The 112,249-nt window shown below is 64.4% G+C and carries 112 protein-coding genes (2 of these 112 running past the window's edge); 40 read left to right on the plus strand and 72 right to left on the minus strand.

Annotation, left to right across the window (positions count from 1 at the left end; genetic code table 11):
* The 9 genes in view from ASE49_RS13580 to ASE49_RS13620 are tightly spaced (at most 23 nt apart) and all read right to left on the minus strand, a layout consistent with a single transcriptional unit that may run on beyond the window.
* Positions 1-461, minus strand: the 5' portion of a protein-coding gene (locus ASE49_RS13580; protein ID WP_162234252.1) for a hypothetical protein. 163 nt of this gene lie to the left of the window's left edge; 461 of the gene's 624 nt are visible here — the first part of the coding sequence; its start codon is at positions 459-461; its stop codon lies beyond the left edge, outside the window.
* Positions 461-1,771, minus strand: coding sequence for an NADH-quinone oxidoreductase subunit NuoF (nuoF, locus tag ASE49_RS13585; protein ID WP_056773557.1), 1,311 nt, complete (start codon positions 1,769-1,771; stop codon positions 461-463). Before nuoF ends, ASE49_RS13580 begins: the two co-directional genes overlap by 1 nt.
* Positions 1,771-2,439, minus strand: a complete 669-nt coding sequence (locus tag ASE49_RS13590; protein WP_056773560.1) for a complex I 24 kDa subunit family protein — start codon at positions 2,437-2,439, stop codon at positions 1,771-1,773. The genes nuoF and ASE49_RS13590 overlap by 1 nt, the downstream gene beginning before the upstream one ends.
* Positions 2,432-2,635, minus strand: a complete 204-nt coding sequence (locus ASE49_RS13595) for a hypothetical protein (RefSeq protein WP_056773561.1) — start codon at positions 2,633-2,635, stop codon at positions 2,432-2,434. The genes ASE49_RS13590 and ASE49_RS13595 overlap by 8 nt, the downstream gene beginning before the upstream one ends.
* A 17-nt stretch (positions 2,636-2,652) precedes the next feature.
* The gene (locus ASE49_RS13600) at positions 2,653-2,958 is read right to left on the minus strand and encodes a nuclear transport factor 2 family protein (RefSeq protein ID WP_056773935.1); all 306 of its coding nucleotides are present in this window, start codon (positions 2,956-2,958) and stop codon (positions 2,653-2,655) included.
* 23 nt (positions 2,959-2,981) lie between these two features.
* On the minus strand, positions 2,982-4,193 hold the full coding sequence (locus tag ASE49_RS13605) for an NADH-quinone oxidoreductase subunit D (RefSeq protein ID WP_056773563.1): 1,212 nt from the start codon (positions 4,191-4,193) through the stop codon (positions 2,982-2,984).
* Positions 4,194-4,195: 2 nt separating this feature from the next.
* Positions 4,196-5,044 (minus strand): NADH-quinone oxidoreductase subunit C, encoded by an 849-nt coding sequence (locus ASE49_RS13610; protein WP_056773566.1) that lies wholly within the window; start codon positions 5,042-5,044, stop codon positions 4,196-4,198.
* 7 nt (positions 5,045-5,051) lie between these two features.
* On the minus strand, positions 5,052-5,624 hold the full coding sequence (locus ASE49_RS13615; protein ID WP_056773937.1) for a NuoB/complex I 20 kDa subunit family protein: 573 nt from the start codon (positions 5,622-5,624) through the stop codon (positions 5,052-5,054).
* A gap of 11 nt (positions 5,625-5,635) precedes the next feature.
* Positions 5,636-6,010, minus strand: coding sequence for an NADH-quinone oxidoreductase subunit A (locus ASE49_RS13620; RefSeq protein WP_056773568.1), 375 nt, complete (start codon positions 6,008-6,010; stop codon positions 5,636-5,638).
* Between the two features lie 438 nt (positions 6,011-6,448).
* Between ASE49_RS13620 and ASE49_RS13625 the strand changes: the two genes are divergently transcribed.
* The gene (locus ASE49_RS13625) at positions 6,449-7,642 is read left to right on the plus strand and encodes an acetyl-CoA C-acyltransferase (RefSeq protein WP_056773939.1); all 1,194 of its coding nucleotides are present in this window, start codon (positions 6,449-6,451) and stop codon (positions 7,640-7,642) included.
* Between the two features lie 169 nt (positions 7,643-7,811).
* Here ASE49_RS13625 and serA read toward each other — a convergent pair whose 3' ends face one another.
* Together serA and ASE49_RS13635 are read right to left on the minus strand one after the other, a co-directional pair.
* Positions 7,812-9,362: a phosphoglycerate dehydrogenase gene (serA, locus tag ASE49_RS13630; protein WP_056773942.1), complete on the minus strand. Its 1,551-nt coding sequence runs from the start codon at positions 9,360-9,362 to the stop codon at positions 7,812-7,814.
* A 153-nt stretch (positions 9,363-9,515) separates the two neighbouring features.
* On the minus strand, positions 9,516-10,649 hold the full coding sequence (locus tag ASE49_RS13635; protein ID WP_056773570.1) for a phosphoserine transaminase: 1,134 nt from the start codon (positions 10,647-10,649) through the stop codon (positions 9,516-9,518).
* A gap of 203 nt (positions 10,650-10,852) precedes the next feature.
* Between ASE49_RS13635 and ASE49_RS13640 the strand changes: the two genes are divergently transcribed.
* The gene (locus ASE49_RS13640; protein ID WP_056773572.1) at positions 10,853-11,524 is read left to right on the plus strand and encodes an extensin family protein; all 672 of its coding nucleotides are present in this window, start codon (positions 10,853-10,855) and stop codon (positions 11,522-11,524) included.
* Position 11,525: 1 nt separating this feature from the next.
* Here ASE49_RS13640 and ASE49_RS13645 read toward each other — a convergent pair whose 3' ends face one another.
* From ASE49_RS13645 to ykgO, 6 genes are all read right to left on the minus strand, one after another.
* Entirely contained in the window at positions 11,526-12,278 is a 753-nt protein-coding gene (locus ASE49_RS13645; protein ID WP_056773574.1) for a proteasome-type protease, read from the minus strand.
* A 55-nt stretch (positions 12,279-12,333) separates the two neighbouring features.
* Positions 12,334-13,194, minus strand: a complete 861-nt coding sequence (locus ASE49_RS13650; RefSeq protein WP_056773576.1) for a transglutaminase family protein — start codon at positions 13,192-13,194, stop codon at positions 12,334-12,336.
* A gap of 10 nt (positions 13,195-13,204) precedes the next feature.
* Positions 13,205-14,152, minus strand: a complete 948-nt coding sequence (locus tag ASE49_RS13655; RefSeq protein ID WP_056773578.1) for an alpha-E domain-containing protein — start codon at positions 14,150-14,152, stop codon at positions 13,205-13,207.
* Between the two features lie 13 nt (positions 14,153-14,165).
* A complete protein-coding gene (locus ASE49_RS13660) occupies positions 14,166-15,602 on the minus strand; it encodes a circularly permuted type 2 ATP-grasp protein (protein ID WP_056773585.1) in 1,437 nt (478 codons plus the stop codon).
* 111 nt (positions 15,603-15,713) lie between these two features.
* Positions 15,714-16,346: an HAD-IA family hydrolase gene (locus ASE49_RS13665; RefSeq protein WP_056773588.1), complete on the minus strand. Its 633-nt coding sequence runs from the start codon at positions 16,344-16,346 to the stop codon at positions 15,714-15,716.
* A gap of 100 nt (positions 16,347-16,446) precedes the next feature.
* On the minus strand, positions 16,447-16,572 hold the full coding sequence (ykgO, locus tag ASE49_RS13670; RefSeq protein ID WP_003046794.1) for a type B 50S ribosomal protein L36: 126 nt from the start codon (positions 16,570-16,572) through the stop codon (positions 16,447-16,449).
* Between the two features lie 225 nt (positions 16,573-16,797).
* On the opposite strand from ykgO, the gene ASE49_RS13675 reads away from it, so the two are divergent.
* Genes ASE49_RS13675 through ASE49_RS13685 form a run of 3 tightly spaced genes read left to right on the plus strand, consistent with a single transcriptional unit; the run spans position 16,798 to position 19,342 of the window.
* A complete protein-coding gene (locus ASE49_RS13675) occupies positions 16,798-17,517 on the plus strand; it encodes a DUF4136 domain-containing protein (protein ID WP_056773591.1) in 720 nt (239 codons plus the stop codon).
* 59 nt (positions 17,518-17,576) lie between these two features.
* On the plus strand, positions 17,577-18,206 hold the full coding sequence (locus ASE49_RS13680; protein ID WP_056773945.1) for a hypothetical protein: 630 nt from the start codon (positions 17,577-17,579) through the stop codon (positions 18,204-18,206).
* Positions 18,203-19,342, plus strand: coding sequence for a M14 family metallopeptidase (locus ASE49_RS13685; protein WP_056773592.1), 1,140 nt, complete (start codon positions 18,203-18,205; stop codon positions 19,340-19,342). Before ASE49_RS13680 ends, ASE49_RS13685 begins: the two co-directional genes overlap by 4 nt.
* Before the next feature lie 19 nt (positions 19,343-19,361).
* Here ASE49_RS13685 and ASE49_RS13690 read toward each other — a convergent pair whose 3' ends face one another.
* The 3 genes from ASE49_RS13690 to ASE49_RS13700 are packed head-to-tail and all read right to left on the minus strand — an operon-like array spanning position 19,362 to position 20,993.
* The gene (locus ASE49_RS13690) at positions 19,362-19,790 is read right to left on the minus strand and encodes a cytidine deaminase (RefSeq protein ID WP_056773594.1); all 429 of its coding nucleotides are present in this window, start codon (positions 19,788-19,790) and stop codon (positions 19,362-19,364) included.
* Positions 19,787-20,500 carry a glycoside hydrolase family 25 protein gene (locus ASE49_RS13695; protein WP_056773595.1) on the minus strand — a complete coding sequence of 238 codons (714 nt, stop codon included), beginning with the start codon at positions 20,498-20,500 and terminating at the stop codon, positions 19,787-19,789. The genes ASE49_RS13690 and ASE49_RS13695 overlap by 4 nt, the downstream gene beginning before the upstream one ends.
* A 10-nt stretch (positions 20,501-20,510) precedes the next feature.
* Entirely contained in the window at positions 20,511-20,993 is a 483-nt protein-coding gene (locus ASE49_RS13700; protein ID WP_056773598.1) for a UPF0262 family protein, read from the minus strand.
* Between the two features lie 137 nt (positions 20,994-21,130).
* Here ASE49_RS13700 and ASE49_RS13705 point away from each other — a divergent pair, with 137 nt between their 5' ends.
* The gene (locus ASE49_RS13705; RefSeq protein WP_056773599.1) at positions 21,131-22,657 is read left to right on the plus strand and encodes a replicative DNA helicase; all 1,527 of its coding nucleotides are present in this window, start codon (positions 21,131-21,133) and stop codon (positions 22,655-22,657) included.
* A gap of 177 nt (positions 22,658-22,834) precedes the next feature.
* Complete coding sequence (locus tag ASE49_RS13710) at positions 22,835-23,518, plus strand: pentapeptide repeat-containing protein (RefSeq protein ID WP_056773601.1); 684 nt, start codon at positions 22,835-22,837, stop codon at positions 23,516-23,518.
* Positions 23,519-23,533: 15 nt separating this feature from the next.
* On the opposite strand, the gene ASE49_RS13715 is transcribed toward ASE49_RS13710, so the two are convergent.
* The gene (locus ASE49_RS13715) at positions 23,534-24,037 is read right to left on the minus strand and encodes a GNAT family N-acetyltransferase (RefSeq protein WP_235522988.1); all 504 of its coding nucleotides are present in this window, start codon (positions 24,035-24,037) and stop codon (positions 23,534-23,536) included.
* Complete coding sequence (locus ASE49_RS13720; protein WP_200922055.1) at positions 24,034-25,200, minus strand: aminotransferase; 1,167 nt, start codon at positions 25,198-25,200, stop codon at positions 24,034-24,036. Before ASE49_RS13720 ends, ASE49_RS13715 begins: the two co-directional genes overlap by 4 nt.
* A 170-nt stretch (positions 25,201-25,370) precedes the next feature.
* On the opposite strand from ASE49_RS13720, the gene ftsH reads away from it, so the two are divergent.
* On the plus strand, positions 25,371-27,302 hold the full coding sequence (gene ftsH / locus ASE49_RS13725) for an ATP-dependent zinc metalloprotease FtsH (RefSeq protein ID WP_056773606.1): 1,932 nt from the start codon (positions 25,371-25,373) through the stop codon (positions 27,300-27,302).
* Positions 27,303-27,451: 149 nt separating this feature from the next.
* The gene (locus tag ASE49_RS13730; RefSeq protein ID WP_156370317.1) at positions 27,452-27,916 is read left to right on the plus strand and encodes a hypothetical protein; all 465 of its coding nucleotides are present in this window, start codon (positions 27,452-27,454) and stop codon (positions 27,914-27,916) included.
* A gap of 21 nt (positions 27,917-27,937) precedes the next feature.
* Here ASE49_RS13730 and ASE49_RS13735 read toward each other — a convergent pair whose 3' ends face one another.
* The 11 genes from ASE49_RS13735 to ASE49_RS13785 all read right to left on the minus strand — a co-directional run bounded on the left by ASE49_RS13735 (position 27,938) and on the right by ASE49_RS13785 (position 38,440).
* Positions 27,938-28,708 (minus strand): ParA family protein, encoded by a 771-nt coding sequence (locus ASE49_RS13735; protein ID WP_056773612.1) that lies wholly within the window; start codon positions 28,706-28,708, stop codon positions 27,938-27,940.
* 134 nt (positions 28,709-28,842) lie between these two features.
* A complete protein-coding gene (gene rpoZ, locus ASE49_RS13740; protein WP_056773614.1) occupies positions 28,843-29,187 on the minus strand; it encodes a DNA-directed RNA polymerase subunit omega in 345 nt (114 codons plus the stop codon).
* A 101-nt stretch (positions 29,188-29,288) separates the two neighbouring features.
* A complete protein-coding gene (locus tag ASE49_RS13745; RefSeq protein ID WP_056773618.1) occupies positions 29,289-30,350 on the minus strand; it encodes a phosphotransferase in 1,062 nt (353 codons plus the stop codon).
* Positions 30,347-31,546, minus strand: a complete 1,200-nt coding sequence (locus ASE49_RS13750; protein ID WP_056773620.1) for an acyl-CoA dehydrogenase family protein — start codon at positions 31,544-31,546, stop codon at positions 30,347-30,349. The genes ASE49_RS13745 and ASE49_RS13750 overlap by 4 nt, the downstream gene beginning before the upstream one ends.
* Positions 31,546-32,094, minus strand: a complete 549-nt coding sequence (locus tag ASE49_RS13755; RefSeq protein ID WP_056773622.1) for a VOC family protein — start codon at positions 32,092-32,094, stop codon at positions 31,546-31,548. The genes ASE49_RS13750 and ASE49_RS13755 overlap by 1 nt, the downstream gene beginning before the upstream one ends.
* An 11-nt stretch (positions 32,095-32,105) precedes the next feature.
* Positions 32,106-33,554 carry a dihydrolipoamide acetyltransferase family protein gene (locus tag ASE49_RS13760; protein WP_056773624.1) on the minus strand — a complete coding sequence of 483 codons (1,449 nt, stop codon included), beginning with the start codon at positions 33,552-33,554 and terminating at the stop codon, positions 32,106-32,108.
* A 13-nt stretch (positions 33,555-33,567) separates the two neighbouring features.
* Positions 33,568-34,581: an alpha-ketoacid dehydrogenase subunit beta gene (locus ASE49_RS13765; protein ID WP_056773628.1), complete on the minus strand. Its 1,014-nt coding sequence runs from the start codon at positions 34,579-34,581 to the stop codon at positions 33,568-33,570.
* Positions 34,582-34,595: 14 nt separating this feature from the next.
* A complete protein-coding gene (locus ASE49_RS13770) occupies positions 34,596-35,585 on the minus strand; it encodes a thiamine pyrophosphate-dependent dehydrogenase E1 component subunit alpha (RefSeq protein ID WP_056773631.1) in 990 nt (329 codons plus the stop codon).
* 52 nt (positions 35,586-35,637) lie between these two features.
* Positions 35,638-36,846, minus strand: a complete 1,209-nt coding sequence (locus ASE49_RS13775; RefSeq protein WP_056773633.1) for an acyl-CoA dehydrogenase family protein — start codon at positions 36,844-36,846, stop codon at positions 35,638-35,640.
* An 8-nt stretch (positions 36,847-36,854) separates the two neighbouring features.
* Complete coding sequence (locus tag ASE49_RS13780) at positions 36,855-38,015, minus strand: thiolase family protein (RefSeq protein WP_056773636.1); 1,161 nt, start codon at positions 38,013-38,015, stop codon at positions 36,855-36,857.
* Positions 38,012-38,440, minus strand: a complete 429-nt coding sequence (locus ASE49_RS13785) for a Zn-ribbon domain-containing OB-fold protein (RefSeq protein WP_442946020.1) — start codon at positions 38,438-38,440, stop codon at positions 38,012-38,014. The genes ASE49_RS13780 and ASE49_RS13785 overlap by 4 nt, the downstream gene beginning before the upstream one ends.
* Positions 38,441-38,542: 102 nt before the next feature.
* On the opposite strand from ASE49_RS13785, the gene ASE49_RS13790 reads away from it, so the two are divergent.
* Together ASE49_RS13790 and malQ are read left to right on the plus strand one after the other, a co-directional pair.
* Positions 38,543-40,186, plus strand: coding sequence for a GMC family oxidoreductase (locus ASE49_RS13790; RefSeq protein WP_056773640.1), 1,644 nt, complete (start codon positions 38,543-38,545; stop codon positions 40,184-40,186).
* Between the two features lie 181 nt (positions 40,187-40,367).
* On the plus strand, positions 40,368-42,368 hold the full coding sequence (gene malQ, locus ASE49_RS13795; RefSeq protein WP_056773641.1) for a 4-alpha-glucanotransferase: 2,001 nt from the start codon (positions 40,368-40,370) through the stop codon (positions 42,366-42,368).
* Between the two features lie 6 nt (positions 42,369-42,374).
* Here the strand turns inward: malQ and ASE49_RS13800 are convergent, their stop codons facing one another.
* Positions 42,375-43,991, minus strand: a complete 1,617-nt coding sequence (locus tag ASE49_RS13800) for an alpha-D-glucose phosphate-specific phosphoglucomutase (RefSeq protein ID WP_442946030.1) — start codon at positions 43,989-43,991, stop codon at positions 42,375-42,377.
* Positions 43,992-44,243: 252 nt separating this feature from the next.
* Between ASE49_RS13800 and ASE49_RS13805 the strand changes: the two genes are divergently transcribed.
* Positions 44,244-45,224 (plus strand): sensor domain-containing diguanylate cyclase, encoded by a 981-nt coding sequence (locus ASE49_RS13805; RefSeq protein ID WP_056773643.1) that lies wholly within the window; start codon positions 44,244-44,246, stop codon positions 45,222-45,224.
* Between the two features lie 23 nt (positions 45,225-45,247).
* On the opposite strand, the gene ASE49_RS13810 is transcribed toward ASE49_RS13805, so the two are convergent.
* From ASE49_RS13810 to ASE49_RS18475, 8 genes are all read right to left on the minus strand, one after another.
* Positions 45,248-45,886, minus strand: coding sequence for a JAB domain-containing protein (locus ASE49_RS13810; RefSeq protein ID WP_235522989.1), 639 nt, complete (start codon positions 45,884-45,886; stop codon positions 45,248-45,250).
* A complete protein-coding gene (locus ASE49_RS13815; protein ID WP_056773645.1) occupies positions 45,784-46,314 on the minus strand; it encodes a hypothetical protein in 531 nt (176 codons plus the stop codon). The genes ASE49_RS13810 and ASE49_RS13815 overlap by 103 nt, the downstream gene beginning before the upstream one ends.
* Positions 46,315-46,344: 30 nt before the next feature.
* On the minus strand, positions 46,345-46,680 hold the full coding sequence (locus tag ASE49_RS13820) for a hypothetical protein (RefSeq protein ID WP_056773647.1): 336 nt from the start codon (positions 46,678-46,680) through the stop codon (positions 46,345-46,347).
* Between the two features lie 77 nt (positions 46,681-46,757).
* The gene (locus tag ASE49_RS13825) at positions 46,758-47,294 is read right to left on the minus strand and encodes a helix-turn-helix transcriptional regulator (RefSeq protein WP_056773650.1); all 537 of its coding nucleotides are present in this window, start codon (positions 47,292-47,294) and stop codon (positions 46,758-46,760) included.
* Positions 47,295-47,484: 190 nt separating this feature from the next.
* Complete coding sequence (gene lepA / locus ASE49_RS13830) at positions 47,485-49,287, minus strand: translation elongation factor 4 (protein ID WP_056773957.1); 1,803 nt, start codon at positions 49,285-49,287, stop codon at positions 47,485-47,487.
* 59 nt (positions 49,288-49,346) lie between these two features.
* Positions 49,347-52,052 carry an EAL domain-containing protein gene (locus ASE49_RS13835; RefSeq protein ID WP_082456475.1) on the minus strand — a complete coding sequence of 902 codons (2,706 nt, stop codon included), beginning with the start codon at positions 52,050-52,052 and terminating at the stop codon, positions 49,347-49,349.
* A gap of 80 nt (positions 52,053-52,132) precedes the next feature.
* Positions 52,133-52,915, minus strand: a complete 783-nt coding sequence (locus ASE49_RS13840; RefSeq protein ID WP_056773653.1) for an enoyl-CoA hydratase-related protein — start codon at positions 52,913-52,915, stop codon at positions 52,133-52,135.
* A gap of 575 nt (positions 52,916-53,490) precedes the next feature.
* Positions 53,491-53,697: a type II toxin-antitoxin system HipA family toxin gene (locus ASE49_RS18475; RefSeq protein WP_162234253.1), complete on the minus strand. Its 207-nt coding sequence runs from the start codon at positions 53,695-53,697 to the stop codon at positions 53,491-53,493.
* A gap of 579 nt (positions 53,698-54,276) precedes the next feature.
* Between ASE49_RS18475 and ASE49_RS18840 the strand changes: the two genes are divergently transcribed.
* Entirely contained in the window at positions 54,277-54,411 is a 135-nt protein-coding gene (locus ASE49_RS18840) for a hypothetical protein (RefSeq protein WP_268778253.1), read from the plus strand.
* Between the two features lie 140 nt (positions 54,412-54,551).
* On the opposite strand, the gene lpdA is transcribed toward ASE49_RS18840, so the two are convergent.
* From lpdA to ASE49_RS13875, 4 genes are read right to left on the minus strand one after another with little or no spacing between them, the layout of a single operon-like run.
* Positions 54,552-55,964: a dihydrolipoyl dehydrogenase gene (gene lpdA / locus ASE49_RS13860; protein WP_056773664.1), complete on the minus strand. Its 1,413-nt coding sequence runs from the start codon at positions 55,962-55,964 to the stop codon at positions 54,552-54,554.
* Between the two features lie 4 nt (positions 55,965-55,968).
* Positions 55,969-56,346: an acyl-CoA thioesterase gene (locus ASE49_RS13865; RefSeq protein ID WP_056773666.1), complete on the minus strand. Its 378-nt coding sequence runs from the start codon at positions 56,344-56,346 to the stop codon at positions 55,969-55,971.
* Positions 56,347-56,349: 3 nt separating this feature from the next.
* Positions 56,350-56,745 (minus strand): acyl-CoA thioesterase, encoded by a 396-nt coding sequence (locus tag ASE49_RS13870; protein ID WP_082456477.1) that lies wholly within the window; start codon positions 56,743-56,745, stop codon positions 56,350-56,352.
* 1 nt (position 56,746) lies between these two features.
* A complete protein-coding gene (locus tag ASE49_RS13875; protein WP_056773668.1) occupies positions 56,747-58,090 on the minus strand; it encodes a pyruvate dehydrogenase complex dihydrolipoamide acetyltransferase in 1,344 nt (447 codons plus the stop codon).
* 180 nt (positions 58,091-58,270) lie between these two features.
* Between ASE49_RS13875 and ASE49_RS13880 the strand changes: the two genes are divergently transcribed.
* The gene (locus ASE49_RS13880; RefSeq protein ID WP_056773670.1) at positions 58,271-58,726 is read left to right on the plus strand and encodes a universal stress protein; all 456 of its coding nucleotides are present in this window, start codon (positions 58,271-58,273) and stop codon (positions 58,724-58,726) included.
* A gap of 12 nt (positions 58,727-58,738) precedes the next feature.
* On the opposite strand, the gene ASE49_RS13885 is transcribed toward ASE49_RS13880, so the two are convergent.
* From ASE49_RS13885 to radA, 9 genes are all read right to left on the minus strand, one after another.
* Positions 58,739-60,994 (minus strand): ribonuclease R family protein, encoded by a 2,256-nt coding sequence (locus ASE49_RS13885; RefSeq protein ID WP_082456478.1) that lies wholly within the window; start codon positions 60,992-60,994, stop codon positions 58,739-58,741.
* A 69-nt stretch (positions 60,995-61,063) separates the two neighbouring features.
* Positions 61,064-61,651, minus strand: a complete 588-nt coding sequence (locus tag ASE49_RS13890; RefSeq protein WP_056773674.1) for a DUF805 domain-containing protein — start codon at positions 61,649-61,651, stop codon at positions 61,064-61,066.
* Between the two features lie 22 nt (positions 61,652-61,673).
* Positions 61,674-63,233, minus strand: a complete 1,560-nt coding sequence (gene proS, locus ASE49_RS13895; protein ID WP_056773677.1) for a proline--tRNA ligase — start codon at positions 63,231-63,233, stop codon at positions 61,674-61,676.
* Between the two features lie 69 nt (positions 63,234-63,302).
* On the minus strand, positions 63,303-63,743 hold the full coding sequence (locus ASE49_RS13900; RefSeq protein ID WP_056773680.1) for an NUDIX hydrolase: 441 nt from the start codon (positions 63,741-63,743) through the stop codon (positions 63,303-63,305).
* Positions 63,743-64,294, minus strand: coding sequence for a polyhydroxyalkanoate synthesis repressor PhaR (gene phaR / locus ASE49_RS13905; RefSeq protein ID WP_056773683.1), 552 nt, complete (start codon positions 64,292-64,294; stop codon positions 63,743-63,745). Before phaR ends, ASE49_RS13900 begins: the two co-directional genes overlap by 1 nt.
* Before the next feature lie 128 nt (positions 64,295-64,422).
* Positions 64,423-66,048 (minus strand): MFS transporter, encoded by a 1,626-nt coding sequence (locus ASE49_RS13910; protein ID WP_056773687.1) that lies wholly within the window; start codon positions 66,046-66,048, stop codon positions 64,423-64,425.
* Positions 66,049-66,100: 52 nt separating this feature from the next.
* On the minus strand, positions 66,101-66,520 hold the full coding sequence (locus ASE49_RS13915) for an iron-sulfur cluster assembly scaffold protein (RefSeq protein WP_056773688.1): 420 nt from the start codon (positions 66,518-66,520) through the stop codon (positions 66,101-66,103).
* Complete coding sequence (locus ASE49_RS13920) at positions 66,517-67,044, minus strand: CvpA family protein (RefSeq protein ID WP_056773690.1); 528 nt, start codon at positions 67,042-67,044, stop codon at positions 66,517-66,519. The genes ASE49_RS13915 and ASE49_RS13920 overlap by 4 nt, the downstream gene beginning before the upstream one ends.
* A gap of 12 nt (positions 67,045-67,056) precedes the next feature.
* Positions 67,057-68,424, minus strand: coding sequence for a DNA repair protein RadA (gene radA / locus ASE49_RS13925; RefSeq protein WP_056773692.1), 1,368 nt, complete (start codon positions 68,422-68,424; stop codon positions 67,057-67,059).
* Between the two features lie 69 nt (positions 68,425-68,493).
* Between radA and ASE49_RS13930 the strand changes: the two genes are divergently transcribed.
* The gene (locus ASE49_RS13930; protein WP_056773962.1) at positions 68,494-70,809 is read left to right on the plus strand and encodes a patatin-like protein; all 2,316 of its coding nucleotides are present in this window, start codon (positions 68,494-68,496) and stop codon (positions 70,807-70,809) included.
* Between the two features lie 49 nt (positions 70,810-70,858).
* Here ASE49_RS13930 and dnaJ read toward each other — a convergent pair whose 3' ends face one another.
* Both dnaJ and dnaK read right to left on the minus strand, forming a co-directional pair.
* Complete coding sequence (dnaJ, locus tag ASE49_RS13935; RefSeq protein ID WP_056773695.1) at positions 70,859-71,986, minus strand: molecular chaperone DnaJ; 1,128 nt, start codon at positions 71,984-71,986, stop codon at positions 70,859-70,861.
* An 82-nt stretch (positions 71,987-72,068) separates the two neighbouring features.
* Complete coding sequence (gene dnaK / locus ASE49_RS13940; RefSeq protein ID WP_056773697.1) at positions 72,069-73,976, minus strand: molecular chaperone DnaK; 1,908 nt, start codon at positions 73,974-73,976, stop codon at positions 72,069-72,071.
* A gap of 202 nt (positions 73,977-74,178) precedes the next feature.
* Between dnaK and ASE49_RS13945 the strand changes: the two genes are divergently transcribed.
* Together ASE49_RS13945 and ASE49_RS13950 are read left to right on the plus strand one after the other, a co-directional pair.
* Positions 74,179-74,763, plus strand: coding sequence for a copper chaperone PCu(A)C (locus ASE49_RS13945; RefSeq protein ID WP_082456486.1), 585 nt, complete (start codon positions 74,179-74,181; stop codon positions 74,761-74,763).
* 92 nt (positions 74,764-74,855) lie between these two features.
* The gene (locus ASE49_RS13950) at positions 74,856-75,245 is read left to right on the plus strand and encodes a vgr related protein (RefSeq protein WP_235522991.1); all 390 of its coding nucleotides are present in this window, start codon (positions 74,856-74,858) and stop codon (positions 75,243-75,245) included.
* Positions 75,246-75,263: 18 nt separating this feature from the next.
* On the opposite strand, the gene ASE49_RS13955 is transcribed toward ASE49_RS13950, so the two are convergent.
* The 4 genes from ASE49_RS13955 to hrcA form a co-directional block, all read right to left on the minus strand.
* On the minus strand, positions 75,264-75,668 hold the full coding sequence (locus tag ASE49_RS13955) for a cupredoxin domain-containing protein (protein ID WP_200922057.1): 405 nt from the start codon (positions 75,666-75,668) through the stop codon (positions 75,264-75,266).
* Positions 75,669-75,816: 148 nt separating this feature from the next.
* On the minus strand, positions 75,817-76,080 hold the full coding sequence (locus tag ASE49_RS13960) for a glycine zipper domain-containing protein (protein WP_056773705.1): 264 nt from the start codon (positions 76,078-76,080) through the stop codon (positions 75,817-75,819).
* A gap of 106 nt (positions 76,081-76,186) precedes the next feature.
* Complete coding sequence (gene grpE, locus ASE49_RS13965) at positions 76,187-76,753, minus strand: nucleotide exchange factor GrpE (RefSeq protein WP_056773708.1); 567 nt, start codon at positions 76,751-76,753, stop codon at positions 76,187-76,189.
* Between the two features lie 17 nt (positions 76,754-76,770).
* Positions 76,771-77,814 (minus strand): heat-inducible transcriptional repressor HrcA, encoded by a 1,044-nt coding sequence (gene hrcA, locus ASE49_RS13970; protein ID WP_056773711.1) that lies wholly within the window; start codon positions 77,812-77,814, stop codon positions 76,771-76,773.
* A 105-nt stretch (positions 77,815-77,919) separates the two neighbouring features.
* Here hrcA and rph point away from each other — a divergent pair, with 105 nt between their 5' ends.
* From rph to ASE49_RS13990, 4 genes are read left to right on the plus strand one after another with little or no spacing between them, the layout of a single operon-like run.
* Positions 77,920-78,636 (plus strand): ribonuclease PH, encoded by a 717-nt coding sequence (rph, locus tag ASE49_RS13975; protein ID WP_056773712.1) that lies wholly within the window; start codon positions 77,920-77,922, stop codon positions 78,634-78,636.
* A 5-nt stretch (positions 78,637-78,641) separates the two neighbouring features.
* Positions 78,642-79,292 (plus strand): RdgB/HAM1 family non-canonical purine NTP pyrophosphatase, encoded by a 651-nt coding sequence (gene rdgB, locus ASE49_RS13980; RefSeq protein WP_056773714.1) that lies wholly within the window; start codon positions 78,642-78,644, stop codon positions 79,290-79,292.
* 31 nt (positions 79,293-79,323) lie between these two features.
* A complete protein-coding gene (hemW, locus tag ASE49_RS13985) occupies positions 79,324-80,475 on the plus strand; it encodes a radical SAM family heme chaperone HemW (protein ID WP_056773965.1) in 1,152 nt (383 codons plus the stop codon).
* Positions 80,475-81,422: a tyrosine recombinase XerC gene (locus ASE49_RS13990; RefSeq protein WP_056773716.1), complete on the plus strand. Its 948-nt coding sequence runs from the start codon at positions 80,475-80,477 to the stop codon at positions 81,420-81,422. Before hemW ends, ASE49_RS13990 begins: the two co-directional genes overlap by 1 nt.
* Here the strand turns inward: ASE49_RS13990 and ASE49_RS13995 are convergent.
* From ASE49_RS13995 to rsmI, 4 genes are all read right to left on the minus strand, one after another.
* The gene (locus ASE49_RS13995; protein WP_056773719.1) at positions 81,397-81,999 is read right to left on the minus strand and encodes a DedA family protein; all 603 of its coding nucleotides are present in this window, start codon (positions 81,997-81,999) and stop codon (positions 81,397-81,399) included. The two genes, ASE49_RS13990 and ASE49_RS13995, sit on opposite strands and share 26 nt — an antisense overlap.
* Positions 82,000-82,014: 15 nt before the next feature.
* Positions 82,015-82,986 carry a glutathione synthase gene (gene gshB, locus ASE49_RS14000; protein ID WP_056773722.1) on the minus strand — a complete coding sequence of 324 codons (972 nt, stop codon included), beginning with the start codon at positions 82,984-82,986 and terminating at the stop codon, positions 82,015-82,017.
* A gap of 63 nt (positions 82,987-83,049) precedes the next feature.
* Complete coding sequence (locus tag ASE49_RS14005) at positions 83,050-83,409, minus strand: YraN family protein (RefSeq protein WP_056773725.1); 360 nt, start codon at positions 83,407-83,409, stop codon at positions 83,050-83,052.
* Complete coding sequence (gene rsmI / locus ASE49_RS14010) at positions 83,406-84,236, minus strand: 16S rRNA (cytidine(1402)-2'-O)-methyltransferase (protein WP_056773728.1); 831 nt, start codon at positions 84,234-84,236, stop codon at positions 83,406-83,408. The genes ASE49_RS14005 and rsmI overlap by 4 nt, the downstream gene beginning before the upstream one ends.
* Before the next feature lie 39 nt (positions 84,237-84,275).
* On the opposite strand from rsmI, the gene ASE49_RS14015 reads away from it, so the two are divergent.
* The 3 genes from ASE49_RS14015 (at position 84,276) to ASE49_RS14025 (ending at position 88,877) form a co-directional block, all read left to right on the plus strand.
* Positions 84,276-85,466, plus strand: coding sequence for a penicillin-binding protein activator (locus tag ASE49_RS14015; protein ID WP_056773730.1), 1,191 nt, complete (start codon positions 84,276-84,278; stop codon positions 85,464-85,466).
* Between the two features lie 84 nt (positions 85,467-85,550).
* Positions 85,551-87,560, plus strand: a complete 2,010-nt coding sequence (gene parE, locus ASE49_RS14020; protein ID WP_056773733.1) for a DNA topoisomerase IV subunit B — start codon at positions 85,551-85,553, stop codon at positions 87,558-87,560.
* 15 nt (positions 87,561-87,575) lie between these two features.
* Positions 87,576-88,877 (plus strand): serine hydrolase, encoded by a 1,302-nt coding sequence (locus ASE49_RS14025; protein WP_056773736.1) that lies wholly within the window; start codon positions 87,576-87,578, stop codon positions 88,875-88,877.
* Here the strand turns inward: ASE49_RS14025 and ASE49_RS14030 are convergent.
* Positions 88,840-90,045 carry a glycosyltransferase family 87 protein gene (locus ASE49_RS14030; protein ID WP_056773738.1) on the minus strand — a complete coding sequence of 402 codons (1,206 nt, stop codon included), beginning with the start codon at positions 90,043-90,045 and terminating at the stop codon, positions 88,840-88,842. The two genes, ASE49_RS14025 and ASE49_RS14030, sit on opposite strands and share 38 nt — an antisense overlap.
* Positions 90,046-90,170: 125 nt before the next feature.
* On the opposite strand from ASE49_RS14030, the gene ASE49_RS14035 reads away from it, so the two are divergent.
* The 4 genes from ASE49_RS14035 to ASE49_RS14050 are packed head-to-tail and all read left to right on the plus strand — an operon-like array spanning position 90,171 to position 93,544.
* On the plus strand, positions 90,171-91,016 hold the full coding sequence (locus ASE49_RS14035) for an AAA family ATPase (protein ID WP_056773741.1): 846 nt from the start codon (positions 90,171-90,173) through the stop codon (positions 91,014-91,016).
* Positions 91,016-91,456 carry a GFA family protein gene (locus tag ASE49_RS14040; protein WP_056773744.1) on the plus strand — a complete coding sequence of 147 codons (441 nt, stop codon included), beginning with the start codon at positions 91,016-91,018 and terminating at the stop codon, positions 91,454-91,456. The genes ASE49_RS14035 and ASE49_RS14040 overlap by 1 nt, the downstream gene beginning before the upstream one ends.
* On the plus strand, positions 91,457-92,347 hold the full coding sequence (locus tag ASE49_RS14045; RefSeq protein ID WP_442946025.1) for a DUF817 domain-containing protein: 891 nt from the start codon (positions 91,457-91,459) through the stop codon (positions 92,345-92,347).
* Positions 92,348-92,362: 15 nt separating this feature from the next.
* Positions 92,363-93,544, plus strand: coding sequence for a vWA domain-containing protein (locus ASE49_RS14050; protein WP_056773748.1), 1,182 nt, complete (start codon positions 92,363-92,365; stop codon positions 93,542-93,544).
* Between the two features lie 22 nt (positions 93,545-93,566).
* Here the strand turns inward: ASE49_RS14050 and ASE49_RS14055 are convergent, their stop codons facing one another.
* Complete coding sequence (locus ASE49_RS14055; RefSeq protein WP_056773751.1) at positions 93,567-94,766, minus strand: exo-beta-N-acetylmuramidase NamZ family protein; 1,200 nt, start codon at positions 94,764-94,766, stop codon at positions 93,567-93,569.
* Positions 94,763-95,299: a DOMON-like domain-containing protein gene (locus ASE49_RS14060; RefSeq protein WP_056773753.1), complete on the minus strand. Its 537-nt coding sequence runs from the start codon at positions 95,297-95,299 to the stop codon at positions 94,763-94,765. Before ASE49_RS14060 ends, ASE49_RS14055 begins: the two co-directional genes overlap by 4 nt.
* A gap of 118 nt (positions 95,300-95,417) precedes the next feature.
* On the opposite strand from ASE49_RS14060, the gene tyrS reads away from it, so the two are divergent.
* The 6 genes from tyrS (at position 95,418) to ASE49_RS14090 (ending at position 102,290) form a co-directional block, all read left to right on the plus strand.
* On the plus strand, positions 95,418-96,647 hold the full coding sequence (gene tyrS / locus ASE49_RS14065; RefSeq protein WP_056773758.1) for a tyrosine--tRNA ligase: 1,230 nt from the start codon (positions 95,418-95,420) through the stop codon (positions 96,645-96,647).
* A 105-nt stretch (positions 96,648-96,752) separates the two neighbouring features.
* A complete protein-coding gene (locus tag ASE49_RS14070) occupies positions 96,753-97,091 on the plus strand; it encodes a PilZ domain-containing protein (protein WP_056773970.1) in 339 nt (112 codons plus the stop codon).
* A gap of 85 nt (positions 97,092-97,176) precedes the next feature.
* A complete protein-coding gene (locus tag ASE49_RS14075) occupies positions 97,177-99,321 on the plus strand; it encodes a TonB-dependent receptor (RefSeq protein ID WP_056773759.1) in 2,145 nt (714 codons plus the stop codon).
* Between the two features lie 55 nt (positions 99,322-99,376).
* Positions 99,377-100,645, plus strand: coding sequence for an MFS transporter (locus ASE49_RS14080; protein WP_235522992.1), 1,269 nt, complete (start codon positions 99,377-99,379; stop codon positions 100,643-100,645).
* Positions 100,642-101,559, plus strand: coding sequence for a cysteine synthase A (cysK, locus tag ASE49_RS14085; RefSeq protein ID WP_056773761.1), 918 nt, complete (start codon positions 100,642-100,644; stop codon positions 101,557-101,559). The genes ASE49_RS14080 and cysK overlap by 4 nt, the downstream gene beginning before the upstream one ends.
* A gap of 11 nt (positions 101,560-101,570) precedes the next feature.
* On the plus strand, positions 101,571-102,290 hold the full coding sequence (locus ASE49_RS14090) for a dienelactone hydrolase family protein (protein WP_056773764.1): 720 nt from the start codon (positions 101,571-101,573) through the stop codon (positions 102,288-102,290).
* 10 nt (positions 102,291-102,300) lie between these two features.
* Here the strand turns inward: ASE49_RS14090 and hisI are convergent, their stop codons facing one another.
* Positions 102,301-102,678: a phosphoribosyl-AMP cyclohydrolase gene (hisI, locus tag ASE49_RS14095; protein WP_056773765.1), complete on the minus strand. Its 378-nt coding sequence runs from the start codon at positions 102,676-102,678 to the stop codon at positions 102,301-102,303.
* Between the two features lie 351 nt (positions 102,679-103,029).
* Complete coding sequence (locus ASE49_RS14100; protein WP_056773768.1) at positions 103,030-103,770, minus strand: ComF family protein; 741 nt, start codon at positions 103,768-103,770, stop codon at positions 103,030-103,032.
* 76 nt (positions 103,771-103,846) lie between these two features.
* Between ASE49_RS14100 and ASE49_RS14105 the strand changes: the two genes are divergently transcribed.
* Positions 103,847-104,605, plus strand: a complete 759-nt coding sequence (locus tag ASE49_RS14105; protein ID WP_056773975.1) for a methyltransferase domain-containing protein — start codon at positions 103,847-103,849, stop codon at positions 104,603-104,605.
* 3 nt (positions 104,606-104,608) lie between these two features.
* On the opposite strand, the gene glyS is transcribed toward ASE49_RS14105, so the two are convergent.
* Both glyS and ASE49_RS14115 read right to left on the minus strand, forming a co-directional pair.
* Positions 104,609-106,909, minus strand: a complete 2,301-nt coding sequence (gene glyS / locus ASE49_RS14110) for a glycine--tRNA ligase subunit beta (RefSeq protein WP_056773770.1) — start codon at positions 106,907-106,909, stop codon at positions 104,609-104,611.
* Entirely contained in the window at positions 106,906-107,811 is a 906-nt protein-coding gene (locus ASE49_RS14115; RefSeq protein WP_056773773.1) for a glycine--tRNA ligase subunit alpha, read from the minus strand. The genes glyS and ASE49_RS14115 overlap by 4 nt, the downstream gene beginning before the upstream one ends.
* A 169-nt stretch (positions 107,812-107,980) precedes the next feature.
* Between ASE49_RS14115 and ASE49_RS14120 the strand changes: the two genes are divergently transcribed.
* From ASE49_RS14120 to ychF, 5 genes are all read left to right on the plus strand, one after another.
* A complete protein-coding gene (locus tag ASE49_RS14120) occupies positions 107,981-108,889 on the plus strand; it encodes a TraB/GumN family protein (RefSeq protein WP_056773776.1) in 909 nt (302 codons plus the stop codon).
* 7 nt (positions 108,890-108,896) lie between these two features.
* Positions 108,897-109,757 carry a TraB/GumN family protein gene (locus ASE49_RS14125; RefSeq protein WP_056773977.1) on the plus strand — a complete coding sequence of 287 codons (861 nt, stop codon included), beginning with the start codon at positions 108,897-108,899 and terminating at the stop codon, positions 109,755-109,757.
* 142 nt (positions 109,758-109,899) lie between these two features.
* Positions 109,900-110,520, plus strand: coding sequence for a 50S ribosomal protein L25/general stress protein Ctc (locus tag ASE49_RS14130; protein WP_056773779.1), 621 nt, complete (start codon positions 109,900-109,902; stop codon positions 110,518-110,520).
* Positions 110,521-110,625: 105 nt separating this feature from the next.
* Positions 110,626-111,201 carry an aminoacyl-tRNA hydrolase gene (gene pth / locus ASE49_RS14135; protein ID WP_056773782.1) on the plus strand — a complete coding sequence of 192 codons (576 nt, stop codon included), beginning with the start codon at positions 110,626-110,628 and terminating at the stop codon, positions 111,199-111,201.
* A 101-nt stretch (positions 111,202-111,302) separates the two neighbouring features.
* On the plus strand, positions 111,303-112,249 hold the 5' portion of the coding sequence (gene ychF / locus ASE49_RS14140; protein WP_056773784.1) for a redox-regulated ATPase YchF. It continues 154 nt past the right edge of the window; 947 of the gene's 1,101 nt are visible here — the first part of the coding sequence; the start codon lies at positions 111,303-111,305; the stop codon falls past the right edge of the window.

A 112,249-nucleotide genomic window follows, 5' to 3' on the forward strand; every position in this document is an offset into this window, starting at 1 on the left:
CCGGGCTCGGTCGCGAAAACAGCGCTGACTTTCGTCGGCTCTTGCGCGGCAACGCACATGCCAACGCCTTCGACCATATTGCGCGGCTGAATATCCTTGCGGGCTGCCGCCGAACCAAGCGCTCCCACCGGGTATTTGATTATGAGCGCCTCGGCGACGCTACCTGCGAAGAGCATCGGCGAGGACCGCAGAACATCCCCTCGCTTTTCGCACATTGCGTGCCCCTTGCCGAAGCGCGCGCGAGAACGCTTGAAATCCTGCGAGTTCGGATCGAGGGACAGCATTTTCTCCGCCCCGGCAGGCGTGCGCTTCACCGCGCATATCGCGTAGTTGTGCAAAGCCTGCAGCGCCAAGGCCGACGGACTTTCGTCCGTTCCGACCGGCGTGGGGGCAGCGTACACCACAGTCGACAGCAACGCTGCGCAACTCACGGCTGCTAGGGCAAGGATAGTTGTGGCCATTATTCCGCTGCCACCGCGATACCGCCCAGGCGTTCCTCGATGCGGCGCTCAAGCTCGGGACGGAAGTGCTTGATCAGGCCCTGGATCGGCCACGCTGCGGCATCGCCGAGCGCGCAAATGGTGTGGCCTTCGACCTGCTTTGTCACCTGCTGGAGCATGTCGATCTCTTCGATCGCCGCATCGCCGGTGCGCAGACGCTCCATCATCCGCCACATCCAGCCCGTGCCTTCTCGGCACGGCGTGCACTGGCCGCAGCTTTCGTGCTTGTAGAAGTACGAGATGCGGCTGATCGCGCGTACGATATCGGTGGACTTGTCCATGACGATGACCGCCGCGGTGCCCAGGCCAGAGCCGACGGCCTTGAGGCCATCGAAATCCATCGGCGCATCCCATATCTGCGATGCCGGCACCAGCGGCACCGAGGATCCGCCAGGGATCACCGCCAGCAGATTGTCCCGCCCACCGCGAATGCCGCCGCAATGCCGCTCGATCAGTTCGCTGAACGGGATCGACATTTCTTCCTCGACCACGCACGGGCGATTCACGTGCCCGCTGATCTGGAACAGCTTGGTGCCCTTGTTGTTCTCCCGCCCGAAGGACGAAAACCAGGCAGCGCCGCGACGCAGGATCGTGGGCGCGACGGCTATTGATTCCACGTTATTCACCGTCGTCGGGCAGCCATAAAGGCCCGCCCCGGCGGGGAACGGGGGCTTCAGCCTGGGCTGTCCCTTCTTGCCCTCCAGGCTCTCGATCATCGCGGTCTCTTCGCCGCAGATGTAAGCGCCAGCGCCGCGATGCACGAACACGTCGAAATCGTAGCCCGAACCGCTGGCGTTCTTGCCCAGCAGACCGGCCGCATACGCTTCATCGCGCGCCGCGAACAAAGTTTCGGCCTCGCGAATGTATTCGCCGCGAATGTAGATATACGCCGCGCGCGCACCCATTGCGAAACCCGCGACCAGCGCGCCCTCCAGCAAAAGATGCGGATCGTGGCGCATGATCTCGCGATCCTTGCACGATCCGGGCTCGGATTCGTCGGCATTAATGACGAGGAAGCTGGGCTTGGGGTTACCCGCCTGATCGAGCGGCGGCTGCTTGGGCATGAAGGACCATTTCATGCCGGTGGGAAAACCCGCGCCGCCACGACCACGCAGGCCCGACGCCTTCATCTCGTCGATGATGGCATCTCGCCCGCGCGCGATCAGCGCCTTGGTATCGTCCCAGGCGCCGCGTGCCTGCGCTTCCTTCAGGTTCCACGGCTGAAAGCCATAGACGTTGGTGAAGATGCGATCCTTGTCAGCGAGCGCCATTACCACTCACTCCGATAGTCATGGTTCTGCGTCATCATCGCTACCAGATTGGTCGGTTCGCCCACCGGCTCCACCGTATGACGGGCCGGATCCTGCGTCCCCGCCTTGGGCGTTTCGCCCCGCGCCAGCGCATCGAGCACGGCATTCATCCGCTCGGGCGTCAGGTCTTCGTAGTTGTCGTCGTTGATCTGCACCATCGGTGCGGACGCGCAGTTGCCCATGCATTCCACTTCGGTGAACGACCACATCCCATCAGCGGTTGTGTGGCCTTTCTTCATGCCGCGCGCCTTGCAAGTGGCGATGATGTCGTCCGACCCGCGCAGCATGCATGGCGTGGTGCCGCAGACCTGCACGTGAAACCGTCCGATCGGGGCGATGTTGTACATCGTATAAAACGTCGCGACCTCGACCACGCGGATCACCGGCATATCAAGGTACGTGGCAACATATTCCATGACCGGAATCGGCAGCCAGCCTTGCGTATTGAGTTCCGCCCCGATCTGCCGCTGGGCCAGATCGAGCAACGGCATCACCGCCGAGCGCTGGCGCCCTTCCGGATACCGCGCGACGATCTCCTTGGCCTTGGCCGCATTGGCCTCGGTCCAGGCAAAATTACCCCAACGGGCCCGAAGTTCGGGCGTATCGGGTTCGATGTAGCGGTCAGCCATGCTTGCCTCTGCGCTTCAGCCACTGGTCCTGGCCGAAAAAGAAAATTTCAAAGCCGCCGATCGCGGTGCCCAGCATCGCGATCATCGGAGACGGTGCAATCCCGGCCCACAGCACGACGAAGTACAGCCCGATCAGAAACAGCCCGGTCAGGCTTGCCCAGATGCGGATCAGGTCAACGGTGTTGTACTTCGTCATCGGTCCCACTCCCACGCTTACCGGATGAATTCGACGCGAGAGCACAGATCGCCCTCGAAACTGTAGATCGCCAGCACATCGAACGGCTCGGCATCAGCGGATCGCCAGACCCGTTCATGCAGAACGGCATAGTCGCCCAGTTCGTACCCAGTCTGGATTTCAGCACGATTTTGCGGGAACTGGGCGAACATCGCCTTCAGCCCTTCACGCGTTCCTTCCTTGCCTTCGCGCACCACCGCGCCGCGATATGAGGCCTCACACGCGTCGTCAGTCATCAAGGCCACGTACGCATCGGCATCCTGTGCATTGTAGTGACCGATCATCTGCTGGGCGATCTGAAGGCGGCTCAACGATCGCACTCCCCGAACACGACGTCGATCGCGCCGAGAATGGCGGTGGCATCCGGCAACATGTGGCCCTTGGACATGAAGTCCATCGCTTGCAGGTGGCTGAACGCAGTGGGCCGGATCTTGCAGCGGTACGGCTTGTTGGAGCCATCGGACACGAGATACACCCCGAATTCGCCCTTGGGGCTCTCAGTGGCGACGTAGACTTCACCGGCCGGGACGTGGAAGCCTTCGGTGTAGAGCTTGAAGTGATGGATCAGCGATTCCATCGAGCTTTTCATCTCGGCGCGCTTGGGCGGAACCACCTTGCGATCGTCCGAGGCGATCGGGCCTTCGGGCATATCACGCAAACACTGCTTCATGATCTTGGCAGACTGGCGCACTTCCTCGACACGGACCATAAAACGGTCATAGCAGTCCGAATTGGTGCCCACCGGGATCTCGAAGTCCATCCGGTCGTACACGTCGTAAGGCTGGGCCTTGCGCAGATCCCAGGCAACGCCGGCGGCGCGGATCATCGGGCCGGAGAAGCCCCAGGCCAGCGAATCTGCCTTGCTGGTCACTGCGATATCGACATTGCGCTGCTTGAAGATGCGGTTGTCGACCACGAGGCTCATCGCGTCCTCGAACAGGCGCGGCATGCGCGTGTCCAGCCAGTCAGCAATGTCGGTCAGCAGCTTGAGCGGCACGTCCTGATGGACGCCGCCCGGCCGGAACCAGGCCGAGTGCATCCGCGCACCGGAGGCACGTTCGAAAAAGTTAAGACAATCCTCGCGAATTTCGAACAGCCACAGGTTCGGGGTCATCGCGCCCACGTCCATGACGTGGCTGCCGATGTTGAGCATGTGGTTGCAGATGCGGGTCAGTTCGGCAAACAGCACGCGCAGATACTGCGCGCGCAGCGGAACTTCGATGTTCAGCAGCTTTTCAACGGCCAGCACATAGGAATGCTCCATGGCCAGCGGCGAACAATAGTCCAACCGGTCGAAATACGGCAGCGCCTGAAGGTAGGTCTTGTGCTCGATCAGCTTTTCGGTGCCGCGGTGCAGCAAGCCGACGTGGGGATCGATCCGCTCGATGATCTCGCCGTCCAGCTCCATCACCATGCGCAGCACGCCGTGCGCCGCCGGGTGCTGGGGCCCGAAGTTGATCGTGTAGTTGGAAATTACCTCGTCGCCGGTGGTCGGCGAACTTTCGAGCTGCATGCTCATGTTCAGCTTCCTTCCGGCGCGGAGCCGGTGCCTTCGTTGGCGCGCGCCCCGCCTGCGGGACCGCGATCGGGACGCGTGCCGGTAGGATCGGGCGCGCCGGCATCCTGTTTGCCGGTATCGGCGGGCGCAGGCGCTATTGTGTCCGCGACCTTGGCATTAGCCTTTTCGCCAGCCCCGGTATCACCGCTCTTTTCCGTGACTTTCGGCTCCGCCACGGGCGGCGTGCCCGCGGCTTGCGCCGCCTTTTCGTCACCGGGCAGCACGTAATCCGCGCCTTCCCAGGGACTCATGAAATCGAAGCTGCGCAAGTCCTGCGCCAGCTTCACCGGCTCATAGACCACCCGCTTGTCTTCTTCGGAATAGCGCAGTTCGACATAACCGGTCAGCGGGAAATCCTTGCGGAAGGGGTGCCCCTCGAACCCGTAGTCGGTCAGGATGCGGCGCAAGTCCGGGTTGCCGGCGAACACGACGCCGTACATGTCGAACACTTCGCGTTCCAGCCAGCCGGCGTTGGGCCACAGTGTGGTGACCGTCGGAACAGCGGTATTTTCTGCCGCCGTGACCTTGGCGATCACGCGATGGTTCTTGGTCACGGACAGCAGCATGTAGACGACTTCGAACCGCTCAGCGCGCGACGGGTAGTCGACGCCGGCGATTTCCATCAGCTGCTGATACCCGTGATCGTCACGCAGCGCACGCAGCGCGTTTTCGATCTCGCCACGCGCGATGGTGAGCACGATTTCGCCATGCTCTTCTTTCGACGCGACGACTTTCGAGCCCAGCGCTGCAACGAGCGTATCGAGCACGCTGTCGTTGGACGTATACCGGGGGGCGGAATGCAGAACGGGCATCTTGTCCTTACCTCTCGACAGTGCCCACACGGCGGATCTTGCGCTGCAGTTGCATCACCCCATACAGCAGTGCCTCCGCGGTCGGGGGGCAGCCCGGCACGTAGATATCGACCGGCACGATGCGGTCGCAGCCGCGCACCACCGAGTAGCTGTAGTGATAGTAGCCGCCGCCATTGGCGCAGCTGCCCATCGAGATAACGTACTTGGGCTCCGACATCTGGTCATAGACCTTGCGCAGCGCCGGGGCCATCTTGTTGCACAGCGTACCGGCTACGATCATCACGTCCGACTGGCGCGGGGACGCGCGCGGCGCAGCGCCGAAACGCTCCATGTCGTAACGCGGCATGTTGACGTGGATCATCTCGACCGCGCAGCAAGCGAGCCCGAACGTCATCCACCACAGCGAACCGGTGCGGGCCCACTGGAACAGGTCTTCCGTGCTGGTGACCAGAAAGCCCTTGTCGGACACTTCCTGGTTCAGGTCCTTGAAGAACGCCTGATCCGGCTGCGCAACGGCACCGGCGGCGCCTGCGCTGCCAGCGAGCGGATGCCCTGCGGAATTGACGAGTGTAGGGTTCATGATGGAAGTGCTCATTCCCAGTCCAGCGCCCCCTTCTTCCACGCATAGGCGAGGCCGATGGCCAATTCACCCAGAAAAACCATCATCGTCAGCCAGCCGGCCCAGCCGGTGAACTTGAGCGACACGGCCCACGGGAAGAGAAACGCAGCTTCGAGATCGAAGATAATGAAAAGAATAGCCACGAGGTAGAAGCGCACGTCGAACTGGCTGCGCGGATCCTCGAAGGCGGGAAAACCGCACTCATATTCGCTGTTCTTGTCCGCATTAGGCTGATGTGTGCCAGTGAGCCGCGCCACGCCGATCGGCAGCAGCACGATCACGGAGGACAGCCCCAGCGCGATCACCAGAAAAATCAGGATCGGCAGATATTGCGACAGGTCGGTCAATGGTCTTGCCTCTTACCGGATGCGACTGACGGACTCGGCTCGGTCATGGAAAAGCCGTTAGGTTGGCGCGCTCTTAGGCCAGCCCTCCGTCCGTCGCAAGGTCTCGTCGCGCATTATTCGGCTCACCTGCACTGCATTGCAACAAGCGAGTTCAGCGCACCCAAGCCAGCTTCCGCCAAATCCGGACAAAGCCCGCCAAGATCCCGCGATTCCACGCAAATTCCTGATCGCATGCGATTATTTCCTTACGAGCCAGCAAGGCCCGACCTTGTATTTTATCATCATGCCACCGACGTTACGTAGCGAACGGTATGGATTGCAGGTGCAAAAGTGGGTCGTGACGCGCTTGTCTGGCGGCGCTGACATGATTGCAATTGATGCGCTGCAACATTAATCAACATCCGAACCAGATAGAAACTTAGTGTGAAAGGTATGCCCGTGGCTCAGATTTCCGCTTCGGACCCGATCGTTATCCTCTCGTATGCGCGCACGCCGATGGGCGGGCTGCAAGGAACTCTGGCCGACGTGTCCGCCACCGACCTTGGCGCCACCGCTGTGAAGGCCGCAGTGGAACGCGCCAACGTATCGGGAGACGAGATCGAACGCATCTACATGGGCTGCGTGCTGCCTGCCGGGCTCGGACAGGCCCCTGCCCGTCAGGCCGCGATCAAAGCCGGATTGCCCAAATCGGTGCAGGCCACCACCGTGAACAAGGTCTGCGGTTCGGGCATGCAGACCGTCATCATGGGCGCCGAAGCGCTGGCGTCCGGCTCGATCGATATCGTTGTGGCGGGCGGCATGGAATCGATGACCAACGCGCCGTACTTGTCCAAGAAGCACCGCTCTGGCGCCCGTGCCGGCCACGACACGCTGTATGACCACATGTTTCTGGACGGTCTTGAGGATGCGTACGAGGGCGGCTCGATGGGGTCGTTCGCGCAGGTTACGGCGGACGAGTACCAACTCACGCGCGAAACGCAGGACGACTACACGATCGAGTCGCTACGCCGCGCCCAGCAGGCGATAACCAGCGGCGCCTTCGGGGACGAAGTCGTGCCGGTTACCGTCAAGACCCGCAAAGGTGACGTCGTCATCGACACGGACGAGCAGCCGCCCAAGGGCAACCCGGACAAGATCCGCACGTTGCGCGCCGCGTTCGCCAAGGACGGCACGATCACCGCCGCCAGCTCCAGTTCCATCTCGGACGGTGCCGCAGCCGTCGTGCTGACTCGGCGTAGCGTGGCGGACGCCAAGGGACTCACGCCTGTCGCCACTATCGTCGGCGTCGAAGCCCATGCCCACGAACCTGCCAAGTTCACGACCGCGCCGGTCAGCGCGATCACCAAGCTGGCGAAAAAGGTGGGCTGGGACTTGAAGGACGTCGATCTGTTCGAGATCAACGAGGCTTTCGCCTGTGTCGCCATGTTCGCAATCCACGACCTTGGGATCTCGCATGACAAGGTGAACGTAAACGGCGGTGCCACGGCGCTGGGCCATCCCATCGGCGCTTCGGGCACCCGTATCATCGTGACTCTGGTCAATGCCCTTAAGCAAAAGGGCCTGAAGCGCGGCATCGCCAGCTTGTGCATCGGCGGCGGCGAGGCAACCGCCGTGGCGGTCGAACTGGCCTAAGTCTGGCGCCCTTGCGGTAACGAAAACCCCGCCCTTACCGGCGGGGTTTTTCATGTCGAATAACGACTTGGGCGAGGGCATCTTGGCTATAGTTGGCCGCAGATACGCAAGAAAAAGGAGGCTGGCGCGTTCGCGCCAACCTCCTTTCAAAAGCCGGTGCAGGCTGCGATCAGAACGTCAGCGCCTTGACCGTTTTCACGCCGGGAAGCGCGCGCGCCTGCTCCAGCACCTTGGTCGACACATCGCCGTCCACCGAAAGCAGCAAGACCGCTTCGCCGCCCGCGGCGCGCCGGCCAAGGTTGAACGTGCCGATATTGATCGCGTTCTCGCCCAGCAGGGTGCCGATGCGACCAATGAAACCGGGCGCGTCCTCGTTTACGATATACATCATCTGGCCGGCAAGTTCGGCCTCGACCTTGATGCCGAACATTTCCACGAGGCGCGGCTCGACGTTGTTGAACAGCGTGCCCGCAACCGAGCGTTCGCCCGCCTCGGTTTTCACCGAGACGCGAACGAGGGTGTGATAATCGCCCTCACGCTCGGTCTTCACCTCGCGCACTTCAAGGCCGCGCTCCTTGGCCAGGAACGGGGCGTTGACCATGTTCACCGTGGCGGACTGGACGCGCATGAACCCGGCCAGAACCGCCGCGACGATGGGCTTGATGTTGAGTTCTGCGGCCGCACCCTCGACGTGGATCGAGATGCGGGGCACCGAATCCACGGTCAGCTGGCCGACCATCGAACCCAGCATTTCCGCCAGCTTCATGTACGGCTTGAGCTTGGGTGCTTCCTCAGCGCTCAGTGATGGCATGTTGAGCGCGTTGGTCACGCCGCCGTTGACCAGGAAATCGGCCATCTGCTCCGCCACCTGAAGCGCGACGTTGACCTGCGCTTCGGTGGTCGATGCGCCAAGGTGCGGCGTGCAGATGAAGCCCGGCGTGCCGAACAGCGGCGAGTCCTTGGCCGGCTCGGTCTGGAACACGTCGAGCGCGGCGCCGGCGATATGGCCGGAATCGAGGCCCTCTTTCAAAGCCGCCTCGTCGATTAGCCCCCCACGCGCGCAGTTGACGATGCGCACGCCCTTCTTGGTCTTGGCCAGATTTTCGGCGGACAGGATGTTGCGGGTCTGGTCTGTCAGCGGGGTGTGAAGCGTGATGAAATCCGCCCGCGCCAGCAACGTGTCCAGATCCGCCTTTTCGACGCCCATTTCCACGGCGCGCTCCGGCGTCAGGAACGGGTCGAACGCGACCACTTTCATGCGCAGGCCCAGCGCCCGGCTGGCGACGATCGAGCCGATGTTGCCGGCACCGATCAGGCCAAGGGTCTTGCCCGTTACTTCAACCCCCATGAAACCATTCTTCGGCCACAGGCCCGCCTGGGTCTGCGCGTTGGCTTCGGGCAGTTGGCGTGCCAGGGCGAAGATCAGCGCAATGGCATGTTCCGCCGTCGTGATCGAGTTTCCGAACGGGGTGTTCATCACCACCACGCCCTTGGCCGAGGCGGCGGGAATATCAACGTTATCGACGCCGATACCGGCGCGGCCGATAACCTTGAGGTTCGGCGCGGCGTCCAGGATCGCCTGAGTCACCTTGGTGGACGAGCGGATCGCCAGCCCCTGGTATTCGCCGATACGGGCGATCAACTGCTCAGGCGTTTCGCCGGTAATGACATCAACATCGCAGCCGCGCTCTTCGAAAATGCGCGCGGCGTTGGGATCCATCTTGTCGGAGATGAGGACTTTGGGCTTGGTCACGATACAATTCCTTGGCTCATCACCCCGGTCGGGGCGGGCAGGACGGCGGGCTATCGGTCGTGTCAGGGAACGCTGCGTCCCCCGCGCCGAAACGCCCGCCAGTGAATTAACGCGGGAAAATCAACCGGCTTTGACGGTAGCGTAGGCCCAGTCGAGCCAGGGACCGAGATCCTCGATGTCCTGAGTATCAACGGTTGCCCCGCACCAGATGCGCAGGCCTGCCGGCGCATCGCGGTATCCGGCCACGTCGTACGCCGCGTCATGCTTTTCGAGCAGGGCCGCGAACGCCTTGATGAAGTCCGCATCCGCGCCTTCCACGGTCAGGCACACCGAGGTCTTGGAGCGGCTGGCCTCTTCGATCGCCAGATGCCCGAGCCAATCGCGTTCCGCGACGATCTTGCCAAGCGCGGCGGCGTTCGCATCCGAACGTGCCTTCAGGCCTTCAAGCCCGCCCAGCCCCTTCGCCCATTCGAGCGCAAAGATAGCGTCCTCGACAGCGAGCATCGAAGGCGTGTTGATGGTTTCCCCCCTGAAGATGCCTTCGGTCAGCTTGCCCTTGGAAACGAGACGGAACACCTTGGGCAGCGGCCAGGCCGGTGTGTAGGTTTCCAGCCGCTCCACCGCGCGCGGGCCCAGGATCAGCACGCCGTGACCGCCTTCGCCGCCCAGCACTTTCTGCCAGGAGAAGGTGGCTACGTCGATCTTCGACCAGTCGATATCGTAGGCAAAAACAGCCGAGGTTGCATCGGCGAAGGACAGGCCTTCGCGGTCGGCCGCAATCCAGTCAGCATTGGGAACGCGAACGCCGGACGTGGTGCCGTTCCAGGTGAAGAGCACGTCGGTGCTCCAATCCACCTGCGTGAGATCGGGCAACTGGCCGTAGTCTGCACGGATGACGGTGGGGTCGAGCTTGAGCTGCTTCACAGCGTCCGTAACCCAGCCCTCGCCAAAGCTTTCCCACGCCAGCGTGGTTACGCCGCGTGCGCCCAGCATGGTCCACATCGCCATCTCGAAAGCGCCAGTGTCGGACCCGGGGACGATGCCGATGCGGTGTGTGTCAGGCAGTTGCAGAACTTCGCGCATCAGGTCGATGGCATAGCCCAGACGCAACTTGCCGATCTTGGCGCGGTGCGAGCGGCCAAGGCATTCCGTAGCGAGTTTGGCAGGGGAATATCCGGGCGGCTTGGCGCAAGGACCGGACGAAAAGTGCGGACGCGCAGGTTTACGCGCGGGTACGGCATTCAAATCAGTCATTTCTGACTCTCCTTACAGAGAGCACGCGCGGCGTTGGGACCGCGTGGCCCGGCGCCGCCTCTAAAGTGGCGGGGGGATAAGTCAATCGCCTTGCGCCCGGCCCGGGGCATAACCACACGCCTGCCAACCGTCTGTCATGGCAAAGCATCGGCCTAACCTGCCGGTAAGGCGGGGTTAACCACCTGTGAGCAGAACATGCGGGCATGCGTAAATTCTGGTACTGTCTTTCGCTTCTCGTCGCGATCACTGCCTGTGTCGACAGGCCGCAGCCCCCCCGGCGCCAGCCTGCGCGCACCACCGTGCGTGCGCCGATCCGGCAGACTCAGCCTGCGCCCGAATTGCGCCAGTGCCTATCCTCCCTCAGCAGCCAGAACGCCGTTTTCACATCGCTGACCGACCGCTGGTACGCCAATTCGTGCTCCACGGTGGGCACCGTCAAGCTGGTGGCGCTCAATACCGACAACGCGACCGTTACCGTCACGAACCTTGGCCCGGTTACGTGCGCCACAGCTGCGCCGTTCGCCGCGTGGGTGCGCTACGGGGTAGACCGGGCGGCGCAGCAGATCCTGGGCAGCCGCTTGGTGCAGGTGGAAACGTTCGGCAGCTATTCGTGCCGCAACGTGGCGGGCACGAGCCGGCGATCAGGGCATGCCAGCGCCAATGCGATCGACGTGTCCGGCTTCGTGCTTGGCGATGGCCGGCGCATCACCGTGCTGGCCGACTGGAACGGGGGCACCCCGGCGGAGCGCAAGTTCCTCCGCGTGGTGCATGACAGCGCCTGCAAGCGGTTCGGCACGACGCTGGGTCCCGGATACAACGAAGCCCATGCCAACCACTTCCACCTGGAAGCCGATCACGCCGGCTTTTGCCGCTAGGTCAGACCGGCGCGGGCTCGAACCGATAGTCGGGCAACCCGTCCAGCGCGGTGCGCAGCGCCTCGCTCCAGCTGGCGGACACGGACCGGAAATAGGGATCGCCATCCCCGATGCGGCGTTCGTGCAGCGGCGTGAACCGGTCGCGTTCAAGAACGATCAGGTCGAGCGGCAGACCCACCGACAAGTTGGCCTTGAGCGTCGAATCGAACGATACCGTCATTAGCTTTACCGCGCTTTCGAAGGTCATGTCGCGGTGATAGCCCCGGATCAGGATCGGGCGGCCATACTTCGTTTCACCGATCTGGAAAAACGGCGTGTCGAAGCTGGATTCGATGAAGTTGCCTTCCGGATAGATCAGGAACAGTCGCGGCTCCATGCCTTTTATCTGCCCGGCCACGATCATCGACGCGCTGAAAGTACCGGCGGCCGCCTTCTGGCCATTGTCCGCCGCGCGTTGGGCGATGATGTCCTGCAGCAGATCGCCGATGATCGTGGCGACCTTGAACATCGTCGGCGCTTCCAGCAGCGAATTGTGCCTGTCCGCCGGCGCCTTGTTGCGTTCCTCCAACTGGCTGATGACGGCCTGCGTCGTGGCAAGATTTCCCGCCGTCATCACCGTGATGATGCGCTCGCCGGGCTGTTCCCAGTGAAACATCTTGCGAAACGTCGATATGTTGTCGACGCCCGAGTTCGTTCGCGTGTCGCTCATCAGGACAAGCCCGCGATCGAGCATCATGCCCACGCAATAAGTCATTTTATTTCAAGACCTTGTTCATTATCGAAACGCGGCGCGATCACTCACTAACCGCTCAACCGCCTTGTGTCTGCTGCTGACTGCCGCCGGACTGCTGCTGTTGCATGGCCGTCCGGCTTTCGTTGACGGACAATTGCACGTCCATGCGTGTCTCCCCCGCGCCCGTGGCGATCCCGGTGACCGGCGCGGCTTCGGAATAGTCACACCCGGTGCTTACCCGGATGTAACGTTCGTCCGGACAAATGGCGTTCGATATGTCGAACCCCACCCAGCCCAGGCCGGGCACATGCGCCTCGGCCCAGCCGTGGCCTGCTTCCTGATCCACCCGGTCGTCCATCCGCAGATAGCCGCCGACATAGCGCATGGGAACGTCGAGCATCCGGCCCGCCGCAATGAAGATGTGGGCGTGATCCTGGCACACGCCCTTGCCCGCGGCCAGCGCCTGTTCGGCCGTGGTGCGCGCATCCGTAGTCCCCGGCACGTACTCCACCTGATCGGCGATGACGCCCGACAGCGTGTGGAGGAAGCCCAGGGTATCGGAACGATCCGCCTCGATCCCGGCCAGCAATTGCCGCACCTTGAGTCCGGGCTTGGTCAGCGCTGTGGGACGCAGGAAACACCACAGGGGCATGAGGCCGGTATGCGCGCCGATGACGCCGTTTTCCTGCGCCGTGCGCACGGTGCCATGACACGTCACGACGACTTCCGGGGTGCCCGGCTCGATCGATACCAGATCGACGTGGTTGTAGTGCTGGTCTTCATACCCGGCCTGCTGCTGCGCGCCGAACAGCTCCATGCGCCAGTCCACCACTTCCTGGCCGTGGCTGGTCTTGGGCTTCAGCCGCAGCCGCTGCAAACCGTGAGTCACGGAGCCGGCGAACGTGTAGCGGGTGGTGTGTTTTACGGTGAGGAGCACGGCAAGCGTCCTATTCGCTGAAACGATAATCGGCGGCAATGGCGCTGCCGATCTCGATCGTCTTGCTGATGAACGCCTGCAGATATTCATGCAGGCCACCTTCGAAAATCTCTTCGATCGTGATCTGGTGCAGCTTCGCGCCGGCATCGCGCAGCAACTGGTGCGCCGAAACCTCGCGGCCATATTCCTTTGCGAGGCCAGCCATGTTGCTGCGGATCTTGTCGTAGCAAAAGATTAGGCTGCGCGGAAACTGGCCGTCCAAAATCAGGAACCGGGCGATCCCGCGCGGGTCCATCGATCCCGCGTTGAGCCAGGAATAGGCCCGGTTTCCGGCCACAGAGCGCAGCAGGGTATCCCACTGCACATTGTCCAGGCTGGAGCCGACCCATGCGGTGGAGGGCAGCAGTACGTAATACTTCACGTCCAAAATGCGCGCGGTGTTGTCCGCCCGTTCGATGAAAGTGCCAATGCGCGAGAAGTTGAACACCTCGTTGCGCAGCATCGTGCCTTCCAGCGCGCCGCGCACCAGTGTGCCAGTGCGCCGGATCTGCGTCAGCACTTCGCCAAGACTGGTTTCGCGCACCGGGCGCGAGAGCAGCTCGCGCAGGTTCATCCAGCCTTCGTTTGTGGTTTCCCATACCGAGTTGGTCAGGCTGGTGCGCACCACCCGCGCATTGGTGCGCGCATTCTCCACCATCGCCAGCACGGAGCCGGGATTGTCCTTTTCCCGCAGCAGGTAATTGAACACCTGCGTGCCCGAAAAATCGGAATGCTTCTGGCAATAGTCCTCAAGCTGGCCAGTCGTGGTGAGAACCGACTTCCACTCCTCGTCCTGCGACTGGCGGTTGCCGCGCGTGAGCGCGAGGTGGAACCCCACGTCGATAAGGCGCGCGGTATTCTCCGCCCGTTCGAGGTAGCGGCTCATCCAGTAAACGCCGTTGGCTGCGCGTCCAAGCATCAGGCGGCCCCCCTCACTCGTCCAGCACCCAGCTGTCCTTGGTGCCCCCGCCCTGGGAGGAATTGACCACCAGCGATCCTTTCTTCAGCGCCACGCGGGTCAAGCCGCCGGGCGTAATGTCGATACCATTGGGGGAAACCAGCACGAAGGGCCGCAGATCGACATGCCGGGGCGCCAGCCCTTCCTTGGTGAAGATCGGCACCGTCGATAGCGACAGGGTGGGCTGGGCGATGTAATTGGCAGGCTTGGCACGCAGCTTCGCCTCGAAATCCGCCAGTTCCTTTTTCGAGGAGGTGGGGCCGATCAGCATGCCGTACCCGCCCGAACCGTGCACTTCCTTGACGACCAGGTCGGACAGATTGTCCAGCACATGGCCCAGCGAATCCGCTTCCGAACAGCGCCAGGTCGGCACGTTTTGCAGGATCGGCTTTTCGCCAGTGTAGAATTCCACGATTTCCGGCATGTAGCTGTAGATCGCCTTGTCGTCCGCGATCCCGGTGCCGGGCGCATTGGCGATCGTCACCCCGCCAGATCGATACACATCGAAGATCCCGGCCACGCCAAGCGCAGAATTGGGATTGAACGTCAGCGGATCGAGATAATCGTCGTCCACCCGGCGATAGATCACATCGATCGCCTTGTAGCCGGTGGTGGTGCGCATGCACACGCGCCCGTCCATCACCCGCAGGTCGCTGCCTTCCACCAGTTCCGCGCCCATCTGGTCGGCAAGGAAAGCGTGTTCGAAATAGGCGGAGTTGTAAATGCCGGGCGTCAGCACCGCCACCACTGGACGGCCGCTGCCGGTGTGGGCCGGCGGCGCGCACGCGCGCAGCGAGCGCGCCAGCCGCCTCGGATAGTCCGATACCGGGCGCACCGGGATCCGCGTGAACAGCTCCGGGAACATCGCCATCATCGTTTCGCGGTTTTCCAGCATGTACGACACGCCGGACGGGGTGCGGGCGTTGTCCTCCAGCACCATGAATTCGTCGTCGCCGGTGCGCACAAGGTCGATGCCCACGATGTGCGTGTAGACGCCGCCGGGCGGGGTAAACCCGATCATCTGCGACAGGAACGCCTCGTTATTGCGCAGCGCCTCTATCGGCAGCCGCCCGGAACGGATGATTTCCTGGCGGTGATACAAGTCCTGCAGGAAGGCGTTGAGCGCCCTCACCCGCTGCTCGATCCCGCGCGTCAGCTTGCGCCATTCGCGCGCAGTGATGATGCGCGGGATCATGTCGAACGGGATCAGCCGTTCTTCGCCCGCGTCATCGCCGTAAACATTGAAGGTGATGCCGATCCGCCGGAAAAAACGCTCGGCCTCCGCGTCCTGGCGCCGCAGCCACGCGGTGTCCTGACCATCGAACCACTGGCGAAAGTCGGCGTAGGCGGGACGCACGGTGCCGTCCCTGTTAAGCATTTCGTCGAAGTTCGCCGCGCCAGTATCGGACATTGTGACTCCCTGTTGACCAAGTGATGCAACAGGATTTCCACCTTGCCAAGCGTTGTCGCTGCAGCTGCGAAGAAATATCGCCGGTTAGCGATGCGTTACAATTCCAGCGCGTCAGGCTGTGATCAGGCCGCGCGCGGCAAGGTCTGCGCGCAAGGCGGCGGCATCGTGGAAATGATGCACCTGCCAGCCCAGCGCCCGGGCTGCCGCCACATTGGCGGCATTGTCGTCCACGAATAGCATCGTGTGCGGATCATGCCCGAAGCGCTCTGCCGCCAAGTCGAATATCGCGCGATCGGGTTTCACCAGCTTTTCATCGCCTGAGACGACAATGTCGGCAAACAGGTCGAACAGCGGCTCGGATGCGCGATATTGGTGCCAGAACGTGCTGGCAAAGTTGGTTATGGCAAACAGCGGCACGCCGCGTGCCGCCAACTCCTGCACGATTGCGTGCGTGCCGGGCACGTTACCGGGCAGCGTTTCGGCAAACCGGGTGGCATAGGCATCGAGCAAGTGATCGTGCCCAGGAAACTCGACTTTTCGCGCCGCTACCATTTCGGCAAGATCGCGCCCGGCGTCATGTTCGAAATGCCAGTCCTGCGTCACCACTGTGCTGAGGAACGTGTCAAGCTGGTCAGGATCGTCGATCAGCTTGGCGAACAGCAGGCGCATGTCCCACTCCACCAGCACTTTGCCGACATCGAAAACCACGGCCTGCACCGGAGTATTTTCGCACGCTGCAGACATGACAAGACCCCCGCGGACGGCGGGGGTCTCATGCAAACGACGAAACCGTCCGCGTATCAATGTCCGCCGCCCCACGAGCAGGGCCGCAGACGATAAGACTTCAGCCCTGGCGCGCCTTGAAGCGGCGGTTCGTCTTGTTGATAACGTAAGTGCGGCCGCGACGACGGATCACGCGGTTATCGCGGTGACGGTCCTTGAGCGACTTGAGGCTGTTGCGAATCTTCATGAGTCTTCCGTCCGTGTCATCATGGCGGTTACCGACCGCCGGGAATTCGAAGTGGGGCCGTTAGTGGTGGCAGCATCGAAAGTCAAGCAGCCCTGCCGCTGATCGGGGCCCGTTGCTTACCGATCGCGGCGTTCCTACCTGTCGTTCATGCACCGGCAATCCCATCGGCGCATAACCCACGCGCGGGTGCGACCCCAACGTCTTTTTTGCGGATCGAGCGATAATATGAACACCCTCAAGGCCGCTGTGATTGCCGGCAGCGCCGCTATGACCCTGATCGTCGCGCCCAATGCCAATGCCCAGTGGGGTCCGGGATGGGGCGGAGGATGGGGTGGCGGCTGGAACCGTCCCGGCTGGAACGATCGCGGGTTCGATTCGCGCCGCTCGGTCGGCGATGGCCGCGAAGGCCACGTGGAAGTGACCCGCTTCGTCTCCACCGATCCGGCGGCAGCCGAACTGGGCCATGGCCCGGTGTCGGTAACCTCGGAATCGGGAGACGGCCCGTGGGTGGAGGTATCGGCCCGCCGCGCCTACGAGGCGGCGATCATAGATTCGCTGGTGCACGCCGGGTATGACACGCTGCATCCCGATGTTCCCCAGCCGCAAGTGGTCAAGCTGAAGATCAGCCGCCAGGTTTTGGTGCCCGCCGAAGAGAAGCGCAGCCCCGTCAGCGGAACGGCGGCGATGGAAGTGGGCACCTATGGCCAATCCTATGGGCTGGGGATAAATGTCGATCTGACCAAGCCGCGTTCGGCGCTGGTCTCCACCCGCCTGGATGCGCAGATCGTGGACCGGGCCAGCGGCAAGGTGCTGTGGGAAGGCTATGCCACCATCGCCACGCGCGAAGGTGACGACAAGTGGCCCGAGGGGCTCGTCGCCACCAAACTGGCGAGCGCCTTGTTTGACAATTTCCCCAAGGCCGATCCAATTACACCGGTCGGTTAACAGCAATGGCATTGCGATGATCGGTGCCGTCGGCTGACGGGCACAAAGGGGATGATGCGATGACACGGTATGCTCGGCGTTTTGCGCAGCTTGGGGCAGGCGCCCTCCTTGCCGCGTCGTGCCTTTTGACATCGGCTTGTGTAGCTCCGGTTGGCCCTGTTGAGGTAACCCGCTTTCACGCGCCTGACCTGGCGCGGCTGGGCCACGGCACGATTGCGGTGGAGCCGGCACCCGGTCAGCCCGACACCCTGGAATTTCGCGCCTACGCCGCCGCCGTCCTGCGCGAACTGCAACGCGTCGGCTACAGCGCCCCACTGCCCGGCGGTGCACCCAGCGAACAGGTAGCGCTGCTGACGCTTGACCGGCAGACCTTCCGGCCTGATCGTCGGCGCAGTCCCGTGACGGTGGGCGGGGCGGGATCGGTCGGGTCATATGGATCGGGTGCGGGGCTTGGGCTTGCCATCGACCTGTCCGGGCCGCCGAAGGACCAGGTCGCCACGCGCATGTTCGTGTCCATCCGCGACCGGGCCGCACCGCCAAGCGCCACCGCCTTGTGGGAAGGCCGGGCAGTATCCGCCGCCCGCGCGGATTCGCCGCTGGCCGGAACGTCGCTTGGATCGGCTAAACTTGCAGAAGCGCTGTTCAAGGGGTTTCCGGGAGAGTCGGGACAAACTATTCAAGTGAAATGACCGACATCCAGATCACCGCCGCGTTCGACGCCGGCAATATCGAAACCCTCTCCGTCCACGAAACCGAGGCCCGCCTTGCCATCCGCAAGGACCAGGACTCCGACTTTTTCCAATGGTTCCATTTCCGCGTCAGCGGCGCCGCTGGACGCGAAGTGACCCTGCGGATCACTGGCCTGAACGGATCCGCCTACCCGATGGGCTGGCGGGGATATAACGCCGTGGTCTCCGAGGACCGTGAATACTGGGGCCGCGCGCAGACGCATTTCGACGAAACCGCAGAGGGCGGTACGCTGGTTATCCGATACCAGCCGGCTGGCGACCTGGCGTGGTTCGCCTATTTCGCGCCCTATTCGATGGAGCGGCACCACGATCTGGTGTGCGTTGCCGCCGCCGCGCCGCATATCACCCACCGCACGCTGGGCCTTTCGATCGACGGGCAACCAGTCGATTGCCTGGAAACCGGCGACGGCCCTGTGCAGGTGTGGCTCTATGGCCGCCAGCATCCCGGTGAGACGATGGCCGAATGGTGGATGGAAGGCGCGCTTGATCTGCTTGCCGACCCTGCCAGCTCGGTCGGCCGGGAACTGCGCAAGCGCTGCACGCTGCATATCGTGCCCAATGCCAATCCCGATGGATCGCGCCGCGGACATTTGCGCACCAATGCCGTGGGCGTGAACCTCAACCGCGAATGGCACGCGCCCTCGCCCGAAAAGTCGCCCGAAGTGCTGGCGATCCGCAACGCGATGGACGCAACCGGCGTGGACTTCGCGATGGACGTGCATGGCGACGAGGCGATCCCGGCGGTATTCCTGGCCGGCTTCGAGGGCATCCCTGGCCTCAAGGAGCAGCAGCAAGCCGGCTATACCCGCTATGCCGACTTGCTGGAACGCCGCAGCCCCGATTTCCAGACCAAGCTGGGCTATCCGCTTACACGGCCCGGCGCGGGCAACCTGACGATGTCGACCAACCAGGTGGCCGAGCGGTTCGGTGCGGTGTCGATGACGCTGGAGATGCCGTTCAAGGACCACGACCCCGCCGCCGACGCTGCGCAGGGCTGGAGCCCGGAACGCTCGATGCAACTGGGGCGCGATTGCCTCGGTGCTCTGCTGGAATGGCTGGTGGAGCGGGACGCCTGACGCGGCCACTCGCCAGCGTCTAGCCCAGGTTCGCCGGCCCGAACGCGTGGGGCAACAGGTCTGACAGGCGCACTTCGAGGATGCCCTCCGCCCCGTCGCACCACACCACCGGGTCGGTATTGCCCAACTGCGCGATTTCGTTGAGCACCTGCCGGCAGCGGCCGCACGGCGTGACGCGGGGTCCTTGCCCCGCCGCGCCGGGCCCGCCGCCAGTGACCGCCAAAGCCGTCAGCTGGGGCCGGGCGCCGCTCGCCAGGATGGAGGCCACCGCTACGGTCTCCGCGCACAGCGACAAACCGTAGCTGGCGTTCTCTACATTCGCGCCGGTCACCACCCTTCCATCGGCAAGCAGCAGCGCCGCGCCGACGTGGAACTTGGAATAGGGCGCATAAGCGTTGGCCGCAGCCTGCCGGGCGGCCGTCATCAGGGTATCGCGGGTGTCGTTCATGGCAGCACGACTACCCAGCGCAGCCCCCCTTGCGCAACCTCGTTGGCAAGATCGTGGTTGGCGGTCCACATCGTCCAAGGTCGGCCGGCGTAGCTGGGCTCGAACCGGTCCTGCACCAGCCACAAGTTGCGATCCAGCTTGTGCGCAATGCTGTAGCGGGCCTGAAACGCGGGCGTCACCTTCAGGATCACCGGCTTTCCGGTGTGGGTTTCCACCTGATTGAGGAACGTCATCAACTCGCTCTCCACCCGCGCCTCGCTGACTTTGACGGGGCAGTTGTCGGCCAGCATGTCCAGTTCGACGGCGGGCGGCAGCAGCTTCGCATCGCGCGGCACAGTGGTGACGAAGTTTGCCGCCTGATTGCCTGCCGGCTGGCATGGATCGTAGCGGTGCAGCGCCCCCACCTGCATGCCCGCCGCCTTTGCCGCCTCGAAATTTTCCACGAAACGTGGATCGCGGGCAAATGCGCTGGCACTGGCATCGATGTAGGCAAAGTCCGCGCCGATCGCCCTCAGCGACTTCCAGCTGACCTCACCGTCGTTCGCGCCGATTTCCACGCCCTGCATCGGATAGTCGCGCCGGTCCGGGGTCCAGTGCCGCATAGTCCACCAGCCCCATGCGCCGGCCACGATCGCCAGCAGCGCCAAGGCGCCAAGCACTCGCAGCCGCCAGCCATGCGCCTTCACTCTTGCGCCTTTGCGTGCCGCCATCGCCCCCTCCTTAGCCGCGGATGTGCAGCACGCAGATCAGCGTGAACAGCCGGCGGGCAGTGGGGTGATCGGTTTCCACTTTGCCATGAAGGCGTTCGAGCAGAAGCTCCGCCGCCTCGTTGTGGATCGCGCGACGCGCCATGTCGATCGTCTCGATCTCCTGCGCGGTCGATTTGCGAATCGCCTGGTAATAGCTCTCGCAGATCGCGAAATACTCGCGGATCGGCCTGCGGAAGCCCGCCAGCCCCAGCACCAGCGTTTCCAACTCGGCGCCGTCCTCGCCCGTCACTTCCATGGAAAGTCGCCCGTCGCGCACCGCCAGCTTCAGGCGATAGGGCCCTTCGTGACCGGCATCACAGGCGCGCAGCGGCTTGAACACGTTGTCCTCGATCAGATCGAAGATGGCGATGCGCCGTTCCTGTTCGATATCGGCATTGCGCCACAGAATGGTCGCATCGTCGAGTTCGATGTGGGAGATGCGCGGGTCGGCCATGGTGAACCGGCTTTAGTCGGTCGCCATGCACGCGGGCAAGTGGGCTTTAAGGTGCCCGTGCATCCACAAGCTGTGGAATAAAATCGTCGGGGCTCCTGCTTGCCGGACTCGCCGGGCCGGAGCATTGTCATGCGCTTATGGCCCAGCAAGATCTTCTCATCCGCGCCGATGCGCCGCCGCAGACCGCCGTCGTCCGCAACCTTCCCGCCAACGTCGAGGCAGAGGCCGCGTTTCTGGGCGCCGTCCTCATTGACAATCGCGTGATCGAGGAACTGCAGACGCAGCTTGGACCCCAGCACTTTTTCGAGCCCGTGCATGCCCGCCTGTACGAACGCATCCTGCAACTGCTGGACCGCAAGGCCGTGGTCACCCCAGTCACCCTGCGCCCGTATTTCGAAGCCGACGAGGCACTGAAAGCGCTGGGCGGCGTGGCCTATCTCGCCCGCCTTACCGCCGATGGCCAGGGCCTGCTGGCCCCGCGCGAACTGGCGGACCAGATTTACGACCTGGCGCTGCTGCGCGAACTGATCCTGGTGGGCCGCAACCTCGTGGAAAGCGCGATGGACACCTCCGAATCGGTAGAACCGATGGAGCAGGTGGAACGCGCCGAAGCCGCGCTGTACAAAGTGGCGGAGGGCGCGGCATCGCAAAGCGAGGCGCAAAGTTTCGGCGTCGCCACGCGCACCGCGATCCAGGCTATCGAGAAAGCGTTCAATTCCGGCGGCCACATTTCCGGGCGCACCACCGGTCTGACGTCGCTGAACCAGAAGATCGGCGGCCTGCACGATTCCGATCTTATCATCCTGGCCGGCCGCCCCGGCATGGGCAAGACCTCGCTGGTCACCAACATCGCCTTCAACACCGCCCAGCGCTATGTCGACGATACCGAGCGTGATGGCATGCCGCCGGAGAAATCGGTGGGCGCGCCGGTGGCGTTCTTCAGCCTGGAAATGAGCGCGGACCAGCTCGCCACGCGTATCCTGGCCGAGCAGTCCAACATCAGCTCCGAAGCCTTGCGCATGGGCAAGATCAGCCGCGAGGATTTTCAGCAGCTGTCCTTCGCCAGCCAGCGCCTGGCCGAGCTGCCGCTGTATATCGACGATACGCCGGGCCTGACCATCGCTGGCCTGCGCACCCGTGCCCGCCGCCTCAAGCGCCGCCACAATATCGGGCTGGTGGTGATCGACTATCTGCAGCTGCTGACCGGGTCGGGCCGCGCCAACGACAACCGCGTCAACGAGATTTCAGAAATTTCGCGCGGACTCAAGACGCTGGCCAAGGAACTGGGCGTGCCGGTGATCGCGCTGTCCCAGCTTAGCCGCGCGGTGGAGCAGCGCGACGATAAACGGCCGATGCTGTCTGACCTGCGCGAATCGGGCTCGATCGAGCAGGACGCGGACATGGTGTGGTTCGTCTATCGTGAGGATTACTACGTAAAGGCCACCGAGCCCAAGTTCCCCAGCGATAACGACAGCGCGGACGTGCGTGACAAGTGGGACACCTGGCGCCAGAAGATGGAGGAGGTGACCGGGCTGTCCGAACTGATCATCGCCAAGCAGCGCCACGGCGCCACCGGCAAAGTGCGCCTGCGCTTCGAGGCGCGCATCACCAAGTTCTCCGACCTTGCGCCAGACGACATGCGCGCGGCCTTCGAGAGCGATTGAGCACGGTTGCACCAAACGCAAGTTGATGAAGTGCATGCTGGCGCAATGCCTTTGGGCATGTCCTGAAGTGCGGTGCGGGCTGACGATGGAAAAGAGCGGCACGACTGTAGCAGGCCCGGCCGATGTAGGAAAATGTCGGCCCACGGCCGGCGATGAACGAACGGTGGGCCTTGTGTCATGAAAGACGTTTTCGCAGGCGAGCCGGTGCGCGACCGGACACTCAGCCGTTCCGACATCGAGGCACTGACCGGTAGGCAGGCGCTGGTGGGCTGCGATCTTGAGGACGCGGATGTGTCCGGGCTGGACTTGTCCGGCTGGTCGTTCGAGCAGTGCACGATGCGCCGCGTCGATCTGGCCGGCGCGCGGCTCGATTCCACGGTCTGGCGTTCGTGCCGCGGCCCCTTCGCCAACTTCACCGGCGCGGATCTGAGCGAAGCGGCGTTCACCGCGTGCGATTTCAACAATGCCTCGCTCAAGCGCAGCGCGCTGGAAGCCGCACGGTTCGTGAACTGCAAGCTGACCGGCGCGGATTTCACCGATGCGCGCGCGGTAGAGCTGCATCTGGAGGAAACGCTGCTCATCAGCGCCAAGCTGGCGGGCCGGTCGTTTCGCAAGATGACCCTCGTCCGGCTCGACTTTTCGCAGGCAGACCTGCGCAAGTGCGACTTTCGCATGGCTACCTTCGACGCGTGCAGCCTGCGCGAGGCGTTGGTAGACGGCGCGCGGTTCGAACAGGCGGACTTGCGGGGCGCGGACCTTGGCGGCGTGCAGCTTGGCGATGCGGCGCGGTTTCGCGGGGCGGTCATCTCACCGGAACAAGCCAGCCAGCTTTTGAGCGAGATCGGCCTGAAAGTGCGCTGACGGCGCGCCTCGCGATTACACCGCGCGCGTCATGTAGGTTGCGCCCTCGCCGTAGCTTTGCAGCTTGCGCACAAGCGCCGGGCTCGCCCCAGCCGCGCGGAAACCCAGGGCGTCCCAGAACCGCGCCGTCTCGTTCACCGACACGAGCGCGATAACCTCCCCGCCCGCCCCGCGCACCACCGCGGTCAGCCGATCCAGCCCTTGCGCCGCAAAGCCCTGGCCGCGCACATGTGGCATCAGCGCAAGGTCGTGGAGATAGTAGGCGTCGCGCGCATCGGGCAATTCGCCCAGCAGGCTGTCGAGCGGCGGAATCGCGCCCAGCGGCCACGGGTAGCCAATGCAATAGCCTTGCACTTGCGTGCCGGCGGCAAGCACCAGGCAGCCCTGCGGATAGAGCGCCAGCCGCTCGGCAAAGCAGGCCAGCGCTTCAAAATGATCGGGGAAGCAGGCCCGCGCGGTGGCGACGACCCCGTCCAGGTCGTCGGCCTGCATCGCGCGCCATGCGGGCGCGGCGATCACCGAGGGCACCATGCGCCCAGACGTCGGACGGCCTCGTCCAGCATATCGTCCGGCTTGGTGAAGCACAGGCGCACCAAGTGCTTGGGTCCGCCGTCGAGATCGTAAAGCGCGCTGACCGGCAGCATCGCCACGCCGGCCTCGCGCACCGCGCGCTCGCTGAACGCGGCATCCTCCAGCGCGATACCTGATGCCGCCAGATCGACGCACACGAACCACGTCGCGGCGTTGGGCAGCACGTGCAGGCCGATCCCCTCCAGCCCGGCCGTCAGCCGCGCGCGCGATGCGGCCCACCCGGCGTGCAGGTCGTCCAGCACAGCGTCCATCGCCAGTCCTTCGGCCACCGCCCATTGCAGCGGTACCGCGCTGGTGAAGGTCAGGAACTGGTGCACCCGCCCCAGTGCGGTGGCGAGTTCGCCGCGTGCGATCATCCAGCCGATCTTCCAACCGGTAAGCCCGAAGATCTTGCCAGCCGACCCGATCTTCACCGTCCGCTCCGCCATGCCCGGCACATCCATGAGCGAGCGGTGGGCGACGCCATCGAAGCGCACCTGCTCCCACACCTCGTCGCAAATCGCCACCAAGTCATGCGCCGTGCATAGCCGGCCCAGCATCGCCAGTTCGTCCGGGGTGGCGACGGTGCCGGCGGGATTGAGCGGATCGTTCAAGATAAGTGCGCGGGTGCGCGGCGTGATTGCGGCGGCGATGGCGGCCTCGTCATAGCGGAAATGCGGCGCGGCCAGCCCGACTGACACCGGCATCCCGCCTGCGCGCCGCACCAGGGGCGCATAAGCGTCGTAGGCCGGCTGGAACAGCAGCACCTCGTCGCCGGCCTGCACCAGCGCCAGCACCGCTGCCGCGATGGCCTCGGTCGCGCCGGAGGTGACGATGACGTCGCCCGGCTCCACCACCAGCCCTTGCCGCTGCGCATAGAAACGTGCCACCGCCCCGCGCAATTCGGGCAGGCCGCTGCTGGGCGGATACTGGCTTGAGCGTTCGTGGAGCGCGCGCGCCCCGGCGTCCAGCAAAGCAGGTGGGACCGGGCCATCGGGAAACCCTTGCCCCAGATTGATCGCCCTCGTCTCCCGTGCCAGCGCGGACAGCGTCTCGAAAACGGTGCTGCCCATTTGCGCGTAGACGGGGTGGATATGGCTGTGGATCTTCATCGCGTGCGACCTCCCTGACAGGATGTGCTAACGTGAGGCAAGGCCGGATAGGCAGGCATTTTAACCCTGTCACGATAATCAGGCCGAAACGATCACTGTGTGCGTTCGCGCCAGCTTGAGATTTGGGCAGGGACGCCTACATTGACCGGCGAAAGGACGGATTTCCTCACATGAACGACGACCAGCCTAGCGGCAACCCTTGGGTCAAGAGTCTCCTGGTATGGGGGGGCATCTTCCTGGCGCTCCTGATGGTGGTGTCGATGTTCGGCTCGCGCACCGCCGGCGGGCAGGCGATCGCCTATTCCGACTTCCGCGCCAAAGTGGCGGAAAACGCGGTTTCCGAAGTGCAGATCTCCGAAGATCGCATTGATGGCAAAATGCGCAACGGCGATGCGTTCACTACGGTTCCGGTACCCGGCGACACTACGCTGGCCGACCTGCTGCAGCGCAACAATGTGAAGTATTCCGGCAAGGAGGCCGAACAGGGCAGCGTCCTTCTGTACATTCTTGCCCAGACACTGCCGTTCCTGCTGATCGTGGGCATCGCGTTCTTCGCGCTGCGCCAGGTCCAGAAAGGCGGCGGTTCGGGCGCGATGGGCTTCGGCAAGTCCAAGGCCAAGCTGCTGACCGAACGGTCGGGTCGCGTGACGTTTGACGATGTCGCCGGCATCGACGAAGCGCGTGAGGAGCTTGAGGAAATCGTCGAATTCCTGCGTGATCCCACCCGGTTTTCCAAGCTTGGCGGACAGATCCCCAAGGGCGCGCTGCTGGTCGGCTCGCCCGGCACCGGCAAGACGCTGCTCGCCCGCGCGATCGCGGGTGAAGCCGGTGTGCCGTTCTTCACGATTTCGGGTTCCGATTTTGTCGAGATGTTCGTGGGCGTTGGCGCCAGCCGCGTGCGCGACATGTTCGAGCAGGCCAAGAAGAACGCACCGTGCATCGTCTTCATCGACGAAATCGATGCGGTAGGTCGTCATCGCGGCCATGGTCTCGGCAACTCCAACGACGAGCGCGAGCAGACGCTCAACCAGCTCCTGGTCGAGATGGACGGCTTCGAAGCCAACGAAGGCATCATCATCATCGCGGCCACCAACCGCCCCGACGTGCTGGACCCGGCCCTGCTGCGTCCCGGCCGTTTCGACCGTCAGGTGGTCGTGCCCGTGCCCGACATCGACGGTCGCGAGAAAATCCTCGCCGTCCACATGAAGAAGGTGCCGCTGGCACCCGACGTGAACGCGCGCGTCATCGCCCGTGGCACGCCGGGCTTCTCGGGCGCCGATCTTGCTAACCTGGTGAACGAAGCCGCCCTGCTCGCCGCGCGCCGCAACAAGCGGCTGGTTGCGATGCAGGAGTTCGAAGACGCCAAGGACAAGGTGATGATGGGTGCGGAACGCCGCTCCATGGTCATGACCGAGGACGAAAAGAAGATGACCGCCTATCACGAGGCCGGCCACGCCATCGTCTCGCTGAGCGAACCCGCTTCTGACCCGATCCACAAGGCAACGATCATCCCGCGTGGCCGTGCGCTGGGCATGGTGATGCGTTTGCCGGAGCGGGACAGCTACTCCTACCACCGCGACAAGATGCTGGCCAACTTGTCCGTGGCTATGGGTGGCCGCGTGGCCGAAGAAATCATCTTCGGGTACGACAAGGTCTCCTCGGGCGCCTCGTCCGACATCCAGTACGCCACCAGCCTTGCGCGTTCGATGGTCACCAAGTGGGGCATGTCGGACAAGCTGGGGCCGCTGCAGTACGAGGAAACCCAGGAAGGCTATCTGGGCATGGGCGGCTCCAACCGCACCATGGGCTCTGACGAGACCAACCGCCTGATCGACAGCGAAATTCGCATTCTGGTGGACACTGCGCACGCGCGGGCCACCCAGATCCTGAACGATCGCGCTGACGATCTTCATGCGCTGGCCAATGCTATGCTGGAGTATGAGACGCTTTCGGGCGAGGATATCACTCAACTGCTGGAAGGCGGCAAAATCGACCGGTCTTCGGAACCGCGCGGGTCGGTCCTGCCCCGCCCAGTCACCGGTTCCGCGATCCCCAAGTCCGGCAAGCGCTTTACCGGCGGGACGGCAACGCAAGGCGCCTGATCGCAGCAGTTTCACGGTTCTCCCCCAAGGAGAATGCAGGAGGGGCGTCAGGCTTAGGCCCGACGCCCCTTTTCCTTTTGGCGTTTTGCCCTGCGGCGTCGCGCATGGTCTGGTTGCCACCACCGTCGCGGTGGGTCATGACCGCGCGGATGAGCATACAGCCGGGACTTCAGGAGACACTCGTAGCCGTCGGCACCGTGCTGGCCGGCGCGCGCGACCCCTGGTGGATCATCTCGGGCGCGGCTGCTGCCCTGCACGGCGCGGCGCCGATTTGCGTATCGGACGTCGACGTCGTGCTCAGCATTGCCGACGCGCATCGCCTGATGGCCCGGATCGGCGTTGGCCCGGCGCCGCGATCGCATCACCCGCGCTTTTGGTCTGAGGTGTTCGCGCGATGGACCGCCTGCCCGCTGGTGGTTGAATTCATGGCCAACTTCCGGCTGCGCGATGCCGATGGTATCTGGCGGGGGGTAGAACCGGCAACCCGCTGTGCCATCGTTGTGGACGCGGTTACCGTCTACGTCCCGGACTTGCAGGACGTGCGCGCACTGTTCGAACGCCTTGGCCGTCCCAACGACCGGGCGCGGATCCGGCTTCTCGATCGGCTGGGCTGACCAGCCTCACCGTTGGGGCCATCAGCAGCGCAGGGCCAGCTTCTTTTCGATGGCATCCCATAGCCGCGCGAAAGACTGCGCAGCCGCGCTTTGCGGTGCGAACGCGCCCACCGGCTGGCGATGCACCGCGCATTGCTCCACCGCGCTGGCGTAGGGGACCACCGGCCAGCTGGGATTGCCCTCATGCGCCCGGCGATGCAGCGTGCGGCGCATGTCCAGCATGGATAGCACCGGCAGGATCGGCGGATGCTGCCGCGTGTTGCCTGCAATCTCGCGCACCACCAGTTCGAAGGCCCTAGTGGAGAGCGGCGATGGCGGCAGCGGCACGATCACCAGATCGGCAGCGCGAACCACTTGCGCGGACAGTTCGTTCATCACCGGCGGGCAATCCAGGATGATCCGCGCATAGCCGGCGGACAATTCGGCGGTCAGCTTGGCCAGCCGCCGGCGCTTGCCGATCCTGGCCAGTTGCGCGTCCAGCGCCCGGATCGATTCGTCGGCGGGAAGAATATCCAGCCCCTCAAACTGGGTGGCTTGGATCAATCGGGCGGCGGGTCGTTCGCGGGCGAACACGTCCTGCGCAAAGCGCGCGGCGTGCGGCTCAAGCCCATAGAGGAACGCCGAGCCGCCGGCCGCATCAAGATCCCACAGCAACGTGCGGCGGGCCGCCGATACCGCCGAACACCATGCCAGATTGGCCGCGAAGGTGGTTTTGCCTACCCCGCCTTTCACGCTGTAGATCGCGATCGTCGCCCCGCCATGGGCCGGCGATGCCGCGTCGCTTTCTGACACAGCAGGGGGACCAGCCCTGTTGGGCGGTCCCCCGGCAAATCCGATAATTCTGGGCAGTTTCGATTTCGGGGCCACGGGGCCAGTGTTGCCTGCCGCCAGCCGGGCAGTCAACGCCGGAGCGTCAGCCCCGAACATCAACCGTCGTAATCGCCGCCCAGCGAGGTGTTGCGAGTGGGTGCCGATGCGGTGATGCGCAGCGCCTCTGCCGACTGGCTGAGCGAGCCGATCTCATCGATCTCGTCGTCATCGTCAGGCAGGACACGCTGCATCGAGGTGACCAGCGTTTCCTTCAGGATCGAGGGCGTTACGGTCTGCTCGGCGATTTCGCGCAAGGCCACGACCGGGTTCTTGTCGCGGTCACGCTCGATCGTCAGTTCGGCACCGCCGGAAATTTCCCGCGCGCGCTGGGCGGCGAGAAGCACGAGGTCGAAGCGGTTGGGGATCTTGTCGACGCAATCTTCGACAGTAACGCGCGCCATGGGCACTCCCGGGTAAGAATCTATGGGGTCGGAAAGGCTGGCGCTTACGGCGGCGGGCTTTGAAAGTCAAGGAATTGGCGTGCCAAGGCCCGCCGTCCCCTTCATCCTTGCGTGAAGCCCAGCGCCAGCCGCGCCAGTTCGGGGAACGCTTCTGCCCGCTCCCGCGCCTGCGCGCTGGCGGCAGTGCCCCGAATGACGCGCCCCTTGATCCCGTGGAAGATGGCAGCCAGCCGGAAGAAGTTGAACGCCATGTAATAGCGATAGTCCGGCACCCCTTCGCGCCCCGTGCGCCGGCAATAAGCCGCCACATAGTCCGCCTCGGTAGGGATGCCCAGCGCCGCGATATCCGCGCCGCCAAGCCCCGCCACGATATGCGGGGGCATGTGGTACATCATCGCGTTGTAGGCAAAGTCCGCGAGCGGGTGGCCCAGCGTCGAAAGTTCCCAATCCAGCACCGCCAGCACGCGCGGCTCGGTGGGGTGGAAAATCATGTTGTCGATCCGAAAATCGCCGTGGATGACGCTGGAGGCGCCATCGTCCGCCGGCATTTCGGCTTCCAGCCACGCGATCACCGCGTCCATGTCGGCATTGCGGCCAGCCGCTTCGTCCTCAAAATATTGCCGGGACCAGCGCGCCACCTGACGGGCGAAGTAATTGCCCGGCTTGCCATAGTCGGCCAGGCCAATCGCGGCGGGATCAAGGCCGTGCAGCTGCGCGATTGTGGCGTTCATCGCATCGAAGATGGCGGCGCGTTCGGCGGTGGACACGCCCGGCACGGTGGCGTCCCAGAAGATTCGGCCTTCCACCATGTCCATCACGTAGAACCAGGTGCCGATCACGGCGTCGTCGGTGCACAGCCCATAGACCTGCGCCACCGGAAAGCCGGCGCCATGCAGCGCGGTGAGCACCTTGGCCTCGCGTTCTACCGCGTGCGCGCCCTTGAGCAGCTGGCCCGGCGGCTTGCGGCGCAGGACATAGCTGCGCGCGGGCGTCACCAGCTTGTAGGTAGGGTTAGACTGGCCACCCTTGAATTGCTCAACCTGCATCGGTCCGGCAAAACCGGCGACGTTGGCCTGCATCCACGCGCTGAGCGCTGCCTCGTCAAAGGCATACCCTTCGCGGACCGGGGTGGTGCCGGAATTGGCATCCGCGATCGCGCTCATGCCGGCTGCTGTTCCTGTGCCTTGCGCCAAGTGCGACGGATATGCTTGGCAAGGCTCCACTTGTGCACTTCGGTCGGGCCGTCATAGATCCGGAACGCGCGGATTTCGCGGAATACCTGCTCCACGATGGTGCGTTCGGTAACGCCGATGCCGCCCAGCACCTGCACGCAGTTGTCCGCGATCTTCATCAACGCTTCGGAGACGGACACCTTGGCCATCGAGCTTTCGACAGTGCCCAGTGAGCCGCTGTCCAGCACCCCGGCGCACCAGTCTATCATCAACTGGCACTGCTGGATCAGAATGGCGTTTTCCGCCAGCATGAAGCCCACACCTTCATGCTCGATCAACTGCTTGCCGAACGCATGGCGGCGGCAAGCGTAATCGCTGGCGATTTCCTGCGCGCGGATACACGATCCCAGCCAGCGCATGCAGTGCGACAGGCGCGCGGGGCTCAAGCGGATCTGCGCGTATTTGAAACCTTCGCCCGGCGCGCCCAGCATCTGGTCCGCCGGTACGCGAAGACCGTCGATAGTCAGCGTGGCGTGGCCGCCGGGCATGGACGTGTCGATGGTGTTGGGTACCTCGTCGATGCGGATCGCAGGATCGGGCAGATCGACCAGGAACATGCAGGCGCCGCCCTTAGTATCTTCCTCCTGCGATGCCGCCATGACGATGCCGACGCGCGCGCCTTGTGCGCCGGTGATGAAGGTCTTGCGCCCGTCGATCACCCAGTGGTTGCCATCCTTGCGGCAGGTGGTCTTCATCATCGACGGGTCGGAGCCGGCACCGCCCCAGTCGGCCGGCTCGGTCATGAAGAACGCCGAACGCGCCTTGCCTTCCACCAGCGGGGTCAGGAACCGGGCCTTCAATTCCGGCGAGCCGACATGGCCGATGAGGTACATGTTGCCCTCGTCAGGCGCCATCGTGTTACACGCCAGTGGGCCTAGCGGCGAGAGGCCGGACTTGATCAGCACGACCGCCGTTTCGCGCTGGGTCATGTGCGCGCCATCGTCGTGGATGTGCGGCGTCAGAACCCCGGCCTCACGGGCAAGCCCGCGCATTTCCATGACCAGTTCGTCCGTGGGCGCACCGTGATGATCGCGGCGCGGGTCTTTCTCATACGGCACGATCTTTTCGCGCACGAACGCCTCGACCCTTGCGGCCATGTCTTGCGCGTGTTGGGAAATCTCCGCCATTACTGCAGCACCCGGATCGGATCGGACCCGTCCCAATCGCGGGCGGCATCCTTCATCATCTGAAACAGGCCTTCGGTGCCGGACAGCGGCTGAAGATACTCTATCACATGGCCGGGGCCCTGGCCGGGATCGACGTAGATCACTTCGCCATCCGCGCCCACTTTGCCTTCGACGATGATCTTCGCACCAGCCTCGGCGCAGGCCGCCCGCGCTTCGGCGATGGATTCGACGAACACACACACATGATGCAGCCGATCGCGCACCGCATATTCGCCGGTGTAGAGCGAGGGCGAGGCGCTATCCGTCTTGATGAGTTCGATCTGGATGTCGCCCCAATACCCGATCGCCATCGAGAACGTGGCGTCGGTGGGTTGCCCTTCGTATTTCATGTCATCGAGCCGCACGTCGTTGAGCACGAAGAACGGGCCGACACCGACGGTCTCGATCCAGTATTTCATGGTCGCATCGAAGTCGGTGGGGAAATAGGCAAGCTGGATCACATCGCCCAGCCGCTTGAGCGGGCCGGGCTTGAGGCCTTGCGTGGTCATGTCGTGTCCTTTCACGCGAACAGGCCTTCCGGCTTTTCGATCAGGTCTTTGAGGGTCTGCAGGAACTGCGCGCCGGCTGCACCATCGATCGCGCGGTGATCGACCGACAAGGTGAAGCTGATGCGCGTTTCGAAGGTTATGCCGCCCGCCGCTTCAACCGGCTGCCGCAAGGCGGCACCCACCGCAAGGATCGCGCCTTGCGGCGGATTGATGATCGCATCGAAATTCTCGATGCCGAACATGCCCAGGTTTGAGACGGAGAACGTGCCGCCTTCCATGTCATCCATCGACAAGCCCTTGCCGCCATCGGCAAGCGTCGCCTTGTCGATCAGGCGGCGGGTTTCGGCGGCGATCTGGTCGATCCGCATCCGGTCCGCCTGCCGCACGATCGGGGTTACCAGCCCCTTGGGGCCGGCGACCGCGATCGATACGTCGGCATGCGGGAAGCGGTGCAGTTCCTGACCGTGCACCTGCACGTTCACGTCCGGATGCCGCACCAGCGCATTGGCCACCGCCTTGACGATCCAGTCGTTCACCGAAGCCTTGCAGCCCAGCACAAGATTGGCGGTCTTGCGCATCTCCAGCAGCACATCGACGCGCGCCGATGTGCGCAGATAAAAGTGCGGGATGTCCTGCTTGGCCTGCGTCAGCCGCTGCGCCACCACCTTGCGGATACGATCGAACGGCACCACCTGCGCGCGGTTCTCGCCAGCGACGAAAGCGGGCGTGCCCAAAGTGCCAGACGTGCCCGGGCCGGCCTTGGGCACCAGCGCCAGTACGTCGGCTTTGGAGATGCGACCGCGCGGCCCGGTGCCGGACAAGTCACCCAACGCGATACCGTGCAAGGCGGCGATCCGGCGGGCCAGCGGGGAGGCGAAGATCTTCAGGTCTTCGATCTCAACCGGGAGCGGCCCTCGCGGCACGGACGAAGCCGGTCCACGCAGGGCCTTGACCACATCCTGATGGGTGATGCGCCCACCCCGGCCCGAGCCTTCGATCACCGCAACATCGACGCCCTCTTCCTCCGCCAGGCGCAAGGCTTCGGGGCTGATCGGGCGATTGGTGTCGATCTTGGTACGGGCCTTGGCCGGCGCACTTGCGGTGGCGGCGACGGGCTCGGCGGCGGGCTTGGGCTTTTCCGCGCCCTTGGCGATACCGCCCTCGGCAGGCTTGAAGCCGGCTACGAAGGCGTCGATCTCGGCGTCGGAGTGATCGCCTTCGTCGAACACCGCCAGCAGCGCACCCACCGGCTCGGCCTCGCTGCCGCCCGGCACCAGAATGCGTCGCACGGTGGCGTCGTATTCGGCCTCGACCTCGTTGGTGATCTTGGCGGTTTCGATCAGGCACAGCGTCTGCCCGCGCTTGAAGGTGTCACCCTCCTTCACGGTCCAGTCGGCAATGGTGCCCTCGGTCATCTCGATACCCCATTTGGGCATCGTAAAGGCGCGGATACGGCTCATGTGCTGTGCCCCCTCACCGGTATTCGAGCGTCTTGCGCACAGCCGCCGCAATCTTGGCGGGGCTGGGCAGATACGCGCTTTCGAGTTCGCGGGCGAACGGCACCGGGGTGTGCGGCGGCGTCACCATTTCAACTGGCGCCTTGAGGCTGGCGAAAGCCTTCTGGGCGATCAGCGCGGAAATGTCGGTCGCCAGCGAACAGCGCGGCGGCGCTTCGTCCACGATCACCGCCCGCCCTGTAACCTCGACGGAATCGAGGATCGCTTCTTCATCGAGCGGCGATGTGGTCCGCAGGTCGATAACGTCGCAGCCGATTCCGTCACGCGCCAGATCGTCGGCGGCGGTTTCGGCATAGCCCACCATCATGCCGCTGGCGACGATGGTGGCGTCCTGACCGGCGCGGGCCAGGCGGGCATGGCCGAAGGGAATCGTGAAGTCCGGATCGTCCGGCACTTCGCCGCTCATCGCGTACAGGAACTTGTGTTCGAGGAAGACCACCGGATCATCGTCGCGGATCGCCTGGCGCAGCAGGCCGCATGCATCCGCCGGGGTTGCGGGCATCACCACCTTGATGCCGGGCATGTTGGTCACGAACTGGCTGATCATCTGGCTGTGTTGCGCTGCTGCGTTGTAGCCGGCGCCGCAGGGCATGCGGATCACGGCGGGGCAAATGGACTTGCCGCCGAACATGTAGCGGAACTTGGCGATCTGGTTCCACAGCTGGTCCATGCACACGCCGATGAAGTCAGCGAACATGATTTCGGCCACCGGGCGCTTGCCGGCCAGGGCAAGCCCGCCCGCCGCGCCCATGATCGCACTTTCACTGATCGGGGTGTCGATAACCCGGTCAGGCCCGAAGGCGTCGTAAAAACCGGTGGAGGTGGACCAGATGCCACCGATGGCTTCCGGGCCGCCGGCGGTGCCCATGCCGCCCACCACGTCCTCGCCCAGGACGACGACGCGGCTGTCGCGCTGCATTTCCTGGAAGATCGTGTTGCGGATGGCGTCGCGGTACATCAACTTTGCCATGAGTGTCGTTCCTGTCAGTAGCTGATGTAAACGTTGTCGAGGACGTTTTCGGGCGCCGGGCGGGCTGCGGCGCGCGATGCTGTCACCGCATCCTCGATCGCCTTCAAAGCATCGGCGTCCACGATATCCAGGTCGGCATGGTCCAGCAGGGCCGCGCCGGTCACGCTCTTGCGGAAGATCTTCAGGCAATCACGCTCTGCGCGCAGGCGATCAAGCTCGCCATCACCGCGATAGCGCTGCGGATCGCCTTCGAAGTGGCCGAAGAAACGCTCGGTATCGAATTCCACCGCCGCCGGGCCGTTGCCGGGCACGCGCACGTATTCCAGCACGTCGCGGAAGGTGTCATAGACGGAGAAGAAATCGGTGCCGTCCGCGCGCCACACCTTCATGCCGAACGCTTCGGCGCGGCTGGCGATGTCCTGCCTGGTGCCGACCGCGTAATCGACGCCGGTATGCTCGGAATAATGGTTGTTCTCGAACACGAAGATCGCCGGGGCCTTGGTGACCACGGCCAGGTTCATCGCCTCGAACGTGGTCCCCTGGTTGCACGCGCCGTCACCTGAAAAGGCGATGGCGACGGCCAGCTTGCCGTTCTCGTCAGGTCCGTCGATCTTGTTGGACAGCGCCGCGCCTACCGCGATCGGCGCGCCTGCGCCCACGATACCGTTGGCGCCCAGCATGCCCTTGTCGATGTCGGCGATGTGCATGGAGCCGCCCTTGCCGTTGCACAGGCCCTCCTGGCTGCCCCAGATTTCCTTCATCATCCCTTCCACATCGCAGCCCTTGGCCAGGCAGTGGCCGTGGCCGCGATGGGTAGAGACGATCTTGTCCCGCTCGGTCAGGTGTTCGCACACGCCAACCGCAACCGCTTCCTGCCCGCAGTACAAGTGGGTGAAGCCCGCAATCTCGCCGGTCTGGATCTCCTCGTGGAGCCGTTCCTCGAATTCGCGGATCAGCTTCATCTGCCGATAGGCGCGCGTCAGCGCCTCGCGGTTCAGCTGCATCGGGCTTTCCTCTCTTCAATCATAGGGGTTGCGGCCTTCAATCGCGGCACCATCACAGGCCCAGCACCGATTTGGCGATAATCGTGCTCTGCACTTCGTTAGTGCCGCCAAAGATCGTCCACGCGCGGCTGTTGAGATAGCGCGCGGCCATCACTTGCGCGCCGGGTGCATGCACGGGCACCGGCGCATCCTTGCCGTACAGCGGACGGGTGGTTTCCAGTTGCAGCCCGGCAAGGCCGAACAGGTCCATCGCCAGCAGGTCTATCTCCTGGCGCAAGTTGGACGCCAGCAGCTTGGTCAGCGAGGTTTGCGGACCAGGCGCGCGGCCCTTGGCGATTTCCGAGATGATCTTGAGCTCGATCATTTCCAGCGCGTTGACTGACAGCCGGGCCTTGGCCACGCGGCGCCGCCAGTCCGTCTGGTCCGACAACATGCCGCCCTTGCCATCGCTCTCCTGCTTCGCACCGTTTTCGATCTGATCGAGATCGTAGCCCAGCTTTGGCGCATGGCAAGAACCACCGCGCTCGTTCTCCAGCAGGAACTTGGCGATGGTCCAGCCATCCCCTTCCGCGCCTACGAGGTTTTCCGCCGGAACGCTCACGTCCTCCAGGAACACCTGGTTCACTTCGTGGTCGCCCGCGTTGGTCAGGATCGGGCGCACTGAAACGCCGGGGCTGGCAAGGTCGATCAGCAGGAACGAGATACCCGCCTGCTTCTTCACCTCGGTATTGGTGCGCACCAGCGTGAACATGCCGGTGGCGTGGTGGGCATGCGTGGTCCAGATTTTCGAGCCGTTGACGATATACCGATCGCCATCGCGGATCGCCCGGGTCTTGAGGCTGGCAAGGTCCGAGCCGGAACCCGGTTCTGAGAAGCCCTGGCACCAATAGTCCTCACCGGACAGGATGCGCGGCAGGATGTGCGCCTTCTGCGCTTCGGTCCCGAAGGTCCAGATCACCGGGGCCAGCAGCTTGAGCCCCAACACGGTCAGGTTGGGCGCACCGGCGGCGGCGCATTCCTTCTCGAACAGATAGCGCTGCAGCGGCGTCCAGCCGGTGCCGCCGTGCTGGGCGGGCCATTGATAGCCCAGCCAGCCCTTGGCGTTCAGTACCGCGTTCCACGTCTGGCCGATGTCAGGCTCGACGAAGACGGACGGGGTGGCAGCCGCGCCGGCCTTCACGTCGGCCGGCAGGTTATCGCGCAGGAACGCGCGAACCTCGTCGCGGAAGGCGATGTCCTGGGTGGAAAGTTCGATGTCCATGTGGGCTTTCAGCGTTCCAGAATGGTGACGGCGGATACGCCCGGCGCGCCGTAGACGTGGCTGTATGCGGTCTTGGGATCGCCCGGCACTTGCCGCCCGCCCCCGTCACCGCGCAATTGCACGACGTTTTCGTATACCTGCCGCAAGCCCGATGCGCCGATCGGCTCACCGCAGGCCAAGCATCCGCCATCGGTGTTGACCGGCAGTGCACCTCCGATTTCGGTCCGCCCTTCGGCCAGCCAGCGCTCCTGTTCGCCGTCGGCGCAAAAGCCGTTCTCGGCCATGTGCATGATTTCGGCTCCTGTTTCGGTGTCCTGCAACTGCGCCACCGCGATGTCCGCAGGGCCCATCCCGGCCATGCGATAGGCATCGGCGGATGCGATGCGCGATGCGGTACCGCGCGGCCCGGTGTCGTCCGCCACCACGTCCACGCTGGGCGCGAACACCTCGAAGCTGTGCGGCGGGCGGGTGCGCATGGTGGCGGCTTTCAGGCGGATCAGCGGCTTGCCCAGTTCGCGCGCCTTCTTTTCGCTGGCGAGCACCAGGGCCACGCCGCCTTCGCCCGGCGAGCAGAACATGTATTTGGTGTAAGGATCGCTAACCAGCGGCGCGGCCAGAATATCCTCCAGCGCGACCGGCTGGCGCCGCCACGCATGCGGCGCGTGGACCGCGTTGCGAAACGCCTTTTCGGCCACCATGCCCAGCGACTTTTGCGAAATGCCGAACAGGCTCATGTAGCGCATGATCTTGGCCGCAAAGAACTGGGTGGTGACCATCTGGCCCACTTCGCCATACCAGTCCGGCAGGTTGTATTCCGCCGGCAGCGCGTTGAACGCACCGCGCGGGTGCTTGTCGAAGCCCACGGCCAGCCCGATGTCGAACTCGCCGGACTTGATCGCCATCTGCGCCGAAAACAGCGCCGAACCACCCGCCGCGCAGCCATTGCGCACATTGATGAACTGCACCCCGGTCAGGCCGAGGCGGTCCACCATCGTATCGGGGTTACCCGCCGCATCTGAACTGCCATACGCGAACTGAACCTGCGGCCAGTCGATCCCCGCGTCCGCCAGCGCCTGACGCACGGCGAAAACCCCCTGATCGACGCCCGAAACGCCGTCTGTGCGCCCAAACGGGTGGATGCCGATGCCCACGATGCACACGTCGCTCATGCCGCAGCCTCCATCGGAACGAAGGCGGGCACCAGCACGCCATCGGGATTTGCAGGATCGAGCGGGGCGGGCGCGAAACGGACCGGCAGCCCGACGCGCAGGTCTTCGAAGGCAACATCCACCAGCCGCGCCTGGACGATCACCTGGCCTGGCAGTTCCACATAAGCCACCACCCACGGCGCGAACGAGTCAGGCCCGGCATAGGGTGGGGATTTGGGGCGGAAACGCTGCACCGTCCACGACCACAAGGTGCCCTCCCGCAAAAGCGGCACGGGATCGTAGGTCGGGGCGTCGGGGCAGGGATAGACGATACGGCCGGTTTCCCGATCCTTTCCGCCGATCAGACGCGGCGGCGTCTCATCGGTGAACAGGCCTTGGGCAATTGCCCGCATCTCGCTCCCACCCGGTATTTGAAGTCCGGTCATGAAACCGGTGTAGGCCTGCGCGCGCCCCGATGGTGACTCACCAAAACGCTAGGGTAGCCAATAGGCCAGTTCGTGCGACCCGTTGCGGCGGGAGAAAAATCGATGACCAAGGCGTGGGATTTCATCATTGTGGGCGCCGGGAGCGCGGGCTGCGTGATGGCCGAAAGGCTCAGCGCCGATGGCCGCGCGCAGGTGCTGGTGCTCGAAGCCGGCGGCGAGAATGACAGTTTCTGGGTAACCCTGCCCAAAGGCGTCGCCAAGCTGGTCAAGAAGCCCGAACACATGTGGGCCTATCACGTGGCCCAGCCGCGCGATCCGGGCGCCAACGATCCGGGCGCCGGCGAAGTATGGATACGCGGCAAGGGCCTGGGCGGCTCATCATCCATCAACGGCATGATCTGGAGCCGGGGCGAACCGGCCGATTATGACGCGTGGGAGCGCGATGCCGGCGCCACCGGATGGAACGGCGCCAGCATGACCGCCGCCTTCCTCGAACTTGAAGACCACGCCGCGGGGCCCTCCCCCATGCGCGGCAGCGGTGGCCTCGTCCACGTCGATCCCGCCTGCTACACCTATCCGCTGGCCGAACGCATGATCGAGGCCGGCGAGGCAACGGGCCTGCGCCGGGTGGACGATCTGAACGCCACCGCCGGACCGCGCGTCGGCTATTACAGCCACAACATCCGCAAGGGTAAGCGCGATTCCTCGGCGCGCACATACCTTGCCGCCGCGCGCAAACGGCCCAACGTCACGGTTTTGACTAACGCCCTGGCGCAGCGGATCGTGTTCGACGGAACGCGCGCGGTCGGGCTGGACGCGGTGGTGAACGGGCAGGCACAGCACTTCGCATGCGGCGGTGAAATTGTGGTGAGCGCCGGCGCGATGGAAAGTCCGTTGCTGCTGCAGCGCTCGGGGATCGGCGATGCCGCAAGACTGGCGGCGGCGGGCATTCCGCTCGTCGCGCATTCGCCCGACGTGGGTGAGCGGATGATCGAGCACCTCTCGCTCTCGATGCCGTTCCGGCTGGATCGGGGTAAGGGCACCAACCGCAGCTTCTTCGGGATCGGCGCGGCTCTGGCGATGCTGCGCTATCTTGTGCGCGGCGATGGCGTGCTGGCCACCGGGCCGTTCGAGGTTGGCGCGTTCTGCAACGTCGCCCATCCGGACGGGCGCACCGATGCCCAGTTCTACCTGGGTGGCTACACCTTCAAAGTCGGCGACGACAAGGACCCCGTCCCGCTCGACAAGATCGATCCTCTGCCCGGCATCACCATTTACGGGCAACTCCTGCGCCTCACCAGCGAAAGCAGCGTTCATGCCACCGGACCGGCGCCATCCGATGCGCCAAGCATCCTGCACAACTTCCTGTCCACAGAGCACGATCGCCGTTCCGCCATCGCGCTGGTCCGCGCGATGCGCAAATACGTGCGCTCCGGCCCGCTTGCCAGAATGGTGGGCGCAGAACTGGTGAAGGGCGATGCGGTGCAAAGCGACGAAGACGTGCTGGCGATGTTCCGCCGCCTGGCAAGCTGCGGCCTGCACGCCATCCGATCATGCCGGATGGGCGATGATGCGAACGCCGTGGTCGATGCCCGGCTTCGCGTGAACGGGGTGCGGGGCGTGCGCGTGGCGGACTGTTCGGTGATGCCGGGCCACGTGACCGGCAATACCAACGCGCCGGCGATGGCGGTGGGCCTGCGCGGGGCCGCGCTGATGCTGGAGGATCGCGCCACCGTGCTAGTGTAGTGGGCAAGTGTGTGGATAAGCACTGGATATAAGGTGAAGATTGCGCGCGCCGAATGTCGGTTGGTCGTCTGGAACGATGGCCGCCGCGCTTCGCTTCCCCTGCGACCGGGAGCGCGTGGTTGCCGATCCGGCAGCCGCGCACTAGCCTGATCAGCCAAGCCACACGGAGCCTTTCACACCGATGCAGCAGTTGCACGCGCTTGCCGAAACCATCGGCCTCTCGCGCACGTGGTGGGACGCGCAAGGGCGCGAAATGATCGTGCCGGACGCCTCATTGCAGGCCTTGGCGCAGGCGCTGGGCTATCCGGCCGCCACGCCCGCGCAGATAGCCGACAGTCTGGATGCGGCGCGCAAGGAACAGGCCTGCCCGCCCGCCATGATCGTGACGCAAGTCGGCAAGACCACGCCGCTGCCGCGCAGCCTCACCAGCGCGGTTCTGACCGCGCCTGACGGCACCACCCACAGGCTCGATACGTCAAGCTGGACGCTGCCCGCGCTCGACGAGCCAGGCTATTATCCGCTGGATGTGAACGGTCATGCGCTGACGCTGGCGGTCGCCCCCGCTTCCTGCCCGTCCATCGCCTCGCTCGGCAAAGGGCGTATCTGGGGGCCGGCGGTACAGATCCCGGCGCTGCGCAGCGCCAGCCCCCAGCCCTTCGGCAACTTCGCAGACCTTGCCAAGGCGGTCGACGCGTTCGCCCAAACCGGCGCGGATGCGGTGGCGATCAATCCAGTGCACGCCTTGTTCGCGGGCGACGGGCGGGATTTCAGCCCGTATTCCCCGTCCAGCCGCTTGTATCTGAACACCTCGATGGGCGATCCGGGCTTGGTTGGGCTGCCACCCCTGCCGCCAGGTGCACCGTTGACACCCGATGCGCTGATCGATTGGGAAACGGCTTTGCCGCAAAGGCAGGCGCAACTGCGCGCCGTGTTTGCCGCGCTGGACGCTCCCACCCGCCAGCGCATCGCGGCGGACAACGCGCCCTACGGCAAGGGCCTGCGCGATCACGCGCTGTTCGATGCCTTAAGCGTCCACTTCGCACAATCCGGCAGCGCCAAAGGCTGGCAGTCCTGGCCCAAGGCGTTCCACGATCCCACCAGCCCACAAGTCGCCGCCTTTGCGCGCGATAACGCGGGTGAGATCGAATTTCACCTGTTCACACAGTGGCTGGCGCGTGAAAGTCTGGCCGCCGTGCAGCGCCGCGCCCGCGATGCGGGCATGGCGATGGGGTTGCTCGCCGATCTGGCGGTGGGGGTTCACCTGGGCGGTGCGGACGCCTGGGCGATGCGTGACGCAATGCTGGATGGCCTCACCATCGGCGCGCCGCCCGATCCGCTGGGCCCGCTTGGCCAGAACTGGATGCTGACGGGATTTTCGCCGCAGGGGCTGGCGCGTAGCGGCTACGCGCCGTGGATCGCCACGATCCGCGCCGCGCTGTCCACCGCCGGGGCGCTGCGGATCGACCATGCCTTCGGCCTTGCCCGCCTGTGGGTGATCCCGCAGGGGACGCCGTCCAGCGCCGGCGCGTATCTGCGCTATCCGCTGGAAGACCTGCTGCGTCTGGTCACGCTGGAGGCGCATCTGGCCGGCGCGGTGATCGTGGCGGAGGATCTGGGCACCACGCCGCAGGGCTTCGAACCCGCGCTGGCCGCGCACGGCATGCTGGGCATGCGCGTGCTGTGGTTCGAACGCGCGCGCGACGACGGCTTTACCGGTGCGTCCGATTACGACGCGCGCGGCGTGGCGATGACGGGCACCCACGATACGCCCACCGTGGCGGGATGGTGGAGCGGGCGCGATCTGGAATGGGCGCAAAAGCTGGGCCGGCTTCCCGGTGATCCCACGCCCGATCAAGCGCAGGCGCAGCGCGCCTGGGATCGCGGCCTGCTATGGGCCACCCTCACCCACGACGCCGAACCGCGCCCGGAGCCCGATAACCCCGCCCCGGTGGTGAACGCCGCGCTGCGCCATATGGGCGCCACGCCGTGCGGGCTGGCGATCGCGCCGCTGGAAGATCTGCTGGGCTTGCGCGAACAGCCCAACCTGCCGGGCACCACGACCGAACATCCCAACTGGCGCCGCCGCCTGAGCCGCCCCCTGCTCGACCTGCTGGACGAGCCGGAGACGGCCGCGCGCCTGCACACGCTGGACGCAGCCCGCAAGGCCCCACCCGTCAGATGATGCCGGTCAGGTGATGACGTCGGGCGTGGCGCGGCCGGTGTGCGCGGTGATGCCGGCAAGCGTTTGTGCCGCCGCGATCTGCGGCTCCAGCATGGTGCCGGTATCCGCATCCAGATGGCCCAGCGTGGGCTCATACCGTTCGAGATAGACGCGCAAGGTGGCCCCTTGCGTGCCTGTGCCGGACAGGCGGAACACAATACGGCTGCCATCTTCGAACAACACCCGCACGCCCTGGTTGGCGCTGACCGACCCATCGACAGGGTCGGTATAGGAAAAGCTGTCAGCGTGGCGCACCGTCAATTCACCCAGCCGCGTTCCCGGCAGGGTCGGCAACCGTTCCGTCAGTTGCGCCATCAGCGCATTGGCGCCTGCGGTTTCGATGCCTTCATAATCGTGGCGAGCGTAATAATTGCGCCCGAAGCGCGCCCAGTGTTCCTTGGCCAGCGCGTCAACGCTGATCTGGCGCACGGCCAGGATGTTGAGCCACAGCAGCACCGCCCACAAGCCGTCCTTTTCACGCACATGGTCGGAACCCGTGCCGGCGCTTTCCTCGCCGCAGATGGTGACCTTGCCGGCATCGAGCAGGTTGCCGAAGAATTTCCAGCCGGTGGGCGTTTCGAAGCAGGGCACGCCCAGCGCTTCGGCCACCCGGTCCGCCGCTGCGCTGGTGGGCATCGAGCGGGCGATACCGGCCAGGCGCCCGCGATAGGCAGGAGCAATCTCGATGTTGGCCGCCAGCATCGCCAGCGAATCGGACGGGGTGATGAACCGCCCCCGTCCGATGATGAGGTTGCGATCGCCGTCTCCGTCCGATGCGGCGCCGATGTCAGGCGCATCGTCAGACATCATCAGGTCGTACAGCTCCTTGGCGTGGATCAGGTTCGGGTCCGGGTGGTGGCCGCCGAAATCCTCCAGCGGCGTGCCGTTGACGACCGTGCCGGCGGCAAAGCCCAGCCGCGTTTCCAGGATTTCAGTGGCGTAAGGCCCGGTCACCGCACTCATCGCATCGAAACGCATGGTGAACCCTGAACTCACGACAGCGCGGATCGCGGCAAAGTCGAACAGTTCTTCCATCAGGTCGGCATAATCGGACACCGGGTCGATCACCGCCACCGTCATGCCGCCCACCTGCGTTTCGCCGATGGTATCCAGGTCCACATCGGGCGCGTCCACCGTCAGCCAGCGGTCGATCACTTTGGTGCGCGCAAGGATTGGGTCAGTCACGTTTTCCGGCGCCGGGCCGCCATTGGCGATGTTGTATTTGATGCCGAAGTCTTCGTCCGGCCCGCCGGGGTTGTGGCTGGCGGACAGCACCAGGCCCCCGCTGGCGCCGTATTTGCGGATCACGTGGCTGGCTGCCGGGGTGGACAGGATACCGCCGCGCCCCACCAGCACTTTGCCATAACCATTCGCTGCCGCCATGCGGATCGCCTGCTGGATCACGGTGCGGTTGTGAAACCGCCCGTCGCCGCCGATTACCAGCGTGGAACCGGCGGGCGGCTGGGCAACATCGAACACGGCCTGGATGAAGTTTTCGGCATAGCCGGGCTGCTGGAAGACCTTCACCTTCTTGCGCAGGCCCGAAGTGCCGGGCGCCTGCCCTTCGAACGGGGTGGTCGGCATGGTAAGGATCTGGGTCAAGCGGGGTAACTCCATTAGGGGGCGCGGACCGACCGTGATTTCAATGCGGACTCTTGCCGGGCCAACGCAGCCATTGTCAAATCCTGCGTCAGGGCGATGACTGGCCACGCAAGGGCTATGGCGAAGGTTTTCGCGATCTTCGAATTTTCTTAACCTGGATGCAGGTAAAGATACGGCAGAGTTATCCAGCACGGGCAGTCACTGCCGCTGTGCGCCGATGAGAATGACCGCAGGATGCTTGCTCACAACGCATTGGCCGACGAACCGGCCCGCCTTGCCGCCCTTGCCCGCCTCGCCATCCTCGACACCCCGCGCGAGGAGCCTTTCGACAACGTCGTGCGGCTGGTGCGCTCGGTTCTGGGCGTTCCGATATCGGCTGTCACGCTGGTGGACAAGGACCGGCAGTGGTTCAAGGCGATCGACGGCTTGGACGCCACCGAAACCCCGCGCAGCGAATCGTTCTGCGCCTATGCCATCCAGCAGGACACGCCGATGCTGATCCCGGATGCGCGCCTGGACACACGTGTCGCCGATTATCCTTCCGTGACCGAAGATCCCTTCGTGCGCAGCTATGCCGGAGTGCCGCTGGTCACCGCCGACGGCTACAACGTGGGCGCGCTATGTGCGGTGGATACCCGCCCGCGCGAATTCACCGATGGCGAGATGGACATCCTGCGCAACTTCGCGCGCATAGTCGTCAACGAAATGGAACTGCGCCGCATCGCCGATCGCGACCAGTTGACGGGCGCGCTGACCCGGCGCGGTTTTCTGGAAAAGGTGAACCACGAGATTGCGCGCTGCCGGCGCCACGGACGCACCGCATCGCTGGCCCTTATCGACGTCGATCGCTTTAAGACCGTGAACGACACCTGGGGGCACCCCGCCGGTGACAAGGTGCTGCGCGAACTGGCCAGCACGCTGGAGCGGATCGGTCGATCCGGCGATATTCTGGGCCGTGTCGGAGGCGAGGAATTCGCGATTCTCCTGCCTGAAACCGGCGTGCCCGAAGCTCTGGCCGCCGTCGAACGTTTCCGGGCCGCGATCGCTGCCCTGCCCATCGCCATTGGCCTCAGCCAGACGATCGCGGTGACCGCCAGCTTCGGAGTGGCGATGCTGGATGATACCATTACCGTGGCCGAGGAGTGGCTGGCCCTGGCGGATGTGCCACTTTACGCAGCCAAGCGGCTGGGGCGCAATCGCTGTGAAATGGCGTAATTCCATCCGCCTTTCGGGACCGGTCAGATAAGCCTCATACCACGCATGCTGGCCACGCGATTGCCGGCGACCACACAATGATCGTCCAGCCGGATGTCGAGCGCTTCCACGATGTTGGCAAAGTGCCGGGTGGCCGCGATGTCGGACGCGCTGGGGCTGGCGGTGCCTGAAGGGTGATTGTGCGCCAGGATCAGCCGGCGTGCGTCAAGGTCGAACGCACGGCGTACGGTGCGGCGCAGCGGAATGCGCACTTCGGTGCGCCGGCCTCCCAGATACAGGTCCTCGGCAATGAAAACGCCCTCGCCGGTCAGGAACAGCACCAGCACGCATTCTTCTCGCCGGCTGCCAAGCCGGGTGATCAGATAGCTGAGAAACGCAGGGGATGCGGTGTCCGTAGGCTGGCCTGACAGGGTTTCCAGTGCGGCGGCTTCGGCCAGCCTGCGCGCCCCGACGATTGCCGCGGCGATCTCCTGGTGAAAGTCACCGCAATCGCCAATGGCCTCGCTCAGAGCGGATGCGGATGCGGAATAGATGGTGCGCAACGATCCGAAGCGGCGGATCAGGCGGCGTGCAAAGTCTTCGCTGCGGCCCCCCGCGTAAGGAAGGAGGATCGCCGCCAGGAGGGATAGCTGCCGCGTTTCCTCCGCCGCGACAAGTGACACGCAAGTCCCAGCGTCATCGCCAGGATCTGGATGTACGATGGCATTATCGCCATCACGTCGTACGCGAAGCGGTTGATCTCGGTCAGCCCCATGCGGTACAAATGTCCGGAGGTAGCGATGATCTGGGCCGCCGCTATCCACAGCGGATAGACCCGGTTTGCATGCAGCGCCACGAAGAACATGCCCCCCAGCGCCGCCCCGTCGATAACAAGGTGCCCGATATCCGCTTGCCGCCACAGGAGCGATCCTGCAGCGGCAAGGTGATAAATGTGGTCGACAACCGGGATCGCCAGCAGCATCGCCGCCAGAATGCGCTCCGGCGCGCCAGCCGCGCGGCGCAGGCTGACCAGGAAAAGCACGATGAAGATGACAAGCTGCAACTTGTCCTTGTGAAACCAGAGGTACGCGACCCAGGACTGCTCAGCCATGAGCACGTCCCAGCAGTCCAGGTCGCAGTATCAGGCCATTGCCCGGAGCGGTTCGGCGCCCAGAAAACCTTCGGTGGGGCAAGAACCCTCGTGATCGCTGATCGCTTTCACTTCCTGGCCGATCCCGCGCAGTTCCTGATGAATGCGCATCATGTCGTTCTGGCTTTCGATCAGGGTGCGCTGGGCCTTGGCAAGGCGCATAAGCGCAGTCTGGCCGGTGTACACTTCGATACCATCGGCCTGACGGGCCAGCAGCATCGATTCCATCAGCCGGGCCGAAGCGAGCAGCGCGGAATCGAGGGACAGTTCGGCTTCGGGAAGCTGGCGGGCAATACGTGCGGTGGCGGCGGCAATCGTGATGGACATGGGAACCCTCCTGTTGCAGCGCCGGCCCGGACGGCGCGCGATATACGCAATGGACAGGAGGTTGGAACACAAGCCGATCAGACTAGATCGGCCAATGCGCGAATGACGCCAAGCCCCACCATCGCAACCAGCAGCATGCCACCGGCGATGGCGAACATCGCGGCCGACCTGCTAAGGCCGGCATTCGCCCCATCGAGCACCTCCGGGACGACGTTTCCGAACTGTTCGCGCTGCCAGGGTGCAGTGACCGTATAGGTCATAGCATCCCCCAGAGCGAGCTGCCCGGCCCGTTCGTCCTGAACGCCGGTTGGCAGTTCATGAGGCTGAAGCGGAACCTGAGGAATCTTATCTGGTAGCGGGTTACAGGCTGCTTCCAGGTCCTGCTGGTACTGACGATAGGCACGGGCCAGTTCCGCACGTGGCGGCGAGCCGGAGCGCAGGCGCACGCCTTCGATCCGCTGGTTGACGGCGCTTTCGGAGATTCCCAGTTCCCACGCGATCTCCTTGCTCGTGCGGTTTTCCGCGACGAACCGGAGCACTTCGTGTTGCTTGACCGTGAGACCGGGGAGTATTTCGAGGATATCGGCGCCTTGCCCGCGCGGCGTATCCGGCATTGCTAAATCCCATATCCATCGTCGTTCGGGCAGCCGCTATCGTGCCCGAATTGAACAAATCTACCGTTCGGGTATGACGATAACGAGGATTAACAATAATTTAAAGTACTACGTAGCTAGTATATAGCGATAATCCGCTAGGTGATGTCTGCAGAACGGCGATGTGGCTCTCTGCGCCGTCCAGCGCCGCCTACTCCTCACCCATGCGCAACGCAGCGATGAAGGCTTCCTGCGGGATCTGGACATTGCCGTATTCGCGCATGCGCTTTTTGCCTTCCTTCTGCTTGTCGAGCAGCTTCTTCTTACGGCTGATATCACCGCCATAGCACTTGGCGGTCACGTCCTTTCGCATCGCGCTGATCGTTTCGCGCGCGATCACCTTCGCGCCGATCGCGGCCTGGATCGGCACCTTGAACATGTGGCGGGGGATCAGTTCCTTCAATCGCTCCACCAGCCCGCGCCCGCGCGGCTCGGCCTGATTGCGGTGGACGATCATACTCAGCGCATCGACCGGCTCGTTGTTGACCAGGATATTCATCATCACCAGATCGCCTTCGCGCAGCCCCGTCTGCTCGTAATCGAAGCTGGCGTAGCCCCGGCTGATCGATTTCAACCTATCGTAGAAATCGAACACCACTTCGTTGAGCGGCAATTCGTACGTAACCTGCGCGCGGCCACCCACATAGGTCAGGTCTTTCTGGATGCCGCGCCGGTCCTGGCACAGCTTGAGAATCGAGCCCAGGTATTCGTCGGGCGTATAGATTACCGCCTTGATCCACGGCTCTTCCATGAAGTCGATCTTCACCGGATCGGGCATGTCGGCCGGGTTGTGCAATTCCTTCACCGTGCCGTCGGTCATCGTCAGGCGATAGACTACCGAAGGCGCGGTGGTGATAAGATCAAGATCGTATTCGCGGCTCAGGCGTTCCTGAATGATCTCCAAGTGCAGTAACCCCAGGAAGCCGCAGCGAAAACCGAAGCCCAGCGCCGCGCTCGATTCCATCTCGAAGCTGAACGACGCATCGTTCAGACGCAGCTTGCCGATCGATTCGCGCAGCTTTTCGAAGTCGTTCGCGTCCACCGGGAACAGCCCGCAGAACACCACCGGCTGCACTTCCTTGTAGCCCGGCAGCGCCTGCGTCGCGCCGTTCTTCACTGTGGTGATGGTATCGCCGACCTTGGCCTGCTCCACTTCCTTGATCTGCGCGGTGATGAAGCCGATCTCGCCGGGGCCAAGCTCGGGCAGGTCGATGCGCTTGGGGGTGAAGCACCCCACGCGGTCGATCAGATGCTCGGTCGCGCCTTGCATGAACTTGACGCTCAGGCCCTTCTTGATGACCCCGTCGATCACGCGCACCAGGATCACCACGCCCAGATAGGGATCGTACCACGAATCGATCAGCATCGCTTTGAGCGGCTTGTCGCGCTCGCCCTTGGGCGGCGGGATCTTCTTGACGATCGCTTCCAGCACTTCGGCAATGCCGATGCCGGACTTGGCGCTGGCCAGCACCGCTTCGGACGCATCGATACCGATGACTTCCTCGATCTCGGCGCGGACCTTTTCGGGTTCGGCTGCGGGCAGGTCGATCTTGTTGATCACCGGCACGATCTCATGGTCATGCTCGATCGATTGATACACGTTCGCCAGCGTCTGCGCTTCCACGCCTTGCGCGGCGTCCACCACCAGCAGCGCGCCTTCGCACGCGGCCAGGCTGCGGCTGACTTCGTACGCGAAGTCCACGTGACCAGGCGTGTCCATCAGATTGAGCTCATACGTCAGCCCATCGGCGGCAGTGTAATTCAGGCGCACCGTCTGCGCCTTGATGGTGATGCCGCGCTCTTTCTCGATGTCCATGTTGTCGAGCACCTGGGCGCTCATCTCGCGCTCGGACAAGCCGCCGGTACTCTGGATCAGCCGGTCGGCAAGCGTGGACTTGCCGTGGTCGATATGGGCGATGATGCTGAAGTTGCGGATCTGCGCGAGGTCGGTCATGGCTGCGCCGTTAGCAGCGCTTTGCGCCCGTGTCAGCATCGGCAAGCATGCGCCCCGCTTCAGGCCGTCCGGCGAAGCGGGGTATGGTCCGTGCGGCGGCGTGTAGAAGCGGACGATCCGAACAGTACCGCGCCGGTATCGTCCAGTTCGAGAGGCTGCGCGAACTGCACGCCTACCCTGTCCCCCTGACACCAGCGCGCGGTCCCCACCACCGTGTGGCCCTCGGCCAGCCGCACCCCGAAGTCGGTCCCTTCGGGCACGTTCCACAGCCCTTCGATCATGGCGCCCGAACGGGAAATGTTGCGGATCGTCGCGTCATATGTGTGGTCGCCATGTTCCAGCACCACCTTGCGCAGCATGGTCTGACGCGGCAGGCGAGCCGAGCGCGGACCTTCGGCGACTGCCTGCAGCCCCTGCTCCAGCCGCCTGGCAACAGCTTCCACCGTCAAGGCGCGGTCGTAGATATAGCCTTGAACGTGGCTGCAGCCCAGCAGCCGCACCAGGTCGAGCTCGTCCAACGTCTCTACCCCTTCGGCGGTCGTCTCCATGCCGAGCGCTTCAGCCAGGCTGACGATCGAGGCGATGATCGCGCCGTTGCGGCTGCCCGGCACCGTGGCGCCGCGCACGAAGCTCTGGTCGATCTTGATCTTGTCGAACGGGGCTTTCTTGAGATAGCCGAGCGAGGAATAGCCCGTACCGAAATCATCGAGCGCCAGCCGCACGCCGATGGCCTTGAGCGCACCGAACATCGCCTCGGTAGACTTGTCGTCGTTAAGGAACACGCTTTCGGTGATTTCAAGCTCAAGCCGCGACGGATGGATTCCGGCAGCAGCGATCGCGCTGGTCACGATCGCCGGTAGCGCCGGATTGGCGAATTGCAGCGGCGAAACGTTCACCGCAACGCGCACGTCATCCGGCCATGCGGCCAGATCGCGGCACGCCGTGCGCAATGCCCATTCGCCGATCGCCGAAACCAGCCCCGTCTCCTCCGCCACGGGCACGAACTTGGCCGGCGACATGTACCCGTGGACCGGATGGTTCCAGCGCATCAGCGCCTCGAACCCGGTGATCCGCTCGGACGTGGTGCGCACTTGCGGCTGGTAATGCAGTTCCAGCGCGCCGTCGCCAATGGCGTCGCGCAAGTCCTGCTCCAGTTGTTGGCGCTCTTTCGCGTCGGAGTGCAGGTCGTCGTCGTAGAAATGGTGCCGTCCGCGCCCCGCCCCCTTGGCAGCATAGAGCGCCAGGTCGGCGTTGCGGATCAGTGCCTCGGACGTAACCCCATCGTCGGGGCACAGCGCAATGCCGACAGACGCGCCGATCGTGACCCGCGCATTCTCGTCGATGACATAAGGCTGCGACAGGTTCTCGATAATCCGGCGGGCCAGATGGGCCAGGCCTTCGCGCTGCTGCGCGCCGTGCAGCACCACCTGAAACTCGTCCCCGCCAAGCCGCCCCACCCGGCCACGATCGCCGACGGTCTGCCCCAGGCGCTGGGCCACCTGCTTGAGCAAGGCATCGCCTGCGGGATGGCCCATCGTGTCGTTCACCTGCTTGAACCGATCGAGGTCGAGCAGGAACACCGCGCACGCGCGCGTTTCCACGCGCGGGCTGGCCAGGATCTTCTCCAGCCACTCGCTCATCTGGAAGCGGTTCGCCAGACCCGTCAGCGAATCGAAGCGGGCAAGCTGGGTTGCATGCAACTGCGAGCGACGCTTTTCGGTAAGATCAGTCCCCGACCCGCGAAAGCCCATGAAATTGTTGAACTGGTCCAGCACCGGTCGACCCGAGATCGACCACCAGCGCTCCTGCCCGTCATCCGCCGCGCGCATGTCCAGATCCTGGAACGCGGAGCGAGTGTTGAGATGAAACACCAGCGTGCGCTCGCTTTGCTGGCCTTCGGCTTCCAGCAGGAACAGCTGGGTGAAGGCGCACCCTTCCAGCTGCGCTGCCGTCTTTCCCAGCAGGCCGGCAATGCGCTCGGTCACATAGGTGATCCTGCCCAGGCGGTCCGTTTCCCAGAACCAGCCCTGCCCGGTCTGCTCGTATTCGTGCAGCAACTGTTCGGCGCGGCGCTGCTCGCGCTCCCGCTCGGCATAGATCAGGCTTTGCGCGGTGGCGTGGCGGGCCTGCGCCATCGCCAGCGCAAAGCCGATGCCAGCGCCGAGTACCAGTAGCGCCATCGACGTGGGCGATCCGGTGTAAACAGCGCCGCCACCCCACAACCCGATGGTCGCCGCGATAATGGACGTGAGCCGGCTTTCCAGCAGCGCCGTCGCGCTTAGCACGAGGATGACAAGGACGTTGACCGTGACATCCCAGGCCAGCTTGTCGTCGTGGAACGCCCAGTGCGACAATCCGAAGCCGAACAGCACCATGGGCAGCACGATCGTGCCCGCAAGCATCCCGTATCGCTGCCACCCATCATGGGGGGTCCGGCGTTCCAGCCTGGCATAGAGCCGGGCTGGCGCACAGGCCGCTGCGGCGGCTGCCATGCAAACCGCAGGCAGCAGTGTCGGCACAGATCGTGAAATCAACATCATGATCAGCACGCATGAGGCCATCGCTGGTGCCATCATCCACCAGCGTGCGGACGTGAAATAGTGCAAAACGTCATTGGCATCGCGTGAGGCCTGGATACGCACGAATCCGGTCACCGACGGACGCGGCTGCACCGCGCTCGCCTCCGATGCACGCTCTTCCTGCCCCGCCTGGGCGGCAGTGCCCCGGCGGGGGAATCGTCCTGAACGCAAACCTGTATTCGACATCGCGCTGTGATGGGCGCTGCCCCATTGCGAAACGGTTAAATCCGCTGCCGCAATCTCCGTTGAATCAGGGGATTTGCATTCTAGCTGCCTTTGAAAGCCGGTCGCCGCTTTTCGATGAAAGCGTTGACGCCTTCCACGAAGTCCTGCGTCCGGCCCGCTTCGCGCTGTGCCATCCGTTCAGACTGCAAGGCGGTTTCCAGGCTCGAATCCAGCGCGTCCCACGCCATGCGCTTGATCAGGCCCAGGGAACGCGGTCCGCTGGCCAGCCGCGTGGCGATCGCCATCGCTTCGGCATCGAGAGCCTCATCGGGTACCACTTTGGTCGCCAGGCCCCACGACAGCGCCGTAGCTGCATCGATCTTTTCGCCCAGCAGCATCATTTGCGTGGCGCGCACGCGGCCCACCGCCTGCGCCAGCAGATATGTCGCCCCGCCATCAGGCACAAGGCCGACATGGCAGAACGCGCAGAAGAAGTAGGCGTTCTCGCTCATCACCACGATATCGCCGGCAGCGGCCAAGCCGGCGCCAAAACCGGCCGCGGCTCCGCGAATGGCCGTAACCACCGGCTGCTCCATCCGCTTGATCGCCATAATCACGGGATTGAACGCGCGGTCCAGTTGCCCACCGACATCGCGCATGGGGTCTGGCAGCAGGTCCTGCGCCGCAGCCAGGTTCGCGCCCGAACAGAATGCCTTGCCTTCCCCGGTAAGCAGGACCGCGCGCGCGTCCCGGGCAGCGCGGTCCAGCGCATCGGCCATCTCCAAGCCCATCGGCTCGGTAACCCCGTTCATGGTCGCAGGATCGTTCAGCGATATGCGCGCAACGCCGCCCTCAAGCGAATACAGGATGTGTTCGTAACTCATGCGCCCTCTCCAATAATCCCGGCGTCGATATACGCAAAGATCGCCCTTCGGCGAATCTTGTCATGCCGCCAACAGGCATTTCAGTCAGGATAGGGAACGGACACAATCAACACCATCGGCCCGTCAGCAAATCGCCGATCGGCGACGGTATATGGTGAGCCCTGCTGGGTACGACCCGGCGACCTACAGATCAAAAGCCCCAAAGTCGTAACGCATTATGCAGGAAATACAGATACTTAGTTAAATCCGCACATCGTTGCCTGTACAATGCGTTACGGTATTTTAACGTCCTGGGACATCACTTAACAACCCATTTTTGGTCACAGGCAATTTGCCCACTTGCCGCAATCGCTAGGAGCCCATCAGGCATTTCAGCGGCTTTTTGATAGGCATACTGGGCCACCGCACTATTCCCTGCGCAATCAAATGTCAGCCGCAAGGGCTGAGTGTCGCGTTCGCACGATGCCGAGCACCGCCTCTGCAATACGAAGAGCGTCGGTGGATTCTTGCACCAGCCGAGGCAAGACAATCGTGTATAGGGCATGCCCCAACCCATCCAATAGGTGATCGGCAATTTAGCGCGCTTTGCGGAGCGGAAGATCGATCGTTGGCGTGCATGTTTCGAAATCGGCCCAGCGCAGTTGATTGTCCTTTTCAGCGAGCTTCAGGGCCATGCGATCGTTGTGCAGTTCGGGAAAGACGCGCGTCGTCAGCGTGTCGTAAAGCGGCGCCAAGCGGACGCTCTCGAATGCTCGGGCGTGCAGCGCCGCCATCTTGAGCATGGCTACATTCTTCAGGCGCATGGCACCATCAGCGATCAATCAAGTAAAGAGAGAGCGGGCGAAAAGCGTTCCGATGTCTTCGCTGGGATCGGATGAGAGCGCACGAAGCGCACGCGCCATACGCTCGAGGTGTTCCCTTCATGCCGCGCGATCTCTATCCATATCATGGTCAGGTGTAACTCGTTGCGGCAACCCATGACTGGGTCAAATGGCAGGGACAGTCGCACCCGCTGGAAGCAGAGTTTAAGGCCGGCCTCGGCAAATTTTACGACCATAAGCTCAAGACGCTGCGCCGTTATCTTCCGAACGTCGGGAAGGACGGATGCGGATGCGATCGACAGCTGGTATATATAACATCCGCTGCCCAGCCTCGCACGCATGGCGCTGGATGGCGACAGGGCGGCAACGCCTGTTCCTCAAATCAATTACGGGATCAGGGCGGAGCGCCACTTTCGGTATAAATGGCCCATCCAGTACAAGGTCACCGATTTTTCAGTCATCACTGAGTCCGCTGCCGACGGGCGCGGCCAGACCGACGTCGGTGGCATTTACGCTTGGGTAATGCTGTAGGCATTTGCATTGACCGACGACAAGCGGTTTCTGGATGAGGCCCGCGCCGCGATCGACGCCGCGATCGGCTTAAGGTTCAACCTCAATTACCAGGCCAATCTTACCGCATGGGTGCGGGAGCGTGCATGCGCCTGTGGCGAATAACGAACGAAGATATTTATCTTCAGCAAAGCTATGTGTATCTTGCCAGACTATAACTTCCTTCGGACCGACGGAAAAAGGGGCAGGCCTGCTGGCCCGCCCCTTTTCTTTTGCGCGTGCCAGCGTCAGCCGGATAGCGATCGTCAGATATGGATCGCGCGTCCGAACGCCGCCAGCGTGGCTTCGTGCATCGTTTCCGAGATCGTCGGGTGCGGGAACACGGTGTTTATCAGTTCGGCCTCGGTGGTTTCCAGCGTCTTGCCAACGACATAGCCCTGGATCATTTCGGTGACTTCGGCGCCGATCATGTGCGCGCCCAGCAGTTCGCCGGTCTTGGCATCGAACACCGTCTTCACGAAACCTTCCGGCTCGCCCAACGCGATGGCTTTGCCGTTGCCGATGAACGGGAACGTGCCGGCCTTCACTTCGTAGCCTTCTTCCTTGGCCTTGGCTTCGGTCAGGCCGACGGAGGCAATCTGCGGATGGCAGTAGGTGCAGCCCGGAATGTTGCGCCGATCGATCGCGTGGGGGTGCACGTCCTTGTTGCCCAGCTCCTTGGCGATCGATTCCGCCGCAGTCACCCCTTCATGGCTGGCCTTGTGGGCAAGCCAGGGTCCCGGCGTGCAGTCCCCGATCGCCCATACTCCGGCAACGCCTGTGCGGCCGTAATCGTCGATCTGGATGAACCCGCGATCCAGCTTGGCGCCCAGCTTTTCAAGGCCCAGATCCTCGGTGTTGGGCACGATGCCGACAGCGGAGATCACGTGGCTGAATTCATGCTCGGCAACCTTGCCGTCCTTGCCCTTGATCTTGGCTTTCACACCCTTGGCGTCGGTAGTGATGGCCTCGACGCCCGTACCGGTCAGCACCTTGATGCCCTGCTTGGTCAGCGCCTTTTCCAGGAACGCGGACACGTCCTTGTCTTCCACCGGCACGATCCGGTCGAGCATTTCGACGACCGTCACGTCCACGCCAAGGTCGTTATAGAAGCTGGCGAATTCGATGCCGATCGCGCCCGATCCCATGACCAACAGCTTGGTGGGCATTTCGGTGGGGGTCATAGCGTGGCGGTACGTCCAGATGCGCTTGCCGTCGGCCTTGGCGAACGGCAGCTCGCGTGCACGCGCGCCGGTCGCGACGATGATGTGCTTGGCGCTGACGGTCTCGGTGCCTTTCTCGCCGGTGACTTCCAGCTTGCCGGCCCCGACCAGTTTGCCAGTGCCCATGTGCACCGTGATCTTGTTCTTCTTCATCAGGTGCGTCACGCCCTGGTTCAGCTGCTTGGCGACCCCGCGCGAGCGCTTGACGATGGCGTCCAGATCCGCCGTGATGTTGTCCGCCGCCAGACCGTAATCCTTGGCGTGCTTCATGTGATGCAGCACTTCGGCCGAACGCAGCAGCGCCTTGGTGGGGATGCAGCCCCAGTTGAGGCAGATGCCCCCCAGCAGTTCGCGCTCCACGATGGCGGTCTTGAGACCGAGCTGCGCGGCGCGGATTGCCGCGACATAGCCGCCGGGGCCCGAACCGAGAACGATGACGTCGTAGGTATCTGCCACTGTCTTACTTCTCCTGCTCGATGGCGCGAGGCTTACCCGCCTCGTCGATGGCGACGAATGTGAACACCGCCTCGGTAACCTTCACTTGCTCTTCTTCAAAACGGTCCCGACGGAACGCCTCTACCCGGATGGTCATCGAGGTGCGGCCAACGTGCTGCAACTGGCCATAGACGCTGACCTCATCGCCGATATGCACCGGCTTGTGAAACTTCATCCCATCCAGCGCGATGGTGACCGCGCGGCCGTGCGAATAGCGTGCGGCGATCAATCCTGCGCCCTGGTCCATGTGACTGAGCAGCCATCCGCCGAAAATGTCGCCGTAGGCATTGGCATCCGCCGGCATCGCGGTGACCCGGATAACAGGCTCGGTTATTTGCGTCATTGTCTACTCGGTCTGGGCCGCCGGAGGCACCGCGATGGCTCTTGGGCGGTCATTTTCGTCCAGGGTGACGAAGGTGAACGTACCCCTGGCCACTTCCGCTTCGTCCTCGCTGGCGCGCGCCCGACCGAAACCGCGCGTCACGATCGTCATCGATGTGCGCCCCGTCCTGCTCACGTGCGCATAGACGTTGAGCTCATCGCCCACCACCATGACACCCGGAAAGGTGAAATCCGTCGCTCCCACAACCACGGCCTTGTGGCCGGTGCGCCGGGTTACCAGCGAGGCGGCGCCCAGCGCAAGCTGGCTCATAAGCCAGCCCCCGAACACGCCGCCATAGGGATTGAGGTCGGTAGGCATCGCGGTTACGCGGATGACAAGATCGCCGGCCTCGTGCACCACGTCAGGCGATCATGCCCAGCGGGCTTTCCACGAATTCGCGGAACGCTGCCATCAGGCGCGCACCGTCAGCCCCGTCGATCGCGCGGTGATCGAAGCTGCCGGTCGCGCTCATTACGCTGGCAACGCCCAGCGATCCATCGGCCATGACCCAAGGCCGCTTGTCGCCCGCGCCGATCGCCAGGATCATGCCCTGCGGCGGGTTGATGACGGCCGCGAACTGCTTGATGCCCATCATGCCCATGTTGGAAATCGAGGCGGTGCCGCCCTGGTATTCCTCAGGCTTGAGCTTGCCTTCCTTGGCACGCTGGGCAAGGTCCTTGGTGGCGCGGGCGATGGCCGAGAACGACTTTCCGTTCGCATCCTGGACGATCGGGGTGATCAGCCCGTTGGGGATCGACACCGCCACCGAAATGTCGGCACGTTCGTACTTGATCAGTTCGTTGCCGGCGAATGCGACGTTGCATTCGGGCACCGCGATCAGCGCGGCGGCCAGTGCCTTGATTAGCATGTCGTTGACGGAAATCTTCACGCCCTGCTTTTCCAGCGCGCTGTTCACCTCGGCCCGCAGCGCCAGCAGCTTGTCCAGCTGCACGTCGACGGTGAGGTAGATGTGCGGCGCTTCCTGCTTAGACTGGACCAACCGCCGCGCGATCGTCTTGCGCATGCCGGAGAGCTTTTCCACCGCATGGGGCACGCGCGCATCCAGCAGAGCGCGGGTTTCGTCCGCCATTTCGACCGAGGACGATGGCGCGGCATCCGCTGTTTTCGCAGCCGTGACGGCATCACTGGCGGCCTTGGCCGGAGCGGGAGCCTTGGCGTCCTCGACGTCGGCGCGGACGATGCGGCCATTGGGGCCCGAACCTTCGACACAGGCGAGATCCACGCCCTTGGCAGCGGCAATGCGCTTGGCCAGCGGCGAGGCAATCACGCGGTCACCGCCAGCAGCTGACTTGGACGCGGCAGCGGCGGCTTTCGGTTCGGCAACCTTGGCCGGGGTGCTTGCAGGTTTTGCATCGGACGCGTCCGCCTGGGCCGTTTCCGGCTCGGCCTTTGCCTTCGGCGCGGCGTCGGCTTTCGGCGCTTCAATGGAAGACGCGTCCTCGTCCTCGCCGGCCAGGATCGCGATTACGGTGCCGACCTTTACGCCTTCAGTGCCCTCGGCGACGGTGATCTTGCCAATCGTGCCTTCGTCGACGGCTTCGAACTCCATCGTCGCCTTGTCGGTTTCGATTTCGGCCATGATGTCGCCGGAGGAGACGGTATCGCCTTCCTTGACCAGCCACTTGGCCAGTTTGCCTTCTTCCATGGTGGGAGACAGGGCGGGCATCTTGATCTCGATGGGCATGGAAAGTGTATCGTCCCTTGTTGTCCGGGGGTCAGGATAGCCGACGGTCGCTTTTCAGGTTTGTCCTCTTGAACATTTTGAGTTGCCCGCACAAGCGGCTTGCAGTTCGTTTTTTTGCAACACCGATCGCTTGCGCCGCCTTTCAATACCCTCGATAACGTATTTCGAGAGGGGCTGGTCATGCGCATCTATCTGGTGATCGTCGATGAAAGCGCCGAGGCGCTGGTCGCGCTGCAATTCGCCGCGCGCCGTGCCGCAAAAACGGGGGGCGCGGTGCACCTGCTCGCGCTGGTCCCGCCCCAGCCCTTCAACGCCTTCGCCGCCGTGCAGGCAACGATCGAGGAGGAGGCGCGGGCGCGGGCGGAAACGCTGGTGATGGCGGCGGCCGGCAACCTTTTGTCGCAAGGCACCAAGATGCCGGTCATCGCGGTGAAGGTCGGCGAAGACGTGAAGGTCGTGCGCAAATACCTGGAAGAGCATCCCGAAGTCTCCGCGCTGGTGCTCGGCGCGTCGGTGGAAAGCGGCCCCGGCCCGCTGGTCGCGCACTTTACCGGCGCGGGCATGGGGCAAGTGCCGTGCCCGGTCTACGTGATTCCCGGCAATTTGGACGCAGAGGCGATCGAACGGCTCAGCTGAGGCGCGATACTTTTACCGCTTGCCGCGCCCCTGATGCCGGATGTTCCTGGGCCGCCCGCGCTGACCCGCAACATACCCGCCGACTTTCTTCACTGGCTGCGGACGCCCGCGTGGCTCGATCCGGCCATTGCCTTCTTCCAGTTCATACTTGAGCGCACCGGTAAGCGGGTTTGCCTCCGCCAGACGCAGTCGCAGGATCTGGCCTACGGCATACGTCGTGCTGCTCTGTTCGCCGACCAGCACCTGGGCCTTTTCATCGTACCCGAAACGCTCGTCCCCCAGCGTCGAAACCGGCACCAGCCCATCGCCGCCAAGCCCGATGATGGTGGCGAAAAAGCCGAACTTCTGCACGCCGGTGATCCGGGTATCGAACACTTCGCCCACCCGGCTGGAAAGCCACGCGGCAACGTAGCGGTCGATCGTCTCGCGCTCGGCCTCCATCGCCCGGCGCTCCGCCTTGCTGATCGCATCGCTGACGCGGCCAAGGTCTTCACGGTCCCGCTCGGACAGGCCCGACGTGGCGGGAATGTCGCCGCCGGGCCGGGGCTGTTCGAGACTATACGCGTCTACCAGCGAGCGGTGCACCAGAAGATCCGCATACCGCCGGATCGGCGAGGTGAAGTGCGCGTAAGAGGCCAGCGCCAGACCGAAGTGACCCGCATTGGCCGGGCCGTAATAGGCCTGCGTCTGGCTGCGCAGCACCGCCTCCATGATCAGCGCCTTTTCCGCCTCGTCAGTGATGCCCTTGAGCATCCGGTTGAAAAGGCCCGGAGTGATGACCTGCCCCAGCGCCAGCTTCTTGTCGAAGGTGGCGAGGTAATCCTTGAGCGCGGTCAGTTTTTCGCGGCCCGGTGTTTCATGAATGCGATAGACTACCGGCGCTGTCTTCGCCTCCAGCGCCTTCGCCGCCGCCACGTTCGCGGCGATCATGAAATCCTCGACCACGCGGTGCGCGTCCAGCCGCTCACGCACCGCGATCTCGGTGATGCGGCCCTTGTCGTCCAGCTTGACCCGGCGTTCCGGCAGCTCCAGTTCCAGCGGATCGCGATCCTTGCGCGCCGCAGCCAGCAATTGCCAGCAGGCCCATAGATTGCGGATATGCGCCTCGGCGCGATCCTCGTCGATCCGGGCCTGCGCTTCCTCGTACGCGATCACCTCGTGGATACGGACAAGGGCGCGGGTGAAGCGCCAGTTCACCAGCTTGCCAGCGGCATCGATCTTGAGATGGCAGGCCATCGCAGCGCGGTCCTCACCAGAGCGCAACGAGCAGACGTCGGCGCTGAGCACTTCGGGCAGCATCGGCACGACGCGATCCGGGAAATACACCGAATTGCCACGCTTGCGCGCCTCACGGTCGATCTTGCCGCCGGGGCGCACGTAGAAAGATACGTCGGCGATCGCCACCAGCGCATCGAAGCCGCCTTCCCCATCAGGCTGCGCCCAGATCGCATCGTCATGGTCGCGCGCATCGGAAGGGTCGATCGCTACGATCGGCAGGTGGCGCAAGTCCTCGCGCTGTTCGTGGCTGAGCGGCAACTTCGCCGCTTCCTGCGCCTCGGCCAGCGTTTCTTCGTCGAAATGATTGGGGATGCCGTGCTTGTGAATGGCGATGAGGCTGAATGCCTTGGGCGCCAGCGGCTCGCCCAGCACCTCTGTCACCTTGATGGATGGGCGCGCGGAACGGCCCATCGGCACGCCAAGCACCAGTTCGCCGGCTTTCGCCTCGCCAAGGTCTGAGATCGGCGAGGAATTGCGGATGCGCTTGTCCACTGGCGCCAGCCACGGCTTGCCGGCACCATCGATCTCGACGACGCCCAGCACCTGTTCCGCGCGCAGTTCCAGCTTCTTCATCGGGAATGCGCGCCAGCCGGTGCCGCTCTCCTCAGTGCGCGACAGTACCCGGTCACCCTTCTTGAGCGCCGAGCCCCGGCCCTTCTCAATCAGGCGGATGCGTGGCGGCGGCGTGGCGTCCTCCGGCTGCCAGGTGTCGGGAACGGCGATCGCCTCGCCCTCATCGATGTCGATCACCCGCAGCACGGTGACCTTGGGCAAGCCGCCGAGTTTGTGGAACGCGGTGCGCTTGCCGTCAATCAGGCCTTCCTCAGCCATGTCCTTGAGCAGTGCCTTGAGCTGGATCTTCTCGTTACCCTTGAGGCCGAATTCGCGCGAGATTTCGCGCTTTCCTGCCGGCACGGGCGAGTTCTGGATAAAATCGAGGATCTGCTTGCGGGTCGGCAGGCCGGGCGCGGGACGGTTGTTTGCGGGCATCGTTCCGCAATGGGGCTGATAGCGCGGCAATGCAATGGTGCTCGGCGTAGCGGCGAAAGTGACGGGGCGTTAGCCGATGACGTCGGGCTCCGGACCATAGCGGTTCGGCCCATCGCTGGAAGGCCACGCGCCGAACACAACGATGACCAGTGCCGGCACCCAGCTCAGCAACTGGCGCCATGCCAGCGATGCCTGCGCCGAGCGCATCTGCTCCACATCGCCGCTCTGCGCCAATGCAAGATAGGTCGCTGACAGGTTGATCGATCCCAGCTGGATCGCGATGCTGGCCAGTTGCAGCACGACCAGCAGCACCGCGATCCACCCCGGCTTGTCCGAATCGTGCAGACGGCGGGTGAACGCGGCAACCAGCATGGCCGTGATGATCACGGATATCACCGCATAGATCGGGACGGACGTGTGCGTCATGTCGGCGATGTGGCCGTAGATCTGCTGCTGCACCTGATCCGGTGGCAGGTTGCGCTGTGCGGCCGAGAAGATGTCCGCCATCATCGGGCCGACCATGGCGATCGACATGACGATGGAGATCGCCACTTGTATGCACACCAGGAAAAGCACGTAAAACCAGAATGTCTGGCGACTATCGCGGCCCTTGAAGTTCACAAGGTTCGCAAGATTGTATCGTATCGCTGCCAGCATGCCGGTTGCCCCCAAACGGTAATCAGTATGATCGCGCCACGTATATCCGTTCCACGGCCGCCCGTCCGGTAAATACGCACGCACCGGTAGCCGGCGCCGCACCCAGCGGGGTATTGCGGATCGTCAGCTTCAAGCCCTTGAGCTTTTGCACCACGGCTTCAAGTTCTTCGCCGGTGGGCCGCGCCCATTCCACCTCGACCCAACCGGGGTAGCGGTTTTCGCTTGCGAAGACCTGCGCCAGCTCCTCGAACGTCGTTGCGGTGGAAATGTTGGCGTCCCGCCTGGCCTTCGCCTGCGCATAGAGCGACGTCTGCACGTCCTCGATCTCGGCGACGGCACTGGCCAGGAACGCCTCGCGAGCCAGCCCCACGAAATTCGCCTTGGCGGCCTGCGTCCACAACCGGTCGCGCCGCAGGACGGACACCTGCCCGTTGTCCGCATCGCGCCCGCCTATCTCCAGGATCAACGGCACGCCCTTTTTCACCCACGCCCAGCGCTTTTGCGTCGCCTTGCCTGGCCGCTTGTCCAGCAGCACGCGCACCGGTTCACCCAGCGCAGACTGCGCGGCGAGTGCCTCGCGAAGATCCTCACAGTACGCCAGCAGCGCATCGTCCTCCGCGGTTTCGCGCAGCATTGGCAGGATCACGATCTGGTGCGGCGCAACCGCAGGCGGCACCCGCAGGCCATCGTCATCGCCGTGGACCATGATCAGGCCACCGATCATGCGGGTGGACGTGCCCCAGCTCGTGGTGTGCGCATATTGCTGCGCGCCTTCGCGGTCCTGATAAGTGATACCTGCCGCGTGCGCGAAACCGGTGCCCAGGTAATGCGAGGTGCCGGCCTGCAGCGCCTTGCCATCCTGCATCATCGCCTCGATCGAATACGTCGCCACCGCGCCGGGGAACCGCTCGTTCTCAGGCTTTTCGCCGGCGATCACCGGCATCGCCAGTTCGGTTTCGGCAAAATCGCGGTACATTTCCAGCGCCCGCAGCGTCTCGCTCATCGCGTCTTCGCGGTCTGCGTGTGCGGTGTGACCTTCCTGCCAAAGGAACTCGCTGGTGCGAAGGAACATGCGGGTGCGCATTTCCCAGCGCACCACGTTGGCCCACTGGTTGACCATCAGCGGCAGGTCGCGCCACGATTGAACCCACCGCGCCATCGCCTGTCCGATCACCGTTTCGGACGTCGGGCGCACGATCAGCGGCTCTTCCAGCTTTGCTTCGGGATCGGGCACCAGCCCGCCCTTGCCATCGCCGATCAGCCGGTGATGGGTGACGACCGCCATTTCCTTGGCGAAGCCTTCGACGTGCTGCGCCTCTTTCGCGAAGTACGACAGCGGAATGAACAACGGGAAGTAGCAGTTCTGCACGCCCGCCGCCTTGATGCGATCGTCCATCAGGCGCTGGATGCGTTCCCACACACCGTAACCCCACGGCTTGATGACCATGCAACCGCGCACGCCGGATTCCTCGGCCATCTCGGCTTCGGAGACGACTTCCTGATACCACTGCGCGAAATCGTCGGCGCGCTTGGTGGAAAGGGCATGGCGGATGGCGGGCGTCTGGCCGGTCTTCTGATTCATGACTGCGCTGTTAGCCGCACTCCGACCTTGGTTCAAACCCTCGTCGCACAAACGGGAGACCACGCCGCCTTAGTCTAGCATGTCAGCCAGGTCCGCAGGGTAGAACGGTTCGTCCAGCGCAGCCAGCGCAGCGCGATCGAACCAGCGCCAGCTTTTCATGACGGCGCGTTCCAGCGCGGTGTGGCCCGCGGTATCGATCGCTTCCGGATCGGTGCCTTCCGACAAGCGCACCTTGAAGTACCGCTCGTCAGCCTCGACGGGCACGCCTTCCAGCGTGATGAATTCCGCCTGCCGACGAGCCACCTGTGGCCCCGGCTCCGCGACGATGCCGGTCTCCTCCAGCAGTTCGCGCCTTGCCGCATCCTCGTACGTTTCGCCGGAATCGAGAGCGCCGCCCGGTGTGCACCAGAATGGCGGCCGGTCAGGCGGATCGAAGCGAAACAGCAGCACCCTGCCCGCATCGTCCAGCAAAAGGATGCGGGCCGCAGGACGGGCGGCACGGCTGGACATTACTTGCCCAGCGTATCGAGCCGCTTCTGGATCTCCGCCATCTGTTCGCGCAACGCCGCAAGATCGTCCGGGTCCGCAGGCACCTTGCCTTCCGGCTTTTCAGCGCCGGGCATGAAGGCAGAGGAGGCAGCCCTGAACATCGCCATGTTGCGCTCGGCCAGCTTGGCCAGCGGGTTGTTGCCCAGGCTATCCTCGAACGCCTTGGCCAGCTTGGTTTGATTGGCGCGGAAGTTCTCCATCGAGGCTTCCAGATAGTGCGGGATCAGCGACTGCATCGAATTGCCGTACATGCTGATCAGTTCGCGCAGAAAGTTCACCGGCAGCATCTGCTCGCCGTTGGATTCTTCCTCCATGATGATCTGCGTCAGGATCGTGTGAGTGATGTCGGCCCCGGTCTTGGCGTCGAGCACTTTGTAGTCCACGCCTTCACGGGTCATCTTCGACAAGTGATCGAGCGTTATGTAGCTGGACGAGCGCGTATTGTAGAGGCGCCGGTTAGCGTATTTCTTGATGATGACCGTGTTGTCTTCGCCAGCCGCCGCTTCAGCCATGTCCGCCTCCGAAAATCTGTTTTGATTTCGTGATGCTATCACTTGCGCTTGTCGCGTTGCAACACAATTTGCTGCGCAGCAAAAAGCCGAGCCTCACAGAACGGCGGCCCAAATCGTTGAATACGCGCTTAGGCTTCACCATAGTCGCGCGGCGGACCACTGCGCAAACCCCACAAGGAAACCGCCAGTGCTACCGCAACCACGATCCAGGTATACCACAACCCCTGATACGGATTGCCGCTGCGTGCCACCATGTAGCTTGAGATCAGCGGCAGGAAGCCGCCGAAGTAGCCCGTACCGATGTGATAGGGAATTGACATCGAACTGTAGCGGATGCGCGGCGGGAACATCTCCGACAGCAGTGCAGCGACCGGACCGTAAGTAGCGCCGGACAACGCCATCATCGCAATCAGCATCAGCCCGATCATCACCGCATTGCCCAGCGGCGGCTTGACCTTGCCCAGATCGTATCCCGCCTGGGTGAGCCAGGACTGGATCTGCGCCGTGCGAGCCTTCTTGTCGGCCGATGCATATGTATCCAGCGGCATCGCCTTGCCACCGATCTGCAGCACAAGGTTCGGCGCGGCGGACAGCTTATATGTCACGCCGGCGCCGGCCAGATCGCCCAGCAGTTTGCCGCACTTGGTGGCCTGTTCCGCAGCGAAGGGATCGTAGGCGCAATCCGGGCCGACCACGAAAACCGGCACCCGCTCATTCGCGGTCACAAGACCGGGATTGGCGTAGGAGCCTACGGTCCAGAAGACCGGGAACAGCAGAGCCAGCGTCAGCGCATAGCCCCACACGATCGGCTTCTTGCGGCCGATCCGGTCGGACAAGCTGCCGAAAATCACGAAAAAGGCCATGCCGATGGCAGCGGATATCCCGACGATCACTTCCGCCCAGGTATCGTCCATGCGCATCGCGCCCTTGAGGAAGCCCAGCGCGGAGAACATGGCGGTATACCAGATCACCGTGAGACCCGCCGCGATCCCGAACAGTGCGATGAAGATGCGCTTCTTGTTGCCGGGATACGTAAAGCTTTCGACGAACGGATTGCCCGCCAATTCGCCTTGCGCCTGCATCGCCCGGAAAACCGGGCTTTCCGACAGCTTGAGGCGCATCCACAAGGATACCGCCAGCAAAGCCATGCTCAGGATGAATGGCAGGCGCCAGCCCCAGGCATCCCATGTCTGCGCACTCATCAGGGCCTTGCACCCCAGCACCACGATGAGGCTGAGCACGAAGCCGCCCACCACGCTGGCCTGAATATAGCCGGTGTAGTAGCCGCGCCGGTTGGGCGGCGAATGCTCCGAAACGTAGATTGCTGCGCCGCCATATTCGCCGCCGAGCGCCAGGCCCTGAAGCACGCGCAGCAGCAGCACGATGGCAGGGGCGGCATAGCCGATCGATTGTGCCGACGGGATGAAACCCACCCCGGCGGTGGCGATGCCCATCAGCGTCACGGTGACGAGAAACGTATATTTGCGGCCCAACCGGTCACCCAGAAAGCCGAACAGGATCGCACCCAAGGGTCGGAAGCCGAAGCCTACGGCAAAACCCGCCCACACCAGCAGCGTTTCGAGTGTGGCGTTGCCGGAGGGAAAGAACGTCTTGCCGATGATGGCGGCCAGCGTGCCGTAGATGAAGAAATCGTACCACTCGAACACGGTGCCCATCGAGGATGCGGCGATCACCAGCCGGATGTCGGACGCGGACGGTGCCGCGCCTTGCTTATGGTGCTGTGTGTCTGCCATGTTCCCCCAGCCCTAACCCCGGCCTTAGTTTGACGTTACCGTAGCCGCGCCTTCAGCCGGTGGAAAGCGCCTGCGTGGCGGCTGTCCACGGCAGCATCACTGCCCCGTGCCGGGCGGGGTAGGCGCGCGCTGCGGCGATGGTTTCGAGGCCCGGCCAGTCGGGCGTCGCCCCGCCCTGATCAAGCCAGACCGCGATGGCGTCGCGCGCCGACCGGATCTGTGCGCCGGTCATACCGCGCACCGATTGCGCGAATATCGCGGCTGACGCCTGTCCGATGGCGCAAGCATGGCTTTTGACGCCGACGCGCTCCACCGCACCTTCCGCGTCTAAAGTAAGCCCCAGCACGATCGCGCTGCCGCAGCTTTTGGATCGTGCTTCGCCCTGAAAGGCGAGGTCATCCGCCAAAGAATAGGCGGCCAGTTCGATGGCAAGTCCCAGCACTTCCGGGGTGTAAAGGACTACCGCGCTCACTGTGCACCTTCCTTGGCGGCGGCGGCTCGCGCCTGTGCGCGGCGCTGGGCGATCATCTGCACAAGCGATTCGCTGCTCGCATTGATGAATGGGTATGTTTTGGCGTGCCGCATCCAGTCCGGCCTACCGCCCACGCCCCAGATCGTGTCGTAGCCCAGCACCAGTATCGAAAACCCCAGCACGACGATGATTACGCCCTTCACCGCGCCAAACCCAAGGCCCAGCACCCGGTCTATCGGCCCCAGCACCGAAGCGCGGCTTTTCGAACCGGCCCATTTCGCCACCATCTTGACCGCCGCGAATGGCAATCCCAACAATAAGGCGAATGCCAGCACTGCCGCGCCCGAGCCTGACCCCAGATGCGGTTCAAGCCATTGGGTGAAGGGGGTATGCAGCAGCCGAATGGCGAAGATCGCAAACACCCATGCCGCCAGCGCCAGAATTTCCTGCACGAAGCCGCGGATAAAGCCGAAAATGGCGCCGATACCCACGATCAGCAGGATGGCGATGTCGAAGCCGGTCATATGCCCTATGAGTTAGGCATCGGACAGGATGCGGTCAACGAGGTTGGGCAACATTGCCAGGCCAGTGAACTGCAGCCCCTTTTCAGGCGCTGGCCCATTCGACGGACCGAAGGCCTTGGCAAAGCCCAGCTTGCCGGATTCGCGCTGCCGGATAGAGCCATGCGCCACGGGCCGGATTTCGCCGGCCAGCGACACTTCGCCGAACCATACGGCATCTGTGGGCAGCGGCTTGTCCCCCAGCGCCGAGATCAGCGCGGCCGCCACAGCAAGGTCCGCGGCCGGATCGCTCAGCCGATAGCCGCCCGCAACGTTCAGGTAGACTTCGGCACTGGAAAAGCTGAGTCCGCAGCGCGCTTCCAGCACCGCCAGCAGCATGGCCATACGCCCGGAATCCCAGCCCACCACCGCCCGGCGCGGCGTGGCACCGCTTTGCAGCCGCACGATCAGCGCCTGGATCTCCACCAGCACCGGGCGCGTGCCCTCCATTGCCGGGAATACCGCGCTGCCGGCCATCGGCTCTTCGCGCCCGGACAGGAACAGCATCGAGGGATTGCCCACTTCCGCCAGCCCCGCGCCTTCCATTGCGAAAACGCCGATCTCGTCCACCGGGCCGAAGCGGTTCTTGAGGCTGCGCAGGATGCGATACTGGTGGCTGCGCTCGCCCTCGAAGCTCATCACCACGTCCACCATGTGCTCAAGCACGCGCGGGCCGGCGATCGACCCGTCCTTGGTGACATGGCCGACGAGAACCAGCGTCACGCCGTTCTCCTTGGCATAGCGGATCAGTTCGAACGCGCAGCCGCGCACCTGGCTGACGGTGCCGGGCGCGCCTTCGATCTGGTCGGAATGCATGGTCTGGATCGAATCGATGACCAGCAGCGCGGGCGGGTCCATCATGCCCAACGTGGTCAGGATGTCACGCACCGACGTGGCGGCGGCAAGCTGGATCGGTGCGCTGGTCAGGCCCAGCCGGTCAGCGCGCAGCCGCACCTGCCCCGCCGCTTCCTCGCCGCTGACGTAGACCGACAGGCCGCCTGCATTGGCGACATGCGCCGAGACCTGCAGCAGCAGCGTGGATTTGCCGATGCCGGGGTCTCCGCCCATCAGGATCGCCGAGCCGGGCACGAAGCCGCCGCCCAGCGCCCGGTCGAATTCGGAAATGCCGCTGGTGCGCCGCTTGGGGATTTCGCCAGGCCGGTCCAGCGGCGTGAAGTGGATGGGCCGCCCACCGGTGGACAGATCGTGCTTGGCCGAAAACACCGTCTGCGGCACGTCTTCGGCCAGCGTGTTCCATTCGCTGCAATCGGGGCACTGCCCCTGCCAGCGCGTGGAAACGCCGCCGCACGCCTGGCACACATATCGCCGTTTGGGTTTCGCCATGCCTTCGCCTAAACGGAACACAATGAGAACGCAATTGCCATTCTGAAAATGCTGCGGCACACAGGCGTGATGCAGCAGAAAGAACTGCGGATCGCCCTGGTCTGCTACGGAGGTGTCAGCCTCGCGGTCTACATGCACGGTGTCACCAAGGAGCTGTGGAAGGCGCTTCAGGCCAGCCGCGCGCACTGGGCGGGAGGTGATGCGCCCCAAGGCAGCGCGGCGGTGTACCTCGACCTGCTGCGCCATCTGGAGGGCAGCGGCAACGTGCGCCTGCGGGTGCTGGCGGACATCGTGGCGGGCGCCAGCGCGGGCGGCATCAATTCGATCTTCCTGGCTCAGGCGATCCACTCCGGCCAGTCGCTGGAGCCGTTGACCGACTTGTGGCTGGAAACCGCCGACGTCGACATGCTGCTGGACCCTGAGGCCAAGCCCGGGTCGCGCGCCGCCAAGTTCTGGGCCGCGCCGCTGGTAAGCTATCTGCTGCATCGCCCCGGCAACGCGGTGAGCGAAAGCGTGGCGCCGGAAACACGTGCGGAAGTGCGTGAAAAGCTATCCAACTTGGTGCGCTCGCGCTGGTTCGAGCCGCCATTCAGCGGGATCGGCTTTTCGCGCCTGCTGCACCGCGCGCTGTCCGCCATGGCGCAGGCACCGGCGGGACCACCGCTACTGCCGCCGCGCCATCCGATTGACCTGTTCGTGACCGCGACCGATTTTGCCGGGCGGCTGGAAACGCTTCGTCTGCATTCGCCCGAACTCGTGCTGGAAAGCGAGCATCGGCTGACGTTTGGATTTCATGGGCTTGTGCAAAGCCACGGCTCGCCGCTCGCCGCCATCCCGGAACTGGTCATGGCCGCGCGCGCGTCCGCCAGCTTTCCGGGCGCCTTTCCGCCGCTGCGGATCGCCGAAATCGACGCGCTGATGGCGGAGCATGATACGCCGTGGCCGGGACGCGACGCGTTCCTGCACCGCATCATGCCCGAACATGCGCGACGCGGTGATCTTGACAGCGTTTCGCTGATCGACGGTTCAGTGCTGGTGAACGCGCCCTTCGCCGATGCGATGGCGGTGCTGCGCGACCGTCCGGCAACGCGGGAGATAGACCGGCGGTTCGTGTATATCGACCCCACGCCCGATCACCTCGGCGCGGAAATGCGCCGCGATACAAAAGTGCCGGGGTTCTTCCAGGTGATCTTCGGCGCACTGTCCGCCATCCCGCGCGAGCAGCCGATACGCGACAATCTGGAAACGCTGGCACGCCAGTCGCGGGAGATGGCATCGCTGCGCACGATGATCGGCGCGCTGCGTCCGGAGGTTGAGGAGACGGTCGACACGCTGTTTGGCCGCACGTTCTTCCTCGATCGTCCCACACCCAAAAGGCTGGCTGCCTGGCGGGCCAAGGCGCAGCGCGCCGCGTTCGAGCAGGCGGGGTTCGCTTATCACGGGTATGCGCAAGTGAAGTTCAGCGGCATCATTGCGATGCTGGCGCGGCTGGTGGTGGATGCGGCGCCCGAACTGGACCTGCCGTCGCCCGATCCGGTGGCGGACCGGCTGGTCGCGCACCTTGCCGCAACCGGGATCGACCGGGCACAGGGATTGCGCAACGGCGCATCGCCTGAGATGATCGTGTTCTTCCGCAATCACGATCTCACCTTCCGCATCCGCCGCCTGCGCCTGCTAGCGCGCCGGCTGGCGCAGGAGTGGGAGACGCAGGACGGCGTGAGCGCGCAGGACCGCGACGCCGCGCGCGCGGCGATCTACGCGGCGCTGTCGTTGTATATTGCCCGCGAGCCGCTGGCGGCGATGGGAGATGACTTTGCTCCGCTGGCCCGCGCGTTCTTCGAAGATCCACAAGCGGTGATCGACCATGTCGCCAAGGCTCGCAATCTGCTGGAAACCGACAACGCCGCGGACGAAATCCTGGCCACGGCGCTGGCGGCGATGCCGCAGCCGCTGCGCCGGCGGGTGCTGCTCGCGTATCTGGGTTTTCCCTTCTACGACACCGTCACCCTGCCTCTGCTGCGCGGCGAGGGGCTGACCGAATTCAACCCGGTGCTGGTGGATCGCATTTCGCCGGAGGACTGCCACGCGATCCGGCGCGGCACGAGCGAACCGACCTTGCGCGGGCGCGAGTTTTTCAACTTCGGCGCGTTCTTCAGCCGCAGTTACCGCGAGAACGATTACTTGTGGGGGCGGCTGCACGGCGCCGAACGCATGATGGACCTGATCGCGTCCACCCTGCCCGCAGACATGGCCATGTCCGCGCAGGACTTGCTAGCCTACAAACGCCGCGCCTTCCTGGCGATACTGGACGAGGAGCAGGACCGCCTGCACGCCGATCCCGAACTGGTGAACAGCATCCGGGCGGAGGTGGAACGCCACGCGTGAAAGGCGGTGCGATGTCGGGGCGCCCCTTTTCGCAGGGCGCCCCGGATCATCAGTCCGTAAGGTCGGTCCAGGCCTCTTTGATCCGATCGAAAAAGCCCTTCGACTGCGGGCATTCGTCACCGGTTTCGGTAGCCTGCAGTTCGCGCAGCAATTCCTTCTGCCGCGCAGACAGTTTGGTGGGCGTTTCCACCGCGATCTCCACGATCATGTCGCCGCGCCCCCTCCCTTGCAGAACGGGCATGCCGGCACCACGCTTCTTGAGCTGCTTGCCGGACTGGATGCCCGCCGGGATTTCCACCGCGATGGGCTCGCCGTCCATGCCGGGAATCTCGATGGCACCGCCCAGTGCCGCCGTGGTGAACGTGATTGGCACCCGAGTGAGCAAGGTGGTGCCATCGCGCTCGAACACGCGGTGGCGCTTCACGTGCAGGAATATGTACAAGTCGCCCGGCGGGGAGCCGAACGGCCCCGCCTCGCCCTTGCCAGACAAGCGGATACGCGTGCCCGAATCGACGCCCGGCGGAATGTCCACTTGCAGTGTCTGGGGCTTGTCCACCCGGCCTTCGCCGCCACACGCCCGGCACGGCTTTTCAATCACCTCGCCCCGGCCATGACAGGTCGGGCAGGTGCGCTCGACCACAAAGAAACCCTGCTGTGCGCGCACTTTGCCGTGGCCGCCGCACATCGCGCAGCCGCGCTTGCCGGTGCCCGGCTCGGCGCCGGAACCCTTGCACGGCTCGCACCCTTGCGAGACTTCGATGGTGATCTCGGTCTGCTTGCCGTGGAACGCCTCGTCGAGCGTGACTTCCATGTCGTAGCGCAAGTCCGCGCCGCGGCGCTGCTGCTGCCGGCCACCGCCGCCAAAGCTGCTGCCGAAGATCGATTCGAAGATATCGCCGATGTCGCCGAAATCCGCCCCGCCTTGGCCGCCGCCGCCCATGCCCTGCTGGAATGCCGCATGGCCATAGCGATCGTACGCCGCGCGCTTTTGCGGGTCACGCAGGCAATCGTATGCCTCGCTGATCTGCTTGAACTTGGCCTCCGCCTCACGATCGCCCGGATTTTTGTCCGGGTGATACCGCATGGCGAGCCGCCGATAGGACGATTTAAGGATCTTGTCGTCGGCGGTCCGCTCGCATTCGAGCAGTTCGTAATAGTCTATTTCAGTTGCTGACACGGTATGTTTCTTCCCCGCGGATAACCTAACCGCCACCGGCGCAAAATGCACCAGTGGCGGTCATGGTTTTCATCAGGACTTGTCAGCCCTTGTTATCGTCGACTTCCGAGAACTCGGCGTCGACCACGTCGTCACCGCCGGCCGGAGCCGCTTCCGGAGAGGCAGCCGATGCCTGCTCCTTCTCGTAGATCGCCTGCCCGACCTTCATCGCAACCTGGGTCAATTCCTGAGCCTTGGCGTTGATTTCAGCGGCATCGTCGCCTTGCAGCGCAGTCTTGGTGGCGGCAATCGCGGCCTCGACTTCGCTCTTGAGGCCGGCGTCGATCTTGTCGCCGTTCTCGGCAAGCTGCTGCTCGGTCGCGTGGACCAGGCTGTCCGCCTGGTTGCGCGCTTCTGCGGATTCGCGCCGCTTCTTGTCCTCTTCGGCGAACTTCTCCGCATCACGAACCATCTGATCGATGTCGGCATCGGACAGACCACCGGAGGCCTGGATGCGGATCTGCTGCTCCTTGCCGGTGCCCTTGTCCTTGGCCGACACATTGACCAGACCGTTAGCATCGATGTCGAAGGTCACTTCGATCTGCGGAACGCCGCGCCGCGACGGCGGAATGCCCACAAGATCGAACTGGCCCAGCAGCTTGTTGTCCTGCGCCATCTCGCGCTCGCCCTGGAACACGCGGATCGTCACCGCCTGCTGGTTGTCCTCGGCGGTCGAATAGACCTGGCTCTTCTTGGTGGGGATCGTGGTGTTGCGATCGATCATCTTGGTCATGATGCCGCCCAGCGTCTCGATACCCAGCGACAGCGGGGTGACGTCGAGTAGCAGCACGTCCTTGACGTCGCCCTGCAGCACGCCGGCCTGGATCGCCGCGCCCATCGCAACGACTTCGTCCGGGTTCACGCCGGTGTGTGGCTCCTTGCCGAAGAAGTCCTTCACCACTTCGCGGACCTTGGGCATGCGCGTCATGCCGCCGACCAGAACCACCTCGTCGATGTCCTTGGCCGATAGGCCGGCATCGGCGATCGCCTTGCGGCACGGCTCAAGCGTGCGCTGGATGAGGTCTGCGACCATGCGCTCAAGATCGGAACGGGTAATGGTTTCGACCAGATGTAGCGGCGTGGTGGCGCCGCCTTCCATGCGGGCGGTGATGAACGGCAGGTTGACCTCGGTCGTCGCGGTGGACGAAAGCTCGATCTTGGCCTTTTCAGCCGCTTCCTTCAGGCGCTGCAGGGCCAGCTTGTCGGTCTTGAGGTCAAGGCCCTCCTTGGCCTTGAACTTGTCGGCCAGCCATTCCACGATCTTGGAATCGAAATCCTCGCCGCCCAGGAACGTGTCGCCGTTGGTGGACTTCACCTCGAACACGCCGTCGCCGATTTCCAGCACCGACACGTCGAACGTACCGCCGCCAAGATCGTAGACCGCGATGGTCTTGCCATCCTGCTTGTCGAGACCATAGGCCAGGGCCGCCGCCGTCGGCTCGTTGATGATGCGCAGCACTTCGAGGCCCGCGATCTGGCCGGCGTCCTTGGTCGCCTGGCGCTGGGCGTCGTTGAAGTAGGCCGGCACGGTGATGACCGCCTGCGTCACCGTCTCGCCCAGATAGGCTTCGGCGGTTTCCTTCATCTTCTGGAGCGTGAAGGCGCTGATCTGCGACGGGCTGTAATCCTCACCGCCGGCCTGCACCCAGGCATCGCCGTTCTTGCCCTTGACGATGGTGTAGGGGACCAGCTCGGTGTCCTTCTTGGTCACCGGATCATCAAAGCGGCGGCCGATCAGGCGCTTTACCGCAAAAATCGTGTTGTTGCCGTTGGTCACGGCCTGGCGCTTCGCCGGCTGACCGATCAGACGCTCACCATCCTTGGCGAATGCGACGATCGAAGGCGTCGTGCGCGCACCTTCGGAATTCTCGATGACCTTGGGCTTGCCGCCGTCCATTACGGCGACGCAGCTGTTGGTGGTGCCAAGGTCGATACCAATTACTTTAGCCATTATCCCCATTCCTCACGTCAGTGGATGACACCGCACGGATCGCCTCCCTTACACCAAGGCAAGGCGGCTTGCGCGGCTCGGTGACGTTCTAAGTCGTCGAGCGGGGATATAGGTGACGTTTTGCTTGGAACAAGTCTGCGGTGGTGGCATTAGGCGGGCGATTTTCCACGGGGCGACCCGACGCTTATGCCGGAGCATGCATATGCCGATTACCTTGCGCCACCGCCCCATCGCCGTGATCGGCGCGCTCGCCCTCATCGCCGGCCTTGGCGCCTGCGGCAAGACGCCTGACAGTCCTACCCAGACCAACGAGGCAAAGGTGAGCGGACCCGACGCCAAGCCCGGCCTTGCCGCCAGCGATGGCCGGCTGGTGCTGCCGGTGGTTGCGGGGCGTCCCGCCGCGGTCTACTTCACCTTGCGCAACGATGGCGCAGTGCCGGTGACGTTGGCCGGCGTCAACGTATCGGGCGCGGGACAGGCGCAGATGCATCAGACTAACGGCGGGTCGATGGGGATGGTCGCCTCGCTGCCGGTGGACCCAGGTGCATCTGTGGTGTTTTCGCCGGGCGGGCTGCACATCATGGCCTTCAACCTCGCGCCGACGATGAAGGCCGGAGGCGTTGCCGAACTGACGCTGACGTTCTCTGATGGGGACAAGCTGTCAATGCCGCTGCGCATAGAGACGATGGAAAGCACGGATGCCGATCCCGATGGCCCAGACGGCAGCATGGCCGCACAGGACATGACCGGCCATGACATGAAGGGCATGCCGGGGATGCAGCACTGACACCCGCTTCGCCCGCCGATGGGCGCCCGCTGACAAGCGGCGAGGCGCAACTCGTCAAGGCGCTATTCGGCGATGCCATCGATTGCGCCCCAGTGCGGGTGCGGCAGCGGCGCTGGTTTCCGTTTCAGCCGGTCAACACGGTTATGGCGCCGTGCGGCCACCTGCATTTTCATCCCGGATCGAAGCTATACCGTGACGATTTCGCGCAAGCGCCGCGCAGCCTGCAGGGGCTGTTCCTGCACGAGATGACGCATGTGTGGCAGGCTCAGCTGCGCGGCCGATACTGGCTGCCGTTGATGCGCCACCCCTTCTGCCGCTATGGCTACACGATCACGCCGGGCAAACCGTTCGAGCGCTATGGCATCGAGCAGCAGGCCGAAATCATGCGGGATCTGTTCGTGCTGCGCAGCAGTGGATCTTCGCCGGGCAAACCGCCGGTGGAAGTTTACGAGGCGCTGGTGCCGTTTGTGCCGAACGACTGATCGCCCGGGCGCACCCCACTATCGCACGATGATCGTACCCTTCATCCCGAAGGTAGAATGCATCAAGTGGGAACAATGCACGTCATAGCGTCCGGGCGCCGGCGCGATAAGTTTGATATCCACGGACTCGCCGCCGCCCAATTCTATCTTGCCATCGCTGGACAGCGGCGGTTTGACGCCGCGTGATGCCGCAAAAAAGCCCTTCGCCACAAAATTATGCCCGCTGGTCGACGTGTTGGCGATGTGAAGCACATAGCTTTTGCCATGATCCAGGGTGATGGTTTCCGGCATGATCTTGAAGCTCGAAAGCTCCACGTCGATGCGGGTTACGCTTTGAGCATTGGCGGGTTGCGCGGCGGCAACAGCGGGGACCATGGCAAGCATCAATGCTGAATATCGTAGCCACATGTTACGCTTCTCCATCTGCCCAGATTTGCGCGGAATGGTTTTATCCCGGCATATGGGAAACGCTCTGACGGGGCCGATTGAGCTTCCGTCGAACCTGGGCTCGTGCCGTTGTCCGGCACGTGCCCAGGTTTTTAGATCATCCTAGATCGCAGTCTGCAAGCGATCAGCAATCGCGGTCCCAGTAGCGTTCGCCGTTACGGTCATAGCGATAGCAACCGCGGTCGCCGTCCTTCTTGGCTTGCGAGCCGACCAGGGCACCGGCAGCGGCGCCAACCGCTGCGCCTGTAACGGCATTGCCGCCGGCAATTGCACTGACGCCAGCGCCCAGCGCGCCGCCCGCCACCGCGCCTTCACCGCCGTAATTGCTTGCACAGCCGCCTACGCTCAGGGCGCCGGCTGCCAGAATGGGAAGAATGAATTTGCGCATACACCGTCTCCGAAATTCAGTGGTAATGGACGGACAACGGCACAACGGGGCAACAGGTTCCGTCTTCACAAAACGTCATTCTTCCCGGCAGGGTGACGCTGAGCCGTCAGTCCGGCTTCTTGGCTACTGCAACCATGGCCGGGCGCAGCAGACGGTCCTTAATCATGTAACCGGCCTGCATTTCCTGCACGATCGTGCCGGGCTCTGCATCGTTGGACGGCACCTCGATCATCGCCTGGTGCTGGTTGGGATCAAGCGGCAGTCCGGTGGCGGCGATGCGGGTGATGCCGTGGCTGGCGAACACCTTCTCGATTTCCCGGCCCGTCGCCTCTATGCCGGTGACCAGGCTTTTCATCCGCTCATCCTCTCGCAAGTCTGCCGGGATGGCGGCAAGGGCGCGCGCCAGATTGTCGGACACGGACAGTATATCGCGCGCAAACCCGGTTGCGGCGTAGGCGCGGGTATCGGCGATGTCCTTTTCCAGACGACGGCGCACGTTCTGGGTTTCTGCGCGGGCGTACAGCACGTCTTGTTGCGCATTCGCGAGTTTTTCGCGCAAGGATGCGATCTCTTCGTTCTCGTCCTTGGTATCGAGCATGTCTTCAGGCACGCCCTTGAGTTCTTCCGCAATGGCAGGATCAATCGCGGGGGTCTGCGTCTTGTCGTCAGTCATTTTCTAAACTGTTCCAGCTATCCGATGAGCTTGCCCAGGCTCTGGGCGGTGAAATCCACCATGGGCACGACGCGCGCATAATTCAACCGAGTCGGGCCGATAACCCCCACCACGCCGACCACCCTGCCCTCCCGGTCGCGATAGGGCGAAGCGATGACGGACGAGCCCGAAAGCGCGAACAGCCGGTTTTCCGAGCCGATGAAAATGCGCGTCGCCTGCGCGTCGCGCGCGGTGTCCAGCAAATCCGCGACCGACTGCTTGTTCTCCAGATCGTCCAGCAGCGAGCGCACCCGCTCCAGGTCCGTCAGCGCCGCTTCGTCCAGCAGGTTGGCCTGCCCGCGCACGATCAGCACGGGCCGGGCGGAAGCGTCCTGGCTCCACACCGCCAGCCCACGCTCCACCAGATCACGGCTGGCGGAATCGAGCGCTGAGCGGCCAGACGCGATCTGTGCGCGCATCGCCTGCGCCGCCTGCACCAGTGTGCGTCCGCCCAGGTGAGCCGAAATGTAGTTCGATGCTTCTTCCAGCGCGCCGGGCGGCAGGCCGGGCGGCAGGTCCAGAACCCGGTTCTCCACCGCGCCATCCTCGCCCACCAGCACCACCAGCGCCCGGCCCGGACCCAACGGCACCAGTTGGAGATGGCGCAGGCGCGGTTCCCGCCGGGGCACCATCACCACGCCCGCGCCCGAGGTCAGGGTGGAGAGCAGCGCGCTAGTCGCTTCCAGCGCGGCTTCGATGGGGCCGGGCGCCGCGATCCGCCGCTCGATCGCCATGCGTTCTTCAACGGTGGGTTCCGCCACCTGCATGATGCCGTCCACGAACAGCCGCAGGCCCGCCTCGGTCGGCAGCCGTCCGGCGCTGGTGTGCGGTGCGGCCAGCAGGCCCAGCCCTTCCAGGTCCGCCAGCACCGAACGAATCGAGGCTGACGACAAGTTCATGCCGCCGCTGCCCGCCAGGGCCTTGGAGCCCACCGGCGTGCCGGTTTCCAGATAGCCTTCCACGACGAGCCGGAATATCTCGCGCGCTCTGGTCGTCAGTTCGGTGATCGGCTGTGTTGGCATCGCATGTTCCAATTTAGGCGATCCTTTTGCGCCCTCAAGCCCCTTGAACCCTCAAGCCCAATGCGCCTAGGGCCCAGGCACAAATTCACGACAAGGACATGCCCCATGCGACCTTCCGGCCGCGCGCCAGACGAAATGCGCGTCATCGATATCCAGACCGGCTTCACCAAGCATGCCGAAGGCTCCGTGCTGATATCGTTCGGCGATACGCGGGTGCTGGTAACCGCCTCGGTCGAGGAAAAGGTGCCCCCGTTCCTGCGCGGCAAGGGCGAAGGCTGGGTGACGGCGGAGTATTCGATGCTGCCGCGCGCCACGCATACCCGCGGCTCGCGCGAAGCGGCCAAGGGCAAGCAGTCCGGCCGCACGCAGGAAATCCAGCGCCTGATCGGTCGCTCGCTGCGCTCCGTGGTGGACATGAAGAAGCTGGGCGAACGCCAGATCGTGCTGGACTGCGACGTGCTGCAGGCGGACGGCGGCACCCGCACCGCCTCGATCTCGGGCGCGTGGGTCGCGCTGCGCATCGCGGTGGACAAGCTGATCGCCGCCGGCAAGATCAAGGAGGATCCGATCCAGGCCCAGGTCGCCGCGATTTCCTGCGGGATCTACGAAGGCACGCCGGTGCTCGACCTGGACTACATCGAGGATAGCGGGGCCGACGCCGACGCGAACTTCGTGCTGATCGAAGGCGGACGCATCGCTGAAGCGCAGGCCACCGCCGAGGGCGCGACCTATGACGAGGAAGGCCTGCTGCGCCTCCTGCGTCTGGCCCGCATCGGCTGCGAAGGCATCTTTGCGGCACAGGCCAAAGCGGTAGGACGCTGAACCTGATGGTCGCCCGCATCCTGGATCCTGCGCAACAGCTCGTCATCGCCACGCACAACGCGGGCAAGCTGCGCGAGATTTCCGCGCTGCTTGCCCCTTATGGCATGTCGTGTGTTTCCGCGGGCGCTCTCGGGCTGGACGAGCCGGAGGAGACCGGCACGACTTTTGTCGAGAATGCGCTGCTCAAGGCGCATGCCGCCGCCAAGGCTTCCGGGCTGCCGGCGCTGGCCGACGACAGCGGGCTGTCGGTTACCGCGCTGGGCGGCCGGCCCGGCGTCTACACGGCTGACTGGGCCGAGCGGCAATGGTTCGAGGGTGAGCCGGGCCGGGACTGGTTCATGGCGATGGGCAAAGTGGAAGGGCTGCTGTGCCAGGCTGGCCCCACGGTGGACCGGTCCTGCTGGTTCACCAGCGTGCTGGCGATCGCCTGGCCGGACGGCGGCGAGGCGGTCTACGATGGGCGTATCGACGGCACCTTCACCTGGCCCCCGCGCGGGATCATGGGCTTCGGCTATGATCCCGCCTTCGTGCCTGCGGGCAGTGCGCTGACTTTCGCCGAACTGCCCTTGGAAGAAAAGCAGCGCATCAGCCACCGTGCCGATGCTTTTGCCAAACTGGTTGCCGCGCAATTCGGAAACGACCGCGCCGCGCCTTGACTTCGCGGCAATAGCCGCGCCTGAAGGACACATGGCCCGCGCCCTTTACATCCACTGGCCGTTCTGCCTCGCCAAGTGCCCGTACTGCGACTTCAACAGCCATGTACGGGACCGGGTGGACCATGACGCCTGGCAAGCCGCGCTGCTGGCCGACATGCGCCACGAGCATGTCCTTGCGGGCGGGGAGCCCCTCGATTCGATCTTTTTCGGCGGCGGCACCCCTTCGCTGATGCCGCCGGCGCTGGTGGCGCGGCTGCTGGCAGAGGCCGAAGCACTGTGGGGCTTCGCGCCCGGAATCGAGATCACGCTGGAGGGCAATCCCTCCTCGGTCGAAGCTGCCAATTACGCCGCGCTTGCCGATGCCGGCGTCAACCGTGTGTCGCTGGGTCTGCAGGCGCTGGACGATCAGACGCTGCGCTTTCTGGGCCGGCTGCATGACGCGGGCGAAGGACTTCAGGCGCTGGAGGTGGCGCAGCAGCATTTTGAGCGGGTCAGCTTCGATCTGATCTACGCCCGTCCGGGCCAGTCCCTGGCGGACTGGCATGCGGAACTGGCACGCGCGCTGTCTCTGGGCACCGGCCATCTGTCGCTCTACCAGCTGACGATCGAGCCGGGCACGCGTTTCGAGACGATGGTGCGCAAGGGCGATTTCCTGCCGCTGGACGAGGACGCCTGCGCCGACATGTTCGCCCTCACGCGGGAAACGACGGCGGCAGCCGGGCTGCCCGCATATGAGATCAGCAACCACGCCCGCCGCGGCGAGGAAAGCCGCCACAACCTCACCTACTGGCGCTATCAGGACTATTGCGGCGTCGGACCCGGCGCGCACGGTCGGCGCGGCGGTCTGGCCACCGTGCGCCATCGCAAGCCGGAAAACTGGCTGGCGGGCGTGGACCGCGCCGGCCACGGCATCGCTGAGGAGCGCGTGCTGGGCATTCACGAACAGGCGAGCGAGGCCATGCTGATGGGCCTGCGCCTGCGCGAAGGGGTGGACCTTGCAGCGATGTCCGCGCGATTCGGGATGGATGAGGGGCACTTGTGCGATCCGGCCAAGGCGGCATTCTACGAAAAGCAGGGTCTGGTGCAGCGTGACGGCTCGCGCGTTATCGTGACGCAGGCCGGCATGGTGCTGCTCGATGCGTTGATGGCCGAACTGGTGCCCGCGCAACTCGTGGCCGGCTGATGGGTGCCAAGGCGGACCTGCTGGAGCCGTGGGGCGCCTATCTTGCGCAGGATCGCCGCCGCAGCCCGCATACCGTCAGGGCCTATCTGGCAACGGCGGCGCGCCTGATCGATGCGGTGGCCCCACAGGACTGGGCAGCGCTTGCCCGCATCGACGCGAAAGACTTGCGCACGCATCTAGCGGCGCGCCGGAACGATGGCATCGGCAATGTGTCCGCCGCGCGTGAACTGTCCGCGCTCAAGGCGTTTCTTACGTTCGCGCGGGAAAAGTCCGGCATCGCGCAGGCCCTGCCGCCCCGGCTCAAGGGGCCGCGCGTGAAGAAAGGCCTGCCGCGCCCTGTCACCCCGGACGAGGCGGTGAACCTGGCCGCGATGGTGGAGGAGGACGCATCCCGCCCCTGGATCGGCGCGCGCGACCGGGCGGTGCTGCTGCTGCTGTACGGTGCCGGCCTGCGCATTGCCGAAGCGCTCTCGCTTTCCGGCGCGGTGCTGCCGCTGGGCGAGACGCTGGTAGTGACCGGCAAGGGCGGTAAGCAGCGGATGGTGCCGCTGCTGCCGATCGTACGCGATGGTATTGCTGATTATCTGGCGAAGTGCCCTTGGCCGATGGAACGCGATAAGGCGCTGTTTCGCGGGGCCAAGGGCGGCGCGCTGGCGCAAGGCGTGGTGCAAAAGGCGGTGGCGCGGGCGCGTGTCGTGCTCGGCCTGCCCGCCACGGCGACCCCGCATGCGCTGCGCCACAGCTTTGCCACGCACCTGCTTGGGGCCGGCGCGGACTTGCGATCCTTGCAGGAACTGCTCGGCCATGCCTCCCTCAGCTCCACCCAGATCTATACCCGCGTGGATGCCGCGACGATGCTGGACGTCTATCGCAACGCCCACCCGCGCGAACGCGGGGCGGACAAGACTGCCGGCAACAGGCCTAACGGGGCCGACGCTTCCAGTTGACCACGCGCCACACGTAGAACACCACCGTGATGGCGGCGACCGCGAGCGTCGCATAGCCCAGCCATTGCTCTGCCTGGGAAAGCGTGTGGCCCAGCCACTGCCCGCCCAGGATCAGCAGCACGTTCCATATCGCCGCGCCTGCTGCGGTGAACAGCAGGAACCGCATATGGCTCATGTGCGCAAGACCCGCCGGAATCGAGATGACGGTGCGGAACATCGGCATGAACCGCATCAAAAACACCACCCAGTGTCCATGACGGCGCAGGAAATGGCCGGCTTTTTCCACATCGTGCCATTCCAGCGTCAGCCACCGGCCCCACCGCTCGATAACCGGGCGCAACCGTTCGTAGCCCAGCCGGTCGGCGATCAGGAACAGCACGTAGTTTCCTAGCGTCGCGCCCAGCGTGCCCCAACCCAGCAGTGGCCAGAACTGCATGTCGCCACGCGCCACGGCAATGCCGCCAAGCCCCATGATCAGTTCGGACGGGATTGGCGGAATGATGTTTTCCAGCGCCATGAGCAGCATGATGCCCATGTATCCGCCCTGCCGGATAACCTCGTAGACCCACTCAGACACGAGTTGGCCCCGCGCTTACATCGCCGCGTGGCGCGCCCCGATCGCATCCCAGATCCGCGCGCCCGTGTCCGTGCCGTTGAAGCGGTCTATCGCCACGATCCCGGTGGGCGACGTCACGTTGATTTCGGTCAGCCATTTTCCGCCAATCACATCGATGCCAACGAAAACCAGACCGCGCGCTTTGAGTTCCGTGCCAAGCGCTGCGCAGATTTCCTCTTCGGTCGAAGTGAGTTCGCTGGCCTCTGCCGAGCCGCCCACGGCAAGGTTCGAGCGGAATTCGCCCGCGCCGGGCTTGCGGTTGATCGCACCGGCAAATTCGCCGTCCACCAGCACGATCCGCTTGTCGCCGTCCGCAACGTCCGGAAGGAACGGCTGGACCATGAACGGCTCCACCCAGGCATTCTCGAACATTTCGATCAGTGCGCCCAGGTTCGATCCGTCCGCCGGGACACGGAAAACCGCCTTGCCGCCATTGCCGTGCAGCGGCTTGATGACCAGATCGCCGGGGTGACGCTGGTTGAACGCCTTCACGTCCTCGATCCGGCGAGCGATGAAGGTGGGCGGCATGAACCGGGCGTAATCGAGCACGAACACCTTTTCGGGCGCGTTGCGCACCGAGGCGGGATCGTTGACCACTAGCGTGCGCCCGGCCAGCCGCTCCAGCAGGTGCGTGGCGGTGATGTAGCCAAGGTCAAACGGCGGATCCTGACGCATCAGCACCACGTCCACATCGTCCACCAGATCAATCAGGCGATACTCGCCGCGCGTGAAATGCGCGCCTTCAACGCGCTGGACCGTGATCGGCGCGCCCCAGCAGGTCAGCCGGCCATTGGCGCCGTGCGCGGTATCGTAAGCCAGCGTGCGCACGTCGTAATGAAACAGCGTGTGCCCGCGTGCCTGCGCCGCCAGCATCAGGGCGAAGCTGGAATCACCGGCGATCTTGATCGTTTCGAGCGGGTCCATCTGGACGGCAACGCGAAGGGACATGGCAGAGCGAACCTTTTGGTGGACAGACGTTCGCGGCGGCGATGGACCGCGCTCCCCCGCCGGTCAAGCGCCCGGTTGCCACGCGTTGACGATCCGGCGCGGCCAGCAGCGCGGCGCCATGAGCATCACGTCGATCCGCTGGTCGTCGCCGGCGCGCACGAAACGCGGTGCGATCAGGTGCGCCGCGTCCGCCACCCGCCGAAGCCGGCGCGCGTCGATCGCGGTGGCCAGTTCCGCCCGCGAAGCGCGCCATTTCACTTCGACGAAACACACGATCCGCCCGCGCCGCACCACCAGATCCACCTCGCCGCGCCGGGTCTTCACCCGCCGGCCCAGCACGCGCCAGCCCGACAGCCACAGATAGACGGCAGCCGTCGTCTCGGCACGCCGTCCGCGCTTTTCGGCCCTGAGGCGCGTGTTCACTTGAGCTCCATCGCACGGGCATACAGCGTCTTGCGGTCCAGCCCGGTGGCCTTGGCCACGGCGGCGGCTGCCTGCGATGGCTTGGCATCTGCAAGCGCCGCACGCAGCAGGGCGTCCACATCGAAGTCGCTCGGCGCCGCCTCCTCTCCCGGCGGAGCGATCAGCAGCACGATCTCGCCCTTGGGGGGATGCGCCGCATAATGCGCGGCCAGTGCGCCGGGCGTGCCGGTGCGGCATTCCTCGAACTTTTTGGTCAGCTCACGCGCCACCGCCACCTCGCGGCCGGGCAGCACTGCTTCGATGGCGGCCAGCGCGGCATCGAGGCGCGGCGCGGTTTCGTAAAACACCAGCGTGGCGGGCACCTGGCCCAAGGCGGTCAGCGTATCTTCGCGCGCCTTGGCCTTGTTGGGCAGGAAGCCGGCGAACAGGAACCGGTCATTAGGCAAGCCAGACAATGTCATCCCCACTACCGCCGCATTGGGGCCCGGCAGGCTGGTCACCGCGATGCCGCGTTCGCGCGCCGTGCGCACCAGCCGGTAGCCCGGGTCGGAGATCAACGGTGTGCCGGCATCGCTGACCAGCGCCACCGGTTCGTCCATCATCAGCGCCAGCAGCCGCTCTCGATCGCCCTCTCCGGCATGATCGTCATAGCGGATCAGCCGCTGCTTGATGCCGAGGTGATGCAGCAGCTTGCCGGTGACTCGCGTATCCTCGCACGCCACCGCGCTGACCATGCGCAATGTCTCCACCGAACGCAGCGTAATGTCGCCCAGGTTGCCAATCGGGGTTGCGACTATGTAAAGGCCTGGGGAAAGGGTGTTATCCATCACCCCACTCATGCCCATGCACCAAGGGAGCGGCAAGCTATGTTCGACAAGAGCCTGAACAGGCGCAATCTTCTCGTCGCCGCCACGATGGCCGTGCTGGCCGGCTGTACCGTGGTGCCCAAAGGCCCCTCCACGACGACCGCGCCGCCACCCCCGCCGCGCACCGTGCCCCGGCCCAGCGACATTCCGGTCGATACCGAGCGGCACCGCGTGGCCCTCCTCGTGCCGCTGACCGGCCCGAACGCCGGCGTCGGCCAGGCGCTGGCGAACGCGGCGAACATGGCGCTGATGGATACCAATGCCAAGAACCTGCGCGTTACCACCTACGATACCTCCGCCGGCGCCGAAGAAGCCGCACGCCGCGCCGTGGCAGACGGCAACCAGCTGATTCTCGGCCCGCTGCTGGCGGATGATATTCCGGCCGTATCGGCGATCGCCAAGGCCTCGCGCATCCCGGTCATCTCGTTCTCGAACGACGAGGAGGCAGCAAGCCGCGACGTGTTCATCATGGGCAACCTGCCCGGCCAGTCAGTCTCGCGCACCGTGCAGTACGCGCGTGGGCAAGGCATCTCGACGTTTGCCGCGCTTATCCCGCGCGGCGATTATGGCGACCGCACCAGCGCCGCGCTGCTTTCCGCCGTGCGCGCCAGCGGCGGCACGGTCGTGGCGGTGGAGCCGTATGAGCGCAGCGGGCCGTCGATTTCATCCGCCGCGCTGCGGATGAAGTCCAAGGGCGGGTTCGATGCTCTGCTGATCGCGGATAGCGGCAGCCTGTCAGGGCGTGCCGCCACCGCCTTCAAGGGCACCGGCAAAGCCGCCGCCGCCAATCCCGTGCGCCTGCTGGGCACGGAATTGTGGAGCGGCGAGCGGGATGTCACCGCCTCGCCCGCGCTGACCGGCGCATGGTATTCCACCGTATCCGACCAGCGGTTCGGGCAGTTTTCCAAAAGCTATCGCGCACGTTTTGGCGGCCAGCCGTTCCGTATCGCCACCCTGGGGTATGACGCGGTGCTGCTGACCTTGCGCGTGGCGCGCGAATGGAAGCCGGGCACCCGCTTCCCCGCCGACACGCTGCGCGATACCAAGGCATTCCCCGGCGGCTTCCTGGGCGTGGACGGGGCGTTCCGCTTCACCAAGGGTGGTCTGGTGGAACGCGCGCTGGAAGTGCGCGAAGTGGGCACCGGCACCGTGCGGGTCATCAGCCCGGCCCCGGCCAAGTTTGGAGACTGACGCACCCGCCCCTGCGGCAGCTTTGCGGATAAACGCCACACCGGCGCTTGCCGGGGCGAATCCGCGCGTCCTATAGTCGTGCCCATGTCAGACGACCTCTTCGACAAGCTACCCACTGCCGCCGGCGAAGCCTATGATGGTTCCGCGATCGAGGTTCTCGAAGGCCTTGAGCCGGTGCGCCGTCGCCCCGGCATGTACATCGGCGGCACGGACGAGCGCGCACTGCATCATCTGGCCGCCGAAGTATTAGACAACGCGATGGACGAGGCCGTCGCCGGGTTCGCCAACCGTATCGAAGTTACCTTGGACGATGAGCCCGGCACCCCAGGCCGCCTCACCATCACGGACAACGGGCGTGGCATTCCGGTTGACGAGCATCCCAAGTTCCCCGGCAAGTCCGCGCTGGAAGTGATCCTGTCCACCCTGCACTCGGGCGGAAAGTTTTCGGGCAAGGCCTATGCCACGTCAGGCGGCCTGCACGGCGTCGGCATCTCCGTGGTTAACGCGCTATCCGTCAAGACCCGCGTCGAAGTGGCCCGCAACAAGGAACTGTACGCGCAGGAGTTTTCGCGCGGGGTGACGCTGGGCCCGATCCAGCGGGTGGGCGCAGCGCCCAACCGGCGCGGCACGGCGGTAACCTTCACGCCCGACGTCGAAATTTTCGGCGACCAGAAGTTCAAGCCTGCCCGCCTGTTCAAACTCGTTCGGTCAAAGGCCTACTTGTTCGCCGGCGTGGAAATCCGCTGGAAATGCGCGCCCGCGCTGGCGGTTGACGGGGTGCCGGCAGAAGCGACGTTCCAGTTCCCCGGCGGCCTTGCCGATCATTTGGCCGAGCAGATCGGCGGGCGCGAATGCGTGACCACGCAGGCCTTCGCCGGCTCGCAAGATTTTCCCAAGGGCGATGACGGGTCCGATCAGGGCCGCGTGGAATGGGCGATCGCGTGGCCGCTCTATTCCGATGGCGCGTATTCCTGGTACTGCAACACCATTCCCACGCCCGATGGCGGCACCCACGAACAGGGCCTGCGCGCCGCCCTCACCCGCGGCATCCGCGCGTTTGCCGATCTGGTGGGGCAGGCCAAGAAGGCCAAGGACATCACGCCGGACGATGTGGTGACCGGCAGCGAGGTCATGCTGTCCGTCTTCATTCGCGACCCCCAATTCCAGAGCCAGACCAAGGACCGCCTCACTAGCCCGGAAGCCGCACGCATGGTGGAAGCGGCGGTGCGCGATCATTTCGACCATTTCCTCACCGACAACCTCGATCGCGGCAAGGCACTGCTCGGCGCGGTGATGGAGCGCATGGACGATCGCCTGCGCCGCAAGGCGGAGCGCGAAGTCAAGCGCAAGACCGCCACCAATGCGCGTAAGCTGCGCCTGCCGGGCAAGCTCACCGATTGCTCGGGCGAAGGCAGCGGCGAAACCGAGCTGTTCATCGTCGAGGGCGATTCGGCCGGCGGCTCGGCCAAGCAGGCGCGGGACCGCAAGACGCAGGCGATCCTGCCGATCCGCGGCAAGATCCTCAACGTCGCCAGTGCCACGGCGGACAAGATCCGCGCCAATTCGGAAATCGCCGACCTTGGTCTGGCGCTGGGCTGCGGCATTCGCAAGGACTGCAACGCCGACAACCTGCGCTATGATCGCGTGGTCATCATGACCGATGCCGATGTCGACGGGGCGCACATCGCCACGCTGCTGATGACATTCTTCTTCCAGGAAATGCCGGACATCGTGCGGCGCGGCCACTTGTACCTCGCCCAGCCGCCTCTTTACCGCCTCGTGTCGGGCGCAACCTCGGCCTACGCGCGCGACGATGCGCACCGCGCGGAACTGGAAGCGACCAAGTTCAAGGGCAAGAAAGTGGAAGTGGGCCGGTTCAAGGGCCTTGGCGAAATGAACCCGCAGCAGCTTCGCGAAACCACGATGAGCCCGGCCACCCGCTCGCTGATCCGCATTACCCTGCCGCAGGAAAGCGAAGGCCGGTATGCCGTCAAGGAACTGGTGGATCGCCTCATGGGCCGCAATCCCGAGCATCGCTTCCACTTCATCCAGAACCGCGCCGCCGACATCGATCCGGAGCTGATCGACGCCTGACACAAGGATTCCTGCATGCGGATCGCGCGGATACTGGTTCGCTGTTGCCTTGCGCTGGGCATCGGGCTTGGTGTGATTACCCCACTGCACGCACAGGACGATACTGACGCGCTGCTCAAGGCACGGCTGACGCAAGTTATCGCGGTGATGCAGGGCAAGGGCGATCCTGCCGCCACCTTCGACGCACGCTTTCTGCATGAGGTGCCTCCCGCGAAACTGCGCGCTTTGGCAGCGCAGCTTGCTGCCAGCGGCGGACCGGTGCAGGACTTCACCGATTTTCAGCGCGCGCAGCAGGCGTCCGCCACCTTCACTCTGCGCTTCGCCCGCGCCAGCGCTCCGGGACGCATCGAACTCGGCCCAACCCCGCCTCACTTGGTCTCAGGCTTCCGGCTGTTCGACCTCACTCAGGACGCTGACAGCATAGCGGCGATCGATGCTGATTTTGCCGCGCTGCCCTGCAAGGCCGGCTACGGTGTGTACCGGCTGGGCGAAGGCCGCCCCATCCTCTTGCGCGGCCGCGACCAGACCGCCGTCTTCGCGATCGGCTCCACCTTCAAGCTCTATGTACTGGCAGCGCTCACCCGGCAGATCAGGGACGGCACCCGGCACTGGAGCGATGTGGTCCCGGTCACCGGCAAGTCGTTCTCCGGCGGCACCATCCATACGCTTCCGGAAGGCTCACCAGTCACGCTCCACACCCTGGCCAGCCTGATGATCGCGATCAGCGACAATACCGCCACCGATATTCTCGTACGCCTCGTCGGCCAGGATGCGCTGGCACGCGAGGTGAAGCTTGCCGGCCACGCAACGCCGGATCGTATGCGCCCGATACTCACCACCGCGCAGTTGTTCGCCTTGAAGCGCGCAGGCCCGCCCTTGACCGCGCGCTATGCCGCCGCTGACCCGGCCGAACGCGAACGCCTGCTTGCCGCGCTGGACCTTGCGCCCATCGCCACGGCTGACCCGGTGGAGGTCTTCGGCCACGGTCCGGTCGCGATCGACACGATCGAATGGTTCGCCTCGCCCGCCGACCTTGCCGGGGCGATGGACGATTTGCGCGGCTTTGCCAGCCCGGAAGCCCTGGCGATCCTTGCGATGAACCCCGCGATGGACGAGCCGACCGCCCGGCGCTGGGCCTTTGTCGGCTACAAGGGCGGGTCGGAAGACGGCGTGATGAGCATGACGTGGCTCCTGCGCACCCATGCGGGCACGTGGTTCGCCGTGTCCGGCAGCTGGAACAACCCCGCCGCCGCCCTCGACGAACCCCGCTTCGCCGCCCTCATGCGCCGTTTGGCGAAAGTGGCGGTAACGCCATAACCCGCCGCCAGATCACCGCGAACAGCAGGGCCAACACCAGCGGCATGATCGGGAGGTCGGCCTTCATCGCGAGCGGGCGGGCAAAGGCGGGTGCGGCGAAGGCGAGGAGGATCGCCATCTTCTCCCACGGCGCGAAGCCGTAGCGGAGGCCTTGTCCGGTCAGCCACAGTAGCGGAAACGCCAGGATCACGAGGTCGTAATCGAGCACGAAAGGCGTTGCCAGCGGCGTTGCCGCCAGCATTGCGGCGGCCATTCCAAGCGTCCATCCTCGCCGCCGCGCCGCCAGTATCAGGAGGGCGGCTGCAGCCAGCGCCACAATGGCCTGAAAAACGTACGCAACGGAGATGCCCGCGCCCAGCAGCCTGGCTGCCGCGAACGGACTGACCATCTTGGCATATCCCACCGCACCGGACGCCATGGCCTGCTGCGCACGCGCACTGGCGTCCAGCCAGTCCGCCCATGTGCCGGGCCCGAACCATGCTGCGGAGACGAGTCCCAGCGCGAACGCCGACAAGGCGGCAGCGGCAATCGTCTTCCACTCACCGGTGACGAGCAGCACCAGCGGCAGCAGCAGGCCCATCTGCGGCTTTATCGTGGCGAGGCCGAGCAGCAACCCTGCCAGCACGGGCCGGCTGCGGACCAGTGCACTGCCCAGTCCCAGCAGGCCGGCCACGAGGAACGCGGTTTGCCCATGAGTGATGACGATCGGGACTGCCGGAAACGCGGCGAACAGCAGCCCTCGCGGAACCCCGGGCCGGGCCTCTCGCCACCACGCGCTGACGGCACCATAATACACCGCGCCGGTCACAAGCAGCCACGCGGCCAGCGCCGGGAAATACGGCAGCGCGCCTAATGGCCAGCACAGCGGCAGGAACGATGGCGGATAGAAGAATGCGGTGTAGCCGGTATCCGAAGCGAAGTAGGCCCGCTGGCTGGAGATGTGCGCGGCCGCGTCATACGGGTTGCCACCGTGATGGAGCATCCGCCCGCTCGTCCAGAAGCTGATGAAATCGCTGCCCAGCAGGAAGCCGTTGCTATCCACGCCTCCACGCGAAGTTGCGACCAGCACCACCAGCATGGCCACGTTGAGCGCCGCGAAAAGGCGCAGGTATCCGCCGGCGCGCGCCGCGCCAAGCCAGTCCATCTCTCGCGCGAATGCGACCCCCATCACTGATCGTGTGCCTGCTGGCGTGCACCTTGTCCATCATCGTGCGCCGGCCATGAACCCGATGTTGCGTTGCACCTGCGCTCCGCATAGGGTTAACCGACTGATTAAACGAGCAGGACGAACCGATGCAGCGTTTCGAAGGCACTCAGGACTATGTGGCGACCGACGACCTCAAGGTGGCCGTCAACGCCGCCGTGCTGCTGCGCCGCCCGCTGCTGGTGAAAGGAGAGCCCGGCACCGGCAAGACCGTGCTGGCCGAACAGATCGCCGCCGCGCTGGGCGCCCCGCTCATCACCTGGAACGTCAAGTCCACCACCAAGGCGCAGCAGGGCCTGTATGAATACGATGCTGTGGCGCGCCTGCGCGATGGCCAGTTGGGCGATGCGCGCGTGCATGACATCGGCAACTACATCCGCAAGGGGAAGCTGTGGGAAGCCTTCACCGCGCCCAAACTGCCGGTGCTGCTGATTGACGAGATCGACAAGGCCGACATCGAGTTTCCCAACGACCTGCTCACCGAACTCGATCGCATGGCGTTCGACGTTTACGAAACCGGAGAGCATGTCGCGGCGGTGGAACGCCCGGTAGTGGTCATCACCTCGAACAACGAGAAGGACCTGCCCGACGCGTTCCTGCGCCGCTGTTTCTTCCATTACATCAAGTTCCCTGATCGCGAGACGATGGAGGCGATCATCGCGGTCCATTATCCCGACATCCAGAAAACTCTGGTGCGCAAGGCGATGGAGATTTTCTACGAATTGCGCGAAGTGCCGGGCCTCAAGAAAAAGCCTTCCACCAGCGAACTGCTGGACTGGCTCAAGCTGCTGATGAACGAGGATATGCCGCTCGACGTGCTGCAGAACCGAGACGTCACCAAGGCGATCCCCCCTCTACACGGCGCACTGCTCAAGAACGAACAGGACGTGATGATGTTCGAGCGGCTGGCCTTCATGGCCCGGCGGGGCTCCTGATGGGCGCGCCCTATTACGGTCGCTGCAATTGCGGTGCGGTCACCATCACGATCGACGCGGAGCCGGTCGCCACGCGCCAGTGCTGGTGTCGCCAGTGCCAGCGCACCGCTGCCGGCGGCCCCACCAACAACGCCATCTTCCCGCTCGATGCGATCACGATCACGGGCGCGCGGGCCGAGTGCGCTTACGTCGCTGCGAGCGGCAACACTCTCACTCACGAGTTCTGTCCCGGCTGCGGGGTGCCCGTGCTGGGCCGCTCCGATGCGCGCCTGCATTTGCGCACCGTCCGCATGGGCCTGCTGAACGAAGGCCACGGCCTTGCCCCCACAATGGCGATCTGGACCGACGAAGCCCCAACCTGGGCCGCGATCGACCCCGCTCTGGAACGCTGGCCCCAGCAGCCGCCCGCGCCCGGGGCTGCCCCTGACCCGAAACCCTGAGTGACGGATACCGTGCCACAGCAGCGGCATACGCGTTTTGCCGCCGCGCGCGCCCGGCTTGAAGGCTATACCCCGCCGCTGGGTTGGCGATCGTGGATTTACGAATTTCTGCTGTTCGGCTTCAAGCAAGCCTGGGCATGTCTGTTCGGCGCGGTCCTGCTGGCGCTGCTGCTTGGCACGCACCTGTGGTATCCTGCCTCGGCCAGCTTGGCGCGCTACGATTTTCTGACGATAGCCGCGCTGTGCATCCAGATTGCCATGCTCGCAATGCGGCTGGAGACACGGGACGAGGCGGGGGTGATCCTGACGTTCCATCTCGTCGGGACGATGATGGAGCTGTTCAAGACCTCCGTCGGCTCGTGGGAATATCCTGAGCCCGGCGTGCTGCGTGTGGGTAATGTGCCGCTGTTTTCAGGGTTCATGTATGCCGCCGTAGGCAGTTACATCGCGCGGATATGGCGGATCTTCGACTTTCGGTTTTCCCGGTATCCCGCTTTTGCCATCACGGTGGCGCTGGCGGGCGCGATCTATGCCAACTTTTTCACGCACCACTGGCTGCCCGACATCCGCATCGTGCTGTTCGCCGCGATGATCATCCTGTTTGGCCGGACCCGGATATGGTTTCGCGTCTGGCGCGACGACCGGTGGATGCCACTGCTGGTGGGATGGTTTCTGGTAGCGGTGTTCATCTGGTTCGCGGAAAATCTGGCCACGTTCGCCCGTGCCTGGATCTATCCCAGCCAGCGCACGGATTGGACGATGGTGCACCCCGGCAAGCTGGGCGCATGGTATCTGCTGATGTACATTTCTTTTGTGATGGTCTCTGCCATGCACCGTCCGTTGGCAGGTAGACACACGGCCATCGGTCGTCCGGATGGGCCACATGGTTAGCTTGCGGAGCGCGAAATGTTCCTGAACTTCATCGACGAGTTGCGGGCGGCGGGTATTCCCGCCTCGCTCAAGGAGCATCTCGTCCTGCTCGAAGCACTGGACAAGGGCGTGATCGAGCAGACGCCCGAGGCGTTCTATTACCTGAGCCGTGCGACCTTCGTGAAGGACGAAGGCTTGCTCGATCGGTTCGATCAGGTGTTCCACAAAGTTTTTGACGGGGTGCTGACGGACTATGGCCAGCAGCCTGTGGAAATTCCCGAAGATTGGCTGAAGGCCTTGGCCGAGCGCTATTTTTCGCCGGAAGAGATGGAGGCGGTCAAGGCGCTGGGCACTTGGGACGAGATCATGGAGACGCTCAAGAAGCGGCTTGAGGAGCAGCAGGGGCGGCACCAGGGCGGCAGCAAATGGGTGGGCACCGGCGGCACCTCGCCATTCGGGCATTCGGGTTATAACCCGGAAGGCGTGCGGATCGGCGGCGAGAGCCGGCACAAGAGCGCTGTCAAAGTATGGGAAAAGCGCGAGTTCGCCAATCTCGATAGCAGCCGCGAGCTTGGCACCCGCAACATCAAGGTGGCGCTGCGCCGCTTGCGCCGTTTCGCGCGCGAGGGCGCTGCGGACGAGCTTGACCTGGACGCCACCATATCAGGCACCGCGCGGCAGGGCTGGCTGGACGTGGTGATGCGCCCGGAACGGCACAATGCCGTGAAGGTGCTGCTGTTCCTGGACGTTGGCGGATCGATGGACCCGTTCGTGACGCTGGTGGAGGAACTGTTCAGCGCGGCCACTGCCGAGTTCAAGAACCTGGAGTTCTTCTATTTTCACAACTGCCTGTACGAAGGCGTGTGGCAGGACAACACGCGGCGCTGGTCGCAGCGCACGCCCACGTGGGACGTGCTGCACAAGTACGGCCATGACTACAAGGTGATCTTCGTGGGCGATGCGGCGATGAGCCCTTACGAGATCAGCCATCCCGGCGGATCGGTGGAGCATATGAACGAGGAAGCCGGCGCCGTGTGGTTGCAGCGCGTGGTGCAGACGTACCCGGCTACCGTGTGGCTCAACCCGTCAGCCGAACGGCACTGGAGCTATACAAGCTCCGTACGGATAATCCGCGAGATCATGGGCGGCGCAATGTATTCGCTGACACTTGACGGGCTGGACGCTGCGATGCGCGAGCTTACCCGCAAGAAGGGGTGACGCCCGCAGCGCCGTCGTCTGGTCAATACAGGAGCAGGTCCGCCACTTCGTCTCGCCAAGCCGCTTCGTCCCGGTTTGCGAGTGCGTCAAGATCGCCCGGCTGCGCGGAGGGATAGTCCACCCATTCGCGCAAGGCAGGGCCACCGTTGATGACGTCGATCGCAAGACGGTCGAATTCGTACTCGTAAGGAAAATCGCGCCACAGCGGATAGTCCGGGTACAACTGCCGGATCGCCTTGAACGCCAGCGCCTGTAACCGCCATGGGCGGAACCGCGCGTGGTCGTAGAACGCGCCCTCGGCGTGGATCATCAGGCCATTGCACAAGTTGCCGGCGTGTTTGTGGAAGGTCGGCTCGAACCAGCATTCGCGCATCGCGCATCCCGCCAGCCATTCGGGCGCAAAGGCCTGCATTCTGGCCAGCACCGCGCGTGCATCAATGTCCGGCGCGCCGAACAGCACTTCCAGAGGACGCGTGGTGCCGCGCCCTTCGGACAGCGTAGTGCCTTCCAGCATCACCGTGCCGGCATAAGCGCGGGCCATGTTGAGGTTGGCCGCGTTCGGGCTGGGGTTGATCCAGATGCGGCTGCCTGGCCACCCGAAGCCTGGACCGTTATCCGGCTGCCAGCCTTCCATTGCGATCACGCGGTAATCGACGTCGAGCCCAAAGCGGCGGATGAACCAGTGCCCCATCTCGCCCATCGTCAGCCCGTGCCGCATCGGCATCGGACCGGCGCCAACGAAGCTTTCCTGCCCCGCCAGCAGCGTCGTGCCCTCAACAGGACGGCCCGCCGGGTTGGGCCGGTCCAGCACCCATACGGTCTTGCCGCGCGCCGCCGCCTCTTCCAGCAGATACAGTAGCGTGGTGACGAAGGTGTAGATGCGGCAGCCCAGGTCCTGCAGGTCGAACAGGAACACATCGGCGCTGTCCATCATCGCCGGGGTGGGCCGGCGCACTTCGCCGTACAGGCTGTAGATCGGGATGCCGTACACGGAATCGCGGGTATCGGCGGTCTCAACCATGTTGTCCTGCTTGTCCCCCTTCAGCCCGTGCTGGGGGCCAAAGGCGCTGGTGATGTTCACCCCTACGCCGATCAGCGCGTCCAGCGAATGGACCAGCCCCTCGGTGATCGAGGCGGGATGCGCGATCAGGGCCACGCGCCGGTCTGCCAAAGGTGCGCGCACGTCAGGGTCCGCCAGCAGGCGATCGATACCGAATTTCATGCGCCGCTGGGTGCCGCAACCGCCAGCGTGAAGCAAGCCGGATCGTGGAAATCGGGCGCGTCGGCACGATGGGCAAGCGCCCAATAGCTTTTGTGGCCGCCCGTCTCCTCGATCACTGCGGCAAGCCCGCAGCGCCAGGGCGGCGCGGGCAAACCGGCAGCAGGGATGGCCGCATCGAAGATCGCCAGGTCGGTGCCCAGCCGCATGGTGCAGTCCGGCTCGCGCGGCGTCGCGCGCTCGGCCATGCCTTCGCGCCTTGCGGCAAAATCGTACACGTTCCAGCGTTCGGACGCGGACAGGTTGATCTCGCAATAGCCGGGCTCGCCGTCGCGCTTCAGAAACGCCTCGAAGCAGGTGGTCTGCCACAAGCCGTCCGCGCGCCCTTTCCCGGCAAAGGCGGGCACGATCAGCTTGCCCGCGCCCAGAACCCGCCAGCGCACCCGCAGCCAGGTGACATCGAAACCGATGATACGCGCTTCGACGCTGCGCACGGCAAGCGGCGGATGTGCGGGATGAAAGACAAGTTGTGACATAGGCCCCATGCCTAGGCGGCACCGCTGATGGCTGGCAATGGCCTTTTGCCGAGCCGCTTTTTTTCGCGGACCGTGCGTGCTAGGCGCGCCCATCCATTCCAGACGAAGCGATATTGTGATGACTTACACGTCCGCCCTGCTCCGCCTGCTCGACGAGCGCGGCTACATCCACCAGCTGACCGACGCGCAAGGCCTCGACGCGATGGCGGAGCGGCAGGTGGTGCCGGGGTATATCGGCTTCGATCCCACCGCACCGTCGCTGCACGTGGGACACCTGGTGTCGATCATGATGCTGCGCCAGTTGCAGCGCGCCGGTCACAAGCCGATCGTGCTGATGGGCGGGGGCACCGGCAAGATCGGCGATCCCAGCTTCAAGGACGAGGCGCGCAAGCTGCTGACGCAAGATACCATCGCCCAGAACGTCGCCTCCATTCGCAGCGTGTTCGAACGGTTTCTGACGTTCGGCGATGGCCCCAGTGATGCGATCATGGTGGATAATGCCGACTGGCTGGATAAGCTGGAATATATCCCGTTCCTGCGCGATATCGGCCAGCACTTTTCGATCAACCGGATGCTCAGCTTCGATAGCGTGAAGCTGCGTCTGGACCGCGAACAGTCATTGAGCTTCCTCGAATTCAACTACATGATCCTGCAGGCCTACGATTTTCTGGAACTGTCGCGTCAGGCCAAGTGCCGGCTGCAGATGGGTGGGTCAGACCAGTGGGGCAACATCGTCAACGGCGTGGAACTGGCCCGCCGGGTGGATGGCACGCAGGTTTTCGGGCTGACGACGCCGCTGCTTACCAACGCAGATGGCTCGAAAATGGGCAAGACGGTGGGCGGCGCGGTCTGGTTGAACGAGGATCAGCTGGCCCACTTCGACTACTGGCAGTTCTGGCGCAACACCGACGACCGTGATGTTGGCCGCCGTCTACGCCTGTTCACCGACCTGCCGCTGGATGAAATCGCCCGCCTCGAATCCTTGCAGGGTAGCGAAGTCAACGCCGCCAAGATCGTGCTGGCCAACGAAGCGACCCGGTTGTGCCGGGGCGAGGATGCGGCACGCGCCGCCGAAGCGACCGCGCAGGCCACCTTCGCGGGCGGCGGTGTGGGCGAGGATCTGCCTTCGATCGAGGTGCATGCAGAAGGTATCCGCCTCGGCGCGGCCTGCACCGCGCTCGGTTTCGTTGCCTCCAACGGCGAGGCCAAGCGCAAGATCGCCGAAGGCGCGGTGCGCGTTGACGACGCGGTTATGGACGATCCCGCGCTGCTGCTGATTGTGCCCGCTGGCGAAAGCCGCAAGCTGAGCGTAGGCAAGAAGAAGCACGGCGTCCTGCGCGGCGTATGATGCGACGAACGGCCCGCCAGGCGCGAACAGCCGCGCGGTCGTTTACGGTTTGTTTGCCAATCTCCCCTACCCTTGCGCCACGGTCAAATAGCAGAGGGTATGGAGATGAGTGCAGGGGCGCAGCTCACTGTTACTGACAAGCGGCGCGCCGCGCGTCATCCGGTCGATTACACGGTAATTGCCGAGCATCGCCAGCTTGGCGAGCTGTCGCTGCACATCGTAAACATCTCTGCACAAGGGTTTATGTCGCAGGGCGACTTGTCGCTTGAGCGTGGCGAGCGGATCGTCATGCGCTTTCCGGTGATCGGCCGGATCGAAGCGCACATGATCTGGCTGCACGAAGGGCGCGCCGGCTTCCAGTTCGAGCGAATCATTCGCATCGACGACTTCCTCAAGCTGGTAGATACCCTGCAGCCCAACCCGCGGTTGCGCCCCCGACGCTGACATCTTTGCAACAGCGCCAGCCAATCATGCTGCATCGCGAAAAAATATCTTTGATATAATATATCATCACAGTTACGGGGTCTGCATGAACGCACGCACCTCCCGGTCCGCCCTGCTGGCATGCGCCAGCCTCGTCGCCACTTTTGCTGCCGGGGCCACTCCCGCACTAGCGCAAAGCACGACAGCCTCAGCCCTCCCGCCTGCGCCGACCGCCGCCAAATCGACCCATGCGCAGGAAAGCGGGCCGGAGATCATCGTGACCGGGCGTGTCATTTCCGGCAACGCGGATCCAATTTCCGCGCCCGTGGTGCTGACCGGCGATGCCCTTACCCGTGACCTCAAGCCGCAGATCGGCGATATGCTCAAAAGCCTGCCTGGCGTCAGCACCACCGGATTCGCACCCGGCGTATCGCGCCCGATTCTGCGCGGCTTCGACGGGCCGCGCGTGCAGGTGTTGATCGACGGCCTCGGCTCGCTCGACGCCTCTTCGGTTTCAGCCGACCATGCTGTCTCGATCGATACGCTGAACGTCGATCGCATCGAAGTGCTGCACGGCCCGCGCGTGCTGCTGTACGCCAGCGATCCGGCGGGCGGCGCGGTCAACGCGTATGACAAGCGTATCCCGCGCACCGTGCCGGACAAGGCGTTCACCGTGGATGCGCTGGGCTCCTACGGCACCGCTGCCAATCAGGTGACCGGCGGAGTAGCTGCCAACGTCAAGCTGGCCGATCGCTGGGTCGCCCATGTCGATGGATCGTATTTCCATTCCGACAACCTGCATGTGGGCGGCTACGTCCTCTCTCCGCAACTGCGGGCGCAGACGCTGACTGCTGCCGATTTGCTGGCTGCGGACGGGGACGCCGATGGCGCGCAGAGCCTGACCGCTCAGGCCAACCGCCGTGGCACCATCGCCAACAGCGGCACCAAGGGATGGACCGTGGGCGGCGGCCTGGCCTTCATCGATTCGGGCGGCGACATCGGCATTTCGGTGGCGCGCATGTCCACCGATTATGGCATTCCCCCGCGCCCGTCCGTCGATCTGGACAATACCTCGATCGCCTTGCGCCAGACGCGAATTGACCTGCGCGCCGGCCTCAACCTGGACGGGTTCCTGAAGCGGCTGGAACTGCGCGGCGCGTATGGCGACTACACGCACTCCGAAATAGAAGGCGGGCAGACCGGCACCCGGTTCGACAGCAAGGCACTCTCGGTGCGGCTGCAGGCGGACCAGGCCCGTCGCGGGATCTGGAGCGGGTCTACCGGCGTGCAGTATTCCGATGCCTCGATGGACATCAGCGGCGATGAGAAGCTGCTGCCCGATAGCCGCACGGAACGCTTCGCCGTCTTCACCCTGCAGCAGCTGGAAGTGGGCCAGTTCGATATCGAAGGCGCGTTTCGCTATGAGCACACCGGCATCAACGCCACCCCCAACGGTGGCGCGCTGCTGACCCGGCAGAGCCGCAACTTCGACCAGTATGCCGCCGTGGCCGGTGTCGCCTGGCACCCAGTGGATACGGTGACGCTTTCGGTAAATTACCTGCACGGCGAACGCGCACCATCGTCCGAGGAACTGTTCGTCGACGGTCCGCATGACGCCACCCAGTCCTACGAAATCGGCAATCCCGGCTTCAAGGTCGAGAAGAGTGACGGTATCGAGGCGGGCCTGCGCTACAACGGCGGGGCCTTCGTGGGATCGGTCACCGCATACGGCACCAATTTCAGCAACTTCATCACCGCCATTCCCACCGGCGCAATTGCTGACGAGGTGCCGGTCTATCAATATATCCAGGCCCCTGCCCGCTTCCGCGGCGTAGAGGCGGAAGGCGCGCTGACGTTCGCGCGGCTGGAGAGCGGCGGCGCGTTCAAGGCCGATGCCGGGGTAGATTATACTCATGCCAAGCTGGTCAACATGGGGCCGGTGCCGCGCATTCCGCCCCTGCGCGTGCGCGGCGGGCTGGAATTCGATTCGTCGTCCTTCGATCTGCGCGGCGAAGTGGAATGGAATGCGAAGCAGGACCGCGTCACGGCAAATGAAAATCCCACATCGGCCTTCACCCTTGTCAACCTGAGCGCCACCTGGCGGCCGATGGGCGCGGGCAGCCCGGTGACTCTGATCCTGGCGGCGGACAATCTGCTCGACGTGTCCGGACGCCTGGCAGCCTCCGAAACGCGGGATTTCGTGCCGATCGCCGGGCGCGATGTGCGCATCACGGCGAAGATCAGCTACTGACGAGAAACGCAGGGACATATTGGCAAGTGGGGGCGGCCCTGCCATTCACCGCAGCGTGAGTCGACCCGCCCCCACTTCTCCGCTGCAGATTGCTGACTACCGCCGGTTCTGGCTGGCACGGTTCTGCGCCGTGCTGGCCACCACCGGCACGGTCGTCATCATCGGCTATCAGCTCTACGATATCGCGCGTGCGGACTACGGGATGTCGATCCCGCAGGCATCGTTTCAGCTGGGCCTGCTGGGCTTCGCGCAATTCCTGCCGGTGTTCCTGCTTACCCCGGTGGCCGGCGTGCTGGCCGACCGGATCGACCGGCGCAAAGTGGCATCAACCGCCGCTCTGCTCGACATGTGTGTTGCCTTGGGGCTCGGCCTGATCACCGCGCTGCAGATCCGCAATCTGCCGGTCCTGTATCTGTTTGCGGTGCTACACGGCACGGTGCGCGTCTTCATCAGCCCGGCGATGAGCGCGATCGCGCCCAACATCGTGCCGACCAACCTTATTCCCAGGGCGATCGCCTTCAATTCCATCGCCATGCAGGCCGGAACGATTATCGGCCCCGTTGCCTACGGGTTCATGTTCGCAGCCGATCACGCCCTGCCTTACTGGTCGTCGGCATTTTTCACCCTGGTAGGCGCGATCACCATCCGCTCCATCCGCCACATGCCGCCACCAACGGCCCATGCCACCCGACCCCATCCGTTCCGTCAGATCGCCGACGGGTTCCGGTTCGTCTGGAACGAACGCTTCCTGCTCGGGTGCATTACGCTCGATCTGTTTGCCGTGCTGCTGGGAGGTGCAACCGCGCTGCTGCCAGTATTCGCGCGCGACATCCTGCAGGTGGGGCCTGAAGGCCTTGGTCAGATGCGCGCGGCGGGAGCGGCCGGCGCGGCGATCGTCGCGCTGACGCTTTCGTTCCGCCCGCTGCAATCCAACGTCGGCGTCAAGATGCTGGCGGCCGTAGTATTTTACGGGGCAATGACCATCGGCTTTGGCCTGTCGCGCCAATTCCTGCTGTCGCTGCTGTTTCTCGCCCTGCTGGGTGCGGCGGACATGATCTCGGTGTTCATTCGCAGCTCCCTCATCCAGCTGCGCACACCGGATGACAAGCGCGGGCGTGTGTCTGCGATTTCGGGCCTGGCGATCTCGGCGTCCAACGAACTGGGGGAGTTCCAGTCCGGCTTTGCCGCCGCGCTGCTGGGCGCAACCGGAGCGGTTGTTTTCGGCGGCGGGGCCGCCATATGCATCACGCTTGCCTGGGCCTGGCTGTTTCCTGAAATACGCCGCGCCCGCACGTTTGAACCCAAATGGGAGCAAGAGACATGAAGGCCCAAAGCATCCTCGATACGATCGGCAATACGCCGCATATCCGCTTGTCGCGGCTGTTCCCCGACCACGAGGTGTGGGTGAAGGCAGAGCGGGCGAACCCCGGCGGCTCGATCAAGGACCGTATCGGCCTGGCGATGATCGAAGCCGCAGAGGCTGATGGCAGCCTGAAGCCTGGCGGCACAATAATCGAGCCGACATCGGGCAACACTGGCATCGGCCTTGCGATGGCGGCTGCGGTGAAAGGCTACCCGCTCATTCTGGTGATGCCGGAATCGATGTCGCTGGAGCGTCGCCGGCTGATGCTGGCCTACGGCGCCAAGTTCGACCTGACCGCGCGTGAAAAAGGCATGAAAGGCGCGATTGAACGGGCCAAGGAACTGATCGAGGCCACGCCCGGTTCCTGGATGCCGCAACAGTTCGACAATCCCGCCAACGTCGATGTGCACGTGCGCACCACCGCGCAGGAAATCCTGGCGGATTTTGCCGACACCCCGATCGATGTGATGATCACGGGCGTTGGCACCGGTGGCCATCTCACCGGGTGCGCAGAGGCTCTGAAAGCGCAATGGCCCGCGATGAAGGCCTATGCCGTAGAGCCCACGCTGTCGCCGGTCATCTCCGGCGGCCAGCCCGGCCCTCACCCGATCCAGGGCATCGGCGCCGGGTTCATCCCCGGCAACCTTCACACGCAGGCGATCGACGGCGCCATTCAGGTCGACCCCGCCGACGCCAAGGAATGGGCGCGCCGCAGCGCCACCGTAGAAGGCATGCTGGTGGGCATAAGCTCGGGCGCGACGCTGGCCGCGATCGCCCGCAAGCTGGAGGACCTGCCAGCCGGATCGCGCGTACTGGGGTTCAACTACGATACCGGAGAGCGTTATCTCTCGGTCCCCGATTTCCTGCCTGAGTAAGTGAGCGCTGCATGACCGTCGTACCTGAACTCGAAGTCGTTCCCTACACCCACGCCGGCGTTGACCTGACTGGCCTGCTGGCGCGCCCCGCAAGCACACCACGGGCTGCCGTCGCGCTGTTTCCGACCATCGCCAACGCCAACTCGCTGATGAAACAGCGCGCGCAGCGGCTCGCCGACGCCGGCTACCTGGTTCTGATTGTCGACTTCTACGGGGAGCCGGTGGAAAGCTTCCAGGCTTCCTTCCCGCTGGCGGAAAAGCTGCGTGCCGATAACGACTACTACCGTGCGCGCATCGCCGCCGGGATCGACGCCCTGCGCTCACACCCTGACGCGGCTGGCCTGTCCGTCTTCGCCATCGGTCACTGCATGGGCGGCCAAGCGGTGCTGGAAGCGGCGCGGGCGGGCGAAGACCTGGCCGGCATCGTCAGCTTCCACGGAACCCTTGGCACAAGCGCCCCGGCGCAGCCCGGCACCGTGCGCCCACGCATCCTGATCTGCCACGGCGATGCTGATCCGCTCGCCCCGCGCGATCAGGTGCTGGCCTTCTGGGAGGAAATGGACGCCGCTGGGGTCAACTGGCATTTCCACGCCTACGGCGGCGTCAAGCACGGCTTTACGGACCCGGATAGCGACACCAAGGGCATGGCGGCGCTCAATTACAACGCCAGCGCGGATCGCCAATCCTGGGCCGCGATGTTGTCGTTCTTCGATGAGATCCTGGGCGGCTGAGACTTCGGTCTCAGTCCTCCAACCGTTCAAGCGTATCGCCGTCCAACCGCCGATAAAAGCAGCTGCGGGCCCCGGTGTGGCAAGCCGGGCCTTCGGGCGTAACCAGCAGCTGCAGCGCGTCCTGATCGCAATCGACCCGAATTTCCTGAACGCGCAGGAAATGGCCTGAGGTTTCCCCCTTGAGCCAGAGCCGTCCACGCGAGCGGGAGTGGAAATGCGCCAGCCCCGTCTCGCGTGTTTTCGCAAGAGCCTCAGCGTCCATATACGCGACCATCAGAATCTCCTGACTGCGCGAATCGACAGCGATAGCGATCAGCAGGCCCTGGGCGTCGAAGCGCGGAAGAAACGCCGAACCAAGCTCTCGCTCCGCTGCTGTTACGTCAATCATTCATCCATCCAACGCTATTACCGCAATGATCGCCCCAATTGTTGCAGGATAACAACAGGACGTAGTCAAAATCCGTCCATCTTCGCGAAACTTCTTTTCAACGAGGCTGATTCGAGGGATTTTGGCTTTGCAGCTGGGGGGCTGCTTCTGACCTACAGGTCGCTCGCAGGCAAGTATCCGGCAACGGAAATCTGGCCTGATCACGAAAGCGCGCCACGGTTCAGGGAAGCGATTATGAGGGATCGGGTCAAGCGAAGTCCAGGGGCTCGCTGAACTGCGAAAGCAGGACCTAACAGTTTCGTCACGAGGACGCCCGGAATCTGCAGTTCCGGGCGTTTTCGTTTTTCCCGATCACGTGTGATCCAGCGCCTCGTCCAGCACGCGTGCGAAGCAGGCGATGACCACCCGCTTGGCGCCTGCGCGCCGCAGCTGCGCAACGCAGGCATTGCTGGTCGCGCCGCTGGTCAGCACGTCATCCACCAGCACCACGCTTGCGCCTTTCAACCGGCCGGCGCGGCGTGGGTTGACGCGGATCGCGCCGGACAAGGCCCGCTTGCGCGCCAGCTTGCCCAGGCCGCCCAGCGACGGCGTCGGCTTGCGGCGTTCCAGCCCGTCCACCACCAGCTGCCCGCCGCTGATCCGCACCAGTTCGCGCGCCAGTTCCGCCGCTTGGTTATAGCCCCGCTTCCACAAGCGCCAGCGATGCAGCGGCACCGGCACAAACAGCCATGTTTCGTCCACGCCGTTGAGGCGCGCGGCGATGAGGCGCGCCATCATCCCGGCCAGTGCAAGGCGGCGACCGTGCTTGAGCGCCAGCACCAGCTTGCGTGACGGCTCGTCATACAAGGTGGCAGCGGCGATCCCGGCATGGCGCGGCGGCTGCGCGAAGCACGGTGCGCAAATACCGCCGTCCGGCATCGTATCGCCGAACGGGCGGCTGCACAGCGCGCAGGCCGGGTCGCCGGGTACGGACAGCGTGCTCCAGCATTGCGGACACAGGCCGCTTTGCGAGCCGATCCCGCCGCCGCACAGCGGGCAGCGCGGCGGAAAGATCAGGTCCACCACGGGGACCAGCAGCTGTGGCACAGGCATGGCCGCAACCGTATCGGCCCGCGCGGTGACAGCAAGACGGTTGCAAGGATTTCATCGAGGCGGCAGGGGCATGGACATGGCAAGCAAAGCTCCCCCGCGCATCTTCTCCCCCGCCCGCCGCCTGGCCCTGCGCCGTCGCATGCTGGCCTTACAAAGCCGCGCCGATGCGCCGCGCTACATCATCGAAGATATGGTGGAGGACGTGCTGGAGCGCCTCTCGTTCCTGCGGTTCGAGCCGGCCCGTGCGCTGGTGATTGGTGACTATTCCGGCGCGCTTTCGCAAACCCTGCTAGCGCGCGGCGTTGCCGTGACCCAGGCCGAACCTGCGCTGGGCTTTGCGGAGGAGCAGCCGTTTCCCTTCGATGGCTTCGATCTGATCGCCAGCCTGGGCACGCTGGATACAGTGAACGATCTGCCCGGCGCGCTGGTGCACAGCCGCAAGGCGCTGGCACCAGGCGGCATGCTGATCGCCAGCTTCGCAGCCTCCGGCAGCTTGCCGACATTGCGCGATGTGATGCTGGCTGCCGATGGCGAACGCCCGGCAGCGCGGCTGCACCCGGTGGTGGACGTGCGCGCGGGGGCGCAGCTTTTGCAGCGCACGCTGTTCGCCGATCCGGTGGTGGATCACCGCCATTTGGACGTCAGCTTTCGCAGCCTGGGCCGGCTGGTGCAGGATTTGCGGGCGCAAGGCCTGTCCAACGTGCTGGCAGACCCCGGCCCGGCGCTGGGCAAGTCCGCCCTGCGCCGCGCGCAGGAGGCTTTCGCCGCTGCAGCACGCGATGGCCGCACCGTGGAGCGGTTCGAGATCCTCACCCTTTCGGGCTGGAAGCGCTGACGTTTAGCCCTCGATCCGCGAGAAGTCGGCCACGGTGTGCACCGCAGCGCGGAATCGATCCAGCAAGGCAAGGCGCGCCGCGCGCTTGGCGGGATCGGCATCGTTGACGGTCACGGTATCAAAGAACCCGTCGATCGGTGCGCGCAGCGATGCCAGCGCCGACATGGCGGCGGCAAAGTCCTCGCGCGCCACGGCTGCCGCGGCTTCGGGTTCGGCGCTGTCGAGCGCGTCAAGGAGTGCATTCTCCGCCGGCTCGGGCGTGTAGGTCAGCCCGCGTTCGGCAGCGTGGCGATCGGCCATCTTCGCCGCGATCACCACCGCGAGATCGGGATCGTCCACTTCGGACAGCGGATCTTCCTCGCCGGTCTGTGAAAGCTCCGCCTCGATACCCTGCCAGTTCTCCTTGCGCAGGATATTGGCGGCGCGCTTGTATCCGGCGAGCAGATTTGCGCCGTCCTCGGTGGCGACGAACGCCTGCAGCGCATGGACGCGGGCGAGCAGGCGGACGAGATCGTCCTCCCCGCCCAGCGCGAACACCGCGTCGATCAAGTCATGACGGACGCCTGCTTCGCGCTGCTGAACTTTGAGGCGGTCGGCGAAGAATTCCAATAACAGCGTTTCGGTAATAAGGACCTGATCGGGCAATGCCGACAGTCTCTTGTCTGACAAGGCAATAGATGAAACCTGACCAGAATTATTAAAAAACTCGTTTATTAGAAACCTCTGCTGATGCGTTCGCACTGGTGATTTTCCTGTCGTCATAAACGACAAGGCGATCTCTGATGCCGCTTTCCATATCGCAGATTTAAGTGAAATTCTTATATTGTTAGCCGTAAGAAGATTAGCGATAGCAATTGCTGCGCGTCGTAAAGCGAACGGATCTTTTGAACCTGTTGGATACTCTGCCGCGAAGTAGAACCCAATCAACGTATCCAGCTTGTCCGCCAGCGATACGGCAACTGTCAGCGGCGCAGTAGGCACATCATCGCCCTGCCCGACCGGCTTGTAGTGGTCGCGAATGGCGTCGGCCACGGCGTCGGGCAGGCCTTCGGCGTGGGCGTAGTAGCCGCCCATAAGTCCTTGTAATTCAGGAAATTCGCCGACCATTTCGGTGACGAGATCGGCCTTGCACAATTCTGCCGCCTGACGCGCCAGCGCCGGGTCGCAATTCGGCACGATGCCCTCACTCGCCAGCCATTCGGCCAGCTTCGCCACGCGTTCCACCTTGTCGGCGAGCGTGCCCAGCTTTTCGTGGAAGGTGATGCGGCCCAGCTTTTCAGCTTGAGTGGACAGCGGGGTCTTGCGGTCCTGCTCCCAGAAGAAGCGCGCGTCGGACAGGCGGGCGGCGAGCACCTTGCGGTTGCCCGCGACGATGCCCTCGCCGCCGTCCACCGCGTCGATGTTGGCGGTGCATACGAAGGCGTTGGCCAGGGCGCCGGATGCGTCCTCGCACACGAAATACTTCTGGTTCACCCGCGCGGTTAGCTGGATCACTTCGGGCGGTACTTCCAGGAATGCCTCGTCAAAACGGCCCAGCAGCGGCACCGGCCATTCGGTAAGGCCGGCGTTTTCGATCACCAGCCCCTCATCCTCCACCAGCGTCAGCCCGGCGGCGGCGGCCACGTTGCGGGCCTCGTCGCGGATCAGGTCCTGGCGTTCGACGTGATCGACGATCACGTGGCAGGCGGACAGCTTGCGGGCATAGTCATGCGCGCCGCCGATGGTGATCTCGCCGGGCGCGTGGAAGCGATGGCCGCGCGTGGCGTAGCCGGAGCGGATGCCGCCCACTTCGCACTCCACCAGATCCTCGCCGAAAATGGCGACGATGCCCGAAAGCGGGCGCACCCAGCGCAGCGATTCCGTGCTGATGGACGCCGCGCCCCAGCGCTGCGACTTGGGCCAGGGAAATGCCCGCACGATAGCCGGGATCGCGTCCGCCAGCACATCGCGCGTGGCGCGACCGGGCTTTTCGATGATCGCGAAGTACGTGGGCTTGCCCTTCACGTCGCGCACCTCAAGCTGGTCCTTGGTCAGTCCGGTCTTGCGCAAAAAGCCTTCCAGCGCCTGATCGGGTGCGCTGGTGGCCGGGCCCTTGGTTTCATCGCTCACCGCCTCAGTAGTGTCCGGCAGGCCGTTGGCGATCAGGGCCAGGCGGCGCGGGGTGGACCACACGGTGATCTGGCCCAGCGCCACGCCCGCCGCGTCCATTTCCTTGCGGAACAGCTTTTCCAGATCGGCGCGCGCACCGGCCTGCATCCGGGCCGGAATTTCTTCGCTGCGCAGTTCGAGAAGGAAGTCGGTCATACGCTCCACCCGGGGAAATTGGTTTCCCACTTGTCCTTGTTGGTATCGATCCAGGCTTGGCACGATCCCTTGGCGAGATCGCGCACGCGGGCCATGTAGCTGGCGCGTTCCTGTACCGAGATCACGCCCCGCGCCTGCAGCAGATTGAACAGGTGGCTGGCCTCGATCGCCTGATCATAGGCTGCTAAGGGCACCTTAGCGTCGATACAGCGCATGCACTCCGCCTCCGCCGCCTTGAAGCCGGCGAACAGGCTGTCGGTGTCGGCGATCTCGAAGTTGTATTTGGACTGCTGCTGTTCGTTGGCGAGGAACACGTCGCCGTAGCTGACGCCTTCGTTGTTGAACCGCAGATCGTAGACCCAGTCCACCCCCTGGATATACATCGCCAGCCGTTCCAGCCCGTACGTCAGTTCGCCCGCCACCGGCTTGCAATCGAACCCGCCCACCTGCTGGAAATAGGTGAACTGCGTTACCTCCATGCCATCGCACCATACTTCCCAGCCCAGCCCCCAGGCGCCCAGCGTAGGGCTTTCCCAGTCATCCTCGACAAAGCGGATGTCGTGCGCCAGCGGATCGACGCCGATCGCGGCCAGGCTTTGCAGGTACAACTCCTGCAGGTTTTCCGGGTTGGGCTTCAGGATCACCTGGTACTGATAGTAATGCTGCAAACGGTTCGGGTTTTCACCATAGCGCCCGTCGGTAGGCCGGCGCGAAGGCTGGACGTAGGCCGCCTTCCACGGCTCAGGCCCCAGTGCGCGCAGGGTGGTGGCGGGGTGGAACGTGCCCGCGCCCATGCGCATATCGTAAGGCTGCAGGATCAGGCAGCCGTGCGCGCTCCAGAAGTTATGGAGCGTCAGGATCATGTCCTGGAAGCTGAGCGGCTGGGTGGGCGCGGCGGTCATCCGGTGTTTTTCCGTCGGTTTTGGCAATGCCCGGCCTTTGAAGGATCGGACCTGCGAAATCAACACCGGCCAATGCGCGGCGCATAACCGTACCCGCTGCTTGACAACGATGCGCCCCTGCGTGCGTTAGAGCGTAAATCGCCCTCTTGCCCGACAGGCCCCTTTCAAAATGTTCCGTATTAACGTGCGCGTACGCTCCTGGCTCGGCGCGGGGCTACTCGCCCTCACCACCCTGCCCGCCCCTCTTGCCATCGCACAGGATGCGCCCGCATCGAGCGCGCCGCAGCCGGCCTTGTGGAAGGTGGCAGACAAGGACACCACGATTTGGCTGTTCGGCACGATCCACGTGCTGCCCCAGCCGGTGGACTGGCATACCGGCCCGGTCGCAAAGGCGTTCGATTCCGCGCAGGAACTGGTCACCGAAATTCCCATCGACACCACCGCGCAGGCGCCCGGCGCCATTCTGGAAAAATCCAAACGGCAGGATGGCAAGTCGCTGCGGGATACGTTGGCGCCCGAGGACCGCACTGCCTATGAGGCGGCGCTGACTTCCATCGGCCTGCCGGTCTCGGCCTTCGATGGCAACAAGGCGTGGTTCGCCGCGCTGATGCTCACGCTCATTCCGCTCAAGACCGCCGGCTACAATACCGAAACCGGTATCGATGCGCAGGTGGCCGTGCGGGCGCGGACCCGCCATATGCTCAACCGCCCGCTAGAGACGGTGACGTACCAGATCGGCCTGTTCGATACTTTGCCGGAGACGACGCAGCGCACGTATCTGGGCGAAGTAGTGAAGGCCCTGCCCGACGTGAAGGGCGATGTCGATGCGATGGTCGCGGCTTGGAAAGCCGGAGACGCGGAGCATCTGGCAAAGCTGCTGAATGAGGACGAGAGCGACGCCATGATCGCCAAAGTCCTCATCACCGATCGCAACGTGGCATGGGCAAAGTGGCTCAAGGCCAGGCTGGCCAAGCCGGGGATGGTGTTCGTTGCGGTGGGCGCAGGGCACCTTGCCGGACCCGGCAGCGTGCAGGACCAGCTTGCCGCCGCCGGCATCACGGTAACGCGGGTTCAGTAGGACGATGATGCGCCGCGCCCTCATCCTGCTGCCGCTGCTGCCGCTGCTGGCTCTGCTGGCCTGCGCGCGCGAGCCGCTGGAGGCCAACCCGGCCTTGTGGCGGGTGGAGGACGGGCGCGGCCATGTGGGCTGGCTGTTCGGCACGATCCATGTGTCCGAAAGGCCGCTGGCCTGGCGCACGCCGAAAGTGGACGCGGCCTTGAACCGCGCAGGCGTAGTGATGGTGGAAGTGGGCAATCTGGCGGACGAGCAACAGGTCGCTGCCACGTTTGCCGCGTTGGCGCACAGCCAAGGCCTGCGGCCCTTGTCGCAGCGCGTCCCGACCGGCTACAGCGCTGCCCTTCAGGCGCTGCTGAAAAAGGCCGGCAAGACCGAGGCGGATTTCGCGGACACCGAAACCTGGGCAGCGGCGCTCACGCTGGCGCAGGCCGGGGCGGATGCAGGGGGTGCCCGCAACGGCGTCGACCGCGCAGTCATTGTCGCCGCAGGAACCAAGCCGGTGATCGAACTGGAAGGCGCCCGCGCGCAACTGGGCATCTTCGACGCCCTGCCCGAGCGCGACCAGCGCGCCCTGCTCGGCGCTGTGGTAACCGAGGCCGCCGCCCCGGACAAGGATCTGGCGAAAAGCTGGCGTACCGGCGATATGACGGCGGTGGAACGCGAAACACGGACAGGCATGCTGGCTGACCCGGACTTGCGCGCTGCCCTGTTCACCGGTCGCAACCAGCGTTGGACGATCAGGATCGCGCAAAGCATCACAGCGGGCCAGCGACCATTCGTGGCGGTGGGTGCGGCGCACATGGCCGGGCCACAGGGCCTGCCGGCCATGCTGAAGTCACGCGGGTTCACCGTCACGCGCATCGAATAGGCGATCGCGGCTTGCATTTGCGGGCATCTGCGGATAAGCGCCGCGCCTTCCCGTCATGGTCATCCCTGGAGGCGTGACGGGACGGCGTGGGCCGAGAAGCGTCCCGCTGCCGTTTTATATCCAGTTTTGAAAGGCAAGTCTCATGAGCGATACGCTTAAATTGCCGGCCGAGACGCGTGAACGGGCTGGCAAGGGAGCCTCCCGTGATCTGCGTCGTAATGGCCGCGTCCCCGCAGTGGTCTATGGCGGCAAGGAAGATCCCCTTGCCATCCACGTCGAACTCAAGGAGCTGAAGCGGCTCATGGGCACCGGCCACTTCTTCAACTCGATCATCGAGGTGAAGGTTGGCGGCAAGACGTATCGCACGCAGCCCAAGGACGTTGCGGTTCACCCCGTCAGCGATACCCCGCTGCACGTGGACTTCCTGCGCATCGCCAAGGGCGCAACAGTGCACGTCAACGTGCCGGTGGTGTTCGAGAACGAGGAACTCGCGCCCGGCCTGAAGCGCGGCGGCGTGCTCAACGTCGTGCGCCACGACCTGGAACTGGTCTGCGCCGCCGAGAAGATCCCGCAGGAGATCGTGATCGACGTCACCGGTTTCGACATCGGCGAATCGATCCACTTCAGCCACGTGAAGCTGCCTGACGGTGTGGAAAGCGCGATCACCGACCGCGATTTCACCATCGCCACGATCGCTACGCCGACCGACGTTCCCAGTGAAGAGGACGAGGCCGCGGAAGCTGCCGAAGCCGAAGCCGAATAAGCTTTCGCTGACACGTGAAACAGGCCCTTCCCGTGCTTGCGGGGAGGGCCTTTTCATTTCTGCCGCGCACTTGCCGGCGCGATGCTGGCAGCCCGGAGATCATACATGGCAACGCAGCTTTGGGTCGGACTGGGTAACCCCGGACCGCAGTATGTCTTCAACCGGCATAACGTCGGGTTCATGGCTGTTGACGCCATCGCCGAGGTGCATGGGTTCGGCCCGGTCCAGAAGAAGTTCCAGGGCTGGATGCAAGAAGGTCGGATCGGCACCGACAAGATCCTGCTGCTCAAACCCGCCACCTTCATGAACGAGAGCGGGCGCGCGGTCAGCGAAGCCTTGCGGTTCTACAAGCTAGACACGGCGGCGCTGACCGTATTCCATGATGAACTGGACCTGCTCCCCTTCAAGGTGAAGGTGAAGCAAGGCGGCGGCCATGCCGGCCACAACGGGCTGCGTTCGATCGACCAGCACCTTGGCGCTGAATTTCGGCGCGTGCGGCTGGGGATCGGCCATCCCGGCCACAAGGACCGCGTGACCGGCTATGTGCTGGGCAACTACGCCAAGGCCGAGCTGGACCCGCTGGCGGACATGCTGGGCGCGGTGGCGGCGGAGGCGGAGCGGCTGGCGAGCGGTGACGATACCCGGTTCATGAACGATGTGGCGCTTCGCCAGCAGGATTGATTTTTTACGCCTTCGCCCAACTGGTCAATCCCGTGCCTTGCGGCTATGGGCCGGGCGATCAGGGCCGATCGGCCTCCTCAATTTCAGGTTCGGAGTATTCAATGGGTTTTCGTTGCGGGATCGTGGGGCTGCCCAATGTTGGCAAGTCTACCCTGTTCAACGCCTTGACGGAAACGCAAGCGGCGCAGGCGGCCAATTATCCGTTCTGCACGATCGAACCCAACGTGGGCCAGGTGGGCGTGCCCGATCCGCGGCTGGACAAACTGGCCGCCATCGCCGGTTCCGCCAAGATCATCCCCACCCAGCTTTCCTTCGTGGACATCGCCGGCCTCGTACGCGGCGCGTCCAAGGGTGAAGGGCTGGGCAACCAGTTCCTGGGCAACATCCGGGAAGTGGACGCGATCATCCACGTTCTGCGCTGTTTCGAGAATGACGACATCCAGCATGTCGACAACAAGGTGGACCCGATCGCCGACGCTGAAACGGTAGATACCGAACTGCTGCTGTCCGACCTCGAAAGCCTGGAAAAGCGGGTTCCGGCTGCGCAGAAGAAGGCCACGCAGGGCGACAAGGAAGCCAAGATCACCGCCTCCGTGCTGGGCCAGGCGCTGGAGCTGCTGCGCGAAGGCAAGCCCGCCCGCCTCACCAAGCCCAAGGACGAAGACGAACACCGCGTCTTCGCACAGGCCCAGCTGCTCACCGCCAAGCCGGTGCTGTACGTGTGCAACGTCGAGGAAGAAGCGGCGGCAAACGGCAATGAATTCTCGGCGCGGGTGTTCGAAAAGGCTGCTGCGGAAGGCGCCAGCGCCGTCATCGTTTCCGCCGCGATCGAAGCTGAACTGACCGGGATGGACCCGGAAGACCGCATGGTATTTCTGGAGGAAATGGGCCTGTCCGAGGCGGGCCTCGCGCGGATCATCCGCGCGGGCTACCAGTTGCTGGACCTGCTGACCTTCTTCACAGTCGGCCCCAAGGAAGCGCGCGCGTGGACCGTCCACAAGGGCGCCAAGGCGCCGGATGCGGCGGGCGAAATCCATTCCGACATGCA

It is taken from the genome of Novosphingobium sp. Leaf2 (assembly GCF_001421325.1).
GTDB lineage: Bacteria > Pseudomonadota > Alphaproteobacteria > Sphingomonadales > Sphingomonadaceae > Novosphingobium.

Excerpts from the sequence above, each read along its gene's own strand:
- ASE49_RS14075 (WP_056773759.1), top strand. The coding sequence starts at position 97,177 with ATGAACGCACGCACCTCCCGGTCCGCCCTGCTGGCATGCGCCAGCCTC.
- ASE49_RS14040 (WP_056773744.1), top strand. The coding sequence starts at position 91,016 with ATGGGCGCGCCCTATTACGGTCGCTGCAATTGCGGTGCGGTCACCATC.
- ASE49_RS14015 (WP_056773730.1), top strand. The coding sequence starts at position 84,276 with ATGTTCGACAAGAGCCTGAACAGGCGCAATCTTCTCGTCGCCGCCACG.
- ASE49_RS13815 (WP_056773645.1), bottom strand. The coding sequence starts at position 46,314 with ATGGCTGAGCAGTCCTGGGTCGCGTACCTCTGGTTTCACAAGGACAAG.
- rsmI (WP_056773728.1), bottom strand. The coding sequence starts at position 84,236 with ATGGATAACACCCTTTCCCCAGGCCTTTACATAGTCGCAACCCCGATT.
- ASE49_RS13960 (WP_056773705.1), bottom strand. The coding sequence starts at position 76,080 with ATGCGCAAATTCATTCTTCCCATTCTGGCAGCCGGCGCCCTGAGCGTA.
- malQ (WP_056773641.1), top strand. The coding sequence starts at position 40,368 with ATGCAGCAGTTGCACGCGCTTGCCGAAACCATCGGCCTCTCGCGCACG.
- ASE49_RS13785 (WP_442946020.1), bottom strand. The coding sequence starts at position 38,440 with ATGACCGGACTTCAAATACCGGGTGGGAGCGAGATGCGGGCAATTGCC.
- ASE49_RS13655 (WP_056773578.1), bottom strand. The coding sequence starts at position 14,152 with ATGCTTGGACGCGCAGCCAACGGCGTTTACTGGATGAGCCGCTACCTC.
- ASE49_RS13840 (WP_056773653.1), bottom strand. The coding sequence starts at position 52,915 with ATGAGTTACGAACACATCCTGTATTCGCTTGAGGGCGGCGTTGCGCGC.
- hisI (WP_056773765.1), bottom strand. The coding sequence starts at position 102,678 with ATGATTGACGTAACAGCAGCGGAGCGAGAGCTTGGTTCGGCGTTTCTT.
- ASE49_RS13590 (WP_056773560.1), bottom strand. The coding sequence starts at position 2,439 with ATGGCTGACCGCTACATCGAACCCGATACGCCCGAACTTCGGGCCCGT.
- ASE49_RS13685 (WP_056773592.1), top strand. The coding sequence starts at position 18,203 with ATGACCGACATCCAGATCACCGCCGCGTTCGACGCCGGCAATATCGAA.
- grpE (WP_056773708.1), bottom strand. The coding sequence starts at position 76,753 with ATGACTGACGACAAGACGCAGACCCCCGCGATTGATCCTGCCATTGCG.
- ASE49_RS13730 (WP_156370317.1), top strand. The coding sequence starts at position 27,452 with ATGAGCATACAGCCGGGACTTCAGGAGACACTCGTAGCCGTCGGCACC.
- pth (WP_056773782.1), top strand. The coding sequence starts at position 110,626 with ATGGCAACGCAGCTTTGGGTCGGACTGGGTAACCCCGGACCGCAGTAT.
- ASE49_RS14060 (WP_056773753.1), bottom strand. The coding sequence starts at position 95,299 with ATGTCACAACTTGTCTTTCATCCCGCACATCCGCCGCTTGCCGTGCGC.
- rph (WP_056773712.1), top strand. The coding sequence starts at position 77,920 with ATGCGACCTTCCGGCCGCGCGCCAGACGAAATGCGCGTCATCGATATC.
- ASE49_RS13820 (WP_056773647.1), bottom strand. The coding sequence starts at position 46,680 with ATGTCCATCACGATTGCCGCCGCCACCGCACGTATTGCCCGCCAGCTT.
- ASE49_RS13930 (WP_056773962.1), top strand. The coding sequence starts at position 68,494 with ATGCAGCAGAAAGAACTGCGGATCGCCCTGGTCTGCTACGGAGGTGTC.
- ASE49_RS13910 (WP_056773687.1), bottom strand. The coding sequence starts at position 66,048 with ATGGCAGACACACAGCACCATAAGCAAGGCGCGGCACCGTCCGCGTCC.
- ASE49_RS14030 (WP_056773738.1), bottom strand. The coding sequence starts at position 90,045 with ATGGGGGTCGCATTCGCGCGAGAGATGGACTGGCTTGGCGCGGCGCGC.
- ykgO (WP_003046794.1), bottom strand. The coding sequence starts at position 16,572 with ATGAAGATTCGCAACAGCCTCAAGTCGCTCAAGGACCGTCACCGCGAT.
- ASE49_RS13755 (WP_056773622.1), bottom strand. The coding sequence starts at position 32,094 with ATGACCACGCAAGGCCTCAAGCCCGGCCCGCTCAAGCGGCTGGGCGAT.
- ASE49_RS14035 (WP_056773741.1), top strand. The coding sequence starts at position 90,171 with ATGCAGCGTTTCGAAGGCACTCAGGACTATGTGGCGACCGACGACCTC.
- tyrS (WP_056773758.1), top strand. The coding sequence starts at position 95,418 with ATGACTTACACGTCCGCCCTGCTCCGCCTGCTCGACGAGCGCGGCTAC.
- ASE49_RS13775 (WP_056773633.1), bottom strand. The coding sequence starts at position 36,846 with ATGGACATCGAACTTTCCACCCAGGACATCGCCTTCCGCGACGAGGTT.
- ASE49_RS13890 (WP_056773674.1), bottom strand. The coding sequence starts at position 61,651 with ATGCTGGCAGCGATACGATACAATCTTGCGAACCTTGTGAACTTCAAG.
- ASE49_RS13900 (WP_056773680.1), bottom strand. The coding sequence starts at position 63,743 with ATGTCCAGCCGTGCCGCCCGTCCTGCGGCCCGCATCCTTTTGCTGGAC.
- parE (WP_056773733.1), top strand. The coding sequence starts at position 85,551 with ATGTCAGACGACCTCTTCGACAAGCTACCCACTGCCGCCGGCGAAGCC.
- ASE49_RS13790 (WP_056773640.1), top strand. The coding sequence starts at position 38,543 with ATGACCAAGGCGTGGGATTTCATCATTGTGGGCGCCGGGAGCGCGGGC.
- ASE49_RS13720 (WP_200922055.1), bottom strand. The coding sequence starts at position 25,200 with ATGAAGATCCACAGCCATATCCACCCCGTCTACGCGCAAATGGGCAGC.
- ASE49_RS13705 (WP_056773599.1), top strand. The coding sequence starts at position 21,131 with ATGGCCCAGCAAGATCTTCTCATCCGCGCCGATGCGCCGCCGCAGACC.
- ASE49_RS13880 (WP_056773670.1), top strand. The coding sequence starts at position 58,271 with ATGCGCATCTATCTGGTGATCGTCGATGAAAGCGCCGAGGCGCTGGTC.
- ASE49_RS13920 (WP_056773690.1), bottom strand. The coding sequence starts at position 67,044 with ATGACCGGCTTCGACATCGCCATCCTGCTGATCGTGGGTATCGGCGCC.
- phaR (WP_056773683.1), bottom strand. The coding sequence starts at position 64,294 with ATGGCTGAAGCGGCGGCTGGCGAAGACAACACGGTCATCATCAAGAAA.
- ASE49_RS14105 (WP_056773975.1), top strand. The coding sequence starts at position 103,847 with ATGGCAAGCAAAGCTCCCCCGCGCATCTTCTCCCCCGCCCGCCGCCTG.
- ASE49_RS13765 (WP_056773628.1), bottom strand. The coding sequence starts at position 34,581 with ATGGCAAAGTTGATGTACCGCGACGCCATCCGCAACACGATCTTCCAG.
- gshB (WP_056773722.1), bottom strand. The coding sequence starts at position 82,986 with ATGTCCCTTCGCGTTGCCGTCCAGATGGACCCGCTCGAAACGATCAAG.
- cysK (WP_056773761.1), top strand. The coding sequence starts at position 100,642 with ATGAAGGCCCAAAGCATCCTCGATACGATCGGCAATACGCCGCATATC.
- ASE49_RS13710 (WP_056773601.1), top strand. The coding sequence starts at position 22,835 with ATGAAAGACGTTTTCGCAGGCGAGCCGGTGCGCGACCGGACACTCAGC.
- serA (WP_056773942.1), bottom strand. The coding sequence starts at position 9,362 with ATGGATCCCAACGCCGCGCGCATTTTCGAAGAGCGCGGCTGCGATGTT.
- lepA (WP_056773957.1), bottom strand. The coding sequence starts at position 49,287 with ATGACCGACCTCGCGCAGATCCGCAACTTCAGCATCATCGCCCATATC.
- nuoF (WP_056773557.1), bottom strand. The coding sequence starts at position 1,771 with ATGGCGCTCGCTGACAAGGATCGCATCTTCACCAACGTCTATGGCTTT.
- ASE49_RS14115 (WP_056773773.1), bottom strand. The coding sequence starts at position 107,811 with ATGACCGCCGCGCCCACCCAGCCGCTCAGCTTCCAGGACATGATCCTG.
- proS (WP_056773677.1), bottom strand. The coding sequence starts at position 63,233 with ATGAATCAGAAGACCGGCCAGACGCCCGCCATCCGCCATGCCCTTTCC.
- ASE49_RS14120 (WP_056773776.1), top strand. The coding sequence starts at position 107,981 with ATGTTCCGTATTAACGTGCGCGTACGCTCCTGGCTCGGCGCGGGGCTA.
- ASE49_RS13645 (WP_056773574.1), bottom strand. The coding sequence starts at position 12,278 with ATGACTTATTGCGTGGGCATGATGCTCGATCGCGGGCTTGTCCTGATG.
- ftsH (WP_056773606.1), top strand. The coding sequence starts at position 25,371 with ATGAACGACGACCAGCCTAGCGGCAACCCTTGGGTCAAGAGTCTCCTG.
- ASE49_RS13875 (WP_056773668.1), bottom strand. The coding sequence starts at position 58,090 with ATGCCCATCGAGATCAAGATGCCCGCCCTGTCTCCCACCATGGAAGAA.
- ASE49_RS13760 (WP_056773624.1), bottom strand. The coding sequence starts at position 33,554 with ATGAGCCGTATCCGCGCCTTTACGATGCCCAAATGGGGTATCGAGATG.
- ASE49_RS14050 (WP_056773748.1), top strand. The coding sequence starts at position 92,363 with ATGTTCCTGAACTTCATCGACGAGTTGCGGGCGGCGGGTATTCCCGCC.
- ASE49_RS13680 (WP_056773945.1), top strand. The coding sequence starts at position 17,577 with ATGACACGGTATGCTCGGCGTTTTGCGCAGCTTGGGGCAGGCGCCCTC.
- dnaK (WP_056773697.1), bottom strand. The coding sequence starts at position 73,976 with ATGGCTAAAGTAATTGGTATCGACCTTGGCACCACCAACAGCTGCGTC.
- ASE49_RS13835 (WP_082456475.1), bottom strand. The coding sequence starts at position 52,052 with ATGTCGAATACAGGTTTGCGTTCAGGACGATTCCCCCGCCGGGGCACT.
- ASE49_RS18475 (WP_162234253.1), bottom strand. The coding sequence starts at position 53,697 with ATGCTCAAGATGGCGGCGCTGCACGCCCGAGCATTCGAGAGCGTCCGC.
- rpoZ (WP_056773614.1), bottom strand. The coding sequence starts at position 29,187 with ATGGCGCGCGTTACTGTCGAAGATTGCGTCGACAAGATCCCCAACCGC.
- ASE49_RS13800 (WP_442946030.1), bottom strand. The coding sequence starts at position 43,991 with ATGCCGACCACCCCGTTCGAAGGGCAGGCGCCCGGCACTTCGGGCCTG.
- ASE49_RS13605 (WP_056773563.1), bottom strand. The coding sequence starts at position 4,193 with ATGAGCATGCAGCTCGAAAGTTCGCCGACCACCGGCGACGAGGTAATT.
- rdgB (WP_056773714.1), top strand. The coding sequence starts at position 78,642 with ATGGTCGCCCGCATCCTGGATCCTGCGCAACAGCTCGTCATCGCCACG.
- ASE49_RS13780 (WP_056773636.1), bottom strand. The coding sequence starts at position 38,015 with ATGAGCGACGTGTGCATCGTGGGCATCGGCATCCACCCGTTTGGGCGC.
- ASE49_RS13675 (WP_056773591.1), top strand. The coding sequence starts at position 16,798 with ATGAACACCCTCAAGGCCGCTGTGATTGCCGGCAGCGCCGCTATGACC.
- ASE49_RS13695 (WP_056773595.1), bottom strand. The coding sequence starts at position 20,500 with ATGGCGGCACGCAAAGGCGCAAGAGTGAAGGCGCATGGCTGGCGGCTG.
- ASE49_RS13690 (WP_056773594.1), bottom strand. The coding sequence starts at position 19,790 with ATGAACGACACCCGCGATACCCTGATGACGGCCGCCCGGCAGGCTGCG.
- ASE49_RS13955 (WP_200922057.1), bottom strand. The coding sequence starts at position 75,668 with ATGGAGAAGCGTAACATGTGGCTACGATATTCAGCATTGATGCTTGCC.
- ASE49_RS14055 (WP_056773751.1), bottom strand. The coding sequence starts at position 94,766 with ATGAAATTCGGTATCGATCGCCTGCTGGCGGACCCTGACGTGCGCGCA.
- ASE49_RS13635 (WP_056773570.1), bottom strand. The coding sequence starts at position 10,649 with ATGACTGATTTGAATGCCGTACCCGCGCGTAAACCTGCGCGTCCGCAC.
- ASE49_RS14025 (WP_056773736.1), top strand. The coding sequence starts at position 87,576 with ATGCGGATCGCGCGGATACTGGTTCGCTGTTGCCTTGCGCTGGGCATC.
- ASE49_RS13665 (WP_056773588.1), bottom strand. The coding sequence starts at position 16,346 with ATGTCTGCAGCGTGCGAAAATACTCCGGTGCAGGCCGTGGTTTTCGAT.
- ASE49_RS13770 (WP_056773631.1), bottom strand. The coding sequence starts at position 35,585 with ATGCAGCTGAACCGCGAGGCGCTGACGCGCGCCTATCGGCAGATGAAG.
- ASE49_RS14100 (WP_056773768.1), bottom strand. The coding sequence starts at position 103,770 with ATGCCTGTGCCACAGCTGCTGGTCCCCGTGGTGGACCTGATCTTTCCG.
- ASE49_RS13660 (WP_056773585.1), bottom strand. The coding sequence starts at position 15,602 with ATGTCCGATACTGGCGCGGCGAACTTCGACGAAATGCTTAACAGGGAC.
- ASE49_RS14070 (WP_056773970.1), top strand. The coding sequence starts at position 96,753 with ATGAGTGCAGGGGCGCAGCTCACTGTTACTGACAAGCGGCGCGCCGCG.
- ASE49_RS13885 (WP_082456478.1), bottom strand. The coding sequence starts at position 60,994 with ATGCCCGCAAACAACCGTCCCGCGCCCGGCCTGCCGACCCGCAAGCAG.
- ASE49_RS13990 (WP_056773716.1), top strand. The coding sequence starts at position 80,475 with ATGGGTGCCAAGGCGGACCTGCTGGAGCCGTGGGGCGCCTATCTTGCG.
- ASE49_RS13745 (WP_056773618.1), bottom strand. The coding sequence starts at position 30,350 with ATGAGCGCGATCGCGGATGCCAATTCCGGCACCACCCCGGTCCGCGAA.
- ASE49_RS13615 (WP_056773937.1), bottom strand. The coding sequence starts at position 5,624 with ATGAACCCTACACTCGTCAATTCCGCAGGGCATCCGCTCGCTGGCAGC.
- ASE49_RS13640 (WP_056773572.1), top strand. The coding sequence starts at position 10,853 with ATGCGTAAATTCTGGTACTGTCTTTCGCTTCTCGTCGCGATCACTGCC.
- glyS (WP_056773770.1), bottom strand. The coding sequence starts at position 106,909 with ATGACCGACTTCCTTCTCGAACTGCGCAGCGAAGAAATTCCGGCCCGG.
- ASE49_RS13825 (WP_056773650.1), bottom strand. The coding sequence starts at position 47,294 with ATGCCGGATACGCCGCGCGGGCAAGGCGCCGATATCCTCGAAATACTC.
- ASE49_RS14125 (WP_056773977.1), top strand. The coding sequence starts at position 108,897 with ATGCGCCGCGCCCTCATCCTGCTGCCGCTGCTGCCGCTGCTGGCTCTG.
- hrcA (WP_056773711.1), bottom strand. The coding sequence starts at position 77,814 with ATGCCAACACAGCCGATCACCGAACTGACGACCAGAGCGCGCGAGATA.
- ASE49_RS13865 (WP_056773666.1), bottom strand. The coding sequence starts at position 56,346 with ATGACGCAAATAACCGAGCCTGTTATCCGGGTCACCGCGATGCCGGCG.
- hemW (WP_056773965.1), top strand. The coding sequence starts at position 79,324 with ATGGCCCGCGCCCTTTACATCCACTGGCCGTTCTGCCTCGCCAAGTGC.
- ASE49_RS13595 (WP_056773561.1), bottom strand. The coding sequence starts at position 2,635 with ATGACGAAGTACAACACCGTTGACCTGATCCGCATCTGGGCAAGCCTG.
- ASE49_RS14130 (WP_056773779.1), top strand. The coding sequence starts at position 109,900 with ATGAGCGATACGCTTAAATTGCCGGCCGAGACGCGTGAACGGGCTGGC.
- ASE49_RS13750 (WP_056773620.1), bottom strand. The coding sequence starts at position 31,546 with ATGGCGGAGATTTCCCAACACGCGCAAGACATGGCCGCAAGGGTCGAG.
- ASE49_RS14090 (WP_056773764.1), top strand. The coding sequence starts at position 101,571 with ATGACCGTCGTACCTGAACTCGAAGTCGTTCCCTACACCCACGCCGGC.
- ASE49_RS13700 (WP_056773598.1), bottom strand. The coding sequence starts at position 20,993 with ATGGCCGACCCGCGCATCTCCCACATCGAACTCGACGATGCGACCATT.
- ASE49_RS13610 (WP_056773566.1), bottom strand. The coding sequence starts at position 5,044 with ATGCCCGTTCTGCATTCCGCCCCCCGGTATACGTCCAACGACAGCGTG.
- ASE49_RS13945 (WP_082456486.1), top strand. The coding sequence starts at position 74,179 with ATGCCGATTACCTTGCGCCACCGCCCCATCGCCGTGATCGGCGCGCTC.
- ASE49_RS13805 (WP_056773643.1), top strand. The coding sequence starts at position 44,244 with ATGCTTGCTCACAACGCATTGGCCGACGAACCGGCCCGCCTTGCCGCC.
- ASE49_RS13600 (WP_056773935.1), bottom strand. The coding sequence starts at position 2,958 with ATGATCGGTCACTACAATGCACAGGATGCCGATGCGTACGTGGCCTTG.
- radA (WP_056773692.1), bottom strand. The coding sequence starts at position 68,424 with ATGGCGAAACCCAAACGGCGATATGTGTGCCAGGCGTGCGGCGGCGTT.